This window comes from Clostridium sp. BSD9I1, assembly GCF_900185645.1.
Lineage (GTDB): Bacteria > Bacillota > Clostridia > Clostridiales > Clostridiaceae > Clostridium_AK.
Window position 1 is genome coordinate 288358 of sequence record NZ_FYAM01000023.1, and the last position, 115343, is coordinate 403700.

Below are 115343 nucleotides of genomic sequence, written 5' to 3' on the forward strand. Positions count from 1 at the left end.
GCAGGAGTACTTTTAAATAATAAGAACTTTTTTAATTGGTATCAAGTAAAAAAAATTATAGAATTTCTACTATCTATTAATTTAAGACCCTTCATTATAATAGATGGAAGTTTAAAAGATGATTTTCTTATAAATCTTTTAGATAGCTTTATATCTTACTTCAGAGATGAACTGGGAGATTATGAACTTTCTAAATGGAAGGTATTTATAAAAAGGAGCCTAAATGAAGAATATGAAGTCAAAATCAGAGAACTTATAGGGAACTATTTTGAACTAGTTGATTATGACATAAAAGAACCTATAAATAATATGACTTATGATACTTGCTATATGATACCTTATATAATACATAACTCCATAACAGGAAATAATGTGTATTTTAAGGCTTTTGATAGCATAAGTCCTACAGAGGAAATTTCTAATGAACTTTTCTTTGGAGACAATGGACTTATAACTCAAGATGGAATCAAAAAACCTTCCTACTATGCTTATTATTTTCTTTCACGTATGGGGGATTATATAATACACAATGGGGAAGGATGTATAGTAACTAAAAAGGGAGAAGATATTCAAATTCTTCTTCATAGTTATGGAGAAGATATTGATAAGCTTATAGGAGTCGAAAGTATATTGAAAAGAAGAGGAATTAAGAGGACAGCAGAAAGAAAATTTTCACTTAACATAATAAACCTTTATCATGATTATACTTTAACTGAATACGAAATAAATGAAAAAGTAGGATCTGCATATGACTATTGGGTTAGCTTAGGCAAACCTAGTCGTATAAATGACGATGAAAGAGATGTAATGGATAATGCATCTTTTCCTAAAATATCTTTAAGATTTGCGAAAAAAAGTGCAATATATAATTTAGTACCCAAGGTACAAGGGTATGGAGCTATACTAATAATGCTCAAAAAAGTACAAAAGCATCTTTAATAAGATGCTTTTTGTGTTTATTTGGGCAAAACGAGAAAAGCCTAAGTAAGCAAAATAGTACTTAGTATTAAGCATTTAAGTGAATGTAAATAAACAAAAATTACAATATAATATATATATAAGCGTGATTATAATAAATAAAAAAGAAAAAAGTACTTAAAAGTACTTAAATAAAAAATAAAAATAAGCGTGTTAATTTAAATTACAAAAAGATTATACAATATAAAAATATGCATTTCAATAAAAAACGAAATTATTTTTATAGAAATTTTACATTGTATTAACAATAACGAAGGGTCGTGGGAATTTATTAAAATCTCAAAGACAATTAAATAATAATTTATAAACGAAAAGGAAAAGAAGGTGGAAATTATGGCAATTAATACAAAAGCTATTTCAAAAGAAACCAATGCTTTTGCGTTAGAAAATGTAAATAAAGTTCTTATAAAGTTTGCCATACCAGCCATAATATCCTTATTCGTTGCAGAGCTTTACAATATAGTGGATACTCTATTTGTGGGTAGAGCTATAGGAGCCGAAGCTATAGGAGCTTTAAGTATAGCGTTCCCAGTACAGCGTTTTATGATTTCTCTAGGACTTCTAATTGCGGTAGGAGCATCTACTGCAGTAGCAAGAAGTTTAGGGGAAGGTAATAAGGATAAATTGAAGTATATATTAGGAAATGCATTAACATTAATGTTAATCATTATTACATTTCTTACAATCTTTATATATTTATTTATGGATTCTATATTAATTAAACTTGGTACTACGAGTAATATTTTTCCTTATGCTAAGGATTATATAAGTATAGTAATTTTTGGTGGAATATTTCAATGTTTCACAGTTATTATAGGGTATATGCTTACATCGCTAGGAAACGCAAGAGCAAATCTTATAGCCACATCAATAGGAGCTTTATGCAATGTTATATTGGATATTATGCTAGTTATGGTATTTCCTCTAGGAATAAAGGGAGCAGCTATAGCAACAGTCATCTCCCAAGTAATATCAGCAATTTATGCATATTATAATTTTTCAAAGATTAAACAAGAATATAATATTTCTATGAATTTCAATTTAAATAAAGATATCATAGTAACAATAGTTGCAGTAGGATTTTCAACATTTATAATAGAGATATCTGATGCAGTAGTTTCAGTAATTTTAAATAATACACTTTCAGATTATGGTGATACAGCTATAATTGTGACAGGAGTTATATCTAAGGTATCTATGTTTATGTATATAACTATGCTTGGAATAACATCTGCAATGCAACCTATAGTAGCTTTTAACTATGGTGCAAAAAATTATGAAAGAGTAAAAGAAGTAGTAAGAAGGGCATCTAAAATAGCACATATAACAACTTTAGTAATGTGGGCAATTATGATGATATTTGCAAGTGAAATAATAAGTGGTTTTGTAAAGGAACAGGATATTTTAAAGAGTGCCGTAGGAGCATTTAGAATAATGATATCTATATTTCCAATTGTAGGAGTTTATTTTACAGCAATTTATTATTATCAAGCTATTGAAGAGTCAAAAGTTTCTCTAGTATTATCTATTTTTAGACAGCTATTAATATTCATACCTGTGGTACTCGTATGTGTAAGAATATTTGGAGTACTTGGAGTATGGCTTTCCTATCCTATATCAGATATGATTTCAGCAATCACAGGGTATATATATATGCAAAAGGGTATGAAGGCGTTAGATGAAATAGAAGAGCAAAAGGAAGTATCTTATGCAGCAGGTATTTATGGTAAAAACTTTAATAGAATAAGAAGTGTAGAAGCAAAATAGTTAAAATCCTAAGCTTAATGTTTATATGAGCTTAGGATTTTATTTATAGTAAATTTAACTAAATAAAGCATTGAAATTTAAAAATATTGTACATTATTGTAATTTAAACTTTTTTAGCATAATAAAATTAAATAAGCACAAAATATAGTATGTTAATCATATAAAGTATAATAAAAGGCTTGGGGGGATATACATGTTCTTTACTATAGAAGCCTATAAGGAGTTAACTCAAGAATGTATGGGCTACAGGTTAAATAAGGACGGTAATTGGTATCCACAAAAGTGTTTTGGTAAATGCAATACTGAACTTGATATGATATTTGAAAAGCATGAAGAAGCAAAAGGCTGGATAAAAGAACATGAAATAGTTATAAATAAAACCAATATAGATACAACTCTATCTAACTTCATTAGTACTAAAGAAGTATATATTTGTGAAGTAATGACTCATAGATTAACAAAACCTGAGCATCAATTTACAAAACAAGAATTAGTAGACGTGATATTGAGTGGAAATGATAGATATAATAACTCCTTAATTATCGATTTTAACGGTTATCCTAAATTAGTTAGGTGGATTAATAATGAGGATATAAGGTACACTCAAAATTATGCAGTAAGGTACGAGACATTTTCAGCAGATAAAGGCGAAGTGGGTGCTTCAAGCAATCTTTATTATATTGATCAAATATATGTAAGTTTACTTGAGGCCTGGCTTGAACATTTAAAGACAGGACGAAGTATTTATACAGATTACGCAGAAAACAAATTAAGTAGTGATGAAATACTTAATACTGTAAGTAAACTTCATATAGCTCTTTTTTAATATGGATTTAAATATAGTCAGGGAAATTTGTATAGAAATTTCTCTGATTTTTATTTATGAACTTTTTGAGAGTATTTACGTTTAATTTATGAAGGAGTGATAACCATGGATGGAATAGAGGTTCAACATTTAACTAAAAGTTATGATGGTAAATATAACGCTTTAAATGATATAAACTTTGTTTTGCCTGAAGGGAGAATAATGGGTTTTTTAGGCCCGAATGGTTCAGGGAAGACAACAACTGTAAGGATTTTAAATGGGATACTTAAACCAAATTTCGGGGATGCAAGAATACTTGGTTTGGATATACTTAAGGAAACTTTAGAGATACATAAGATATGTGGAGTTATGACTGAAAGTGCTGCTTGCTATGAAAATCTAACTGCTTTAGAAAATCTAATGTTTTTTGGAAGTATGTATGGAATAAGTGAAAGCATACTCAAAGAAAGAAGTATAAATCTTTTGAAGAGATTGGAACTTTATGAGCATAGCAGTAAAAAGATTAAAGAATATAGTACGGGTATGAAAAAGAGGGTTTCACTTGCTATAGCTCTTATACATGAGCCTAAGGTTTTATTCTTAGATGAACCAACCTCAGGATTAGATCCTGAAAATGCATTAAATGTTACAAAGCTTATTAAGGAATTATCTGAGGAAAATAAAGTGACGGTGCTATTATGCACTCACCAATTAAAGTATGCAGAAGAGATTTGTAATTTTTATGGGTTTGTAAGTAATGGAAAGATGTTAGGATATGGTACATTTGAAGATTTAACTAAAAGGTTTAATTATAAAAATAATATTATAATTAAAGGAGAGGATATCCATGAGGAACTTGGAATAAAACAGATAGATACTGGAATTTATAAAAAAGAAGTAAGTTTTGATGAAGAGATTTCACAGGTACTTTATAACATTTTAAATAAGGGTGGGAAAGTATATGAAGTTCAAAGGGAAAGGGTTAGCTTAGAAGAGTTATATTTTAATTATGTTAGGAGTGAAAAAAATGAATAAGCTTTGCAGAAGTATTATTCAAAAGGATTTAAATGAAATAACTAGCTCTAAACAAATATTTCTACCTATGATTATAGTTCCCTTAGTATTTGTTATAATAATACCAATTGTAATGCTTATATCCATAAATCTTTCATCTAAGGGAATAGGTCAAATAAATGGACTAGAAAGTATGATGGAAAAGTTACCTAATGAATATATTAACTTTTCTATACCTGAATTAGTATTGAAGACAGGAGTAAATTACTTTTTTCCAAGTTTATTCTTAATAATTCCAATAATGTCATCTAATATAATAGGAGCGAGCAGTTTTGTAGGGGAAAAAGAGCATAAAACTATGGAAACTCTATTATATACACCTATTTCAATAGAAAAGATATTTATTTCAAAGGTTATAGGAGTGTTTGTATTATCATTTATAATTACATTAATTTCATTTGTTATATTTGGTATTATGATAAATATAGGTGGAGTAATTTATTTAGGAGAAATAATATTTCCCAATGTGAAATGGATAATTTTAATTATATATGTTGTGCCAGCTTTAACAGTGCTAGGGTTAAGTTTTACAGTTCTTGTTTCTGCAAAATCTAAAACTTTTCAAGAAGCTCAGCAGCAAAGCGGATTAATAGTTGTACCTATAATATTGTTATTTGTGGGGCAAATGACAGGAGTATTTTTGCTTAACAATACCCTTCTTATACTTCTGGGAACTATTATATTTATTATAGATTATATTTTAATTAAAGTAATGTCAAAAAGATTTGTACCAGAAAATTTAATTTAATTATCAACATGAATTAAGTAGGTGAAAACACCATGGAAGAAAAGGAATTATTAAAGAATGCAAAAGATGGAGATAAAAATGCTTTAACTATTTTGATTAATGATAACTATCAAATACTTACAGGATATGCAATAAAACTTATAGGTAATGAGGAGCTTGCAAAGGATATTGTGCAAGAGACTTTGCTCAAAGCTATTATAAACTTAGAAAAATTTAAACCTCAAGCAAAATTTTCAACATGGCTTATAACTATAGCTACTAATTTATATAAGGATTATTTAAGAAAAAATAAAGAAATGCTGCCTTTAAATGAGGAATTAATATTTGAAGGAAAAAGTGTAGATATGAAAGTTATAGATAATGTGCAGATGAAAGAAGTATTTAAAATTTTAAATGAACTTTCTTATGAAAAAAGAACCGTGTTTATACTTAAGCATTATTATAATTATAAATATGACGAAATAGCTCAAATAGTGAAATGCCCTGTAGGAACTGTACGATCTAGACTTCACTCTGCAGTTAATTCTATAATAGTAAAGATGAAGGAAAGTGGGATTATAAATGAATAAAGATTTCAATCAAAATATAGATGATTTTTATAATGAAGAAGCTAGCTCTTATGTTAAATTTCAGAAAGATGATGTTTATATGAATAGTTTGGGAAGTATGAAGAAATACATGGATAGTATAGAGGATATAAATCATTTGGATTTTTCTTTAGAGTCCATAATTAATCAAGCCATAGAAAAAAGAGAAAATAAAATAACTAAGAAGGAAAGTATATATTTCTTAATTTTATCTACTGTAATAATGACTATATTAGCTATAATTACAATGAATGTGAGCATTAATTTTATAATATACTTACAAATGTTTATGATTCTCATAGCGCCTTTTATTATAATTCCTATAGCTTTAACTAAGGCAAGGGGGAATAACCTATGATATATAATAAAACACATTTAGTAGTGCTAATTATAGTAATACCTATACTTATTATTCAAGGATTTTGGATATTTAAGGATGCTAAGAAAAGAGGAGAAAAATACTACTGGCTTTGGGGCATTTTTGGACTATTAAACACCCCTGGAAACCTTATAATATACTTAATAATTACAAGGATCATATTCGACAAATTTAAGTCTTAGAAAAGAAGGGAAAAATCCCTTCTTTTATTTTATAAATTTTAGTAACAAAAACTTATAAAATAGATAAATTAATAGTGAGGCCTATTAATTTTAGGAGGGTATGTGGGTGAACTATGAAGTAAGAGACTGTATTGATGCAGGTACAGAATATTGTCCTTGCCATTTGGCAGAAAGTGGAGAATGTATATTATGTTCTCAGTTAAGAGGGAAGACATTTTGTGACTGCATTAACTGGAAGGGTGTATGCATATATCAAGAATTTGCATGGAATGGTAATAAAGCTAAGGAAGGAAGAAAAGAAATAGAATGTACATTATTAAATAAAAGAGTGATATATAAGGATTTAGTTGAGTTTACTTTAGATGTAAGTCATAAAATGGCTAAAGATTTAAGTGCTCCAGGAACCTTTGTAATGCTCCGAAATCCTCAAAATGAACATTTCTTTTCAACACCCATATCTATTATGGAATCCAACACTGAAGAAAATAAGATAAAAGTTGTGGTAGAGGTAAAGGGAGTAAAAAGTAAGGCTTTAAATGACACCAAGGAGGGGGAAAAGTTACTTTTAAAGGGGCCATTTTTTAATGGTGTATTAGGGCTTAAAAATTTATCCAAATTAAAAGATGGAACTGCCATAATAGTAGCAAGGGGAATAGGGCAGGCTCCAATTATACCAATTCTGAAAAAGCTTTATACTTCAGCAAATAAGGTATACGTTATATTAGATAGCAAGCCTTATGAAGGTGTATTTATTGAAGAGTACTTAAATTTTTACAATGCTAAACTTATACAGTGCAATGTCATAAATGAAAATGGTCAATTAACATCGGAGTTTAAAAATATAATTTTAGATATTATAAAAAATGAAAATGTAGGGCTTGTTCATTCATCGGCAGCAGATATTGTAAATTATAATATAGTAAATTTGATTGGAGAATCAATAGATTTTTCTTGCTGTAATAATGCAAAGATGTGTTGTGGAGAAGGAGTATGTGGAAGTTGCAGTACTAAAAATAAGTATTTTAATATTGAAAGGTCATGCAAACTTCAAATAGATCCTAGAAATATTTTGGAGGGTAGAAAATTATTATGAAGGTTATAATAATTGGCGGTGGTTGGTCAGGATGTGCAGCTGCTATTACTGCTAGAAAAGCAGGAGCAGAAGTAGAGTTATATGAAAAGACAGATATGCTTGTAGGCCTTGGTAATGTTGGTGGCATAATGAGAAATAATGGAAGATATACAGCAGCTGAAGAATTGATAAATCTAGGAGCAGGAGACCTAATAAACATAACAGATAGAAATGCAACACATAGAAATATAACATTCCCAGGTCATGGTCATGCATGCCGTAACGTATTGCGACTCTTTACCACAACTTGGTAAGGGAGGAGCTATTTTTTTTTAGCTCCCCAAAGCTTAACAGTAACTTCACCAGAATCTCCATCCCAATAGATTGAATCAATTATAGTCTCCAGCATTAATTTTTTCTTAGCTACATCTGAAATAAGGTCAATGGTAGTATTAAACTTATTTAAAGCTTCTAAGATTATATCTGCATTTAATTCATATTGATTAAATACCTCTTTGATGCTTTCTAACTCCTTTAATTTCTTTTTTAAATCCTCAATTTCTTTACCTAACGATTCAACCTTAGATATTATATATCCTGATGCAATAGGGCTTTCTATTTCAGATAATTTAGTTAATAAGCTATCCATCTGATTTTTCTTAAGCTGAATTTCATTTTCTATATCAGAGAAATAATTTAGAGTTACTGCAGAAGCTAATTCTGATTTATAGGTTTCTAATTCATTTAAGAGCTTTATTTTATTAATTTCCTTAATTTTTTCTACTACGCACTTTTCTATTTCTTCACCTTTTACATTAAGATTACTACAACGAGTTTTTCCTGAATTGCATTTCATTACACAGGTATAGTAATAAACTCTTTTTTTAGTTTTTTTATTTAATCTTCCATAAGAAACTCTCATTGGGCTGCCACAGTGGGAACATTTTAATAACCCACTAAGCAAAGCAGTTTTAGAAGTACCCATTCGTGGATTTACTTGTTTCTTATTTTTATCCATAACAGATTGAACCTCTAGCCATTTAGTGTTATCAATAATTCCCTTATGAACAGCTGTGGCAGCATACCATTCATTTATATCTCTAGATTTATATTTAGAGTTCTTCTTATTATATACAAGAATACCACTTCCATCAGGATTACCACATGTATTCATGCCTTTACTTTCAAGATATCTAAATACTAAATCATCAGATTTAACATATGCAGGGTTTCTAAGTATATCCCTTAAAGAAGTAATCCCAAAGTCGCCACCCTTTTTTCCTTTTATATTATTAGCTAATAAGAATTTTAAGGTGCGTGATAAGGAATGTGTTTCTAAATACTTTTCATAAATCTGAATTACTATTTCAAGTTCCTCTGCAACAGGAGATAATTGATACATTTTTTTCTGTTTATAATCGTTACTCATATAAATTATGGATTTACTTTCAAAACCTAAAGGAGTTTGGCCACCTAGCCAACGACCAGATTTAGCAAGCTCAAGCATATTATCCTTGATTCTTTCTGCTATAGTTTCTCTTTCTAACTGAGCAAAAACAGAGGCTATATACATCATAGCTCTTCCCATTGGAGTAGATGTATCAAATTGCTCACGAATAGAAATAAAACTTATATTATATTTTTGTAATTCATCAATAAGGTTAGAAAAATCAGCTATATTTCGGCTTATTCTATCCAATCTGTAACAAATAATAACATCAAATTTTTTAGACCTAGCATCTTTAAGCATTTGCTGAAACTGAGGCCGAGCTGTATTACTGCCTGAAAAACCTTCATCTTCATATATAGTAAAATCATTTACTTGTAAATTATTAAGATATTCTTTACATAGCTGAACTTGATTTTCTACAGATTCGCCTTTACCTGTAAACTTACTTTTTCTAGAATATATAGCAGCCTTCAAAATAACTCACCTCACCTTCATTAGTAAAGTATATTACTTTACCATAACTAAATATGAGATGAATTAATTGCAATAAGTATGCTTTCATAGTACTCCTTCCTAATTAACAACCAATTCTAATATAAGCTTTAAACTATAGAGAATTCATTAGTGATTTAGTGGAAAAAGAGTTAAAATAAACATATAATGCATATAAATTATTATCTAATCATAATGAATACTAGAAGAGGTAGAATTTATGGCTAAAGTAAAAAAAGTCATAGTACTTCAACCTACCGAGGAGAATATGATTCAATTTGAACAAAGGGCAGCTAGAGTTACTGCACGAATACTTGGTGATATACTACCTCCACAAATTATTGATGAACTTATAAGAATACTTAAGAAATCACAAGACTAAAAGAAGAAAGAGTAGAGAGTGGGGAACTAATGAGTTCTTATCATAGATATATTAAAAACAATTTAATAATTAAATATATTTCTGCATACGCATCAGCAAGAAAGCCAGAGTTTAAGCGAGAATGTAAATATTGGTATTCAATACCGATACCAACAGGTCATCATTCAAATAAATACTAATAGGTTTTTAGGCTATACAAAAGATGAAAATAAGCACATTGTAATTGTTCCTGAAGAGGCAGAGATAATAAAACGTATTTATCGAGAATATTTTGAAGGCTATAGTATGGATAAGATAAAAAAGGACTTAAAAATTATGGAATACTGACAAGTGCAGGTAAAAAAAGGTGGCATACCAGTACAATTCGAAAGATCCTCAGCAACGAGAAGTATATGGGAGATACACTTTTGCAGAAAACTTATACCGTTGATTTTCTTACAAAAAAGAGAGTTCAAAATAATGGCGTTGTTCCACAATATTATGTAGAAAATAGCCACGAAGCTATAATTCCAAAAGAGATTTTTATGTAGGTTCAAGAAGAACTGATTCGCAGGAGTACTGGTCATGTAGGTACAAGTGGTAATAAAAGAAATTTTAGCTGTAGTCATCCATTCTCACAGATTGTTTTTTGCGGGTGAATGTGGGGAGATATACCACAGAGTTCATTGGAACAACCGAGGTAAGAAATCTATTGTCTGGAGATGCGTCAGTAGATCGGAGAACACAGGCTTAGCTTGCAATTTAAGGACGGTGATTGAGGATTTATTAAAGGATGTCGTTGTAAAAGCAATTAATGGTAGAATTTAAGTCTGGGGTGGAGATTAAGGTAGAAATGTAAAGAAAATTGGAGCACTCTTTGGGTTTATATAAGCCTAAAGGGTGTTTTTACCTATTTATAGAAAATTTACATACTAAATGCAACAACGTCATATTTTGACGTTGTTGCATGGTATAATGAGAATGTAGCAAGAAAGTAATAGAGTTTAAGGGTGATTTTATGGACAAGATAACAAGGTTACTTTTGTTATATTCAAAGCTGACACAAGGAGAAAAAGTCAATAAACTTAGCTTTTGTATGGAGACAGATAGTTTGCCTAGAACATTTGATAGGGATATAGAGGATGTGCGATTATACTTAAGTGAGCTGTTCTGTAATGAAGAGTTAATTTATGATAGGCAGGAAAATGTTTATTACTTTGCAGGTCCGCAAAGAAAAGCACTGGAAACTATGGAGTATCTGTTTATTGAAAGAGTGTTATTAGATACTGGTGCACTTCGGGGTGATGAAATGGATGGGTTGCTTACACATTTGGCAGGGAATGCTGAAAATGTAAGTAAAATGGCATTACATGAAAAAGAATGTATAAAGAAGTATGATGAACCTCTTCATAAAAAAGCAATCCTTAAGATGCATGGTGACTTGGCAACTATAATAACGAATAAATCTGTTATTAGAATAAACTATATAAAAATGAGTGGAGGGGTGGTTGAAAGAGAAGTAATTCCGTGTGCAATAAAATATGACTTTGGATATTTGTATTTAATAGCATTTTTAAAGACAAGCAATAAGCAATATCCGGCATATTTTCGACTGGACAGAATTTACTCCTTCTCTGTTGTCCAAAGTCAAAGAATGGATGAGATGCAACGTGTAGCTGAATATATGGAGAGGTATTCAAAAGGGATTACTCAAATGTATGGAGGTGAATTTATAGAGGTTATTGTTATGTGTAAAAAAGAGTTTTATCCATATATACATGATAAATTTAGAAACGCAAATATTGTGAAGGATAAAGATAACACAGTGAATGTAAAGCTAAATACATTTGAAGATGGTTTTATAAAATGGATAATGAGTCAACCAGTAGATTTGGTACATATTATTGAACCAACAAGTATTAAAGAAAAAATTGTAAATGAAGCTAATAGATTATTAGTAGCTTATACGGAGGTGCAAAAGGATGGCAAAGAAAATTAGATTTCCACTGGAAATGGAGCAAGGTGTAGAAATACGAAGCATGGAAGAACTTCGAGAAAATTTCTCGTTGGGCAGAGTGCTGGTTTATTTGTCAAACGGCAAATTAGTAACATGGCTAAGAGACAGGTACGCTGATGATATTGCTAATGAGATTGAAGGCTTGAATACTGAAGACGATGAACTACCCAAAAAGGTATGCGAGATTTTTGAAATTGAATATGATGAAGAAGTTGCAATCGATTTGGAAAAAGCAGAAGAGAGAAACAGAAAATTAGGAATCCTTAAAGAGTACACCAATGAACAGCGATTTTTGAACGTTTTAGATGTAGTGGCGTTCACACAAGACGATGTATACGATTTGTTGGATGAAGAAGAAACAACTATATATCTTTGCGGTGAAAAATTCTCAATTCCATTAAGTAAAAAGGGCATGACTTATGTTGGAGTTAATAATCCGGTTGTTGTAGTTGAATCGAAGAAAATTGTAGATTGGAATGAAAAAGAAATATCTCTTGTTGATGTAAAATATGATTTTGCATATCAACAAATTGTGGATGAACATAATCAGACTAAAGTAATCAAGGAAAAAGTAGTTGAAGAGGTGACTGTAGAAAAAGTACTTTTCAGAATGAGCATTGTAGATGTACTTACTATTACTGGAAGAGGGACTGTTGCTACTGGACACATTGATGAAGGTGTGATTTCAGTGAATGATACTATAACTCTTAAAAGAAAAGGGAGTTCTTCCCGTGATGTTGTAATTACTAGCATAGAAATGCTTAGGAAACTAGTGGATAATGCTCAAAAAGGTGACGATGTTGGTTTACTGCTCAGAGGGATTCAGAGAGATGAATTAAGTACAGGTGATGTCTTGGAAAAGGTTGTGTATGAGAAACAGAAAGTTGAGAGATTTGCTACTACAATTAATGGCAATGGCTATTCTAAAAATTCATATTTGAATTTCATGTTATCTACGGATGATAAGGCAGGTGCCAAATGTTGCTATGAGAAATTAATGAACCAGATAGATGAGTTGAATTATGATATTGATACAGATGTAAAAGATGTTAAACAGAAGTTGTTAGAAGATGGGTTGGCTGGTTTGGCAGATAATTATCTTAATAATTTATAATGAAGAGGGGATAAGGCTATGATAATTAATAATAATATAAAACATATGAATAATGATATGAGAATTGTAAAATTTGAAACTTTGATCAATGATGTTAATGAGGCATTAGACACCAAACCGTTTATGACGGATTTTTTTGGAGCTACAGCTATGTTAGGACGAAGAAAGGCTAAGACTAATACCAGCTTGGCAATGGTTTTTGATTATGACAAGCTGAATGATTATGGAAAGGTGATTGTTGAGAGTAGTCGTTTATGCATAAGGAGTAGTAGCGATAAGTACCAAGATGCCTGGTGTGAAAAGTATCCGGATATCAGTGCCTTTAAGGATAATAAATATAAAATTGAAGCGGCTAAGACATTAGTAAAACACTGCCAAAATCAGCAAAATCGTAAAGAAGCATATAAGTTTGTTTTCTGGACAATGATGGTGTTGACTGTTGATAAGACGGATGCAGAGGAACATTTATCATTGATTTGTGACTTCGCTCGTATGCTGAAAATCACTGATGATGAGATGGAGGATATGTTGATGGTTATCAAGGTTCTTTATCATGAGGAAGAATCAGGTTTTGAATTCAATACAGAAACAGTACCTAATATATTTTCACGAGTGCTTTGTGTCTACAATAATTAAGGTGGTGATTAGATGGAAGATAAAACACTTAAATCAAAATTAGTCAGATACATTGATGCCGGATTTCCTATCATATATTTAAACACGTTTGAAGAGGATAAGGTGGATATTATTATAAGAGAAATCAGTTCTGGCAAAGAAATCTATGAATGGAATGAAACTAACGGGTACATAGATTTTGAAACTAAAACACCAATGATGGAGGATTGCACACTTGAGATGATGCTTGACCAGATGAAATCACAGGATATGCTGGATAGAAAAATCATTCTCTTAAAAGATGTCAACGCATACTTGGACGATTCGAAAATTGTATCAAAGATTAAGGGGTTGGCAAGGATGATAAACCAGGGTGCAGATGCTTCGGTTATTATTATCTCCAATATTCTAGTCATACCAAGAGAATTGGAAAAGTTCATCACAATTTTGGAGATGGACTATTTGAACAATGAAGAGATTAAACAGATTATCACAGGCTTTATAAAGGACAACGGTTTAGAGGCAGTTGAAGAGTCTTTAGTCGATGAATTAGCCGTAGCGTTTAAAGGATTGACAGAGTTTGAAATTTATAATCTGCTCGCACTCTCCTATGCAGATGATGGCGAACTAACAAGAAGGGATTTACGTTTAATCTTTGACCAGAAACAGCAGATGATAAAGAAAGCTGGAATACTGGAAATGATTCCATTGAAAGAAACAATACAGGATATCGGTGGGCTAGAAAATCTGAAAGAATGGTTTGTTCGCAAGGCAAAAGTCTATAAGAACATGAACAAGGCCAAGCAATATGGTGTTGATATGCCAAAAGGTGTATTAATTGCAGGAGTGCCTGGATGTGGGAAATCATTAAATGCCAAGGCTGCAGCTAATTTGTTTGAAGTACCGCTTCTTCGTTTAGATATGGGAAGATTGATGGGAAAATATGTAGGTGAATCTGAGGGAAATCTCAGAAATGCAATTGCCCTTGCAGAGGCAATATCACCATGTGTTTTATGGATAGATGAATTAGAAAAGGCCTTTGCTGGAATTGGTGGAAACGGTGGTGGTGCAGAAGTCACTACTCGATTATTCGGGAATTTCTTAACATGGATGCAAGAAAAAGACAGTCCAACATTTGTAGTAGCCACAGCAAATGACATTACAAAGTTACCACCTGAACTTCTTCGAAAAGGGCGTTTTGATGAAATTTTTTATGTAGGGTTACCAAATGAATCCGAGAGGGAAAAAATTTTCCAAATACACATTAATAAACGTAGACCCCAAGATTTGAAGAATATAAGAATATCTGAACTTATTGTAAAAACAAGAGGGTTTAGTGGAGCTGATATTGAAGGTGTTATTAAAGATGCAGTGGAGACAGCATTTGCAGATGATAAGAAGTGTGTACAAACTCAAGATGTAATTAATGCTATAAATAACACGCATTCACTTTCAGAAATTATGAAGGATGCGCTTGAAAAGCTGTCTAAGGAATATGAAAATAGAAAATTCAAGAATGCTTCTAAGTGAGGTGGAAAGAATGGAAGAAAAGAAAAGTTTAAAAGAAGTTACCAGTGTGGAATATATATCTGAAAGAGAGGCTAAAACTGTAAAGGAACTTTTTAAGAAGTATCTTAAATCGTATAAAGAAAAAGATATATCAGTGACGGATAAAGAATGGTTAGAGCAATTATTTAAGACCGAATTGTCAGAAGTAACTGATGAAGAAGCAAAGCAAGACGCTGAAGAGATTGTACAATCTATAAAAGTATTTGATAGCAATTTTCAGTCTGTAAATGAGGCAGCAGCACGAGGGATATCTAAAGAGAGTTGGCTTGCAGATAAAATGCAAGAAGCATCTGTAGGTATGGCTATAAATGAATATGGTCAAGTTCTGCAATCTATGGATAATACACTTTATCATAAGAATATGGAGTTGGCAGATGCCCTTCAACGTTCAACAGATGGTCATATTAAGATGAGTCCTAATCTGGATGGAAACATCGCAGAAAATATGATTGCAAAAACAACAGAGTTAAGTGGATTTTTGCAAGGAAAAAATATTAAGGTTGAAGTGCGAGATGTTTTTACAGAAAACTCTGTAGATGTAAGAGCCATCAATTTGGATACAGGGAAATATCAGAACTACCAGTTGAAGTTTGGTAAGGATGCAAAAGCTACAATAGATTTAATTGAGCGTGGAAATTATAATAATCAACAAATTATTGTTCCTTCAGAACAGTTAGATGAAGTTAAAGCTCATTTTAAAGCAAAAGGCTCATCTAAGACAATAACAGATCATATCGATGCTTGGGGTGCAAAAGGTAAAAAGTTCACAAAGGAAGACATGAAAGAACTTCAAGTTGCAGCACAAGAAGATGGAATTATGCCAAGTATGGACTATAGTCATTATCAAACTAAAGATTTGGCAATGTCTATCGGAAAAAATGCAGGTGCAATGGCATTACAAGCTGCAGCAGTGACAACAGGACTTAATATTGCTAGTAAGTTATTCAATGGTGAAAAAGTTGACGCTGATGAAATGGTTGGGATTGCAATTAGAACAGGAGCAGACACATCTGTTAAAGTTGTTACTGCTGGAACACTTCAAGTGGCTATTCGAAAAGGCATAATCTCATTTATACCAAAAGCAACCCCTGCTGGGGTAATTGCAAATATTGCTTGCGTAGGAATTGAGAATATAAAGATATTAGCAAAGATTGCATCTGGAGAGTTATCTATGACAAAAGGGCTTGACCAAATGGGAAGAGTTACAACTTCAATGATTGGTGGATTATGTGGGATGGCTAAAGGTGCTGCAATTGGCGCATCATTAACTGGATGGATACCTGTTATTGGAGCACCTTTATCAGTCGTCACTGGATTTTTGGGAGGTATGGTTGGTTACTTCGGTGGATCCAAATTGGGAGATGTTATTTATAGTGCTGGGAAAAAAGTTGCAGGTGTAGCCAAGGGTGTAGCAAAGGCTACTATGAATGGGTTGAAATCTGCTGGCCGTGCGGTTGTTGGCGAAATTAAGTCAGCAGGACGTGCAGTAGCAAGTTTTTTCGGATTTTAAATCGTATTTGGATTGTTAATACCTAATGGCATTGGTATGCTACCAGGCAAATGATATAATTAGGCGTGTTTGGATGAGGAATAAAAGAAAATGTTCGAAGAATAGTATATGCAGTGAATTGTTTCTATGAGTAGGCAGTCATATTTCCCAATGGCAAGGAAATCAAAATAAATGTAGAAATCATATGATAGATGTTACATTTGAACTTGGACCTAGGGATAGAGTTTATCTATGAATCGTGTAGGGGGATAGTTATGGATAGATTTGTAAACAAGAAGTGGAAAGACATAAGTGAAGACGATAAAAAGGAATTGTTAAAAGATGCTATATGTAGAGATTAAGAGTAGATAGTCTGCTATTGAATGGAGAAGGGATTGTTTACTTTACGGAGACTCTTGCAGTTATGGCATGCGTCTGTAATGGTGTTATTGAGATTGATGATAGTGAAGTTTTATATAATCCATGTATAGAGAATGAGGGACAACCGATGAGCCAAGAAGAATTGGATGCTATGTTTGAAGAATACAAAACGAGTATACCATATGATTTTGAAAATCCTGTTTATCAATTTGAAAAAACCTGTAAGAATAGGCGAGACCACTGAAAAAGCTATGCTTTTTCTCTTGATATCGAATTAAGCCGATAAATGAGCACGAAGTATTCTATAATTTCTAAGAATACTTGAGAGTGTAAAATAGTTTGTGTAAACTCAAATGTGGATATAATTTAAAAATATATATCCAAGGAGGGTACACAAACTATTATGCTATTAAGAAAAGAATTATTAAGAGAGTTTATTAGGGAGAATAACTTAACAACAGCAAGAGAGATACAGGATGCTCTAAAAGATGTTTTTGCAAGTACGCTTTACGAAATGCTTGAAGCGGAGCTTGACGAACATTTAGGATATACAAAGGATGAAAATAAACACCTTGTAATTGTTCCTGAAGAGGCAGAGATAATAAAACGTATTTATCGAGAATATCTTGAAGGGTCTAGCATGGACAAAATTAAAAAAAGGACTTGAAAATGATGGGATACTGACAAGTGCAGGTAAAAAAAGGTGGCATACCAGTACACTTCGAAAGATCCTCAGCAACGAGAAGTATATGGGTGATGCACTTTTACAGAAAACTTATAACGTTGATTTTCTTACAAAAAAGAGAGTGCAAAATAATGGTGTTGTTCCATAATATTATGTAGAAAATAGCCACGAAGCTATAATTCCAAAAGAGATTTTTATGCAGGTTCAAGAAGAACTGATTCGCAGGAGTACTGGTCATGCAGGTATAGCTTGCAACTCAAGGACGGTGCTTGAGGATTTATTAAAGGATGTTGTTGTAAAAGCTATTAATGATTTGCTGGGGGAAAAGGATGATTTTTTACAAGTTCTTAGAAATAATATAGAAACAGTAATTAATGAACAGGATACCAGTGCAGTAGCTGAAATAGAGAAAAAGCTAGAAGAATTACAAAAGCAACTATTAATACGGACCAATTCTAAAGAAGATTATAACGATATTGCTGATGAGATTTATCGGCTACGGGAAGAAAAGTATAATGCTTTAGCAGAAGATGCAGAAAAGAAAGCAGTGGGCCAAAGACTTATGGATATGACAGCTTTTCTAAAGGAGCAACCAACGCTTATTGATAATTGTGATGAGCAGCTGATAAGGAGATTGATTGGAAAGATTATGGTGTATGGGTATAAGTTCGTAGTAGAATTTAAGTCTGGGGTGGAAGTTGAGGTGGAGATGTAAAGAATTATTATAAGCACCAACTTTAGAGAAAGTATTCTCTGGTTGGTGCTTTTTTGCGTTTTGAAGTCATTATTTTTAACATTTTGTCTGTATCAATTGTAAAATGTAAATTTTTATGATATATTTAAATGGTAAAATTTTCAACAAAAGAGGTGAGTGTGCTTTGGAAAACAGTAATGTAGAGTTAGTGAGAGAAAAAGTTACAGCAAATATGGCAGATAATTTAGCAATGCTTCGAACAAAGTTAGGATTAACACAAATACAATTAGCTAATTTAATTGGTGTTTCAAGACACACTATAATGCAAGTAGAAAATAAGAAAGCTAAGTTATCTTGGAATACTTTTTTAAGCTTGCTATTAGTATTTATCAAAAATCCTGAAACTGATAAACTTCTTAATATATTAGAGATATATACTGAAGAGTTGAATAATGAATTAAAGATAAGGTGAATTTCAAAAGCTAATTATATTAGCAATCAAATGTATGATTTTGGCGATTGTTTAAATATATTATTGATTAAATAATATGAAAATCTAGGGGGTTAATCATCATGAATGAAGTAGAAAAAAGATATTTTGACGCACTTCATAAAGATCGTTCTGATAGTGCAGATACATTTGAAAAGCCGTCTACCAGAGAAATGTGGAGAAGTATTGTCGAAAAGTATTCTGACCAGGCACATTTTATCTATGAATTAATACAAAATGCTGATGATGTGGGGGCAACATCGACTCGTTTTATACTTGAGTCAGATAAATTGATTTTTGCTCATAATGGAAAACGTCACTTTTCAATTAGCAACCCTGAAACCGAAGATAAAGATTCAAAAGAAGGTAATCTAGGTGATATCAATGCGATTACTGGTATTGCTTTTTCGAATAAAAAAACTCAAGAAAATAAAATAGGTAAATTTGGTGTGGGATTTAAAGCTGTATTCCAATACACTGCGACTCCCCATATTTATGACCCGGATTTTCGTTTTTGTATAAATCGTTATATTGTTCCTATTGCATTAGAAGCAGACTTCCCGGATAGAAGACCAGATGAAACATTATTTGTGTTTCCATTTGACCATAAGGATAGAAATCCAGTTGAAACTTATAAAGATATCGAAGGGAAATTAAAGGATTTGTCATATCCAATTTTGTTTTTAACAAATCTTCTTGATATTTCTTTTGAGATTGGAAATCTTATAGGTTTCTACAGAAAAAATATAGAAGAAACATATGAATTTGAAGATACTATCGCAGAAAAGATTTGTTTAATGCAAAAAAGCGGCAAAAGTATTACATATAAGTATTTATGGCTATTTAGCCGTTTTGATGGTGACTTTAAATACTCTGTGGGGTTTTTCCTTGATGAGAATAATTACTTAACACCAGCAAACGAACCCGCATTTTGCTTTTTCCCAACAAAAGAAACAACAGGATTGAATTTTTTAGTCCATGCTCCGTTTCTTTTGACGGATAGCCGTGAAGGTATTAGAGTTGGAATTGCACACAACAATAATTTGATTAATATGCTGTCAGTACTTGCAGCAGATTCAATGCTCTATTTGAGAGATATTGGAGAAAGAACATCAGTACAATTAATCACAGATGATATTTTTTCAATTATTCCTATCAAAGAAGATGCTTTTTGTGACGTGGATGATACAAGTTGTATATCTTTCAAACCTTTTTATAGTGCTATTAAAAATGTATTTGAAACCGAAGAACTTATTCCAACACGAGACGGATATACTTGTGTTGAAAATGCCTATTGGGCAGCGGTTCCTTTTTTGGCACAACTCTTTGATGATGCGCAGCTTGCAGATATCTGTGAGAATTCAGATGCTAAATGGGCATTTTTATCTCATGGACGTGATGAAGTTCAGCGTAATAATAAAGCACTATTTTCTTATATTGAATCAATCACGAAGACAGGACTTACAGAAGATGCTCTAATTAATGGACGAAGTGCATCTTTATATGGAACTAGAATAAAGGCCATTAAAGGCATTGATAATAGTTTTATTGAAAAGCAAGATGTTTCATGGTTACATAAGTTATATAAGTGGCTATCAGAAACAAGTCATCGTACCGAACTTGCGAAAAAAAAGCCTATTTTTCTTGACCAAGACTCAAAAGCAGTTGCTGCTTTTGATAAAAATAATCAGCAGGTATTATTTCTTCCAATTGATGATAATGAAAATTATATTGTAGTAAATGATGAATTACTTCAAAATAAAGATACATATGAGTTTATTCAGAAGATAGGATTAACTAAACCCTCGCTTAAAGACGAGATTTATAATTTAATTTTACCACAATATAATACAGATAAGCCTATTGTTACTAAACCTCATTTTAAGAAATTTTTTAGCTATTATCAAAAATGCACGCAAAGAGACTCTGTTGCTTTTATAAATATGATTAAAGATCTTGCTTTTACATTGTGCAAGTATAATGATGATGAAACACTATACAGATGTAAAGTATGCGATAGTTATTATCCAGATAAGTCATTAGAAAGATGGTTTAAAACAAAACCCCGCACACTTTTTTTGGCATTTGAAGAATACATTAAAGTATTTGGAGAAGATAAAAAAGAAGAACTTTTGGAATTTTTAAATGCACTTGGGCTAAAAAATATTCCATCATTAAAGGAAAATTCAGGCTCAGGATATTATGAGAGAGAAATAGAAAATTACATTGATGGATTTCAAGAAATAATCAATGAATGTATTATCAAAAAGGATATTGAATTATCATCTTTCATTTGGGAAGAACTATGTGTATTTATAGAAAATGGACTTTTAAATAGGAAAATATTAATTAAGCAAGTTTTATCACGCTCAGATGGTCGCTGTAATTTCACAAGTACCTATATTGAATCAAATACAGCTAAATTATTGCGTGTGCAACCTTGGCTTGTTAATAAAAATGGAGAATTTGTTTCAGCCGATAAACTATCAAAAAATTCTCTATCTGAAATTTATAATATGAAAAGTGACCAATTAGTTGAGTTATTAGATTTGTTAGGTATTGAAGATGAAGTAGAAAGAGAAGATTATAGCATGTTGTCTGATAACCAACTCAGGCAGATAGAAAGAGCAAAGTTGTGTGACGAACTTGGATTAACTATGGAAGATTTAAAGGAAATGGCTGAAATTAAAAGTAGACGTAAAGCACATGCGTCGGCGATATCTTCACATACAGATGATAGTAGATCTATTACTTATGAAGAAATAGATGAGAAAATTTTTGCTGATACCGAATATGGCCATAATGTAGGGACTGATGTTCAACCTAAAAAGAAATTAAATCATGCTGCCGTTCGTGTTGCAAAGGATATTATTAAAAAAACTAATCCTATACCTACAGCTTATGTTGACACACCTTTAGATGAACAAGAAGATATTGATGAGGATGAGTTCATTCCTTCTTCTGTTAATTATAGTAGAAAGGTAGAGTTAGAGAAGCAAAAAGCTGCAAAAGCAATTGATAAAATTGCCTACCAAGAAGAATTACAACAACGTGCATTAGATGCACCAAGGTATTCTTATGGTTGGTTTAAGGCACTTCTTGAACTTGAGACATTAAATACTAATACAAATAATTTAAACAGCAAAGAGGTTTCTATTAGCTTTGCAAGTGTAGAACGTGAGGTTGGTACACAGAGAACCCTTATTCTTAAACAGCCCAATAGATATATTCCTCAGTTTATGGAAGATTTGGCGGACATACCGCTAGTTCTGAGTATTGGTGGGCAAACGAAAACCTTGGCTATTGAAGTTGCTAATATAAAATCCTACACATTACGTGTAAAACTAAAATCTCATGTAGAAATCCAAGAACTAGATTTAAGCAAAGTAACAGAAGCTCGTATCGATGCTAAAAGTCCAGTATTTCTATTGGAGGAACTTCGTAAGCAATTTATTGAATTAGGGTACGTTGATGACTACAATATGCAAGAGAATTTGTGTGAGAATATAGAGTTTGTATTTGGTCCTCCGGGAACAGGAAAAACAACTCATCTAGCTAAAAATGTTCTTGTGCCTCTTATGTTTAGCAAGCAAAATTTGAATGTTTTAGTATTAACACCTACAAACAAAGCAGCCGATGTTTTGGTGCGAAGAATAATGGAAGTGATGGACAAAGACCTATCTTATAATGATTGGTTAGTAAGGTTTGGTGGTACTGGTGACGAACTTATTGAACAGAGTCCAGTATATCGTGATAAAACATTTGATATTCGTACATTAAATAAAAATGTTACAGTAACAACGATTGCACGATTTCCATATGATTTCTTCATGCCACAAGGGTCTCGTATCTTCCTAAATGGAATAAATTGGGATTATATTATTATTGACGAAGCATCAATGATTCCGCTGGTCAATATTGTATATCCTTTGTATAAGAAAACTCCTAAGAAGTTCATAATTGCAGGTGACCCTTTTCAGATTGAGCCTATTACATCAGTAGATTTGTGGAAGAACGAAAACATTTATACAATGGTGCATTTGGACTCATTTGTCGACCCCAAAACTATTCCTTATGATTATAAAGTGGAGTTGCTTACAACACAGTACCGTAGTATTCCATCGGTTGGATCCGTATTTAGTAAGTTCGCCTACGGTGGAATTTTAGAGCATTATAGAGGTGAGGATAGTAAAAAGAAATTAAACATTGATGACAAACTTAAGGTCAACGCACTCAATATAATCAAGTTTCCAGTAAGTAAATACGAGAGCATATATCGCTCAAAAAGATTACAGCATAGTAGTTCGTATCAAATCTATTCTGCACTATTTACTTTTGAGTTCGTATCATATTTATCGAATCTAATTGCAAATGCAAATTGTGGAGATTTATTTAAAATAGGTATCATTGCTCCATATAGAGCGCAAGCGGATTTGATTGAGAAGTTAATTGGTTCCGCCGAAATTCCAAAAGAAATTGATGTTCAGGTTGGAACAATTCACGGATTCCAGGGAGATGAATGTGATATTATTTTTGCGGTGTTTAATACACCTCCAACAATTACCGGGGGCAAAGATATGTTCTTAAATAAAAGTAATATTATTAACGTATCCATAAGCCGTGCAAAAGATTACCTGTTTGTCGTAATGCCAGACGATAATGTGGAAAATATCGGAAATTTACATTTGGTAAAACGTGTAGAGCAGCTTTTCAAAAGTAGCGGTTCGTATGTAGAATTCCAAACGCATGACTTGGAACAACATATATTTGGTAATGCTCAATACTTGGAAGAAAATGCTTTTTCAACTGGACATCAAAGTGTAAATGTATATAGACTGCCTGAAAAATGTTATGAAATTCGAAGCGAAGATACGGCGGTTGATGTGCAAATATATCGACCAATAGAGCAAAGAAATCAGGAGAAAACAGAATAATTAAGTTCTATATCGAATGAAAAAGCATTGAAATTGATAAGAAATACTTCCATGTCAGTATACCAGAGAGTTTTTCTGGAGACCGGTTTATAATAATAGCAGATATTGCGTAATAGAGGTTTAGGAGGAGAGGGCTAATGTGTAAGAAAGTTAAAACACAAACAAACTATGTACAACACTTTTCAACAAGAATTCCATGGAAGGATAACGATTATACTGGGAGAATAGACAATAATCCTAGGTATAATGTAGCTGCTCAAGTAATCCCAAACATTGCATCTTCACGGGACTTAGAGTTTGAGGAAACAAATAAAGGTAAAAATTACGAACAAGTAGGACCAGTAAGAATGCAAAGTTGGATTACAGAGAACGCAGCGTTCATGAGTGATACCAAGCTTTATCTTAAAATGAACCATCCATATAAAAAAGGGAATGCTAAGTTCAAGCATTTCGAAGAAACAACTTTTGAGATGAACCCTTATTCATTTTTATTGCGCCCCTTTTCATGGACTTTAAAGGATAATGCCAATGAGAAACAAAAGTATTACAATTTTTATTTTGACTTAGAAAAAACAGAACAAATGCTGAGCTGGTCAAGCTCGTGGGTATCGCATGGAGAATCTCAAAAAGGAATTTTCGACTACTTCTTTTCCGGAATTAGTCCGCACAATTCATTGATATTTCCATATTACAAACAAGTTCCGTTTATCGATGATAATAGGCGTGTAATTGCAGGAATAGGAAATATAGTATCAAATGTAGAAATTCATGAGTATGAGTCTGATGGAAGCAGTGATGAAAAAAACTACATTTGGGAGACAAATGCAGCTCATTCAATAAGAGTTGATGGTAACGAAGGCTTTTTAATGCCATATCTTGAAATTTCAGAGTATGCAAAAAAACATCCTGATTTTGATGTAGCGAGTGTCACATTGTTTGAAGCGGCAGGTTTTAGAACGGAATTTTCATATGCAGCTGAATGGATCAGCTACGATGCGGCTATTGATGTGCTAAATCAAGCGAAAACTGTATTAAAGAATATAGCTAAACTCAAGCTAAAAGAAGCCAATCATGAATGGGTTAATGTTCAACTTGAATATATTGATAATCAATTAAAAAGCGTTTGGAATCAACGTGGTATATTTCCAGGATTAGGTTCGGTTTTATCAGCTTTCGGTGTTAGATATGGTTTCGATGTTGCTAAATATGTTGATACTTCTGAAAACGACCTGATTTCTGAATTGAAGTTATACTTTTCAGGTGATAAAGAAACTGGTAACGAAAAATTGGATAACAGCTTAGCTGACAAAGAGGATGAGTTTTCTGGTTTATTAAGAGATGAAAACAAAACTCAATTCTTTGAACTTTTGTCTCGATTGAATCTTTCTGTTGAACAAGCTATTTATGCTTGGGGTAACCTGAAAAATTATGCAGATGAAATTGTTGAAAACCCATACCTGTTATACGAACTTACACGAAAAGAAAAGGACATTCATCAAGTTACTATTTCTCAAATCGACAATGCAATGTTTGTGAATCCGTTGGTGGAAAATAAGTATCCTCTTAAGAAACCAACAAAAATGAGAACTGATAGTGATAAACGCCGATTTAGAGCTATGGTGATATTTGTTTTAGTTCAAGCGGCAAATCAAGGCCATACTTTACTCAGCTATGATCAAATTGTTGAAGAAATTAACAAATTACCATTAGATAATAAAACGGATTTTGAAACAGAAAAGATTGAAGGTGTTCTAGAGTTCTTGCAGGAAGGTGAATTGCACGTTGATGTAAAAAATACTTACATCAAACTGAAAGAATATCAAGATTATAAACAATTGGTAGTCGATATAGTAAATAGCCGTTTAGGAACTAGTTTATCAAGTGAACAAAACTGGAGAAAAATTATTGACGATCAATTTGGAGAACTTCAAGAAAATAATGAAGAAAACGATGAATTGGCTCGTGATGAAAAGGCAACAGCGTTAAGGATTCTCGAATCATCTAAGATATCTGTCCTATTGGGAAGAGCAGGGACGGGTAAAACATCAGCATTGGGGATTTTTGCTTCTTCAAAAGAAATTAAAGCTGGTGGAGTATTGGCATTGACCCCTACTGGGAAAGCAAGAGTTCAACTTGAGAATTCATTTAAGAAGAATAGTGTTAAAGCTGAGTTTATGACTGTGGCACAATTTTTAATTCGTTCAAAAGGTTTCAGTTGGAACACAATGGCTTATAAGATGCCAAGCCAACCTAGTTCGAGTATTGCCAAAACAGTTATTATCGATGAAAGTTCAATGCTGACTGAAGATATGTTTGCTGGCATACTAAAGCTTATTGATTCTCATTCTGAAAGAATTATCTTTATAGGAGATCCAAATCAATTACCTCCAATAGGAGCAGGGCGCCCATTTGTTGATTTGATTAATTATTTAGAGAGTGCTTATCCTGAAAAGGTCGCAACATTGAAAACTGAGATGAGACAAGGTTCAGGTGGTGATGATTTATCATTTGCTCAGATATTCTCTAATTCGGATTCAGTCGATAAAGATGTAATTTACCGTATTCAAAACAATCAAACAGATAATCGGCTTAAATATATTCAATACACCGATTTAGACGAGTTAGAAAAAGTGTTCTTTGAAGAATTGGTAGAAATTACAAATATGACAAATGAAGATGATATTAATGGTTTCAATAAAAGTTTGGGAGCTACTGTAGGCAAATATACAAAATATCCAACTAGTGAACATATAGAAGACTGGCAAATTCTATCTCCAACTAAATCTATTGGTGCAGGAAGCTATTATTTGAATAATCAGCTTCACCAAAAATATCGTCAAGATATTGTAGATGAATGGAATAAATATCTATTATCAAAAAACAGTCCTCAATCTGTTCAAAATATTGTTTACGGAGATAAAGTCATATCTAATGTAAATGGTGAGAAGGATTACTGGGATGGTTCATCGGGAAAAGCATATATTGCAAATGGTGAAATTGGTATTATGGCGGATTACCCAAGCCACTATGGCAAAGATGATAAGAATACTAGTTGGTATAAATTCCGTTTTGGCTCATTTGAAGGAAAAGTATTTTCATATACTAAAGCTGATTTTGGTGGTGATAATAGCGATTCTAAGTTAGAACTTGCTTATGCTCTTACAGTTCACAAATCACAAGGTTCTAGCTTTGGCAAAACCATAGTAGTCATAAATGGTAAAAGTTCATTTGTTACAAAAGAACTTTTGTATACTGCGTTTTCTCGTCAAAGAGAAAGACTAATTGTATTAAGTGATTTGTCAATTCAAGAATTAGTTCAGTATGCGAATGACTGGTATTCGGATACCAAGCAACGATATACAGACTTATTTGAAGTTCCAAACATCATTGAGATGGGGTCTAGTAAACAAAAACGGTATTTTGAAGAAAAATTGATCCATAAAACAATTCGTGGTGAAATGGTTAGATCAAAGTCTGAAGTAATTGTGGCTAATATTCTTGATAAGATGAAAATTGAGTATTTCTATGAAGAACCATTAAATGTTAGTGGTAAAACCTATATTCCTGATTTTACTCTACGCTACCAAGGCAAAACTGCTTGTTTAGAGCATCTTGGAATGTTAAGAGATAAATCATATAAAAAGCGTTGGGACGAGAAAAAAGCAAATTATGAAAGTGTGGGAATTTCAGAAACTCTTGGAAATTTGATAATTACCGAGGACGGATTAGACGGAAGTTTGGATGCAACGTTAATAGAGAGTAAAATTCAAACATGGATAAAAAATAGTTGATATATTCCCACAAACGTAAGAACTCAAAAAAGTGCCATTGACTTATTCACATGAACGGAGAAATGAAAAATTTATATAAAATATAGCGTTCATCCACTCAAAATAGGTTGTGACATCAATCCAAGCCCTATTAGCCATGCGGAGACGGTAGCACTTATAACAAAGAAAGAAAAATAAAGTGTAGTAAAAACATTAATAAATAAAGGATTTCCGAGATTGGAAGTAACGATGTCAGTTTTATGGTGTGTTGCTACTGGCACGGGAATCCTTGTTTTCGCGTTATGAGAAAGCAAATCAGCAAAAGCTAAGGTGTTGATTTATAATTAAAACTGACCCACCTTTTGAACCATACCCTTAAAGGTAGATAGTCATAGTGAAATATGATCATGTATTTTTAAGGGGAGATGGTCGCAAAATGGGAGAAAAGAATAAAACTTATAGTAAGGAATTTAAGCTTGATGCTATAAGGATGTACCTGAGTGGTGAATATGGAGGTTATACCTTGTTGTACGAGCTCTTAATATAACTAGGACTAATCTGATTAATTGAGTTGATAGATACACTGAATTTGGCGAGGTTGACTTAGAACATATAAGAGGCAAGGGAGTTACAGGACAATTTGTTTTACCAACAAAAATCGAAGGTTTATCTATCAATGAAGAAAATATTGGATATAGGTACTTCATTTAGAAATAAAGTACCTAATGAACACAGAATTCTTTATTTCTTAAAATCTACATAGAAAATCAGTAAAGAAGAGGATAAACACATAATTTAAGAATCCTTTGATTAATATTTATGATTAGATTCATTTGAATCTAAGATGTGTTCAATGCTCCTAATAGTTCTAACAATTTCATTAAACTTAGATTGAATAGCCTCCATATTTATAAGGATTACTTGAGCACTATTCTCAGAAAATGCTATTTCTTCATTTTTATTAGCATTTTCAATTGAAGTAGGTAAGGGAGCTTTTCTAGTTTCCCCATTTATTAGCTCAGCTATAGAATTAATAGACTTAATGACTTCGTTTAACTTTGATTGTAATGAACCCATTATTTTGAGTAAAGTAGCTGCATCATTAGGCGAAATTTCTATGTTTATATCTTCATTAAGTAATATTTTGTTCAGTTGGAATTTTTCAATATAAGGTATCTTTTTATTCTTATGGATTATAATAAGACTTTCTTTTTTATCTTGAGAAGGGATATCTGAATTGATAATATTAACTTCTTCCTCATATGATATGTTTTCATGGTTTAACGATAAACTATTCAAAACTTCAAGCCAGCCATATGCGGCTTGCCATTCTGTTTTTAATAATTCCCAAGTGAGTTGATGAAAATGTTTAAGAGTTGCTTTTTTGCAGAGGTTATTGTCTTCAAGAAATTTTTTTATATAATCAGGATCTTTGCTTAGTTTTATTAAGCCGTTTACTATATAAGTAAAGATAATTTCGTCAGTTTTAGTATATTTCAATTCAAAACTCCTACAAAATTGCTTATAATATTATTATGTATATTTAATGATACAGCAATTTATGACAAACCACGAAACAAGTACAAGCCAATAGGTTTATGTTCTGTTTCGTTATAGCGAAACAGAACATAAACCTATTGGCTTGTACTATTTATTTAATCGAAGCAGAATATAAACCTATTGGCATGTACAATTCATCAAGTATTTAAGTTAATCGGCAATGTTATAATAATTATAAATTAACGCATAAATTTTACCTAGCTAAATACCAGCTAGGTAAGTTCAGGAGCTTTAAATATTATTTTCATTAACTTTATGCTTCCATTTTCACATTCAATGTTTACTTCATCAATAAAATTTAAAACAAATTCTCTAACTATATTGCAGTTTGTTATAATCTGCTCATTAGATATAGTTTTATCATCAGCATCTTCGATGTCAAAATTATCAAATAAAGAATTAGTGTAGGTAACTATAAATTTATTAAATGATAATTTATCCATTTGCTTTATATTGAGATATTTTTGTAATTCTGATGATGTCTTTTCATATGCTTCTAATTGCTTTAAAATATTTATTCTTTGAGTTTTCAGAGCTTTAGCTATTAAACTAGTGCTGTCATTCTTTAGTTTACAATCTATTTTATTTAATAACAAGTTGTATTGTTTTATTTTAGTATCTAACAATTTTGCAAAAATAGTGTACTGTTTATTTTTTATTTTGAATTTTTTACAGTAAATTTTCCAAAACTTGTCGCAATCGTCAATTTTAATTATCTTTTTTATTTCTTGGGCAAAGTAGTAATGTACCTTCCTTGCTGGTAGACTAAGATTGCATTCTTTAGTGTTTGATGAACTACATTTATAAATATTTGATTTATTTTTACCGGGGTTCTTTGTTTTCATAGTAGAATTACATTTTGAACACTTAAGTTTACCTTTTAAAATAAATGGTGTTGAATAATAATATGGATCTTTACTTGCACTTCGATTAATCCTTTTATTTAAGCAGAAGTCCCAAGTATCCTTATCAACAATAGCTACATTTTTGATTAAATCAGATTGAACAATATCTATAGTATCATACTTTTTAAATTTTTGTCTTCTTCCCCCTCGACGATTCCAAGTAATCATACCTGTATAAGTTTGATTATTAAGTATTACTTCTATTTTTGATTTAGTCCATTTGATATAACTATGCTTTTCATTCATTATACTTGCAATTTTTCTATAACCATATCCAAGCTTATTCAGGTTAAATACTTCATTAACTAATGAGCTTTCTAAATTAGATTTTTCAAGGGTTGTGTGTTTTCGGTTTTTACATCCATTTTCATTTACAGGCTTAGAATTATATCCAAAAGGTGTGCGCCCTCCTGCCCAAAGCCCTTTTTTTATACAAGTTCTATTGGCATCCTTTATTCTAGTAGATAATAGACCTGACTCATATTCGGCGAAAGAACTGAGAATCACACTAAGAAAATGGCTAAGATCATCATTTTCATTATTAATATTCTCACCTGCTCTAGTATAATGTATATCTATACCGCATCTCTTTAGGAAGATTTCTAAGGTAATTTGCTCTTCAGTAACACGAGTTAACCTATCCCTAGAATATACAATGAGATGATTAAACTTTTTCAATTCAGCCAACTTTAACAGTTTTCTAAACTCAGGTCTGTTAAAAAAGTTTTCGGTAAAGTCTTCTGTATTCACATCGTTTTCAGAGATTTTAGATGCAGGTGCATTTTCTTTAAAAATATATTCTTCTAAATCCCAATCCATTTCTTTAGCATATTCATTAGCTAAATCTAATTGATTTTGCATAGAGTGTCCATCTTTTTTTTGCTCTTCGGTTGATACTCGGATGTATGCTGCTGCAACTTCTTTCTTTTTATTTTTATTATTATTTATATTCGATAACTGGATTTCTTCCATATAAGATCACCTTTTCAATATTATTTAATAGATAGTTTCTTGTTAAATCATTTTTACTTAACATCACATAAATTAAAGCATTTTTACTTGCTTTATTAAATTCAGAAAATGATAAATTCTTCATATTTTCATAGTAGATTATATTTGATTTTAAAAATTTGATATCATCTTTTATACTATCTTGATGGTTAACATTTTCCTCAAGTGCATTAATAATGAACTTATCATTGCTTTTGTTTAAATATGTCTTAACGAGATTTTCTTGTTTTCTAGTAAATTGAATAAGTTTGTTATTTTTAGAAACTATGCTTCTTTTCAATTCTTGAATTTTCAAATCTAATTCAGTGCTAAAGTTTTCATTAGATATCAAGCTTTCAAGTATATTATTGAGTACTTCATAACTTACATCGTACTCATTTAATCGAGTACAGTGGGTTGTTTTGCAAGAATAAATTTTTTTCGATAAAGTTACTTTATTGCCACACTTACCACAGTATAATAAGTCTTTGAGTAAATAGTTAGTATTTCTTGCACGTGTTCCAAATGGATCGTGATAATGATACCATTTGTTTGCTGCGGCAAAAAAGGTTTTATCATCTACAATTGTAGCAACATTATAAGCTGGCTGAAAAAAATCCTCATCTATATGACTAAAGCTACCATCAGCATTTTTCTCAAAGCTATCTTTAAATTTATGATGTATGTTTTTAGTTTGAAGAGATGCATATATTGGATTACATATTATGCTGCGAATTTTTTCTTTATTAAAATCTAAGGGAATATTAATATTGTTTTTTTTCAGGAAGTTATATATGTCAGTATCAGTAATCAAGTCTTTATTAGATATATAGCATGTGAATAACATATCAATAAAATCCTTTAAGCTATCGTTCGCATCATAGTAAGTGATATAACGAGAAATTTTCTTATTAAGACGGTTACTTGTAACAAATCCATAAGCTGCTTTACTAGCAGAATGTTCTTGCTCTTGTCGTTGTTTTTTCTTTCCACTTTCTGTTCTTTCTTTTATAGTTTTAGATTCTAATTCTGCCACAGCTGACATTATATTACCTATAAAATCAGAATTAGGAGTACCATCTGAGTTATATTCACTTTCACTAGAGTAAAGAATTTTTACACCAAGATTTTTTAATAGTCTTTTAATTTTCATTGCATCAAGAGTATTTCTAGCAAGACGATCACTTCTAAAAACAATCAAAGTTTTAAAGTAGCCTGCTTTAGCATCCTCGATAAGCTCCATAAATTTTTCTCTTTCCATATAAGGAATCTCTGTCACTGATATTTTTTCAGAATAATAGTTATAAATCAAAAGATTATTCTTTAAAGCAGTTTCTTCACCCTTAGACTCTTGCGTTTCAACAGAAGTATTTTTATCACTTTTGGTTGATGATCTAGCATAGATAGCAGCATAATTTTCTGGATTACTAATCATAGCTACTATCACCTTCTTCCGAATCTTTTTTAAAGTCATTGACATATGGATCTCCTAGAATATAATTATTTTCTAGTATGAGATGTATTATATATTTTACAAATTTATTCCTTTGTTCTTCATCATTTTTGTATTCTACAGTTATTTTTATATCATTAGTATTCATATTTCACCTCTTAGTTAGAATAATGTTAGAATTAATAAAAACAAGTTAATGCTGCACATAATTAGTTAGTAATAAATTAGATTCATTAATCTTGACTGATAATTTTATTCCATGTCTTAAATAATAAAAGCTAAATATATCAGGATAAACTCCAAGCTTTTTCTTTATAGATGTGATAGTAAATAATGTTTTATTTGTATAAAGAGATTTTTCAAAAGGGGGGATGTATTTCCCGCTTTTATAATCTACTAACTCTAGTTGATTACCTGGTAGGAAGTGGAGTTTGTCTATTTTAGCATATTTAAATTCAGAACCTTCATTGTCGCTTAAAAATTTATTAAGTAATACAATATCGGAACCTTTATCTAAAGGATTTAAGGAATATAGTTTTAAGGCATAAGTGGCATAAGATTTAAATAGTGATTCCTCGCTGATAGATTGGTAACCTTCAGACAACCAATTATCTTTTAGAATACCCATTAGACTTTCAAAGGGTACCGAAGTATCAGGATAATATTTATTTATATTGTAGAAAGTTTGATGAATCGATATATCAAAAGACAAATATTTGTTCATCTTCATTTATAGCTACACCACCTTTGCATTAATAGGATGTGTAGAAACCTATAAAATATTCATGTATATGAATAATCATGTTAGTGAAAATAAAAAACACCTAAATCTATAATTATTTAGATTTAGGTGCCTCTATTAATTTATTAAATATTTGGATTTGATTGACTAAAGAGCTAGTTATTAAGGTCATTTTGTCTTCATCGTCGGATATTGTTGAGAAGCTTTTTATAAAAGCATTTATTACAATTTCTAATTTTGATCTCATTTTGTTGAAGCTTTCCATATTATCTATGTCTAAACCTTCGGTAGGATATGGTTTAGAGAATATGTGTAATTCTGAAAGTGGTATGTCTAATTCTTGTATAATATTATTTAATAGATTTAATTGAAAGAAGTCTGTTTTAGCGTTTTCAATATTACTAAGTAATCCTGTTGAAATATCGAGTTTATCAGTAAGTTCAGAAATGGTATAACCCTTTTGTTTTCTATAATTTCTTATGGTTTCACCTAATTGATGTTGCATTATAACACCTCCATTTATTTAGGATTATGAACAAGAAAGACCTCACTTAATCATTATGAGAAAAAAATACTAATTTTGGATTGCTTTATACTAATAGTTAGGAGTATTTATTAAACCATATTTTCATGAAAAACATAATATACCAAAATGTAAAAACATGTTTGAAAAGCATTTTATAAAAGGTATAGCTTAATGGTAAATATTAATATATAAATGAGTGAAGGAAGTGATAAAATTAATAAGTGTATTTTAGTAGTTATAAAAAGTTGTAAGGAATTAGAATGTAAAAAGCTGGATAAAACTTTAAGAGATATAGAATACTTAACCTGTAAAGCTAGTAATAAAGCTATGCAGATGTGTATATGTGGGAATATCAAAGATAGAGTACAAAAATAAGTATGGAGAATATCCTAAAGAATAAGAGCATTTTGGAAAGATTTATAGGAATGTCGTTGAAGGTGAAATGAAATCGATAATGAATGGTATAAATACTTCAAATGTTGGACAGACAAATGCGTTTGCTATGAAAAAATGGAATACTGACAAAAGAGATATTTTAAATTATAGAAAGTCTGTAGCAAGTTTTAAATTTGATATGCCTATTTATTTAAAGAATACTAGTTGTAAAGTATATCAAGGCAATAGTGTCTATGAAATAGATTGTGCTATATTTAATAAATCCCAAGACCTAAAACATTTAGCATTCACAATAGATAAGCTTGATGGAAACAAAAAGGTTGCACTAAACAAAATTATATCCGGTATTTGTAAACTAGGAGTTATGCAGATAATCAAAAATAAAAAAAATAAATGGTGCGTGTTTATAAGCTTTGGATTTAAAGTAGAAAAGAAAGAACTTAATCACAATAGAACTGTTGGCGTTAATGTTGGTATAACTAATAACCTTACAATGCAGATTTGGGATGATGATCTAAAAGAATGGGATAGAATAGCTTGGAAAAATTGTGTCTTAGATGGCGAAAAACTTATTCATTATAGACAAAAAATTTAAGCTAGAAGAATAGCACTTCTTAAAAATGGTAAATTAGCACAAGAAAACAATAGTAAAGCTGGCCATGGAAGAACTAAACGAATAGAATCAATTAACTATATGAGTGAAAAGGTTAAAAACTTTAGATATACATTGAATCGTAAGTACTCTAAGTATGTAATAGATTTTGCAATAAAAAATAATTGTGGATGCATCAGATGTAGGATTTGAGTAGATATATTGAAGGAGTTAATGAAACTTTATTAAAAAATTGGAGCTACTATGATTTACAACAAAAAATTAAATATGAAGCTGAGGAAAATGGAATTGAAGTAAATTTTATTAATCCTTATTGTACTTCATTTAGATGCAGTCTTTATGGAAATATAGATAAAGAAAATAGAGACTGTAAAAATAACCAAGCAAAATTTGAATGCATTATATGTGGGCATAAAGAAAATGCAGATATAAACGCAGCTAGAAATATTTCTTTACCCAATATAGAGGATATAATAAAGGAACAATTTAAAGTAGTAAATGGCAACTTAGTGTCCTATAATCGAGTAGTACCAGTAATTCTTACTAAGTTAGTATGGCAATTCTCGGTAAGCCTCAGCTTGGTTGGGAAACTTTATACAGATGCTGACGATAGCAAGGCGTATGGAAACAATTCTAATGTTAAGTTTGGTTTAAACACTATGGTTGGTACTTAACATAAGTATTGCTTAAGCCCCCAGTCCATGCTATCTAGTTAGCAATAGGATTAGTTAGTACTTGACATGTGTCTTATATGATATAAAGTTTATTTAAGATTGACCCACTTTTTATTGCATTCCCCCTAAAGTCTACAATACATTGATTGTATGCATAAGGCAGTAAATTATACAAAGGATTAAATGGATCTATGAAGTAAGGATATGAACTAAAAATTAAAAAATCCATATGGAACAATGGTAAGCATTTATCACTTGAGTTAACAAACATCGTAGTATGTGTTAAAATATAATAATATAGGAAGAATTATGATAAATTATAGCTTAATAGATGAGTAATCGACTTTTAGGGAAATTTTTATTGTTAGTAGGTGGGGGAAGATAATGTACATAGAAGAGTTACAAATAAAGAACTTTAAAGGTATAAGTAAATTAAATATTAAGTGTAATGAATTTTTTAATGTAGTTATAGGCCGAAACAACATTGGTAAATCAACTATATTTGAAGGTATGCTACTATGGAAAAAATGCTATGATAAGTGCATCAAAAAAAATTACAAGGGCTTTTATAATGATACTACAAATAAATATGTTATATTTAATGAACTTAAGTTTTTAAGAATTACGGAAGATTTGGATTTATATAATTCATCAGAGGATAGAGAAATATTATTAGAGGTTGTTTTAAAAGAAGGAGATAATAAATTTAACTTAGGATTTAAATTTGAAAGAATAACAAATCCAAGCAATGCATATTTTAGAATACATTATAGCAATTATAATCAGTTTGAAATGTTCTATGAGTATATTTCAAATCTAGGTAAGAAATTAAACGAAGCAATTTTTATTTATCAAACAAAACCAATTTCAAATATTTATATCGACGAGCCTTTTATGACTAAGGGACAAATATTAACAAAGATATCTAAAGGAAAGAGTCATGAAGTTCTTAGAAATAAAATAATTAATAATAGGGCTGATGATAAGATTAAGAGTCTTGAAGATAAAATAAAGAATGTCATCGAACAGGACTTCTCATTTGAATTTAAAAATAAAAATAGGAAAAATTCTGATGAATACATAGAGCTAAAAGTAAAAACCAATGAAAAAGAGCTTGATTTGCATTTACAAGGGAGTGGGTTCTTGCAAATAACAGAGATATTTTCTTCTATTGAATATATAGATTCTGCATTAAATATACTTCTTGTAGATGAGCCAGATTCACATATTCACTCTAGACTACAAAAGAATCTACTTGCTGAGTTGAAAAATAATAGTAATACTCAAACTTTTATTATATCACATAATGAAAGCTTTGTTGATAGCCTTAGTGAAGGTGAATTATTTTTTCTTAATGAAGATAATAAGAAAAAAGGATTTTTAGAGAATATTAATATTGAAAACTTTGATTTAATAAAGAAGGAGTTAGGTGGAACTATTTCGGCTTTAGAAAATATAAATTTTTGTAAGACTATAGTATTTGTGGAAGGTGAAGACGATAAGGATTATGTAGAAGCCTTAGCAGATATGTATATGAGAGTGAAAGGAAAATCTAAAAGAGATAATGTGCAATTTTTTCATCTAAGGGGAAAAGATTATGTGGAAAAGAAAATAGATTTTAATAAAAGATTATTATCTCAGATATTTGATTCTAAGAAATTTATCTTAATATATGATAAGGACTTTTGTACTCTAGAGCAAGTAGAAATACAAAAGGAAAATTTGAAACGTAAGTTAGGAAATGATTCTAAGGTTTTGTTTCATGATGGATACTGTATAGAATCGACATTATTTAGTGATTTAGAAAAGCTTTCCCTATTGCTCAATAAAATATCAATGAAGGATATAAGTAGTATTAGGAGTTTTGTTGGGAATTATTTTAATAATTTAGTGAAACATTGTGCTAATGTCAGTAGTGAGGTTTGTGTTTCTTTAGAGAAGAGTTTTAATGGCCAAAAGAAAGATTCAAGACCAGAACTTAAAGATATAACTATTAATCATTTTGTTAGGGAAATCAACTGTGATATTAATAATGTCAAATATATAATGAACAAAAACTTAATAAAAGAATTTATTGTTAAGTTTGAAGGAAATTTTGATTGCAAGATTATTTCTAACGAGGAGGATTCAAGCGCTGAGTTTTACTCCAGTGAATTATTTAATAAATATATTGCTTGTGTAAATAGAGAAGAAGAAATTTTTGAATGCCATAAAATATTACTAAATGAGGTTTATAATATAAGTTAGTAGATTAAATGAAAAAGTTTGCTAATAATGTGCAGGAGCAACCCTGCTTTTCAAATGCTTAAAATTAATAAAATAAGAATTTTATAGTTATAACATAAACTAATATTATGATTCCACTTATATAATTAAACAAGAGAGTAATAGGTACTAAATATCTAGGTAAATTAACATTTATAAAGCCTTGAAAATAGTCACAAAAGGTGTTTGATGCTCTTAAAGATGGCGACGATGTTCAGGATGTTTATCACAATGCTGAATTCCCAGATGAGTTTGAAGGACAGTAGTAATATCAAGGATTTTCAGAGTTGAATGATTTTAAAGTATGATGATATACGTCTTTTTAATCGTTTTGTGATGAAATATAACACTTCTAAATGTATGTATAAAATTACTACATTTGGAGGTGTTTTTATTATGGAATTAAACGATATTTTAAACGAATTTATATTTGACTGCCAAGTAAAAAATTATAGCAAAAGGACAGTAAAAAGTTATAGAAATAATAATGCTTTATTCTTTAATTTTCTTTGTAAAGAATTTCAAATTACACAATTAGACGAGGTTAAGCCTATTCATATCAAAAGTTACTTAAAATTTTTAATGCAAAAGGGATTAAAGCCTACTTATGCAAATGGTATCTTAAAAAATATAAGAGCTTTTTTTAGATATTCTATACAAGAAGAATATATAGAAGAGAATCCATGTTTAAAAGTAGGTTGGCAAAAATAAGGTAAAGTAATAATTAATACATTTAATGATAATGAGATATTAGGATTATTGAATGCTTATAAATTTACTACTTATTTAGATGCTAGAAATAAAATGTTAATACCCCTTTTGGTTGATACAGGAGCAAGAAATAATGAAACTTGTACCCTTTTAAAAGGAGATATAAGATACAAAGTTATTTTACTTAGAGGAAAAGGTAATAGACAAAGACAAGTTGCAATAAGTCCGCTATTAAAGAAATACATGATTAGATACGAAAGAATAAGAGAGTTTTATTTTAAAGATAAGGCAATTAAAGTTGATGATTACTTTTTATCTAAAACAGGAAAAGCATTAACTCCAGAAACAGTAGAAAGAGTAATAACAGAAGCAGGTAAAAGGGCAGAAGTCAGAGATGAAATAAGATGTTCTCCGCACACAATAAGACATTGGCATGCACAAGAACAGCTTAGAAACGGATTGGACGTGTATTCATTATCTCGCCTACTAGGGCATGAGAATATTAGCATAACTAGGAGATATTTACAATCCATAAAAGATGAGGATATAATAGATCTTAGTGTAAAAACAAGTCCCTTGATGAATATGAAAGGATATAGAAAATAATAGCTGGGGAAATTTCTTGTACATAAAATAATTTATATCAAATGTACATTTTTGAAGAATATTAAGGAGAGGGAAAGTAATTATGAATAAAAAACTAAATTTAAAATGGGTTGCAGATACAATAGGGGACGAATATAAATTATGGAAACATGGAGATATAGTTAAAATACAAGCACAAACGGGAACGGGAAAAACTTTTTTTATTAAAAATACTCTTATTCCATATTTAAAAAGCTATGAAAGATTAATTTATGTATGCAATAGAACAAATTTAAAAAGACAATTAAAAAAAGATTTATTGTTTCAATTTGGTGAGGAAATACCATATTTAAAAAATAAAAATAATGAATATGAATTAGATGATGAAGGAAATAGAATATTAGACATTAATGCTATAGATAGTATAACGACTATAAATAATATAACAATAACAAGCTATCATTCAATTCAAAGTAATATGTTAGATGCTGAATATAATATAGATAAAAAATATCAAATTGGAAGCTATGATTATATTGTATTAGATGAGTGTCATTATATATTTGCAGATGGAGCTTTTAATAATAAGTGTAGATTAGCATTTGAGGCACTTATAAAGAATATTAGTTTTAGTAGTACCACAATATTTATTAGTGCAACTATGGAGGAAATAGATGAACCAATATCTATTAGTATTAATAAATATTGGAGTAGTAGAAAACCTAGAATATGGAATTATACGACTGGTATAGATTATAGCTATGTTAATACCAAATATTTTAAGAATTTAAAGGATTTAATTTTAGTTATAAAAAACGACAAAACTAATGATAAATGGCTGATATTTGTATCTAATTTAAATGATGCTGAAGCAATAATAGAGGCAGTTGGAAAAGAACTATGCACTATCATTAAGGCAGGAGATAAGAATGATGAAGTGAAAAATATAGTTAATAATAGTAAATTTAACGCCAAAATATTAATAACAACAAAGGCCATGGATAATGGAATTAATATAAATGATGACAAAGTTACTAATATAGTTATTATGGCATGGGATAAAATAACCTTTATTCAAATGCTAGGAAGAAAAAGAATTGATATTAATAATGCGCAAGAAATTAATTTATATATAAATACAAGATATAAAAAAAGCTTTGAAAAGAAACTTGAACTTTACAATAAGAAGAAACAAGAGGTTATATTGTTTAGTGAAGAAAACAATTTGTTTAATAGAAAATATGATAATAATTTAGATTCTATTGGAAAGCTAAATGATTTGTTTTATAGAAACAAAGAAAATGGTCAATGGAGCATAAATAAGGTTGGTGATTTAAGATTAGATATAGATAAATGTTTTGCGGAAGAAATGGTTAAAAAATTTAAAAAGGATTGCAACTTTGCGTTTATAAAAGAACAATTGAAGTGGTTAAATTTGAAACATACATTTGATGAAAGTAACTTATTAGAAGATGTAATTTTGCAAGACGATATTGAAACATTGGAAAACTACTTAAATACTATGTTAGATAAAAGATTATATTGTGAAGAACAGCAAAAGTTATCTGATTTAATTATCAAAGAATTACTTACAATATCTAAAGATGTTGATTATAGAACTAAAAAATTAAAGCGTTCTACAATACAAAGTATATTAACAAAACAATTAAATTTACCTTATGTAGTTAGTGAAACTAAAAGGGAAGATAGAATAGTTGATGGAAAAAGAATTAGAAAAAACTATATTATTGTAAGCAAAATGATTTGATATATTACACCCATGTTTTACTGTAAAATTATAATTATTAATTATTAATTATTAAGTAAAAGTTGGGTGTGAATATATATTGTGATAAGTTAAGCAAAAAGGAACATAATACACGAGAAATTCACAAGGATTTTGAGTGCGGTAAAGCCCCTCTGGGGCGTTGGCTTTAGCCATTAACGAAGGGGCAAGATGTGTATACAAAATAGATAGGTAATGGAATCAAGTAAAAACAATATTCATGAACAGTTAGTACAAAATTTACTATCACAGCTAATTAACTGCCGAACAAAGTTTTAAAATTATTAAAATAAATATGGTATAATATAACTGTAATAAAATCATGGGAGATGACATTATAAATTGAATAGTAAGATATTAATGAGTATTATTTTGTTAGGATTTATAATTATAGGGCTTATAAAAATTATATGTAAAATTCATAAATACATTCAAGATTATAATTTTGTTAATGAATATGCTTTAAAGCTTAGTAACACATTAAAAGGTAATATAAAGGATGGAGAGTATACTTACATATTGAATAATATAACAAAACTTTCCGATACAATGGGCGATTACGGAAATTTTAGCTATAAGCCGCCTTTTGCTAATTACATATATAATAATTATAGTATTATAGATATAATTTTAAATTATAATGGAGGCATAACAAACGAGGAGTTAAATTTAGCATTGAAAGCAACACTAATATACTTAGGTGAGTGTAATAATAAAATTGAAAGATCAAAAGACAAGTTAAAAAATCCTTTAATATTATTCGCAGAGGGATTCAGATTTGTATTTAACATACCGTTATTTATGCTTAACAGTTTAGGAATAATATCTGCTAATATGTATCATAAAATAAAGCATAATGTGGTTTATTACTTTATTCAGAATATGATTAGCTTAATAGGCTTTATTTCATCTGTAATAGGTATGATTCAAGAAAAAGAAGTTTTGATGAATATTTATAATAGTATTATTCAAGGAATAGTATCTATATTTTAATAGGTGCTATCTATTTTTTTATAAAAGGTAAAAGGAAGTTAAAATATGAAGTTTAAATGTAAAGATTGCAAAATTATTACAATAACTAATTCAATAAAACATAAATTTTATTGTTAAGGTAGCAGAGGGACTTTAAATGGGCTATAAACGCTGATGTTTGGTAGAGAATTAGCTTATATTTTAAATCTGATGATTATTTAAATGGTAACAAGGATATATAAAATTATAAGAACCTATAACACAAATAGACGTAAAATAATAAGGGAATCAAAAATGATTCCCCCTAAAAGCATATTATTGTTGAATTGCTGTTACTATTCCATTATCTAAATAGATATATTTACCCAAGTCATAAACCCACTGTTCAGATGTTCCATACTTTGTAGTCGTCTTCTTTATATCCTCAGGTTGCCCCCAAGTAGAGGTTAATACCTCACCTGCTGTCATTCCTATTTTAGGAGATACAGGTGATGAAAATATAGGAGTTTTATTTAATTCCTTTTCTTTTTTTGTTTCGTATCTTACTGTGTTGTTGAGATGGTATTTGTAGTCAAACCCATAATTATCTTTTATCTTTTCATCTGCACCAGACTTTATAAGATACTGTAATACTTCTTCTCTAGTCCAATCATTATATATGGTTGCAGCCGCATTAATTAAAGGAGTTCTGCCATCTTTATCTTTTGCATTTAAATCTGCACTACCAGTTATTAAATACTCCATAATCTTAGTTATATTATCTATATTAGAGTCATATTTTGATGTGCATAAAAGCAATAGTGCTGTATTATTTTCTTTATTTTTAAGGTTGACATTTACGCCTTTTTTTACCATGTATTCTATAATATAAGGATTGGTATTACTTTGTATTGCATACATTAATGCTGTATTCCCATCCTTATCCTGAATATTCAAGTTCTTACTACTATCTATTAATGAATATAAAATAGCATCATTTTTTTTATCAATTATTGCATTCATAAGTATGGATTTACCATTTTCGTCTAAGATATCTACATTTATTTCATTTGGGTTATCCTTTAATAGTTGCTCTACTTTGGAAGTGTGATTTTCTTGCACGCTTTTTATTAATTCATTAGTAAAATCCTTAGTAACCTCTTTGCTTGTTGCACATCCTGTAAATGCAAATAATAATATAAACATAAAGATAGATACACTAAATATTTTCCTTTTCATTATGTCTCCCCCTAAAGTTATTTTCATAAATTCACTTATGATAATTCAAATAAAAATTATTGTTGAATTGCAGTTACTATTCCATCCTCTAAATAAATATATTTTCCTAAATCGTAGACCCATTGTTCAGATGTTCCATACTTTGTAGTTGTCTTGTTTATATCTTTAGGTTTACCCCAAGTGGAGTTTAATATCTCATCTGCTGTCATACCTATTTTAGGAGATTTTTTCTCATCGCTTACGGAAAGCCCTAGTGATTCTCTGATTTCGTTAAGTCGATTAGCTTTTAGCGCATCTTCCATCCTTGAGATTCCAGTTTGTGTCTTTTGATTATAATATTGATAATCATGCCCCTCATTATCTATTATTGCTTCATTTGCTCCAGCTTTTAAAAGACGTGATATATATGTTTCTCTCTTATCAGAAGGAACAGTTGGTGAGCCTTCATCTGTATATATATTTGAGGCCACATAAATAAGAGGCGTTTTACCATCCCTATCTTGTACATTTACATCAGCATTAGCACCTATTAAATAAGAAAAGCTATTCGAGATATTTGTTGTAACAATACCTTTGTCATGCCCGATTTTTAATAAATACAATAGAGCTGTATTATTTTCTTTATCTTTTAAATTAATGTTACAGCCTTTTTTTATCATATAGTCTATAAGATAGCTATCATTATATTGTGCTGCATACATTAAGGCTGTCTTTCCATCTTTATCTTGTATATTTAGTTTTATATTATTATCTATAAGTGCATATAAAGTAACAAAATCATTTCTATTAATTATTGCATTCATAAGCAAAGATCTGCCATTTTCATCTAACACATTTATATTTATTCTGTTCCCATTATTTTTTAGTAGTTCATCTACTTTAGTTATTTGATCTTCTCCAACACTTTTAACTAACTCATCAGTAAGTTTTTGGCTTGTACATCCTGTGAATGTACATAAAAATGTAAGCAAAAAAATAAGTATAATGATTTTTTTATTCATTGTGTCTCCTCCTAAAGCTATTTTACATAAGTTTACTTATAATAAAATATTAGTATGGATTTGCTCTCTTGTAAAGTAAATTACAGGTAATAAGTAAAAATTAAGACATAATTTGTGAATTTAAGACATCTATTCACATAAAAATGTTAGTTACGAAAGGGTTTATAGAAAAGTATCATAAAGTGTTGATATGTAAGGCTGATATCGAATTTCGAGAGGGCTAAAATGATTTAATCAATATTACCTACAAGACAGTGGGAAGCCTTATTATAGAATGATTTTAGGAACTTTTAATGGTTTAATTTCGATATAATTACGAAGGAGTGTCGAAGCATATTATATAAAAAATAGTAGGCTGAATATATTTTTAAATGCAAAAATACTTTAATCTTTTTTTATTATCTCATAAAGTAACTTTAACATATGTTTGGGTTATTTCTTTAGACTCTATGTATTTATTTTAAATATATCGCTAAATATCAATAGACTCTATTGATATTTTTAAATTTATATGGTAGTATATTCTATAATAAATAATGATAAAATATTGAAATAAAGGAGAAATTATCATGGGATTAATGATGGCGTTTTCATTCGATTCTCGACCTATTCAGACCATATCTAATCAAATTCTTAATTATAATAAAAGAGATGGTATTGATTTAAAGCCAGTATATCAGAGGGGATATATTTGGAGTAGTGAATTTAAGGACAAACTCATCTATAGTATTGTTAAAGGATATCCAATTGGAAACATTAGTCTAAGAGTTCGAAATGAACGTAATCTAAAGGGGGCAATGCAAGAAGTAGTTGATGGTCAACAGAGATTAACAACTATATTTAATTTCACTAAAAATGATTATGTTATTCAAGGTGATTATTCAAGAAAAATAATAGAGTATATTGTTGAATATATGGGAGATGACCAAGATCCATTGTTGTTGAAATTAAAAAAAAGATTAAATAATAAAGGTAAAACATCACTTAGGTATGAGCAACTTCCAGAAATAATAAAGGGAAATATTAATGCATATAATATCTCTATTACAAATATTACAAATGCTAGCGATGATGAAATTATTGAATATTTTAGATTCCTACAAAATCAGGAAAGATTACGTGCAGGTGAAATTATTAATTCAGTTCCTGAGACAGCTTTAGACGTCTACTTAAATCAGCTTAAAGATAAAAGTTTATTTCTACAGAAGGTGGATTTTGATAATAGTAGAAGGCAATTTGATCGAGTTTTTTATAGCATATTGGGACTATTAGATGGTAGAATAGGGTTTGGAGTCACTGATAAGGTTGTACTGAATTATTCATCGGAATGCAAAGATCTTTCTCCTTTAGTAGAAGAACAATGCTCACTTTTAATTAATCAAATAAACTTTATTACTGATAATATTGATATTTCTATAAAATATATTAAATCTAATGCACGATTAATGAAATTTTTTCTCTTGCTAACTGCATTAAATTTAGTTGATTTTACTGAGGATACAAAAGACAAGCTAAAGGCACTAGATTCTGTAAATGAAAAACTATCATCCTTTAGTTCGGCAAAAGCAGATAGCGTTAAATTAGCGTTTAATGGATATTCTAATGAAGTTATTGAGGAATTCCGTTTAATTGCTCTTATTTCAAAAGGTGGGCATTCGTTTAATCGAGTTAAAAATAGGATGGAGATACTATCATACTATATAAATAACTTTAAGAATAAAGTGAATCCATCAGGTGTTACTCCAAATTAACAAAGCAATTATAAAGTTAGTATGTAAATTTCTCAAGATATGAATTAAAGGAGATAAATAAATAGCCTCCTTTAATTCATATTTTGAGAAATTTATTTCTTTTTAGCATTTAATTTGCCATCTATCAAGTCTGTTAATGGATTATCGATATTGCTTTCAATCACTAAATCATCATATTTTACTATTAGATTTCTTGAGGTTGAATCAGTATTGCCTATATTACTTACTTATTTTTGGAATTTTTCAAAGTTATCTATGCAAATTAATAATACCAAGGTTATTTACTACGATTACAGAGTATAGTGTCAGTTTATAATAAAAGCAATGATAATAATATATAATACGTTATAAAGAGTTAGCCATTCGATACAATTTTCATTTATGTTCATTACGAAATAAGGACAATTCCTTCCATATATGCATTTTTAGGTTTAAACTAATATTTTTAAGTGGATCTTATATGTTTTTGAGGTGTAGAACAATAAAATTAATTTTTATACTTAAAAATTAATACGTATGATTAGTAAAACAATTAAACAGTATTTATATTATCTATAAATATGCCGAAAGTTCAGGATCATTTATTAAAAGAGACTATGGAGTGTTTAGCGAATATGTACTAATGTTTAGAAACAAGACATAATTTAAAATTTTAATGCTTTGTTTCTTATGTAATTAATAGTTCATTTAGGGTATACTTCAAACAGATTGATATGAACTACCTCCAAAGGGTGATTATACCGTATAAAAATATGCAAGAATGGTTCGTAAATTAAATTGACTTCAAACGAACTTTTGGTATAATTAAACCATGAGATAAAACAAACGGAGGGTCACAAATGGCAACTTATTTTTATATCAGAGTATCAACTAAAGAACAAAATACAGTAAGACAGGAAGTAAAAGCAAAGGAACATAGTATACCCTCAGAAAATGTATTTATAGAAAAGGTTAGTGGCAAGAATGTTACGGATAGACCTGTATTGAAAAATTTAATAGCAGTATTAAAGACAGGTGATAAATTAATCGTTGATAGTATCTCAAGGTTTGCAAGAAATACAAAAGATCTTTTAGATTTAATAGAGCAGCTAAACAATAAAGGAGTTAATTTTGTATCACTTAAAGAGGCTATAGACACTACAACACCAACAGGAATATTTATGCTAACAGTATTTGGAGCAGTAGCACAACTAGAAAGAGATTATATTAAAGAACGTCAAGCAGAAGGAATAGCAGTAGCAAAGGAAGAAGGCAAGTATAAAGGTAGGAAGGCTATTGAGTATCCTAAACAATGGGATAAATACTATAAGATGATGAAAGCTAGAAACATAAAAGCAGTTGATGTTATGAAAATATTAGACTTAAAGAAAACTACATTCTATAAATTAGTAAAGCAGTATGAAGAAGGTTTAAAATAGACCTTCTTTTTTATCGTATAAATTACATATCTACAGGCACATAATAAGCTATATTTACTATATTTTATAAAATGTTTAAATTAAATATTTATTAAGTGTAATACTTATATAAAAAATAAAAAGAGCATTTCTGCCCTTTATATATCTATTATTATTATTATTATTATTATTATTATTGCCAAGTATAGCTATAACTACCTTCAGAACCATATACCTTAAGATAGTACCATCCTTGATATGGAACTTGAACTGTTTTATCAGATACAAAATCTCCTATTTCGTTTGCTATTACCTCAACTAAATCTTGATTAGAGTCTAATAGCTCTACTATAAAATTTCCTGTTCCTTTATAAGTGCCTTTGAAGTGCAGTCTAGTACTCCCTATATATATTTTCCACATCTGCTTACCATTACTATCTACAACTTTTTGGGGCTCATACTTTTTATTTAATTCTTCTTGTGCTTTCTTTTTGGCTTCAGCTTCAGCCTTTTGTGTTTTTTCTTTCTCTTTGTTATCTGTTTCAGCTACAGCAAGAAAATATTCATCTCTTTCTTTATTATATTTATCACGTAAATCTTGTAGTGCTTTATTATTTGGGTCTATTTCCAAACCATTACTTATATATTCTAATGTATTAAAATAATCTTTATTAACTGTACTAGTAGAAGCAACCTTAGCCTTTTGAATCATTTCTGCAACAAACAGCTTTTTACCTTCTTCAGTTTTTTTAAAAGCAATTTCATAATTCTTACTATCTTCTTTAATTACATTTTTAAAGAATGAAAATGCCTCTTTATAATCCTTGTTATTAAAATAATTCATGCCTTCATTGAAAGCTTCTGTTGATAATTGTAATGCTGCTGCTTTAGATATCTTAGATTTAATATTTTTATTATAAGAACCACCTAGTACTTGTTCGTATATGGTTATTGCCTTATGATAATCTCCTTGTGCCATTAATGCATCCGCTTGTTTTATTTTTGAAGAATTTAAGCTTATATAAGTTATTGAAATAATACTACCTAATAATATTATTAATATTGTAATACTTTTTCTATTGATATTCATTGTCACAATCTCCTTTTTATATGAATAAAATCTTATTCTATATTATACCATAAAGTTACATCTATATATACATTTAATGGTAAATAAGGTGATGTGATAACAGAAATATGTCAGTTAGATTTCTGCTTTAATTGAATTTAAAGAGACTATAGGGAGGTATAAAAACATTATTTTAATACTCTTATATTACAAGGCAAGGCTTAATACATCCAGCTACACCCCAAGTTTATTTTTCACAGATACAAAGATATATTTCTAAATTATTTATTTAGGGATTTTTAATAATAAAACAATGGTTGCATAGAATTGGTAGGTGATGGTATACTACATTTATATGTATATAAATAAAATTTGTCTGTAATGACATACATACATTTAGATATATTTTGAATTCTTATCAGCAGATATAACTATGATTCCTGACACAACAGTTAGTCTTTCAATGGAAGACTCAGAGTTATTCCAAAAGCTTGTAGATAAACTTGAAGATGATGATGACGTTCAAGATGTATACCGACATTAGAAAGAATATACTTCGGCTAAATTAGTTATAAGTTTATGAAGGGGCCGAATCACATCCTTTTGTCAAGCTAGGTCTGACTAGGCTAAAGAATGTCGTGAATATATATTGCTCTAGAGATGATTTTGCGAATTGTAATTCTTCCTTTTAGGTTTTAGTTTACGAGATATATGAGTTTTAAATAAATTCCATTTCACTTAATCCTTATGAAAAAAAGTTATATATTAACTTAAATATATAGGTACAAAATTATTGAAAAAAATTGCTGAACTATAATAAAAGTGAGTTATAGTTCAGCAATGAAATTTGGTTGTTAATTTCTAAAATATTATTTTGTTTTTTATCTTATTAAAACTTTTTTTACTTATATAAGATATTTTATTCTCCCAACTATACAATGAGCTAGAACTCGTGGCTAAAATTTGAGCAGCTTCATCAATGCTAATCTTTTTAGTAGCCCTCCATTCTTTAAATTGTTTTGCAGGGTCAGAAACTATAAAACTAGAATAATCATCACAGATAATATCATTTCCAAATAATTCATATAATTTTAATAGCACTTTTGGGGAAGGATATGAAGCACCGTTCTCAAGAGATATAACTCCTTGATAGTGAAGTCCAATCTTTTCAGCAATGCAATCTGGTGAAAGTCCTTTCTGTTTTCTTATTTTCCATAACCTGATCCCAATAGTATCAGTATTTAAAAATGGATAAACAAGATATAGTGAACTTATTAATTTAAAACTAAACTCCTGAGTATATGTCGCAATACTATACACCTTGCTCATGCATGGCTTTATGATGTAAATAAAATCGAGCCTGAAGTTAGAGCATTTTTAAAAAGCATAGGAGTAAAGATTCATTTAATCTCCAGAGTAGTAGATGTAGAAAAAGAAAAGAATAAAATATTAGGAATATATCTTGCAGATGGAAGTTATGTAAAGGGCGATGTATTTATAGAAACTACAGGTTCTACAGGACCTATGGGAAATTGCTTAAGATATGGTAATGGATGTTCTATGTGTATATTGAGATGTCCTGCCTTTGGACCTAGAGTAAGTTTAAGCTCTAGAGCAGGAGTTGAAGATTTACAAGGAGAAAGAGAAGAAGATGTATACGGAGCATTTAGTGGTTCTTGTAAACTTTGCAAAGAAAGTATATCACCTGAGCTTTTAAAAGAAATAGAAGAAAAAGGTGCAGTAGTTCTTCAGGTACCACCAGAAGATATAAATATGGATAAATTAAAGCTAAAGGTTTGTCAACAGTATGCTTTAAAGGAATTTGCAGAAAATATAATACTTTTAGATACAGGTCACATTAAACTTATGACTCCTTTTTATCCACTAGAAAAGCTTAGAAAAATAAAAGGATTAGAATATGCAAGATTTATGGATCCTTATGCAGGTGGAAAAGGAAACTCTATAAGGTACCTCTCTGTAGCCCCAAGGACCGACGATATGAAAGTTAAAGGTATAGATAATCTATTTTGTGCAGGCGAAAAGAGTGGATTATTTGTAGGTCATACTGAAGCTATGTGTACAGGAAGTCTCGCAGGTCACAACGCAGTTAGATATCTTTTGGGAATGCCTCTTTTGATACTTCCTAAGTCTACAGCTATAGGAGATATTATATCCTATGCAAATTGTAAACTACTTACTAAGGAAGGAAGAAGAAATAGATATACATTAGCTGGAGCAGAATACTTTAAGAGAATGCAGGAAATAGGACTTTACAGCATAGATAATGAGGAAATAAAAAAGAGGATAGAAAAACTAAGTCTAAGTGGAGTTTTATCACAAAAACTCATATAGATATAACAAATAAATAAATATATATATTTATTTATATTTATTTAAGTAAAAAATCCATGCTAATTTTTAATTTTAAATTTTAATTAGCATGGATTTTTTGCTTGAATTTATATTTTTTTAATTGATAAATTATATAATTATGGTTTATATTTCTACTTTAAAATAAAAGCTTATGTGAAATACTATATAGTGAGATTACAAGCGAAAAGGAGAATACATTATGAATTTTTCTCGATGTAATACAAATAAGAATATTATTATAAAGTTATTTTGCTTAATATCCTTATTATTATTGATATATTTATGTAAATTTAATAAAGTTAATGCTTCTAATACCTATTCAAATGAAGAGGTAAAAAAAGTTATAGAGCAAATTTTTCAAGATAGAAATAAGGCTATAATAAGTAAAGACTTTGAACTCATAGAATCTATTTATGACACCAATACTAAGTATGGTACTTGGGCATATGAACATGAAAAAAAGAAAATTAAATATATCGAAAACTGGGGTGCAAAACAAGGAATAAAATTTACAGATATAGTGCCTAGTGTAGTAGTAAGAAGAATCAATGGGGACGGTACTAGTTTTTCAGCTAATGTATTATGCTCAACAGAATACAAATATATATATGAAGATCAACCAGATATAATAAATACTTCAAGAATTGGAACATATCATTATATGAAACTTACAAATAGAGAAGGAATTTGGATCATTACAAAGGAATGGTATACGGATCCTTTTGCAGACTCTCTTGATTTAGATAAACTAAAAAATAGTGATGCTATAAAACAACATATATTAAGTCAAAGCGCTAGAGATTTCAGTACCTTAAATGAAAGAAGACTAAAAGCAGTAATTTATGCTAACCAGTATTGCGGAGCTGCTAGTGAAGAGCAATATGAATTTAAATATAATAAGAAATATAGAGATTATAACCCACAAGGGGGAGATTGTGCAAATTTTGCATCTCAAATCTTATTTGAAGGTGGGGGATTTAGAAAAAATTCTGCTTGGAACTATAATGCTGGTGGTGCTACACGAGCATGGGTAAATGCTGATGGTTTCAAATCATATATGATAAATAGTGGAAGAGCTTCAGTAATTGCATATGGAAACTATGAAAAGGTATATAAAGCTTCATTTAAACTTTTACCAGGAGATTTCGTAGCTTATGAAAAAAAAGGAGATATTACACATATTTCTGTAGTTACAGGAGCAGATTCCAAGGGATATAGTTTAGTAACTTGCCATAATACCGATAGAAATAAAGTTCCATGGGATCTTGGATGGAGTGATAAAAAAATAAAGTTTTGGCTCGTGCGAGTTCATTATTAAAAATTATATAATAAATATATAGTAAGTACCCTTATAGAATTTAAGGGTACTATTTATAATGGGGTAAATTTACAAATATTGACCAGCTGGTTTAAAAACTCTATAATAAAATATAATAACAAAAAATGGACTATTAATTTAGAGCATAAGATGAGAGGGGATACGGAGCAATGTTTACTCCTATTAAAAACACAAAAGTTTACGAACAAGTAATTGAACAAATAGAAGGCATGATAACTAATGGGGTTTTAAAAAAAGGCGATAGATTACCTTCAGAGAGAGAATTAGTGGAGCAGTTAGGTATTAGCAGAGCCTCTATAAGAGAAGCTTTGAGGTCTCTTGAAATTATTGGACTTATTGAATCAAAGCAGGGAGAAGGAAATTTTATAAGGCAAAACTTTGATAACACATTATTTGAGCCTCTATCAATTATGTTCATGCTTAATGATTGCAAAGTAGAGGAAATATTTGAGCTTAGAAAAGTTATTGAAATAGAAACAGCAGCTCTTGCCGCAAAGAAAATAACTACTGAAGAAATAAATGAATTGCAAATGCTAGTAGATAATATGAAGACTTCTGAAGATGAGGACGAAAGAGTTAAAGATGATGCTAAATTTCATTATACTATAGCCAAAGCCTCAGGGAATTTTTTGATATTAAGTATATTAAACACAGTTTCATCGCTTATGGATTCTTTTATAAAAGATGCAAGAAAAAATATAATAAATAATCAACTTAAAGATAGTATTGATAATGAACATGAAGAAGTATTAAATGCGCTTAAAGAGCATAATCCTCATAAGGCTTCTGAATCAATGAGAAAGCATATGGACCTTATAAATAAGAATTTAATAAAGTTTAATAAATAATATTATATATGTATTAGTTAAGAACCCAAATAGGATTTGATCTTGTTTGGGTTCTTAATTTATTGTTTTAATTTGTTAAAACTGTAACAATCATTGGTAAAATTACATTAATTACAAGAAAATATTGTTTTTTTTCATTCTATACAATAAGAAAACTTGGTAATATAGTGAAAATAAAAGAAAAAAATCCATGTTAATAAAATAACTATTGTGGAAATAGTTTTAAAATTATGATAATATAAGGTCACAGGAAGGATGGTCATACCAGTAAAAAGAATTTTAACTTGGAGGGATAAAAAATGAATGCAAACGTTTAATATGAAGCCATATTGGCTTGCATCAGCAATAGTTACATTATAAAAAAATAAAAATAGTTTATATGTTGTCATAATGGTCAGACAACTTACCATATATTAATTTAATATGAAATGGGGGAACAATTATGAAAATTTTAGTTTGTATTAAACAAGTACCAGGAACAAATAAAGTTGAAGTAGATCCAGTTACAGGAGTGCTAAAAAGAGACGGTGTAGAATCAAAGATGAATCCATATGATTTATATGCATTAGAATCTGCCCTTAGAATAAGAGGAGATATGGGTGGAGAAGTAAACGTAATAACTATGGGTCCACCACAATCAGAGGAAATTATAAAAGAAGCATTTATGATGGGAGCAGATGAAGGAACATTGCTATCAGATAGAAAATTTGCAGGAGCGGATGTACTTGCTACTTCATATACGCTATCTCAAGGAGTAAAAATGACAGGAAACCCTGATCTTATAATTTGCGGTAAACAAACAACTGATGGAGATACAGCACAGGTAGGAGCAGAAATGGCTGAATATCTAGGAATTCCTCATGTCTCTAATGTAAGAAAAATTGTTGAAATAAATGATAGAACTATAACTGTGGAAATGGATATGGCAGAAACAGTTGAAATTCAGGAAATTAAATTCCCATGCCTTATAACTGTTGAAAAGGATATATATACCCCAAGATTACCATCTTATAAAAGAAAACTAGAAACTAAAAATAAAAAAGCTAAAGTTTTTAGTTTGAAAGATTTTGATGATAAAAATGAAAAAAACTATGGGTTAAATGGATCGGCAACTCAGGTTGAAAGAATTTTCCCACCTGCGGTTAATACTGATAAAGAAATGTGGCAGGGAGATGGAGAAGAACTTACACACAAATTGTTTGATAAGTTAAGAGAACTTAAATTTGTATAAATTTTATTAAAAAGGGAGGAATATTAATGTCTAAATTAATTATTAATGAAAGTAAGTTAAATAAAGAAAATATAAATGAATTAATAGAAGTGTGTCCTTTTAATGCTATATCAGAAATAAATGGTAAAGTGGAAATTTCAGCTGCATGTAAAATGTGTAAGTTATGCGTGAAAAAGGGACCAGCAGGAGTAATAGAATTTGTAGAAGAAGAAGTAGCAAAAGTAGACAAGGATTTATGGAAGGGAATAGCAGTATATGTTGACCATATAGAAGGAAATATTCATCCTGTAACTTATGAGTTAATAGGAAAGGGTAGAGAGCTTGCTTCAAAAATCAATCATCCAGTTTATGCGCTATTTATTGGTCACAATATAAAAAATAAAGCTGAAAAATTATTACACTATGGTGTTGATGAGGTTTTTGTATATGATTATGAAGAGTTAAAAGACTTTAGAATAGAACCCTATACAGCTGCTTTTGAAGACTTCATAAATAAAGTTAAGCCGTCTTCAGTGCTTGTTGGAGCTACAACTGTAGGAAGGTCTTTAGCTCCAAGGATTGCAGCAAGATTTAAAACAGGACTTACTGCAGATTGTACAATACTTGATATGAAGGAAAACACAGACTTAGTTCAAATAAGACCAGCATTTGGTGGAAATATAATGGCTCAAATTATTACAAGCAATAATAGACCACAATTTGCAACTGTTAGATATAAGATTTTCTCAGCTCCAGAGGTAACTGAAGAAACTAAGGGCAAAATTATATTATGCAAAATGCCAAAGGAAAAGTTTGATTCAAATATAAAGGTTTTAAAAATTACTAAAAAGGCAAAGGAAATTAGCATATCAGATGCTGAAGTAATTGTAGCAGCAGGTAGAGGAGTTAAATCAGAGAAAGATATGAATCTAATAAGAGAATTGGCAGATGTACTAGATGCACAAATAGCAGGAACTAGACCTCTTGTAGAAGCTGGATGGATAGATGCAAAGAGGCAAATTGGACTTAGTGGAAGAACTGTTAAACCTAAATTAATAATAACCGCTGGAATTCAAGGCTCAGTACAATTTGTAGCAGGTATGAATAATTCAGAAACAATAATTGCTATAAACAATGATCCTAATGCTTCAATATTTAATACTGCTCACTACGGAATCGTTGGAGATATCTATGAAATAATTCCTCAACTTATTGAAAGAATTAAGTGCGGTAAAGGACTTGAAGAAGTAGCCGTTTCATTAAATAAATAATAACTTTCAAATTACAAGATTAGCTAATATATCGGAGGGGATAAATATGAATCAATATAAAAAGATAGATAATAAGGATATCGAATTTTTAAAAAATGTAGTTGGAGAAGACAAGGTTTTGCATGGAAGCGATATAAACGAAGATTATAGCCATGATGAGTTAGGTGGAGTGAGTAATTATCCAGATGTGCTAGTAAAAGTTCATAATACTGAAGAGATTTCAAGAATAATGAAGTATGCCTATGAAAATACAATTCCTGTTGTTGCAAGGGGATCAGGAACAGGGCTTGTAGGAGCTTCGGTACCATTACACGGTGGAATTATGATGGAAACGACAGAAATGAATAATATATTAGAGCTTGATGAAGAAAACTTAACTTTAACCTTAGAACCAGGAGTTCTTTTGATGGAAATAGGAAAGTACGTTGAAGAACATGAACTTTTTTACCCACCAGATCCAGGTGAAAAAAGTGCTACAATTGGTGGAAATATAAGTACCAACGCTGGTGGAATGAGAGCTGTTAAATATGGGGTTACAAGAGATTATGTTCGCGGACTTGAAGTAGTTCTTCCAAATGGAGAAGTAGTAGAGCTTGGTGGAAAAGTTGTTAAAAATAGTTCAGGATATAGCTTAAAAGACCTAATAGTTGGGTCAGAAGGAACACTTGGAATAGTTACAAAGGCAATTTTAAGATTACTTCCTCTACCAAAAAAATCAGTAAGTTTACTTATACCTTTTAAAGATATAGATACTGCAATTGAAATGGTGCCTAAAATTATAAAATCAAAAGCTGTGCCAACTGCAATAGAATTTATGCAAAGAGAAGTTATAGTTTCAGCAGAAGAATTTTTAGGTAAAAAATTTCCTGATAATTCATCAGATGCGTACCTTTTGCTAACTTTTGATGGAAATAGTTTAGGACAAGTTGAAGGTGACTATGAAATAGTTGCAGATCTTTGCTTAAAAGAAGGAGCATTAGATGTGTTTATAGTTGATACAGATGAAAGAAAAGATTCTGTATGGTCAGCTAGAGGGGCATTCCTTGAAGCAATTAAAGCTTCCACTACAGAAATGGATGAATGTGATGTTGTTGTACCAAGAAACCAAGTTGCAAGCTTTATTAAATATACTCATGAATTAGAAGAGGAATATAACATTAGAATACCAAGCTTTGGTCATGCAGGAGATGGGAATTTACACGTTTATATTTGTAAAGATGATTTAAATGAAGAAGAATGGGAATTCAAATTAAGTAAGATATTTGACTTAATGTATAAAAAATCAGAAGAATTAAGGGGGCTTGTATCTGGAGAACATGGAATTGGATATGCAAAGAGAGAATATATGTTCCATCAATATGGAGAACATTATATGTCAATAATGAGGGGAATTAAATCAGCCTTTGATCCTAAAAATATATTAAATCCAGGTAAGGTTTGCCAATAATAAATATATATTATAAAAACTAGTGGTTTAAAATCACTAGTTTTTATTTTGTATAATTTTTTATTACATTGTTTATAGTATATAAGTGTAAATAATACTAATTAAAGATTAAAAAGATAGAGGAGGCCTAGTTTACATGAGAGAAGTAGTTATTGTAGGCGCAGCTAGAACACCTATAGGAAGTTTTGGAGGAAGTTTATCTAAACTATCAGCAATTGATATAGGAGTTATTGCTGCAAAAGAAGCAATGAAGAGAGCAGGAATTAAACCAGATATGGTTGATGAAGTTCTTGTTGGAAATATTTTATCAGCAGGATTAGGACAAAATCCGGCAAGACAAGTTGCTATCCATGCAGGAATACCAGACACAACTCCAGCCATGACAATAAATAAATTATGTGGTTCAGGACTCAGAACTGTTAGCATGGCTACTCAGTTTATTAAACTTGGAGATGCAGATGTAATACTAGCAGGTGGTACTGAAAGTATGAGTAATGCTCCATATCTTCTTACTAGAGCAAGATGGGGGTATAAAATGGGAGATGCTAAAGTTGTTGACAGCTTAATTACTGATGCATTATCTGATGCATTTCATAATATACATATGGGAATTACAGCTGAGAATATAGCAGAGCAGTGGAAACTTTCAAGAGAAGAGCAAGATAAATTTTCTCATGAAAGTCAAGTTAAAGCCACAAAGGCTATAAGCGAAGGAAGATTTAAGGATGAAATAGTCCCTGTGGAAATTTTTCAGAAAAAGGGAGATCCTATTATAGTTGATACGGATGAATATCCAAAGGCAGATACAACTGTAGAAAAACTTGGAAGGCTTAAACCTGCATTTAAACAAGATGGAACAGTAACGGCTGGCAATGCTTCAGGCATAAATGATGGAGCTGCAATGCTGGTACTTATGGCAAAAGAAAAGGCAGAGGAGCTAGGAATAAAGCCACTTGCAACTATTAAATCCTATGCCTCAGCAGCGCTAGATCCAAGGATAATGGGCTATGGACCTGTACCAGCAACTAGAAAGGCACTTGAAAGGGCAGGATTAACTGTAGATGATATAGATTTAGTTGAAGCAAACGAAGCTTTCGCAGCACAATCACTATCTGTAGTTAGAGATTTAGGATTCAATCCGGAAAAAGTTAATGTTAATGGTGGTGCTATAGCTTTAGGACACCCTGTAGGAGCATCAGGAGCAAGAATACTTGTTACTTTAATCTATGAGATGATGAAGAGAGACGCAAAAACAGGTCTTGCCACACTTTGTATAGGTGGAGGTCAAGGCACTGCTGTTATAATTGAAAGATAGAAAATAATAAAATCATAAATGCATGCAGTGATAAATCTGTATGCATTTATGATTTTATTATATAGTTTTAAATTAAATTATTTATTGAAATGAAAGTGAAAATAAATTTGAATTTATAAAGTCTTCATAATATCTTTAAAAGAAATTGATAAAGTTTTATAATAGTAAACATAATTGATCAAGAATAATTTATACATTAATATACAAATTAAATGAAATAAGAGGTGAAATAATATGAGTAACATTCTAATAATTGAGGATGAAGAAAGTGTATCAGAAATATTGAAGGCTTATTTAGAAAAAGACGGATATAATGTTCAATGCACTACAAAAGGATTAAGGGGGATTGAGCTATTTAATTCTATGAATTTTAAACTAGTCATACTAGACCTAATGCTTCCAGACATTAGTGGAGAAGAAATATGTAAAATAATAAGGGAGAAATCCGATGTGCATATTTTTATGCTTACAGCAAAAGGAAGTTTAGATAATAAAATAGAGGGATTAAATATTGGTGCTGATGAGTATCTAGTTAAGCCATTTAGCCCTAGAGAATTAACAGCAAGAGTCAATGCATTATTTAGAAGATTAAAGGGAGAAAACGAAACTTCAAGTTTTACCTTTAATGATGGGAGACTAATTGTTGATTATGATAAAAGGATTATAAAGATTAATGGAGAGGAAGTGGCATTTACTCCAAATGAATTTGATATATTGCATACTCTTATAGTAAATAAGGGTAGAGTATTGTCAAGAGAGCAACTTATAGATAAAGTATTTGGAGTGGATTTTGACGGATATGATAGAACCATTGACGTTCATATAAAAAACATAAGAAAAAAGATAGAAGAGGATACTAAAAATCCTAGGTATGTTATAACGGTTATGAAGGTAGGATATAAGTTTGGTGGTGAAAATTAAGTGCAAACCATTAGGAAAAGATTAAGTATATTATTTTTTACATGTTCCATTGGAGCAATACTTTTGATAACAGTATTTGTAAATGCAACGATAAATGATAAATTCAATCAATACATGTTAGATATACAAAATAAAAGGGAAGAGAGAATTGTATCTTATTTTCAGGAAATATACAAAAGAGATGGTAAATGGTCAAATAATTCTGGGTCTGAGCTAATGCATGAAGCTTATATGAGCAATTATTGTTTAACACTTTTAGATAGTAATAATAAACCTATATGGGGCATGGAGCCAGATTTAATTAAGAACACCTCTCACTTAAATACTATGATAGTAAAAGATAATGGAGTGTACAATTCTAAAAAATTTGAAATTATAGTTAATGATAAATTAGTTGGTTATGTGGATATTGGCCAATACTCATCGGTATTATTATCTGAAGAAGATATAAACTTTAAAACGTCTATAAATAAAAGTATTATTATCAGCGGACTTGTAACTCTATCTATTATAATTATATTAAGTCTTTATTTTTCAAAGCAATTCTCTAATCCAATTAAAGAAGTTGCCAATATGTCTGTAAAATTATCAGAGGGCAATTTTAATGCAATTTCAAATACTCAAAGTAACATTAAGGAGTTAGAAAACTTAAGAAGAAGTGTTAATATATTAGCTGAAAAATTAAAATATCAAGACATGCTTAGAAAGAGATTAGTATCTGACATATCTCATGAAATAAGAACACCTTTAAATGTACTGCAAAATAATCTAGAAGCCATGATAGATGGGGTTTTTCCAGTTACAGAAGAAAGGTTGAATTATCTTAATGAAGAAGTGATAAGGTTTGGAAGTTTATTAAACAATCTAAATACTTTAAAAGAATTTGAAACTGAAAGTATAAAGCTTAATTTTCAAAGAGTATATTTAGATCAATTGATAAGTGACATTTGTGAAGATTTTTATATGGCAGCAGAGAATAAGGGCATTAGGCTGCACTATCATGCAGAATCTAATAAAAGTTATGATGTAACCGGAGATAAAGATAAATTAAAACAAGTATTTATAAATTTAATATCTAATGCATTGAAATTTACAGAAGAACAGGGAGATATATGGATTAGCCTATATACGCATAACAAAAATGTTATAGTAGAAATTAAAGATAATGGTATTGGAATCAAAAGAGAAGATTTAGCCTTCATTTTCGAAAGACTGTACAGAGGAGATAAGAGTAGAAATGAAATAGAAGGAAGCGGTATAGGACTCACAATTGCCAAGAGCATAGTACAGCTTCATTCAGGAAGTATAGACGTCAAAAGTGAAGAAGGAAAAGGAACTACTTTCAAGGTTGCATTTAGTAAATTTTAAATATTTATTGTATAAGTAATTAAAAAGCTTTGATAATCAAATTTATCAAAGCTTTTTAATTTAAAATTTCATAATAACAATTAAAATAAAAATAGAAGTCTGTTTGGGGAAACAGGCTTCTATTTTTGTAATAAGTATTAACAGTAAATTATTTGGGGAATTTACTCATATAAAAGCTATCAATCAATAAGGATGGTTATTGATTAACTTACTATATTCATATTATATTATCGAATTATGTAGATGAGATGAAGAAAAGAAAAAGTGCTTGAGAAAATAAAAAATAATTGTAGTATAAATTTTAAGCTATTATTAAAAATCTTCATATGGTCTTCATAGGATTTGAGTAATATGTACCTAAAGACAAGAAAACATATAAGGAGTTGTAATTATATGAAAGAGACAAAGAAAATAATAGCTGTACTTGCTTCCTCAGCTTTAGTTATATCCTTTGCAGGATGCAGCAGAACGATAACGGGAAACAAAGAATCAGATAATGCGCTTAAAGCGTTTAATGAGATTGTAAAAACTTACCCAGACAACAAAGGTTTCCATAGTGAGTTACAGCATTGGGGATTTAAGCTTCCAACAGGAGAGAAATTTGAGTGGAGCAAAGATATGTCAGCAAATAAAGCAGACTTTGCTATGGTAATGTTAGCAGATCCTCTTATAAAGGCTGGATTAGATGTTAACAAACTTGATAAGAGTGAGTGGTTATACGAGCCAGCTGGTAAAGATGATATGGGAGAAAGTTTACCTAATAGATTAATTAAACCATACAATGTAAGTGATAAAAAAGAAACTTCTAATGGATCAGAAGATTCCATGAGAAGATTATTAAAATCAGATACTAATATTGTAAAATATCATGAGGATCAAAAGCATTATAGACTAATTCTTGGAGAAGGCAACGAAGTACAATGGACAGAAAAATTAGGATTAAATGATGCTGATATGATATTTGTCCTTAAATCCGAACCACTTATAAAAGCAGGATTAGATATTAGCAAACTTGAGGGAAGTGGATGGATATTTAGAGAAGCAAGCAAAGATAATATGGGGATGGGCGAGAACCCAGATCAAATAGTAAGAATATATGATATAAGCAAATAATAATTTTTTATTTCATAGAAATGCACCCCCAAGGGGTGGAGAGATCAAATGAATATAATAGATTACCTTCACTCGAAAGGAGGAAAATAATGAATCAGGAAAGAATGAAAGCTTTGGCATCATTAAAAACTGCAAAGGGTCAAATTGAAGGGATTATAAGGATGCTAGAGCAAGATAGATACTGTGTAGATATATCTAATCAAATAATAGCTTCTCAAGCTTTATTAAAAAGGGCAAATATGTTGATATTAAAACAGCACTTAAATCATTGTGTAAAACATGCATTTATACATGACAGCGGTGAAGAAAAAGTTGATGAAATAATGGGTATCTTAGAAAAACTCATTCAAAAGTAATATTAAAGGAGATGTATGATATGAAAAATTTTTTTAAGAATCTTATAAAAAAAATCGCAGATCAAAATAGCAAATCTTTTGGTAATGGTAAATTAGATTGTTGTGATTTAAATAAATCTAACAATGCTGCTAAAGGAACTGATACCAATAATAAGTAATTAAAAAGAGGTGAATATATTGAATAAAGTTCTTAAAATAGAAGGAATGACCTGTGCAGCTTGTGCTAAAGCTGTAGAAAGGGCATCTAAAAAGCTACAAGGTGTTACTGATGCAAATGTAAACTTTGCTACAGAGAAATTAAACGTTAGCTTCGATGAGGCAAAAGTATCTATTGAAGACATTCAAGCAGCTATTGAAAAAGCAGGTTATAAAGCTAAAACTGAATCTAGTACAAAGACATTAAAGATTCAGGGAATGACTTGTGCAGCTTGTGCTAAAACAGTTGAAAGAGTAACAAAAAAGTTGGATGGTGTTATAGAATCTAATGTGAACTTTGCAACAGAAAATTTAAATATAAGTTATGATTCTTCAAAGGTTAGAGTTTCAGATATAAGAAAAGTAATAGAAAAGGCAGGTTACAAAGCTGTAGAAGAAGAAACCAATGTAGATGCAGATAAAGAGAGAAAAGAAAAAGAAATAAAATTATTATGGAAAAAGTTTGTTATAGCAGCAATATTTTCAGTACCATTACTTGTTATAACCATGGGACATATGTTCGGGGAACCTATTGGATTTAAACTTCCAGAAGTTATAGACCCTATGGTAAATCCTAGGACCTTTGCAATAGTACAGTTAGTACTCGTTATGCCTGTTATGGCTGCGGGCTATAAATTCTTTACAGTAGGATTTAAATCCTTATTTAGGAGAAGTCCTAACATGGATTCTCTAATAGCCATGGGTACCAGTGCGGCATTCTTATATGGAATATTTGCTATAGTACAGATTTTTAGTGGTAATGTAGATTATGCATATGATTTATACTTTGAGTCAGCGGCAGTTATTATAACACTTATAACGCTTGGTAAGTATTTAGAATCAGTTACCAAGGGGAAAACCTCTGAGGCTATAAAAAAGCTTATGGGGCTTGCTCCTAAAACAGCTATTATTATTAGAGATGGAAAAGAGCTTGAAACTCCTATAGAAGAAGTCGAAGTAGGAGATATAATTGTAGTTAAGCCAGGAGAGAAGATGCCTGTGGATGGTGAAGTTGTAGAAGGTACTACGTCAGTAGATGAATCTATGCTAACAGGAGAAAGTATACCTGTAGAAAAAAATACTGGAGATAAGATTATCGGTGCAAGTATTAATAAAAATGGTACTATAAAATATAGAGCCACAAAGGTTGGTAAAGATACAGCTTTAGCTCAAATTATAAAACTAGTAGAAGACGCACAGGGCTCTAAGGCGCCAATTGCGAAATTAGCTGATATAATTTCAGGTTACTTTGTTCCAGTAGTTATGGTGATTGCAGTTATTTCAGCTTTTGCTTGGTATATGTCTGGTGAAACAGGGGTATTTGCTCTTACTATATTTATATCAGTTCTGGTAATTGCTTGTCCTTGTGCACTAGGCCTTGCAACTCCAACAGCAATAATGGTTGGAACGGGAAAAGGTGCGGAATATGGTGTACTAATAAAGAGTGGTGCTGCTTTAGAAACTGCTCATAAAGTAAAAACAATAGTATTTGATAAAACTGGGACCATTACAGAAGGTAAGCCAAAGGTTACAGACGTAGTTGTTACAAATGATATAACACAGGATTATTTATTGCAATTAGCTGCATCAGCAGAAAAGGGATCAGAGCACCCTCTTGGCGAGGCTATTGTAAAAGGTGCTGAGGAAAAGGGACTAGAATTTAAGAAACTTGATTTCTTTAAGGCCATTCCTGGTCATGGAATTGAAGTTAAAATAGATGGAAAAGATATTTTACTTGGAAACAGAAAACTTATGGTGGAAAGTAATATATCATTGGAAAACCTAGAGGGAACTTCTCATAAGCTAGCTGGAGAGGGTAAGACTCCAATGTATGTGAGTATTGATGGAAAGATGGTAGGTATCATTGCTGTAGCTGATACTGTTAAAGAAAACAGTAAAAAAGCAATAGAAAAGCTTCATGAAATGGGAATTGAAGTAGCAATGATAACAGGAGATAATAAACGAACAGCAGAAGCCATAGCTAAGCAAGTGGGAATAGACAGAATACTAGCAGAAGTTCTTCCTCAAGATAAGGCTAATGAAGTTAAGAAGCTCCAAGCTGAAGGTAAGAAGGTTGCTATGGTTGGTGATGGTATAAATGATGCTCCAGCACTAGCACAAGCAGATATTGGTATAGCTATAGGTTCAGGTACAGATGTAGCTATGGAATCAGCAGATATAGTTCTTATGAGAAGTGACTTAATGGATGTGCCAACTGCAATACAATTAAGTAAGAAAACTATATTAAATATTAAGGAAAACTTATTTTGGGCATTTGGATATAATACTTTAGGTATACCTGTAGCAATGGGAATACTCTACATCTTTGGTGGACCACTTTTAAATCCAATCATTGCAGCAGCAGCTATGAGTCTTAGTTCTGTATCAGTACTGGCTAATGCTTTAAGACTAAAAGGATTTAAGCCAGCTAAGTAGGGAACTCAAATCTATGATTCGATGTGAGTCACTTTCTCATTCGAGGAACGAGAAGGAGTTTCCTATTAAGTTAGCTTAAAACATTTAAATATATATTTTTAGGAGGAATACAAAATGAAAAAGAAAATATTAGTTGAAGGAATGAGCTGTGGACATTGTGTTAATCATGTTAAGGAGGCATTAAATGAACTTAACGGAGTAACTAGTGTAGATGTAAATTTAGATGCTAAAACAGCAATAATTGAGGCATCTATAGAGGTAAAAGATGAAGATATAAAATTTGCTATAGATGATGCAGGATATGAGGTTGCAGGAATAGAAGTATTATAAATATAATAAAAGAGCTTTGGTAATTAATTTTATCAAAGCTCTTTTATAGTCTATTGTCTTCATATAATCAACATATATTTTCTATATACTATACTCATAAAATAATCTCAAGTTTTAAAAATGAATTTGATATGTTAAAAACAAAATAGTAATTTATTTTATCGTTATAAAATATAAAGTAAGAGTTACTTTATATTATGAATACATACTAGGAGGGAATTTATGAGTATTGTAAGAGAAAAATATAAGGTGTATGATATGACCTGTGCATCTTGTGAAAACAGAGTGGAAAAAGCCATTAAAAAATTGGATGGAATATTAAATGTAAAAGCAAGTTATATGGGGCAATTTGCTAAAGTTGAATATGATGATGAACTTTGTGATTCAAATAAAATTAAAGCTGCTATCAAAAGTGCTGGTTACAGTACAGAAAGCTCTAATGACTATAAATTCATGGGAGTTTTTATAATAGTAGCAGCTGTAATTATGCTGGGCATGAAAACAAGTGGTTTTGATATGGAGTCAAAGCTTACTAATGCTTCTTATGCAGTTCTTTTTGTAGTTGGAGTTCTTACTTCAATTCACTGTGTAGGTATGTGTGGTGGAATTATGCTTTCGCAGAGCTTATCAAAAGAAAGCAATAATAAATTTGAAGCTATACAGCCAGCACTTTTATATAATTTAGGAAGAGTTTTATCGTATACTATCTTAGGTGGAATAATTGGGGCACTAGGATCTGTATTTTCTATTTCAATTACTGCAAAAGCAGGGCTTCAAATATTTGCTGGTATATTTATGATTATGATGGGATTTAATATGGCTGGATTTAGCGCATTTAGAAAGTTTAATATTAAACTACCTCACATATCATGTAAAACTAAAAATAAATCTGGTTCTCCTTTTATAGTAGGAATTCTAAATGGACTTATGCCTTGTGGTCCTCTTCAAACTATGCAGCTTTTTGCATTAGGAACAGGAAGTGCTACAAAAGGTGCTTTATCAATGTTCATGTTTGCAATTGGAACGGTACCACTAATGCTTACATTTGGCGCTGTTTCAGGGCTTTTAAGCAAAGGTTACACAAAGAAAATTCTTAAATTTAGTGGTGTTCTTATTATAGTTCTTGGATTTATTATGGGAAATAGAGGTTTTGCACTAGCAGGTATAAATATTAATCCAATTCCAATGGTAGCTAGTAAAGTACAAAGCTTCTTACTTGGTGGAGGTTCTTCGGCTTCAGCTAGCGGAAATATAACTAAAGCTACTGTTGAAAATGGAGTACAGGTTATAAGGATGACTGCAAATAACAATGGATATACTCCTAATGCATTTTATGTACAAAAGGGAATGCCGGTAAAGTGGATAATTAATGGTGAACAATTAAATTCTTGTAATAATGCCATTGTAGCATCATCTGTAGGAATTGAGCAAAAGATAAAAAAAGGTGAAAATATTGCAGAATTTACTCCAGGCGATAAGGATATTAATTTCAGCTGCTGGATGGGAATGATAAGAGGAGTAATAAAGGTTGTAGATAATCTTGAAACAGTGGATACATCAAAGACTGATGCTTCTATACCGCCTCCAAGCACAGGTCCAAGCTGCTGTGCAGTTCCTTTAGATGAGGATTCTGAAGGAACATCTTCAGCACAAAGCATTTATGGTGATGATATAACAAAGGTTCCAACTGATACATTAATTAATAAAGCTTCAGCTCTTGGAAACTACCAAAGTGCAAAATTCAAAGGTATTGGTTATGAATTACAGCCATTAATAGTTGTTACAGGAAATACTTCAAAAACTAAGCTAACCTTTGATTTAAATGACTTTGATAATGTTGAAGGTAAATATCGCATTGTAGATGCAACTACAGGAGATGAAATTACTTCATTTAATGCTAAAAAGGGTATAAATGAGATAGAATTTAGTCCGAAAAAAGTTGGTGGATATGCAATAGTTAAAGAGGATTTCATTTTAGGAATAATTGAAGTAGTAGATAACTTAAATACTACAGATTTAGAAAAAGTGCGAGATAATTATTTAAGTCAATAATTAAAGCATTGTAAATAAAATTATCAATATATATAAACATCAGAACTAAGAGTCTACACTTCTAGTTCTGATGTTTGTTTTTTAATCAAATATATCTGTTATATCACAAAATCTGCATGTAATCTTTGTATGTGACAAATTCTCATCTTCATTAATATGGTGACTCATATTATTCATTTCCGTCATATCATGATCAATAGAAAGGATATCTTCAATTTTAACTTGTGCAGTATAAGTAATATGTGTTGTATCACCTACAATAAAGCCGTGCATAAATGGAGGACGAGGCATATCTTTCGGTGGAATAGGTTTAATTGACTTTATATACTTTTCTACTACGGGAGGTACAGCATTATTACCAATTAAGAGAAGAGGTGTATGCTTACCCATATGAGCAAATAATATACCAGCTAATGTATGCATGGGGTGGCTTAAGGTGCCAAAGGTAAAAGCATGACCATCTACATAATTTCTACCCCAACCAAATTTAGTTTTTGGATCTTTATATTTAGCAAAATTCACTGCAATTTCGTAAGGATTTTCCCCATCAATTCTAGTTAAGTTTTTTATATTATCTAGCTTACCTAAATCTTTTTCAACAGCCTTTGATATCGTTTTTGTTGAACCTACAATATAAACATTAATATCATGCATTCTTTTGATAGATTCTATTGTGCAATCTGGAATACTATCCTTTTTAACATAAAGTATAGGATCACCATTATGAGCACTCCAATAAGGAGTCATTATGCCCTCAGAAAAGTTTTCACCAGATACTATAAGTATATTTTCAAAATGCTTTCGTATAATAGGTATTTTACAGGCAGTTTCATAGGAGTTACGTCCCGATATACGATAGGTTCTTAAACCATAGTGATGTAATTCCATAGCTACATTGTTAGAAATATTGCCAACCAGTATTACATGCGTCCCTTTATAACCTTTAGGGCATAAGCGATTTATTTCAATTAATGTTTCCTTGCTTAGCCTATTGCCATCAGTAAATAAAATAGAAGCATTGATAGGCATATGAACCAATGGTGCAGCTGCTATTGCATCAAAAACTTCATTTTTATTAACTAAAATTACAGCATTAAGCTTCATATGTGTAAAACCTATTTTAGACACTCCAATTGCTGCATCCACAGGAGTAGTACTGCATACCCTTGTAGTATTTAATGTAAGGGGACAAATTTCTTTTATATTATTGTTCATTCTATCCTCCTAAAGACACTATCTATTCCAATTATATGATGAAATAATATTTCATGTTACATTATTGTAAAGAAAATAATACATGCAAATATGTCTCTAAACAATATAAAGGGATGCACTGTTTTTAGTGCATCCCTTTATTAGCATGTTAAAAAATAATCGCAATGTTTTTGGAATATTATCTATATGTAAGTTTTAAATATATTACAGTTATAAATTTATAATCATTTTAACAAGGATCTTACTCTTAAGTATTCATCTCTACTTATTTTCCCGTCAGCAAATCTTCTATCTAAAATATCTAAGGCTCTATTTGATTGTCTAACTTTGCTATAACTTAGATTATTTTGATTCTCAAAAATATTCAAATAAAGAAACATGAAAATAAGTAAAGTAACCATTGGTAAAAACATCATAATTTTCAACCTCCTTTCACTAGTTATATTATATTAATAAAATATGTAGAAAGCATGGAGAAACACTTATAGGAATATAGTACATTTGCTAAGAGGTAAAGAGTATATAAGATGCGAAATTGATGAAGAGGGATATAGAAAAATGAGGGATGTCATAGAAAATAAATAAGATGAAATAGGGATAAGTTTGGCTGAACAGGCTACTATTTTATATATGTAAATATATTGTAAAATAATAGAAGGAAATGTGCTAAATAACAGTAGTATCCATTCCTTTTTAAAAGCAAAAAACAGTTAGTAATATACTAAAATTACCAACTGTTTTTTTATTGTTACATACCTGCCATTTTTCTACATTCATCAGCACATGTGCGACATTCTTGTGCACATTTTTGACAATGCTCATCTTTAAACATATCACATTCCTTTGCACATGTATCACAAACTGTAGCACACATTTTGCAATGTTCTTTTGCAAATTGGCCATTCATAGACATAATAGCTGCCGACATTTCACACATCTTTGCGCATTCAACTAGAATTTTTACACAATTTTTTCTTGCATTTAAATCAGGTTCATTAAGACATGCCTCAAAACATTCATAACACGCCTGAGCACATCTAGTGCATTCATCGATACATTTTTGATAGTTATTTGTAGTCATAGTTACTACTCCCATTTCAAACACTCCTTTTAATTTTTACTACGTAATGTAGTATGTGTAAAAATAATAGTTTTATATTCATGAAATCAATAACTTTAATGGTAACAATATCATTTTTTAATATTATTCTCTATATTGTGGTTCCTCTGATTTTACAAAATCAAGTCTACTTTGAAGTGTCTGTGCTATGTTTTCACTTGTTTGTGCTAGTTGTTTAAAAGTTTGTTTAGATTGTTGATCATTTGTATCCATGGAAAATGTTTTTAATTGAGCAGCTAATCCTTGAGCACTTGCTAAGGCTTGCTCAAGTTTGTTTACAGTTGCCATATTCAATTCCTCCTTTAAATTGTAAAATTTTATATAGTTATTATGTGTACACTATAATAACTTAAGTTACATACATAATATAACTATTTGTTGTCTAAAATATACTTTAGAAACGATATTGACATATAAATACAATCTTGCCAAAAGGAAATAATTTTTCCTTAATGTAATAAATTTCAAGAGGTGATTTTATGAATATATATACTATTTTCTTTGAAGGAGAAAAGTTAAATATACCTGAGCTGTTTATCAGAGCATCTATCTTATACTTCATGTTATTTGGTTCAACTAAAGCAATGGGATTTCGTCAGCCTGGTATATTAACCCCATATAATTTTTTAATGGCTGCGGGCATTAGTCATATTGCAGCTTCTCGTATGGTTAATCCTAAATCAAGATTAGTAGATGCAATGGTTATAATAATAATATACACTTTAATTAATTTGTTTATATCGTACTTATATTTTAAAGCTCCATCTGTAGTTTCTCAAAAACCTATTATATTGGTTAAAAACGGAAAGGTGATTAAAGAAAATCTTTCAAAAGCAAAACTAACAATTGATAATTTATTTTCTATACTAAGACAAAAAGATGCACCCAATATTGAAAAAGTAGAGTATTTAATTGCAGAAGCCACAGGGGATTTTAGTACAGCTATAAATAGCAATAGCCTTCCTGTAACTAAGTTAGATATGGCAATAGAACCCAAACAGGATAGTTTGCCCCAAATTCTTATTTATAAAGGAAATGTAGATAAACAAATTCTTAAAATGAATTCATTGAGTTATGATTGGATTAAAACTGAACTTAGATCTAATAACATAGATAGCATAAATCATATTTATTTAGGAATTTTAACTTCCGATAAAAAATTATATGTAAGTTCATAGGAGGACTCTCATGATTAAGGTTTTTGGGGTTATAAAAAATATTTCATTATTTGGATATATAATAAGAACCTTTTTAGTAGGTATAATAGCTTTTTTGGTAGGAAGATATATGCTAAAAAGAACTATAAATCAGTTAACTGCCTATGACTTTGCAGTGATATGGATATTGGGAGCTCTTACAGTTGCCCCATTGTTAGATGGAGAAATTTCCTTTACATATATAATTGTTCCATTAGCAACTTTATTTTTTTGGCATTATATGATTACTTTAATATCTCTAAAAAATAGAGATTTAGCTTTATTTTTTAATGGGAAACCTTTAATTTTAATAGATGATGGAAAAATAATAAGAAAAAATTTTAAAAAACATTTTATAAATATTGATTTACTTATGAGTGAATTAAGAATTAAGAATGTTTTTGACATTTCAGAAGTTAAATACGCAATTTTAGAGCCTAATGGTCATTTTAGTATTATAAAAAAAGAATCTCATAGACCAGTTAATCCAACAGATTTAAAGCTTACTGCTAAACCTGTAGATTTACCTTTAGTTATTATCAGTGATGGCAAATTATTTGAAGAAAATTTAACTGACTCAGGGGTAGATAAAGAATGGCTTATGAATAATCTCGCTATGTATAATGTATATGATATAACAAACATATATCTTGCTACTATAGATAATTGTAAAAAACTATATATATCTAAAAAAGATTAACAAGTATGTAATAGTAAAGTTTTGTCACAGTGATTTTGTATTACGAACTAAAGTCCAGCAAATAACTTGCTGGACTTTTTACAAAGATATTTTTAAGTATTTCTATTGCTTCTTTATAAATACTACGCAAACAACAATATGCTGGATATAATGAAGGGAAATGGCTATAAGGACTAGAAAAAGGAAATTATAAAGCTATGGATGGTTTTATGAATACTATAACAGAAGAAGATTTTAAAAAGATTATTGATATAATGAAAAAAAGTGGAAATGAAAATATGGCTAATATGATGGAAAGCATAGGAAGAGAAGGAATGATTGAAATGCATAATTCAATGGGGGGAGCAGAAGCTTGTCATGGCTCAAATAAAAATACTAATGAAAGTATTAATAAAAATAGAAGTACGAATAATAATGTAATCCCTAATAGAATGATGAATAGAAGTTTATAATACTTTTAATTCATAAAAATGCTACCTTCAGAATTAGGTAGTATTTTTTACTGTTCAATATTTAATATGCTAATCTACTAAATTTCTTATAAAGCAACTTTAAGATTATGATACTTAAAATTATTAGAATTACAATTAATAGTGCAGAGTGAAAGAAAAATTCTTCAGGGAGTATCTTTATGATGGGGTCCAAGTCAGGATCAAATATCCAGTAATCATTTCTAAAAAATATCTTATGAAATATAGTAAAAAAAGCATCAAAATTTATCATAAAAGCTGTCAAAAGAACTGCTGGAAGTATTATTAATATGGAAGAGGTTTGTTTTAAAAAATCTAAGTTTTTATGTTTAAGATTAAGTAATAAACCTACACCACTAATAAGTCCAGTTACAGCTAGCAAAACATCAACAGAAGTAAAAATTCTTTTGACATCTTTAAAGTGAATTTGTCCATATTTTGAATAAGGAATCGATGGCAGTTTAAAGTCTTCTTCTTTTGAGCTTAATAAATAATCAATAACATAATCATAATTTTTTACTAGTTCATCTTTACTAAAATTTGAATGATCTACTATATTTAAGTGTTGAATATCGAAATAGTATAAAGGTTTAAACATCAATGTGAATTTTACTGCTGAAGCAATAATAAACAAACTAAATGTTAAAGAAAATAATATTTGAAATAATTTATAGTTTCCTTTTTTTCTTGTTTCAATTTGATGTGTGTAAACTGGTGAATACATTTTATGACCCCCATATATAAAAGTTTCTTATGTGCATCACCATTATAAAAAATGAATATGAAGATAGTGTGAAAAGTTGGCATAATAATTTAAGAGTAAATATGCGAAAAATGTGCTGCTGAATGTGAAATGTTTAAAGATGAGCATTGCCAGACTTGTGCAGATGTTTGCAGACAATGTGATAGTGAGTGTAGAAGAATGGTAAGCATGTAATAATAGTGAAAATATAAAAAATAATCCTGACAATTAATTGTCAGGGTTATTTTTAAGAAGATAAAATGTCGGGAAACTCAATAGTAAAAGTAGTCCCTTCGTTTAGCTTACTTTTAACATATATTTCACCACCATGAGCTTTAACGAATGATTTCGTAATTGTAAGTCCTATACCTGAACCTCCTGTATTTTTAGCACGAGATAAATCACTTCTATAAAACCTCTCAAATATATAAGGCAAGTCTTTTTCAGGAATACCTATACCATTATCAATAACTTTTATGATAATATTTTGCTTTTCTTTCTTTAACGTTACCTCAACTGCTCCATTAGGCTTTAAATGATTATAAGCATTTAAAAGAAGGTTATTTACTATTTGCTTAAACTTATCTTTATCCATAGTTGCTTTTACATCAGGAGATATATTGCAAACTAAATTATAATCTTTTTTTATATATAGAGGCTTAAAAGTATCTAAAATTTTTTCTAATTCATTTGATAAATTAATATTACTCTTATTTAAGTTAAGATCTACCTGCTCAAGTTTAGCTAAATTACGAAGATTATCTACAAGTTTTGTTAATCTTTGAATTTCTTCATAGAAGACTTCAAGCCTTTCAGTAGTAGGTTCCCATATGCCATCAATAAAAGCTTCAACATAGGTTTTTAATGTAGTAAGTGGTGTTCTTAATTCATGAGCCATGTCTGATGTTAATCTTTTTCTGAGCATATCTTGCTTACTTAGCGATTCTGCTAAATAATTTATTGAATTGGAAAGCTCATCTAGCTCTTTAGTATTTGTCTTGACGAAAGCGCGAGCTTCAAGATTTCCAGCACGCATTTCATTTGCTGTTTTAGTTATTTTAAGTAGAGGTTTTGAAAGCTGCCTCGATATAATTATGCTAATTATAAATCCAAAAATTAGAGCTATAAAAGCAGCAATAATAAAAGAATTATTTAACGTGTTTATAAAAGTAACAGAACCAGAAGATAGATATGAAGTTCCAAAGTAACCAACGGTTATTGTACCGATGTCCTTCTTATTATTAGAAAGCAAGGTGTATTTATTTTCAGTATATTCACCAGTATTCATTCCTGAAAAATTATGCATATTAGAACCCATCATATTTTGCATCATGCTTTTATGATACAAATGAGCACTACCTGAAGAATATACAGTATTGTTAACTGAGTCTTTTATTTCAATATACAATTCCTGCATCTCTGCATATCTTTGTAGTTCTGATTCATTTATATTTGTAAAACTATTTTGCTCATTATATAAGTCCTCAACAATGGTTATTATATTATCTATTTTTACTTTATGTTCATCAACTAAATACTTTTGAAATTCTTTTCCTACTGCATAATTTGATATCAGACTCGTTAAAATAATAGATCCTAGTACTGCTAAAAGAAATCCTAAAGAAAGTTTCTTCATTAAAGAGAGTTTCATCTTTTCACCTCAGTAAAACTCGGGATAAACTTATAGCCCATTCCGTAAATAGTTATTATATATTTTGGCTCTTTAGGATTATCCTCTATCTTATGTCGAATGTTTTTGATATGAGTATCTATTGTTCTATCATAGCCTTCATAGTCAATTCCGAAAGCCTTTTCTACTAAGTGTTCTCTTGAGAATACTGTTTCTGGATTTGCAAGTAATACTTTCAATATTTTAAATTCATTTGTTGTTAGACTTATAACATCTCCCTGCTTTTTAATGAACATCTTTTTAATATCAACTTCTAAATCTCCATTATTAAAGTTTAAAATATCAGCAAGAGGGAGTGAATCTTTGTAAGATCTTCTAAGTAAAGCTCTTACCCTCACTACTAACTCACGAGCACTAAAAGGTTTGGTTAAGTAATCATCTGCACCGATAGATATTCCTTCTATTTTTTCATCTTCATCCGCCTTAGCAGTAAGCATTATGATAGGCACAGTAGAAGCAGCTCTTATTTTACTACATACTTCCTCACCAGATAACTTAGGAAGCATTAAATCTAAAACTATAAGATGAATTATCTCCATATTAAATATATTAAGAGCTGCCTCACCGTCTATTGCAGTAACTACCCTAAATCCATCCTTTTCTAGATAAGCTTTAACTACATTCAATATATTTTGTTCATCATCTACAACTAGTATTTTAAATTCATCATTATTCATGTTTATCACCTCTAAAAATTATTAATATAATTTTATTACATTTTATATATCTAAAACACTAGGATGTATAGTTTCCTAGTATTTGATGGTATGACTTTTCTTTTAGTATAGACTTCCACAGCAAATTATATAAATTGATTATGAAGGAATTGTGTAGAAATACAAAAGTAATAATGCTTATGGCTTTTTTCTTCATCTTCATACGGATTACATAAAAAGTTTATATAATTTAGAGCACATAATTATAACAAATAATGGAGGAGGTGAATAACAATATGATTGAAATACTAGTTGCTTCCTTAATAGCAGCTTTTGCGATTTACACAATATATAGTAAGTTTAAAGGTAAAGCTTCAGGTGGCTGCGGCTGTGGTGGCTGTAGTGAATGAAAAGGAAAGATAAAAAAATAATATTGCTTATATATTTCAGCTGGGAGGAAGACGATGAAAAAGAGATTAATATGCTTAATGCTAATGTTTGGAATAGCATTTAATTTACATAAACCAGTTCTTGCAGCACCAACATCTGAACAAATCTATAGACAAAGAAATCAGCTGCAGACGGATAAAAATGAGTTTAAAAAGGCACAAGATAAAAGATTTGAAATAGAGCAAAATATAGAGAACCTAGACAATCAAATTGAAGAAGTAATGGATAAAATGCAAGAAAATAAGAAACAAATGAGTAAAATACAGGAAAATATTAAAGCCACAGAGCAGGAACTGAAAGAAACAGAAGAAGATATAAAAAAGGAAAAAGAATTATTTAATAAAAGAGTAAGAGTAATTTATGTAAAGGGATCAAGCAGCTACTTAGATGTACTACTTGAAGCAAAAGATTTTAGTGATTTTTTCTCAAGAATAGAAACTTTAAAGAGTATTATAAACTTAGATAAAAAAATTACTGAAAATATAAAATTGAAACAGGAACAATTAAATAATAATAAAGAGGAATTAAATAAGCAAAATGATAAGTTAGTATCTCTAAATAGCGATAATAATGAAAAGATGAATAAACTACAAAAGGATAAAAGTAAGCAAAGTAAGTTAATTGAAGAAGCAAAGAAACAAGAGAAATTATATGCTTCTGCAGTGAATGAAACACAAGCAAGGATAAATCAAACATTAATACAAATTGATGCAATGAGAAATTCAACACCAACATATACGGCTTCTAGGGAGGCAGCATCTGTTTCTAAAAAACAAACCGAAACAGTAACAAATTCAACACCAGCATATACAGCTTCTAGAGAAGTTGCATCTGTTTCTGTAAAATCTACTGAAACAGATGCAAATGCACCTTCTAGAGGGAATACATCAGTATCTGGTAATGCAGTAGTAGCCTATGCTTCTAGTTTTTTAGGAACACCTTATTTATGGGGAGGTACAACACCAGCGGGTTTTGATTGTTCTGGATTTACTCAATATGTATACAGGCATTTTGGAATAACAGTTGGAAGAACTACTTATGATCAAATTAAAAATGGTTATGCCGTTTCAAGAAATGAACTTCAGCCTGGAGATTTAGTTTTCTATGGAAAGGGAGGAAGTCCAACTCATATGGGAATATACGTTGGGAATGGTATGTATATTCATGCTCCAAGAACAGGGGATGTAGTTAAAATATCGCCTTATGATAGATCAGATTATATTACTGCAAGAAGGGTTATACAATAAATGTTAAATAAAAAATTTTCACAAAAGAACTAGAGAGTTAAACTCCCTAGTTCTTTTGTGAAAGGATTGTTCTTCTCTTTAAGTATTCTTCTTCACTAATTTCTCCATTAGCAAATTTTTCATTGAGTATTTCCATTGCATTATTAGACTTATTACTATAATTTTTAATAAATTTAGAAACAAGTACTATTATTCCAATGAATACAAGCAATCTTAATCCTATACCTAAAAGCATCCATCCAGGTCCTATAAGGCCTGAGGAGTTAAATCCATATCCTCCAAAACCACCACAAAACATATATAAAGTCCTCCTTTAATATTAATTTTATATGTTAATTATATAAATCAATTATGGTGGAATTGTGAAGAAATATAATATATTAGAATTTATGAAAAAGTGGGTTTCTTCATATGTTCTTTATATAAATAACATAAAATGTAATCATAATATAAATACTTTAAATTATTAAAAGTATATTGGAGGGGTAATTATGAAATGTCATGGAGATAATGGAGGAAATCAAAAACATAGTATGCTAAAGCACGTACTGCACATGATTCTTTGCTGTGGTTTGCCTATAGTTATTATAGGATTACTGCCACTTATAACAAAATTTAGCCCAGGTGCAGCTGGCTTGCTTGCAATAATTGCGCCATTTATATGTCCATTGATGATGGTTGGAATGATGGTAATGATGATGCGTGGTAATAAAAAAGGAAGTTGTTGTGATAATAAAAATACCGAAAATGATAAATTAAATAAATTTATAGAATAAAATAAGAGAGTCTTAGTTGTGAAAAGCTAAGACTCTTTTTATATTTTATATAATAGAGCTGACTTTATACAAATACATGAAGCTAACTATAATGTTACAAATCTAACTTCATATCACCATACTTAATCAATCCTTTTTTACGCATAAACTCTGAAATAAGTAAACATATAATTGCTGGAGCGATTATATGTATTGTAAGTATTAACCATAAAGAGTTTATCCCCATAACTTCTATAGTTGCAAATTGACCAACCAATCCACTGGTTCCCATGCCGGCACCCATTGAATTATTTCTCATTTTAAATATTGAAGAAGCAATAGGACCAAGTATTGCACTTGTTAAAGTAGGTGGAATCCATATAAGAGGATTTTTAATGATGTTTGGAACTTGAAGCATGGATGTTCCAAGACCTTGAGCAATTAAACCACCCAATTTATTTTCTCTATAGCTTGAAATGGCAAATCCAATCATTTGAGCACAACATCCAACTGTAGCTGCACCAGCAGCCAGACCATCTAGTTTTAGAGAAATTGCAAGCGCAGCACTACTAATTGGAAGAGTCAATACCATTCCCATTATTGTAGAAACCAAAATTCCCATTGGAACTGGTTGCAGTTCAGTTGCATAATTAATCATATATCCTAGTGAACTCATTAAAGATGACATAAAAGGACTTATAAAAGTGCTAACAATACCTCCAGTAATAATAGTTATTGCAGGGACTAAGATTATATTTAATTTTGTTTTATTATGAATAAGTTTCCCCAATTCAGCCCCAATAAGTGCTGCAAATAAAGCTCCTACAGGTTCACCTACATTTATAGAATATGTACCTAAGTTTGTTAATTTAAGAGTTTGTGCACCAAGTGCTCCAGTAATAATAGAAGAAAATATAGCTAAAATAGGAGCTTTTACTCCATAAGCTACAGCCGCACCAATGGCAGGGCCCATCATAAGTTGAGCAGCTTTTCCAAATTGGATTAGTAAAGGAAGTCCTAATTTTTCTCCAACTTGTTTAAGTATTAAACCTATAATAAGAGAAGCAAAAAGTCCTTGTCCCATAAAATTAAGAACATTGATTAAATACTCTTGTATTGAAAATTTACTGCTTTTCATAATATACCTCGTTATAAAAAAATTAAGTAGTTGTAAGTATATAAAGATAGTATAATAGTCTGTGTAAACTCCTAAGAAATACATTTTATCATATCCCTCTTTCAGAGTACACAGACTATTTTTACTTTTTAAATATTATTTTTAGCTTCAAAGCTTCCACAATCAGTATGTTCAACTTTATTAGCTTCACCGTTGTGTTTTGTAACTTTAATTTGATTTAGTGCACAATACTGTCCGTCATTGCTATGGAATTTACATTCAGTAACTATACATCCTATACTTTCATTCTTTGGCATAACTATTACCTCCTTTACTCAATGTTCAATATTATTATTAGATATTTTCCGAGTTTTATTCAACAAAATGAAAGTTGTTTTAACATACCACTATTTGATTATTTTAGAAAAGTGCATATAAAATAAATACATATAGCTATTTTGCAACAATTAATATGAACACACAAAGACTTAGACAAATCAAGTTTTTGTGTGCTCTGAATTTTGCTAACTTTACTTTATATTATTTATATAATCCTTCATATCTTCTATAGTCATAGCACCGATATGTTTATCGACTATATTTCCTTCTTTATCAATAAAAAATGATGTGGGAATTGAAACAACTTCATATTGACTTGCAACAATATTACCTGTGTCTAGTAATACTGGAAAGTTATATTTGTTGCTATTAATAAACTTCTGCACAGTATCTTTTTCTTCATCTAAGTTTACAGCTAATATGACTAAATCAGAATTCTTTGTTTCCTGATAAAGCATTTCCATTTCAGGCATTTCAGCCTTGCAAGGAGGACACCAAGTTGCCCAAAAGTTTAAAAACACCTTTTTACCTTTATAATCACTTAATGAAACCTCTTTTCCAGTTAAGTCCTTTAATTTAAAATCCATTGCTTTAGTTTTAGATACTTTCAGAGCAGTTTCATTTTTAAAATTGTCATTTTGTTTTTTATCAGAGGAATTAGATTCAGTATTAATGATATTATTGGGATTACTAACTTGAGATTTATTATAGTTATATACCGTATATACTGAACCACCTATGAGAATTAATAATCCTAATATTATAGCTATTTTTTTCATTGAAATTTCTCCTATCTATTAAAAGTTAATAAAATTCAGGTATTGACTTAACATACCCATTTTATTAGTAAAGATTAAGATTCCCATTAAAATCATAAGTAATCCGCTTATTATAGAAATAAAACTTAAATACTTTCCTAATCTGCTTATTTTTGATGATAAATTTTCAATTGCAAGTGCTGTTAAAATGAATGGAACAGCAAGTCCTAATGAGTAAAAGACTAGCAATATAATACCTCTACTTATAGTTTCCATACTGCTTGCATAAACAAGAATAGAGGATAAAATTGGACCAACACATGGAGTCCATCCTGCAGCAAAGGCCATACCCATTAAAACAGAACCAAAAGCGCCATTTGTATTGTTAAAAGATAAAAATCTTTTTTCTCGATAAAATAATTTGATTTTAAAAATACCTGTAGTGTGCAAACCAAAAATAAATATTAAAATCCCAGATATCTTTCTAAAAATAGACTGATTCTTTATGAAAACTTTTCCAATTGAAGTAATGGAAGCTCCCATTATGATAAATATAATGGAGAAGCCAATAATAAATCCTATAGATTTATAAAGAACGTACATATTAGATTTTTTGCTTTCAGGATTACTAATACTTGTACCCGTTATATAACTTATATAAGCGGGGACAAGGGGGAGAACACATGGCGAAAGAAATGATAATAACCCTGCAGAGAAAGCTAGTATCAGCGAAACGTTGTTCAAATCATCACCTTCTTTCATTTGAAGTTTAAAAGCCTAAAGCTTAATATCAATTATATATAAAATATGTTAAGAATATGTTAAAGTGCGTGTATTATCTTTGGGTATAAGAAAATAAAATTCTGTTCCAGATTTATGAGAGCTAGTGACACCATATTCAAACCCATGCATTTTTAATATTTCTTTACAAATTGCAAGACCTAATCCCATACCACCACTTTGAGAATTTTTATAATATTTATCCCAAATGTCTGTTAAAAGATGACTTTCTATACCTAAACCGTAATCTTTTACTGATAGCTTTATATAATCATTTAATTCAGAGGTGAAGATTTCAATTTTACTATATTCATCACTAAATTTAACCGCATTATCAATAAAATTATATAAAACTCTTTGAAGATATTTTTTATCTGCCCATACTTCTAAAGGTTCAGTAGAGCTAGTAATAGTTATATTCTTTTCAGCGGTTATTGGTTTAAAGTAGTTCACACATTCTTGAGCAAAATCAGGTAAATTAATAAATTGTTTATTAAGAGAGTATGCTCCATCTTGAAGCTTAGAAAGCTGAAGCAAATCCATAACTAAAGTGTTTAGCCTATCTACTTCATTTATTATTTCTTTTGAATATCTTTCTAAATTTTCTTCATCTACCAATCCATCACTAATAGCCTCACTGTAGCTTCTAATTACACTCAAAGGTGTCTTGAAGTCATGGGATACATTAGCTACAAAATCCCTTTGCAGTTGATATTTCTTTTTTAAGTCAATAGCCATTTGATTTAGGCTTATAGATAAAGTTTGAATTTCGTCATTAGTTTCAACACTACAGTCTACATTAAAATTGCCATTAGATATTGAAGAAGCAACCTTTTCCAACTTTAATATAGGTTTTGTAAATTTTTTGCCTATATAGGATATTAGAGGTATAGATAGCAGCACTGAAAAAATAAATATAAAAAATAAAACAATATAAACTATATTTAAATAATCCGAGGAATACTTATTATTTTGAAAAACTATGATATCCCCTATATCAGTTTGCAGTTTATAATATAGAAATTCAGCATTCATAGCATTTTTAAATATTCCTTTTGTTTTAAAGTTGTTATCGCTTGCAGAGCGTAAAAATGGCATCATACCCATTTTACCTTGAGTCAAAGGGACTATATTATTATCTTGAATAAGTATTGCAGTAATACTTGAACTATCTATTTCTTCATTGCTTTTTAAGGAGGTATATATATCTTTAGCTGAAGCCTGCAAACTATCATATTGCTGTTTAAGGTAAAACTTGGATAAAAAGATACTGCTTATTATAAGGCATATTGCAATGACTAAAGCAATTATAGATAAAAAGTATTTTATAAGTTTACGTGTTATTTTATCCATAGCTATCCTCCTGACACCACTAACTTATATCCAACACCCCATACTGTTACAAGGTGATCTTCGCAAAATTTTAGTTTTTCTCTAAGTTTTTTAATATGAGTATCAATTGTACGTGAGTCACCTATAAAATCATATCCCCATACCGAACTTAATAATTGCTCTCTACTAAACACCTGACCTATATTTTTGCTTAAAAATAACAAAAGATCAAATTCCTTAGGGGTTAGATTTACTTGTTGATCATCTTGCAATACTTCATGGTTTTCTTCTAATATTGTTAAATTATCAAATTTTAAAGATTTATTTTTAGTTATCTTACTGTTAATTCTAAGTTTCACACGAAGAACTAATTCTCTCATACTAATAGGTTTAACCATATAGTCGTCGGCACCTAGCTCCAGCCCAAAGATCCTGTCATCTTCTTCACCCCTTGCTGTTGTTAGTATAACAGGAGTGTTGCCTAATGATTTAGTTTTTCTAAGTAAAGCCCAGCCGTCTTTACCAGGAAGCATAATATCGAGGATTATTAGATCAAAGTTATGAGTATTAATTAGATCTTCTGCTGATTTTCCATCTGAAGTACAGGTTACATCATAATGTTCATTTTTTAAATATAGAGCCATTACTTCAGAAAGTTTAGTTTCATCTTCCACTATAAGTATTTTATTTGTCATTTTTCCCTCCTATAGTTTTTTTGCATCACTTAATTTAATCATCTTATAATAATTATAATTATAATTTATATATTTGGCTAATCATTGTAGCAAATGTGATAGATTTGTGAAATTTAATTATAAAACTTTTGCAATCTTATCACATTTACAACACTATTTGAACAAAAAGATTCGTTATTATAAAGCTATACCACAGAGATGGTAACTAAAATTAAAATTGGAGGAATAGAAAATGAAAAAAAGAAATGTTATAGCTGCTTTAGTACTTACCATGTCTATAGGAGTGGGAGCAACAGCATATGCTGCTTCAAATGATACTACAGTTACACCAGGGCAAAGATTAGGTCTTGGAAGAATAACTTCTATGAGAGGATATGATTATATGTCTAATATCCTTAAAAACAAGTTAGGCTTAACAGATACTGATATAACAAATGCAAGAGAATCAGGAAAAACACTTTATGATTTAGCAGCTGAAAAAGGAATGACTCAAGATGAGTTAAAGAGTTCATTGCTTGAAGAAAGAACTAAATCAATAGATGATGCTGTTAAGAAAGGAACAATTACAAAAGAAGAAGGGGAAACATTAAAATCAAAGTTAAATACAAACATACAAAACTGTACTGGAAATTTTGGTGAAAGACAAGGAGTAGGCCAGGGCAAAGGAAGAGGTCAAGGCCGTGGAATGATGGGAAACGGACAGGGTAGGGGCTGCATAACAGTACCTAGTAATGAAGTTGTTAAATAACATTTAAAAATAGGATGGCTAAAATTTAGCTATCCTATTTTTTATGGAAAATATTCAAAGAATGAGTAACAATTAATTTAGATTTATATATTATGATATTACGATATAGGTATGTATCTTGTTCATATTATAACATAAAAAATAAATATATACTTGACAGATTAGTAAAAAGCTATATAATATTTCTTAGATACCCTGTGGGGGTATAAAAATATTGGAGGGATGGAAATGAAAAATTTATTTGAACTATGGAAAAAATATTCATATATAATGTTACTTGCATTTATTATTGTAAGCCTATTTGATTTCAGAATAGGTATGGCAGCTATTATTTGTATGATTGCTCCTATAATAGTATCGATTTTCAGAGGAAGGTTTTGGTGTGGGAATTTATGCCCTAGAGGAAATTTCTATGACAATGTTATGGCAAAGTTCAGTAAGAAAAAGGCGGTTCCGAAATTATTAAAGTCAGTTTATTTTAGAGTATTTGTAGTTATATTTATGTTTACCATGTTCGGCTTAGGTGTTAGAAATAATTGGGGGAACCCAGCTGGAATTGGTATGGTGTTTTATAGAATTATAGTAATTACTACCTTGATTGGAATAGTATTATCATTTTTCTATAGTCATAGAACTTGGTGTCATTTTTGTCCCATGGGAAGCATAGCAGCATTAATATCTTACTTCAGAAAAGATAAAAAAAAGGTACTAGAAGTATCTAACACTTGCGTGAACTGTAAGATTTGCGAGAAAAAGTGTCCTATGGGAATTTCTCCTTATGGTTATAAAGGTGATGTATTAGATCATCCAGATTGTATTCAATGTGCAAATTGCGTAATAGCTTGTCCGAAAAATTCTATTGGATATGATACAATAAAATAATAAAAAATGCCTAATGGAGTTTATTTACCATTAGGCATTTTTTTATTTTACTAAATATAATTATTTCAACTTTACTGAAATGCATTAACTGTTTCTTATTAATTCAATATTTTTTATGGTTATAGAATGTGCATCGTATTCTATTAATCCATCACGTCTCATTTTATTTAGTTCTCTTAAAAGTGAAGGACGTTGTACGCCAATTCGTTCAGATAGTTCTTTCTTTGATATTGGTAAAATGATTTTTGACGTCTTTTGAATATAATATTCATAGGTTAAAAAGTCTAATATACTCTGTCTTATAGTCTTCATACTTATAGACTTAATTTTGTTTGTTAATATTATAGTTTTATCAGAAATGGATTTAATAAATTCAATTAGAAAATTCTTATTTTGTTGGCAAAGTTCAAGTATCAAGTCTTTATTAATATGAAGAATTATACAAGAAGATCTTGATGCTACTGTCATAGGATAAATATCAGCATTTGCAAAGAGTAAGTTTCCTCCTATTATATCTCCAGTTGTGAATGTAGATATAGTAAGCACATTCCCGTTATTATCAATTTTTTGAACAATAATACTTCCTTTTAAAATAATATCTAAAGTAGTGCACTTTTCATTTTGCAAGTAAATAACTTTGTTTTTGTTATATTCTTTAATTTCATAATTTTGGCTATTGAATAATTGAACTAATTCTTCAGAAGAGATGGTATTAAATAAACCTATATGCTTAATTATATGAATAAAGTCTTTGATATTCATGAATATTCCCCTGTAATTAGTAACCATGGTTACTTTTTTTATATTTATAAAAATTATAATATAAACACATGAACTATGAAAGGGGAATTTTTATGTTAGAAAAGATTTATGAATTTAAAAGATTAAATGAAAAGGTAGTTGAAAAACTTATTGATGATGAAAATTTAGCACTAAACCATATGGTTTTTACTAAAGGAACAGGTCTACCAGAACATTACTCAAACTCTAATGTGTATATGGTAGTAATAAGAGGTAATTTAACATTAAAGCTTGGTGAACAGGAACCTCACAAATACAGTGAAGGACAAATTGTAAATATACCTTATAATGTAAAGATGAATGTAAATAATTTTGATGATGACATTCTTGAGATATTTGTAATTAAATCTCCTAATCCAAGATATTATGAAGAAAAATAAAAGAGGAAATTTTAAAATATATATCAATATGTTGGAAATAATACAGCTTAATGTTATAATATACATATAAATATATACTGAAGATAAATATTGAAATTATTTGCGATAGGTGGTTATTTGTATGGATTGGCGATTTATTTTATCCCTTATATTTGCGCTTATAGTGGCAATTTTTGCTTTGCAAAATGCAGAAACTGTAAACATAAACTTTTTATTGATGGACTTATCTATGTCACAGGCACTTGTTATATTTATATCAGCAATTTTTGGTGCAGCTACTGTAATGATGCTTAGTATTGTTAGGTGGATTAAACTTAAATCTAAAATCAAAAGTTCATTAAAAACAATAACATTGCTGGAAGAGGAAAATAATCAGTTAAAGCTAAAACTTGAAGAAACAACGACTGAAGAACTTGAAAATAACAATAAATAAGATTTATGATAAGCAAACTTATCATATGAAATGCTTACAAAGTGACTATCTCAAAATTTATTTTGAGATAGTCACTTTTTTATATATTATTTATAAAATTTGAAAATTCACTATTAATTTTACTAAATATATTGACAGAAACTTTAAGGGATGTTATTATCTTAATAATTTAATCAGATAAAGCGGTGAAGTGGTAAATTGATAAAGTAAAGAAGGTGTAAATTTGACTAATTGGAAAAGATATATACCAGAAGGCACAAAGGATTTGTTGTTTGAGGAATGTAGTAAAAAAATTAATACAATTAATATGCTGAGAAGTCTATATTTAAGAAGTGGTTTTGAAGAGGTATCAACACCTACATTGGAATTTTACGATGTGTTTCATTTAGACAACCTGTCTATAGAACAGGAGAAGATGTATAAGTTATTCGATAATACTGGCAGGATATTGGTTTTGAGGCCTGATATGACGACTCCCATAGCTAGGATTGCTGCTACAAAGCTTAAGGAAGCCCCTCATCCAGTAAGAATATGTTATAGTGGCAACATATTTATGATGAATGAATCCTGGGGAGGGAAATTTAGTGAAATAACTCAATCTGGCATTGAGATACTAGGAAGTGACAGCTTAAAGGCAGACTCAGAAGTTATTATAACTGCTATTACAGCATTGCTTTCAATTGGGATTAAGGATTTTGAAATAGAATTGGGACAAGCTGAATTTTTCAAATCTTTAGTGGAAGACGTAATTTTTGAAGAAGAGGAAATGGAGAGACTCAGGAAGTTGGTGGAAAATAAAAATTTTGCTAGATTAAGAGAGTTTGTAGAAGGAAATGAAGATAAGCTAGGAAAGAATGCCAAGGCTCTAAAAAATCTGCCTGAACTTTTCGGGGGGATTGAGGTACTTGAGAGAGCTAAAAATCTTACGGATAATAAAAATGCTCTTCTTGCTATTGATAATATCGCTAAAATATATGAAAAGTTAGATGCAATTGGTCTTAGTAAATTTGTATCCATAGACTTAGGCATGGTACAACATATCAATTACTATACAGGAATGACTTTTAGGGCATATAGCAGAAAAGTAGGCACTGATATTTTAAGTGGAGGAAGATATGATAATTTAATATCTGAATTTGGTCAGAATATTCCTGCCACTGGGTTTGGAATAAATATTGATAGCGTTATGTGTGCACTGCAGGATTATAGTATATGTAATGAGTTTTGCGATAAATACTTAATTTCATATGATGAAAAATATATAAATGTAGCCTATAACTTAGCAAATAAACTTAGAGATTGTGGCTATTACGCTGAGATAAGCTTAATTAAAGAAAAAGAAAATATTATAAATTATTGTAAGGATAAGAAAATAGGTATGCTTGTCTCTATTAATTGTGAAGATGAGGTTGAAATTATAAATATAAAGGATAAAACTTGCAGTAATATAAATGTTTTAGAGTTATTTAAAGCTTTGGGGGAATAAAATGAAGAGTTTAAGAATTGCACTTACTAAAGGTAGACTAGAAAATTATGCAATTACCATGTTTGAAAGCATAGGAATTGATTGTACAGAATTAAAGAACAAAGGAAGAAAATTGATTTTTAAGGATATAGAAAACAACATACAGTTCGTTTTAGTAAAATCAACTGATGTGCTAACCTATGTTGAGCATGGAGCTGCAGATATAGGTATAGTAGGAAAAGACACACTTTTAGAACAGGAGAAAACCTTCTATGAGGTTGTGGACTTAAATGTTGGAAAATGCAGCTTTAGTGTGGCAGCATTACCTGAGTATAGAAACTATGAAGGTTTTAATCGTAAGAAAATTGCTACTAAATACCCTAATGTTGCAGGAAACTATTTTAGAAACAAGGGTGAAGACGTAGAAATAATCAAAATAGAGGGTTCCGTAGAGTTGGCTCCTATACTAGGACTTTCAGATGCCATAGTGGACATTGTAGAAACAGGAGAAACTCTTAGGCAAAATGGGCTTATTATAATAGAAAAAATATGTGATATAAGTGCCAGAATGATAGTAAATCGAGCAAGTATGAAGATATATAAAGATCAGATAGGAAAACTTATTGAAAAAGTTCAAAATTATGTAGATGAAAATCAATAACTTAATAAAGAAAAGAGGAGGGTTATTTTGATAAGTATTATATATGGAAATAGCGAAGAAGGAAAAAGTTACTTAGATTCCCTTAAGGAAAGGGCGGAAGAGGTACAAGGAGATGTTATAAATAAAGTTGAGGATATTTTAAGAGACATAAGAAACAACGGAGATGATGCTTTAATTCAGTATACAAACAAATTTGATAGCAATAGTGTTGATTTGAATAATTTTATTGTATCTAAGGAGGAAATTAAGGAAGCATATGAAAAGGTAGATTCAGATTTCCTCTCTGCAATACAAAGAGCAAAAGAAAATGTTGAAGAATTTCATGAGAGACAAAAGAGAAACTCATGGATGATGACAAAGGATAAGGGAGTTATACTTGGTCAAACTATCAGAGCATTAGAAAATGTAGGGATATATGTACCAGGGGGTACTGCAGCATATCCATCTTCAGTTATTATGAATGCAGTACCAGCAAAGGTGGCAGGAGTAAAGAATATAACAATGGTTACTCCGCCTTTAAAAGATGGAGGTATAAACCCTAATATTTTAGTTGCTGCTGACATTGCAGGAGTAGATAAAATAATTAAGGCAGGAGGAGCTCAGGCGGTTGGAGCACTTGCTTTTGGTACGAAGAATATTGAAAAAGTAGATAAAATAGTAGGACCAGGAAATATATATGTTGCAATGGCAAAACGAAGTGTATATGGATTTGTTGACATTGATATGATTGCTGGTCCTAGTGAAATACTTATAATTGCAGATGCAAATGCTAATCCTAAATTTTTAGCTGCAGATTTAATGTCTCAAGCAGAACATGATGTATTAGCATCCTCAATTTTAGTTACAACATCATTTGAATTAGCAGAAAAGGTAAAACTTGAACTAGAAAGACAAGTTGAGACTTTAGATAGAAAAGAAATAATAAGAGAATCTCTTAGAAACTATGGGGCCATTATTGTTGTAAGCACTTTAGAGGAAGCTATAAAAATGGCTAATGAGATAGCTCCTGAACACCTTGAGATAGTAATTGATAAGCCTTTTGACATATTAGGTGAAATAAAGAATGCAGGTTCTATTTTTATAGGTGAATATTCTCCGGAACCCCTAGGAGATTATATGGCAGGACCAAATCATGTACTGCCAACTAGCGGTACTGCAAGGTTTTTCTCACCACTTTCAGTAGATGACTTTATTAAAAAGTCTAGCTATATTTACTACACTAGTCCTGCATTAGAGGATTTGAAAACCGACATTATAAAAATTGCGGAAACTGAAGGATTAACAGCTCATGCTAATTCTATTAAAGTGAGGTTTGAAAAATGATAAATGACTTATTTAGAGAGGATTTAAAAAGCTTTAAGCCTTATGAAGTTGATAAAAATAACTATACTATTAGATTAGATGCTAATGAGAGTTTTTTAAATTTTCCAGAGGAATTAAAAGAAGAGCTTATGAGTTCAATAGTAAATATATTTTTCAATAGATACCCTGACGCAGATTCAACAGAAATTTGCAAGCTTTATGCAGACTATGCTGGAGTTAATTTTGAAAATGTTATGGCAGGCAATGGCTCAGATGAGCTTATACAAATTATAGTAAATGCCATCATAAAAGCTGGAGATAAAGTAATGATGTTAACCCCAGATTTTTCGGTGTACAACATATACACAAAGCTTGTAGGCGGAATACCTGTGGAGTTTCAGCTTAATGATAGCTTTGGATTAGATGTGGAAGCATTAATAGCAAAAGCTAATCTTGAAGAGGTAAAGCTTATTTTTATATCTAATCCTAATAATCCAACAGGTGGAATTATTCCTAAGGAGCAGTTGATTAGAATAATCACAGAAACCAAGTCTATTGTTGTTATTGATGAAGCCTATTATGAATTTTATGGAGAAACCCTAGTAGATAAAATAAATATCCATGAAAACTTAGTAATACTTAGGACTTGTTCTAAAGCAATAGGATTAGCAGCACTTAGATTAGGATTTCTCATCACCAATGATCTACTAATGACTGAATTTAAAAAGGTAAAACTAACTTATAACGTTAATACAGCTACTCAATCTATAGCTGCAGTGGTGCTAAAAAGACCCGAGCTTATTAAGAAAAATATAGAATTTATACTAAAGGAAAGAGAATATCTGCTTAGTGAACTAAAAAAAATAAAAGGGATAACTATATATCCAACAAAAGCTAATTATGTGCTAATTGAAAGTAGCTTTAAAGATGAATTAAGAAAAAAGACACTAAAATGTGGCATAAGTGTAAGGAACTTTAGCAGCCCTAGGCTTAAAAATTGTTTGAGGATTACTGTAGGAAACAGAGAAGAAAATAAAGCATTTATTGATTCCATAAGTAGATAATTTAAGTTTATAGAATGAAGGTGATAATATGAATAGATTATCCGAAATTAAAAGAAAAACTGGTGAAACGGATATAGAGTTAAGTATCAATTTAGATGGAGAGGGAATTTTTAAAGGAACTACAGGTATAGGGTTTTTAGACCATATGCTTACACTTTTTTCAAAGCATGGTTTAATAGACTTAGAAATAAAAGCAGCTGGAGATTTGGTGGTAGATAGTCACCATACTGTAGAAGATATAGCTATAGTACTTGGAAGTGCTTTAAAGGAAGCTCTAAAAGATAAAGCAGGGATTAAGAGGTATGGTACTAGTTTTGTACCTATGGATGAAGCCTTAGCTACAATATCTTTAGATATTAGCGGAAGACCATTCTTAGTATTTGATGCTAAGTTTACTGTAGATAAACTAGGAAACTTTGATACAGAAATGGTAGAAGAATTCTTTAGAGCTTTTGCTGTTAATGGAGGTATAACCCTGCATGCTAGAGTATTATATGGGAAAAACAATCATCATATGATAGAAGCTTTATTTAAAGCATTAGGCAGAGCTCTAGGGGAAGCAGTAACTATAGACCAAAGGATAAAAGGTGTTATGTCTACAAAAGGAGTTTTATAATTTTAACGTTAAATTAGACATGAAAAATTATTTGTTGTTAACTTTTTAGGAAATGGAGGGTATATTTTGATAGCTATAGTTGATTACGGCATGGGAAATTTAAAAAGTGTACAAAAGGCATTAACCTTTTTAAATATAAACTCTTTTATATCCAGCAAAAGAGATGAAATATCAAGAAGTAAAGGAATTATAATACCAGGTGTTGGTGCTTTCCCTGATGCAATGGAGAATATAAAAAAAGATGGCTTAGACTTATTAATAAAAGAAGAGGCTAAAAAAGGAAAACCCATCCTCGGGATATGTTTAGGAATGCAGCTTTTATTTGAAGAAGGTGAAGAAATCTCTAATTCTAAAGGACTTGGGTTTTTAAAAGGAAAAGTAGTAGAAATCCAGGGAGATGTAAAAGTTCCTCATATGGGGTGGAATAATTTAAAATTTCAAAAGGATAGCATACTTCTTAGGGGAGTTAAAGAGGGGAGTTTTACATACTTTGTGCACTCTTACTATGCTAAGTTAGGTGAAGAAGGCATACTAAATGCCTATACTGAGTATGGAGTAAGTATTCCTGCAATAGTGAGCAAAGATAATATTTTTGGCATTCAGTTTCATCCTGAAAAGAGCGGGGAGGCCGGAATGAAAATACTTAAAAACTTCGGGGAGTTGATAATATGATGATATTTCCAGCTATGGATTTAAGAAATGGTAATTGCGTAAGGCTATATCAGGGAGAGTTTTCAACCTCTCATGTTGTAGGAGAAAATCCAATTGATATAGCCCTACAGTTTAAAAAACAGGGTGCAGAATATATACATATAGTAGATTTAGATGGAGCCTTAAAGGGAGAGCTGGCTAATTTAGATGTAATTAAAGGTGTTATTAAAGAAACTGGGCTTCCAATACAGCTTGGTGGAGGAATAAGAAATATTAATACTATAGAAAAGCTTATAGAAGAGGGCGTAACCAGAGTTATTTTAGGAACAGCTGCTTTAAATAATCCTCCTATGGTAAAGGAAGCTGTAAGAAACTTCGGTGAAAAAATAGCTGTAGGTATAGATGCAAGAGATGGATATGTAGCTATAGAAGGATGGATAAAGGTAAGTAAAGTTCAATATATTGACTTTGCAAAAACCATGGAGGATATAGGAGTAAAAACAATAATTTTTACAGATATAAGCAGGGATGGAACACTTACAGGGCCTAACCTTGAGGCTACGGGTATGCTAAATGATCAGGTTTCCTGCGATATTATAGCATCAGGTGGAATGAAAGGTATAGAAGATATTAAAAAACTAACAGCTATGGATATGTATGGAGCAATTATAGGGAAAGCACTGTACAGTAAAAGCATAAATCTTAAGGAAGCTATAGACTTGGGAAGGAGGGTATAACTTGCTCACTAAAAGAATAATACCTTGCCTAGATGTGAATATGGGCAGAGTAGTAAAGGGAATAAATTTCGTTAATTTAAAGGACGTTGGGGATCCTGTAGAAATAGCAGAGTTTTACAACAAAGAAGGTGCGGATGAAATTGTTTTTCTTGATATAAGTGCTACTCATGAAGGAAGAAAGACCATGATTGATGTGGTAGAACGAGCAGCTGAAAAAGTTTTTATACCTCTAACTGTTGGCGGAGGTATAAAAACTGTTGATGATTTTAAGGATATACTTAGGGCAGGTGCAGATAAAATATCTGTAAATTCCGCTGCTATTAGAAATCCTAATATAGTAACAGAGGCAGCGAGAAAATTTGGCAGTCAATGTGTTGTGGTAGCTATAGATGGAAAGAAAAGAGAAGACAGCACTGGATGGAATGTATATATAAATGGCGGCAGAATAGATACTGCCCTGGATGCAGTAGAGTGGGCCAAAAGAGTAGAAAAGCTTGGTGCAGGTGAAATACTTCTAACCAGTATGGATGCAGATGGTACAAAAAACGGATATGATATAGAATTTACTAGGGCAATTGTTGACAGTGTTAATATCCCCGTAATTGCTTCAGGTGGATGCGGTAAACTTGAACATTTTTCAGAAGTTTTTAAAGAAAGCAAAGCGGATGCTGCCCTTGCTGCATCATTATTTCATTATAGAGAACTTACCATAGGTCAAGTTAAGGATTACCTTGCTAAAGAAGGTCTGGAGGTTAGAACTAATGAATAATATAGAAAATATTAAGTTTGAACAGGGACTAATTCCAGCTATAATACAAGATTACAATAATGGCGAGGTTCTCATGCTGGCATATATGAATAGAGAATCCTTTGAAAAAACATTAGAAACAAGTAAAACTTGGTTCTGGAGTAGATCGAGGAAAAAGTTATGGAATAAAGGTGAAACTTCAGGTCACTTTCAATATGTGAAAAATATTAGCTATGATTGTGATGGTGACACTTTGCTTATTAAAGTAGAGCAGATAGGTCCTGCTTGTCATACAGGAAGTAGAAGTTGCTTTTATAGAGAAATTGATATAAGGGGGGTTAATCATGAATAAAGAAAATGTCATAAAAGAATTATATAAAGTAATAGAGAGTAGAAAAGAAAATTCTATAGAAAATTCATATACCAGCTACCTTTTTGAAAAAGGATTAGATAAAGTACTGAAAAAGGTTGGAGAAGAATGCTCTGAGGTAATCATAGGAAGTAAAAACAACAATAAAAATGAAATGATAAATGAGATATCTGATTTAGTATATCATTTGCTTGTGCTAATGGCCATACAGGGTGTAAAGGTAGAGGATGTTGAAGAAGAGCTTATAAAGAGAACAGAAAAAATAGGTAATAAAAAACCTGAAAGAAGTGGTGAAAATACTTAAACAAGCATAAGTGTTTTCAGGAGGAGCTACTATGAACTATTCAAATTATCACACACACTGTTTTTTTTGCGATGGGAAGGGTGGGCCAGAAGATTATATAAAGAGGGCTATTAGTCTAAATTTTCATTCCCTAGGTTTTTCTAGCCATGCTCCTGTTCATGTACCGAGTTCATGGACTATGAAAGAAGAAAATTTAAATAATTATGTTGAAACAATAAAAAGACTCAAAGAAAAATATAAAAATCAGATTCAAATTTATTGTGGATTAGAAATAGATTATTTTCCAGGTATTTCGGGACCAGATTCTGAAAAATTTAAGGGATTAGAGCTTGATTATACTATAGGCTCTGTACACTTTATGAAAAATAAAGATACAGGCGAATATTTAACTGTAGATGGTGACGAAGAGGAATATACAAGAATCATTGAAGTGTTTTTTAAAGGAGACGTACAGGCTTTTGTTGCTGAATATTATGGCCTTATCCGGGGTATGTTATCTGTACACAACCCGCATATAGTTGGACACTTAGATTTAATTAGAAAAAATAATAAGAATGAAAGATATTTTAATGAAACTAAAGATTGGTATAAGGAAGAAGTTATTAAAACCTTAAGAGCCATAAAAAACTCTGGAGCTATTTTAGAAGTGAATACTGGAGCTATAGCAAGAGGATATTTGACTACTCCATATCCAAGTCCGTGGATACTTGAAGAATGTTATGAATTAGACATACCAATAACCCTTAACTCTGATGTGCATTCACCAGAAAATCTTCATGCATTCTTTGATGAATCATTGAATATGCTTAGATATGCTGGCTATAGACAGATTTATTTTATGAACAATAAAAGGTGGATAACAAGAAGTATTTAATTGTAAAAGGTAAATCAATAATATCTTAGGATATAGAACATTAAGTTGCATATCAATATGATATGCAATTTAATACCACAGAAGCGGATAAACACCGCTCTTTTTTGTCTTATGAATATCAGTATTGCGTAAAATGAAAAAATATAGTATATTATCAATATACCCCTATGGGGTAAATAATGATTTGTATAAAATAGTTAGCTTATTATTAATTTAATCAAATAAAGGAGAATTATTAATGACTAAAAGTTTTAAGTCTGTAAATGTCGTCTGTTTAATATCTGTCATTCTTTTAATAGGATTATTTTCAGGATGCAGCAGTAAGAACGCTAAAATTAACAAAGAAGGCTCAACCTCCTCAGAAAAAACTAGCTTTAATAATATAACTCCAGAAGAAGCCAATAAGAGGCTGGGTAGTGAAAAGGGGATTATACTTTTAGATGTAAGGACAAAAGAAGAATATGATACTGGACATATAAAAGGCTCTATGCTTATTCCTGTAGATAATTTGAAGGCGGAGGCAGATAATAAGCTTAAAGATAAGAACTCACCCATATTTGTATATTGCAGAAGTGGAAATAGAAGTGTTACTGCTGCTAGAATATTGACCAATCTAGGATATACTAATGTATATAATTTGGGGGGAATAAATAACTGGCCATATGAAGTTGTAAAATAACAACAATTAGAGGCTAGAAAATGAGGTAGGAAACATTAATATGTAATACTAACTATAATTTAATAAATATCTTAAAGAAATAATTTTAAAATAGATCATAAAAGGAGGTAAAATAAAATGATAAAAGTAACTGAAATGGCAGCAGAAAAAATTAAACAAAATATTTCAAAACAGAAAAATCCTGAAAAAGTTATGCTTAGAATTTCATTTGGAGGATATGGCTGAGGAGGCCCAAGGCTTCAATTAACTCTGGATGAGTTAAAGAATCAAGATGATGTTGTTATAGAATCACAGGGAATTACAGTTATATATAATTCTGATATAGAAGAATATGTACAAGACTCTATTATTGATTATTCAAAAAACTGGTTCCAACGTGGCTTAGTTATTAGAGGAGCTAAAACTTCCACTTGCTAGTACTTACCTACAGCAGGGAATAGAACTATTAGGGTAAGGGGATATTTACCTAAAATACATTTCTATTAAAAACAAAAGAGGCTGTCCCGCAATGCACATAATATGTATTGCGGGACAGCCTCTTTTTTTCTATTGTGCGAGTATCTTTCTCAAAACATCTTTTCCGTGTATGATATTAAGCAGTTCATCTTCTGTTCTTATTACATCCGTCCTTGTTTTGAAGTACTTATTTGCTTTTTTTGCAAGCTCCTTAGAATCTCCGTCAATGGAGGAGATAAAATCCATTACGCTTTTACCTTCATACACTGTATAAAGGTATGGAGCTACGATGTATTTTAAATCATAGAGCATGGAGTCTTCTATCCAGTAGTCTATATGAGGGAGGTCAATCTTTTTCTCCATAAGCTTTGTGTAAAATATCAAACCATCTTCTGTAGATTCCCAGAAGTCCACATACACATAGTCAAATTGATTCAGGAATTCTTCGTTATAAAAATCGAAGGCGTCTCCGTGAATGATTTTAAGTTTCTTATCAGTTTTAAACTGAGGTCTGATGTGCTTTTCAAACAAATCGATGACGTCCTTGTTGAATTCAACTATCGTTACACTTTCCACATCATCTTTCAGCAGCCAAAGATAAGGTAGAACTCCAATTCCTAGTCCCATAGTCATACATTTCCCATGGCCTTTTTCAATTCCATCTCTCATACTTTCTATTTCGCTAATGGCTGGGGACATCCACACTTTGCTGTCACCCTCTTTTAATACTGGCAAGTCAATGTCTGTTTCAAAGTAACCTATGGGATGATAGTGAAACAAGTATTTCCCCAAGGGCTGATGAAAATTCATATTCATTAAAGTTCTTTTCTTGATGTTGGCTTTCTCATACCTTACGGTTTCGGAACACACGTTATCAAGTTTGATATCCCTATAATACTGATTCTCGATTAGGATTCTCGAGTCGTATTTCAAACCATCATGAGGAACGTTATATTTTTTCAGTATTTCTATCAGCTTTTTTTCCATTTTTGGAGTAAGAACTCTCTCTGTATAATCTAGAATATTGGTGATGTAGTCATTCACATCTACCATGGATAGTATGAGATTCTTCATTGCTATATCCAGTTCTGTATTTCTTTCAAATCTAATCATTTATTACCTCGAATCTATGCAAATTATAATTATATTTTTTTTGATAATATCATATTTTCCACATCTTTTACAAGTATGAAATTTATAAGGAACTATTAACCCTCCTTTAAAACCCAAAATGCATCATTACAAAAAAATATAAAAAATAAACTAAAAATAATATAACTTAGAAAAATCATAGGTGTTGAAAAAAATCTGCAGATGAGAAATAAGTAAATGCTACAAAATATTTCCTGGAAAATATATACATAGGAAAAGGCAAAGATAGGTCAATATGTTTAGGAATGAACAAAAATATATCATGTGTTAAAAGTTTTGCTTACATCAACCCATTTTTATGTGTTAAAATACTAAAAGTACTCTTGTTGTTTTACCTTTATTAGAGAGTGGTAAGGAATATGTTGACACATAGATTGCTAGATTTGAGTAAATTTCCAGATTGCAGTGTGTTATCTGAAAATGGGAAGTCTACTCGTTTATCCAACCTTGACAGCTCAACACAAAAACATATCGCCGAAAAATATTATGGAGGTTCCATGCCGTGGAACGGAAAAATATCTCTTCGTTCATATAGCGGATATGAGAGGTTAAAATCTTCCAAATATAAAATAAAAAATAACATATAACAAAAGGTTGCAATAAATTAATTTGAAGGAATATATGTAAACGTTTACTTAAGGTAATTATTGATTTGCATCTGAAATTACTTAAAAGGGGTAGAAATATACAAGATTATTTTGAATAGTCCGGAGGCTATTATAAAACAGTTGTAAATAATTAATACCCTATATAAAATCTGAATAAATTTAGAGGAGGTAAATTATGAACGTAGTAAACGAGAAAGTGGAACACATAATCTTTGGAACGGGAGTTATTACAGAAGTAAAGGGCAATAAGATATATGTGAAGTTTCAGGATGAGATTGGAATAAAAGTATTTTTATATCCAGAAGTATTTGAAAAAATAATGAAAGTGTTTAATCCAGCAGTTCACGAAGAAGTTTTAGAAGAACTAAATATAAAAAAAGAGCAGATAGCAATTGAGCGAATAGAAAAGCAACGTGAAGCCGCTGAATTAGAAGAGAGAAAGGCAGAATTACAACTTGTAAAGAAGAAATCAACGTCAAAATCAACAAAAAAGAAATGATTTAAAAGGTATTTAAATCATCTCAGTAATGAAGTCATATTCGATAAAGTAATGTCATTATAATAAAAATTTACAATTTTGAGCAAAGGAGCATATAAATTAAAAGGAAATCGCAGGGAGATTGCTAACATAGCCAATACTTTGATGAGGAAAAAGAATGAAACTAAAAAATACAGAGGAAAATTTCAAGAAAGAGATGATAAGCTTTTAACTTTTATTCAAAGTATATTGTTTGAAGAATTAGCATTATCATTAGATACTACTTCTGAAGTAATATCTAAAAAGATCACTAAGTTTATAATTGAAAATGAATATTAAATATTTATTAAGCAAGGCGTGGCTGTGATTGACAAAAGCTTTGCAAAGGGGATGGTGTTAATAAATGAATATAAACAATGATAAAATAACAGCAATAGAAACTGTTATGAAGCAGATAGAAAAACAATTCGGAAAAGGTTCTGTTATGAAACTTGGTGAAAGTACAGCAATGGATATAGAAGTTATATCAACAGGATGCCTGGAACTAGACATAGCCCTTGGGTCTGGTGGAGTTCCTAGGGGAAGAATAGTAGAAATATATGGGCCTGAATCTTCAGGTAAGACAACTGTTTCACTACACATAGCTTCCGAGGCTCAAAAAAAAGGCGGTGCAGCAGCTTTTGTTGATGCAGAACATGCTCTTGACCCATCTTATGCAAAGAGATTGGGAGTTAATGTTGAAGACTTGATAGTTAGTCAACCAGATACTGGAGAACAAGCGCTGGAAATAGTAGAAGCACTTGTAAGGTCAAATGCCATAGATGTAATTGTTGTTGATTCTGTAGCAGCACTTGTTCCAAAAGCTGAAATAGAAGGGGAAATGGGTGACTCCCATATTGGATTACAAGCAAGACTGATGTCTCAGGTATTAAGGAAGCTTACTGCAGCAATCAACAAATCTAAATGCACCGTAATATTCATAAATCAATTAAGAGAAAAAATAGGTATTATGTTTGGTAATCCTGAAACTACAACAGGTGGTCGTGCACTTAAGTTTTATTCATCAGTACGATTAGATATAAGAAAAATTGATACTATAAAAACAGGTGAAGATGTTCTTGGAAGTAGAACTAGGGTAAAAGTAACAAAAAATAAAATTGCTCCTCCATTCAAACGAGCTGAATTTGACATAATGTACAATGAGGGTATTTCGAAAGAAGGTAATTTGATAGATATAGCAGTTAATGAAGAATTAGTTCAAAAAAGCGGAGCATGGTTTTCGTATAAAGATATAAGACTAGGTCAGGGAAGAGAAATTTCCAAGCTATATTTGAAAGAAAACCCTGATTTAGCTCTTGAAATAGAAAATCTAATAAGGGAAAAATACAATCTTCCAGTAACAAAAATGGTTATAAAGGAAGAGCTAACGAAAAATGAATAATAATTCATCAGTGTAATGATGAATTAAGGAGTGAAATTGCTCCAATAAATAAAGAAAAAGAATTTGCTATATCATGGTTTGAAACTCAAATTAAAGGCTTAAGTAATTTATAAGATTAATAAGACCGCATGGTTAGCATTACGGTCTTATTAATTTTTAACTGTAAATAATATTTATTATTTATTGTTTAGAACTGAATTAGATTAGAATAGGTAGTTAAAATTGGTGGCATTACAGTTATTGAAACCAATTTAATTACATTTTGGATAATTGTAATTTATGATGAAATCATACATTTTTTTTACGGCTGGGGACATACATTCTGTGTCTAGTGCAGATATACCAATAATTCTGCTGGCATCAGGTTTGATAGGATAGGTGTCTACAGGATATGAAATATCTTGCATGATCAATTTAGGTAATAAGCAAATTCCAAATCCATGACTTACCAAAGCTACGGTTGATAAATCATCTACAACATGATAACAGGATTTTATTTTTAAATTATGAGCGTCGAAGTAGTTCTGAATGTCAGCATCACAGGTTATATGTTGAATTACGAAGGATTTATCTTTTATTTCATCTAAGGTAATGTAATCTGGTTGAGAAACTGGGTAACCTTTTGGAACAATGCAAACAAGTGGATCATTATATAAAGGATAAATTGGAAGCTTTCCTGCACTTGAAACAGACAAAAAACCAAGATCAACTACTCCTGATTTAATCCATTCAATGATATCAACATAGGTACCTTGAAAGATTTCTATGGAAATACCTGGGTATATAGCATTAAAATCACGAGTTAATGCCGGAATCCAGTTGGTGCAAACACTATTGAAGCAGCCAATCCTCACTGTACCTTTTTCTAACCCATTGATTTCTAAAATAGCTTGTTTTAAAGATTCATCGCTGTTTATAACATTTCGAAAAGCAGGTAGTAGATTTTCTCCATAAGATGTTAGAGTAACGCCATTTTTGCTTCTAATGAATAGGGAGAATCCTAATTCTTGTTCTAGCTTAGAAACTGCATGGCTAACTGCAGATGGTGTCATATGAAGAAGTTCCGATGCTTTTTGAAAACTTTTTTGTTCATAAACAGTTATGATAATTTTATACGAAGCAAGTTGCATATATTTTCTCCTTTAGTTGAATAAAATTCATTTATAACATGAAAAAAATGAATTTTACTAATGTATATAAGTATATTATAATGAGTGAAATGAATCAAGGCATTATCAAAATATGGAATTAGAAACATTGTAGTGGAAAGATTGGTGGAAATTTTCACAATATCAGAACATTAGAGGAGGGCTATCATGAAAGAAAAACTAAGTTTTCAGCAAAATTTGTTGATAGGTTCATTGCTATTTGGATTATTTTTTGGTGCAGGTAATTTAATTTTTCCAGTTCAAATGGGACAAGAAGCTGGAAATCATACTTTTACAGCTACAATTGGATTTTTAATCACAGGGGTAGGGCTCCCTATGGTTGGGATTGTTGCATCAGCCATTTCAAAAAGTGAAAGTTTATTTGATATGGCTAAACCCATTAGTTCACGTTATGCAAGAATTTTTACTTGTTTGTTATATTTAACAATTGGTCCGCTATTTGCAATTCCGCGTACAGCCACAGTTGCATTTGAGGTAGGAATTCATCCTTTTATTTCTGATGAATATTTGAAGTTAGGATTAATTATTTTCTCATTTATATTTTTTGCTATTACCATTTATTTTTCACTGCGACCAGGACAAATATTGGATTGGGTAGGTAAATATCTTACACCTATTTTTTTGGCACTTTTATCAATTTTATTAATTGCAACATTTATCAATCCAATGGGACAAGTAAGTACATATGCTGCTCTGGGGAATTATGCTGATAAGCCTTTGTTTACTGGTCTATTGGACGGGTATAATACTATGGATGCCTTAGCTTCTGTTGCTTTTGCAATCATTATTATTTCGAATATACGAAAGTTAGGTGTTAAAAATTCTAATACAATTGCTATTGAAACATGTAAATCAGGTTTAGTTAGTGTTATTGGTATGACTGTTATTTATGCTTCATTATCGTATATGGGAGCTACAAGCTTAGGCAGTGTGAATCGTACTGATAATGGAGGCACCATTTTATTCATGGTAAGTAATCATTATTTTGGTTTCATTGGTACGCTATTGTTAGCAGCTATTGTGGGAATTGCATGTATAAAAACAGCGATTGGTTTAATAACTTCCTGTTCTGAAATGTTCAGTGAAATGTTTCCAAAATCAATTTTTTATAAAAATTATGCTATTTTATTTACTGTTTTTTCTTTTGTTATTGCTAACTTTGGATTAAGTAATATCATTCAGATATCTGTACCAGTACTTATGTTTCTTTATCCATTAACAATTACGTTAATCTTATTGTCTTTATTAACTCCATTTATTAATAAGCAAAGTGATGTTTATAAATGGACAACTGGATTAACAATTATTGCAGCATTTTTTGATTTATGTAAGGCATTACCACTGCCTTTCCAAGAAAATATTGTAGTTAAACAAATTGTTAATTTTGCTCATATATATTTACCTGGGTTTGATCATGGATTTGGATGGATATTACCATCACTTTGCGGATTTTTCATAGGATTAATCATTTGGAGTATTCGTTCAAAAAACATAGTATTTGTATATAAGGTTTTTCATAATAAGCCAGCTAAGTAGTGCATATAGGTGTACCTTGTGAAGGTAAAATAATTAAACAGTACAATATAAAATAACATATACTGTATTAATTAGTAGTAATTTTTCTTATTACACAACTAGAGTCTGTACCTGTAAAGGTATAGGCTTTTTTATTAGAGTATCGCAAGGTTATTATACTGTAAATATACACTAAAAATTAAGTTCAGAATCTAAAGATATCAAGCTTTGATGCTATAATTATAATATTTGATAAGTGTTAATTAATATACATAATAAATATTATGTATATTAATTTTAAAGTAAACTAAAATCTATACAACCAACAAATCACAATTCGAATATTTTATTCAATAAAAGATAACCATATAAAGGAGTTAAAAATAAGAAGAAGGTGTTGATATGATTACAAAAATTAAATCAAATAGACTAATAAATGAAAAATCCCCCTATTTGCTTCAACATGCTAATAATCCAGTAGATTGGTTTCCCTGGGGAGAAGAGGCTTTTTCAAAAGCTAAAAAAGAAGATAAGCCTATTTTTTTGAGTATAGGTTATAGTACATGTCATTGGTGTCATGTTATGGAGCGAGAAAGTTTTGAAGATGAGGAAGTAGCAGAACTTTTAAATTCTAATTTCGTATCTATTAAAGTAGATAGAGAAGAAAGACCGGATATAGATAGTATATATATGAGCTTTTGCCAAGCATATACCGGAAGAGGCGGATGGCCGATGACCATAATAATGACTCCAGATAAAAAGCCATTTTTTGCTGGAACTTATTTTCCGAAGCAGGGAAGAGGAAATATGCCAGGGATTTTAGAAGTTTTGAGTTCTGTTGTATCCACATGGCAGGCAGAAAGAGGAAATATATCTTCTATGACAGAGAGGTTGGAACGTGATGTAAAAAAATATATATTATCTCACGAAAGTGGAATAATAAATTCTCACATAGTAGAAAAAACCTTTTTAAAATTTAAGATGAGATATCAAGAGGACTATGGAGGGTTTGGAAGTGAGCCTAAGTTTCCAACACCTCACAATTTACTATTTTTATTAAGATATTATTATACTACTAAAAAGAAAGAAGCCCTTGAAATGGTGGAGCATACATTAGTATCTATGTATAAGGGTGGAATTTTTGATCATATTGGTTTTGGGTTTTCAAGATATTCTACAGATAAGTATTGGCTGGTTCCTCATTTTGAAAAGATGTTATATGACAATGCAATGTTATCTTATGTGTATGTAGAAACTTATAGAGTTACAAGAAATAAATTATATAAAGAAGTAGCAGATAAGATATATACATATATTTTGAGGGATATGACAGACAGTTTAGGAGGATTTTATTCTGCAGAAGATGCAGATTCTGAAGGTGTAGAGGGTAAATTTTATGTTTGGTCTCCTGAAGAAATAATAAGTTTACTTGGTAAGGAGGCAGGAGAAAAATTTTGTGCATTATTTGATATTACATCAAAGGGAAATTTTGAAGGAAAAACTATATTAAATTTGATATCTAAGAATTTAGAAGATATAGATGATGAAATAGAAAAAAGTAGAGAAATATTATTTGAAGAAAGAGAAAAAAGAATACACCCTTATAAAGATGATAAGATATTAACTTCCTGGAATGGTCTTATGATAGCATCTTTAGCCTATGCCGGTAGAATATTTGAAAATAATGATTATATAGATGCTGCTAAAAAATGTGCTAAATTTATAAAAAATAATTTAACAAATAAAAATGGAAGACTTCTTGGAAGATTTAGAGAAGGTGAAGCAGCAAATTTAGGTCTTTTAGATGATTATGCTTATTATGTTTGGGGGCTTATTGAATTATACGAGAGTACCTTCCAAGCAGAATACTTAAAAGAAGCTGTAAAATTAACTAAGGATATGATGAGCCTATTTTTAGATAAAGAGCATGGAGGATTTTATTTATATGGAGAAGATGCGGAAGAACTTATATTAAGGCCTAAGGAAATATATGATGGCGCACTACCTTCTGGAAACTCTATAGCTATATTTAATATGGCTAAGATTGCAAACATCTTAGAAGATTATGATATGTCAGAAGATACAAGAAGACAATTTAGTACCTTTGGAGAAACAATAAATAAAAATTCTTCTTTTTATAGTCATCTTGTAGATGCATGGCAATATGTAAGTAACTCCTATAAAAATTTAATCCTGGTTGGTAAAAAGGATGATATTTTGATGTTACAAATGTTAAAGGAAATAAACAGTATATATCTTCCTTATACTCAAGTAGTTGTTAAAGACGAAGAATATAGCATAGAAGATATCATTCCATCCTTAAAAGATAAAAAAGCATTAAACAACAATGTTACAGCTTATATATGCGAAAATTATACTTGCAAAGAACCTGTAATAGATTTACAATCTTTTAAAAAGAACATTGAATAAATTTTACCAGATAAAATAAAGGAGTGAAGTGGTATGAAGGAAATTATTTTTGCAGGAGGATGTTTTTGGGGCATAGAAGCATATATGTCTAAACACAATGGAGTTATAGAAACTAGAGTTGGATATGCAAATGGTATGAAACCGGATCCATGCTATGAAGATGTATGTACAGGAGCTACAGGCCATGCAGAGGCTTGCTACATTAAATATGATGAAAACAAAATAACTCTTGAAGAATTATTAAATAAATTTTGGAACATAATAGATCCTACTATATTAGATAGACAAGGAAATGATATTGGCAATCAATATAGAACAGGTATATATTATACAGATCCTAAAGATTTAGAACTAATAACAAAAACAAAGAACGAGCAGCAAGAAAAATATGATGAGCCAATAATAACAGAAATAGAACCACTTAAAGTTTTTCATGATGCAGAAGAATATCATCAAAAGTATTTAGAAAAAAATCCAAATGGATACTGTCATATACCATTGGATAAAATGAAATAGTTTTTATTAAAATATAAATTATCCCAAATTAATAGGCAATATAAAATCATTTTCCATATTATATATAAGAAACAAATATGGGAGATGATTTTTATGCATTATAAAGACTTGATAGTTGGGAAAGACACTCTGGTAAAAACAGCTAGAGGCAAAGTTGTTAAATATGTAAATTTTGATAATGCTGCTACAACACCAGCTTTTATTAAAGTTGCTAATGATATAAATAAGTTTTTACCTTACTATTCGTCTGTGCACAGGGGAATGGGAATAAAGTCACAGCTAACAACAAAAGCTTATGAAAGAGGAAGAGAACTGGTAGGAGAATTTTTAAATTTCAATTTAAGTGAATATGATGTCATATTTGTAAAAAATACTACAGAGGCTATAAATAAACTATCAAATATGCTGTTGCAAAAGTATAGTGATAAAATAGTACTTTCTACATTTATGGAGCATCATTCCAATGACATTCCTTGGAGAAAATTTAAAATAGACTATATAAGAGTTGATAGTAAAGGAATGTTAATACTTGAAGACTTAGAAAAAAAACTTAAAGATTATAATGGAAAAGTAGGTATAGTTGCTGTTACAGGAGCTTCTAATGTAACTGGATACAAAAACCCTGTGCACAAAATAGCAAAACTTGTTCATAGCTATGGAGCAAAGTTACTTGTAGATGGAGCACAGCTTATACCACACTGTCCTTTTGATATTAATGGAATAGCCAAAGATGAGTATATAGATTTTGCAGCTTTTTCAGCACACAAAATGTATGCTCCATTTGGTACAGGTGTGCTTATAGTTAGAAAGGATGAATTAAAAGATATTGAACCGGATTACAAGGGAGGGGGAACTGTGGACATGGTTACACATGACTTTGTAAAATGGAGTGATACTCCAGAAAAAGATGAAGCAGGAAGTCCTAATGTTTTAGGAGTAGTTGCATTATCTTCCTCCATAGAAATGCTTAGAGCTCTTGGAATGAAAAATATAGAAAACTATGAAAAAAATCTTCAAATGTATATTTGTAAAAAAATATCAAAGATCCCTGGTATCCAAATATACTCTGAGTATTGTTCTAATTCTGTATCAATAATTACTTTTAATGTAGAAGGAATGTATCACGAAACTGTATCAAAGGCTTTGTCTTATGAATATGGCATAGGTGTTAGAAGCGGATGTTTTTGTGCTCATCCTTATATACAAGAACTTTTGAAAGTACCAAAAGAAGAGGTTATGGAGAATATAAACAATAAATTTTGGAGAAAGCCGGGAATGATAAGAGTAAGTTTTGCACTTTATAATACCTTTGATGAAATTGATTATTTTATATATGCCCTCGAAAATATATTAAGAAGAAAAGAATATTTTATAAATAAATATGATTAAATTAAAAAAGTGTTGCTTAGATAAAGTAACACTTTTTTAATTTGATGACTTTAATGAATATTTTAATTTTTCTATATATTTAGAAGGAATTTTTGTAAAATTATAGAATAAGTAATTATAATATAGATTTGCAAAAGAAGGGGAGATATACTATGAATTATAATTACCAGCAGGATAAGAACAATCTTTTGTATGCCTTTGATAAGAGATTGATATTAAGTGAAATGTCCAAAAAATTACTAAGTGATTTACTGCTGGTTCGAAGAATTTTGCTTTTATCCATTAACAAAAGAAGTTACGATATCTATAGAAAAAATCAAGATCAGTTAATTATGATACTAGCTCTATTAAGTATTAAAGATGAAGAATTAAATATAGAAAACTTTAATATAGAAGTTACAACAAGAATGAGCATAATAAAAAAATATTTTAACGTGAATAATCCAAATATATCTAAAAACACTGTATATTTTAAACCTAATTTTAAAAAAATAGAGATGTTAATAAAAAATTTTAATTATTAAAAAAAAAGAAACAAATACGTATTGTATTAACAAACTGTGAATTATCTGTAAAAAGAATAACTTGCAGTTTTTATTATTTACACAATATTAACAAAAAGATAACAAGTAAGGCTAAAATTTATGAAACTCAAATGAATAATCAGTAATTATCAGTGTATTAATTATATTTTGTAAATTTAAAAAGTTGAATAAATATTAAAAAATATAGACGGATATACTGAAAATTTGATAAGATATAATAAATGGAGGAAATAATACTAGAAAGGAGGAAGTTGCAATGAAATATGGATTGCTTGTTATTTATGTGGTATTTTGGCTAATTTTGGCCGAAAACTTAAACATAGATAGGATTGCAATAGGGACCTTAATATGCATAGGGGTGTTTATATTTAACAAAGATTTATTAGGTAAATATAATATTCATAAAAAAAGTAAGAACTTATTAATATCAAATATAAAATATGCAGTTTTATATATTTTGATTTTAATTAAAGAAATATTCAAATCTAATTTTCATGTAGCAAAAATAGTCTTAAGTCCTAAGTTAAATATTTCACCAACTATAGTTACTATCACTACTAATCTCAAAAGTGATTTTGATAAAACAATTCTTGCAAATTCCATAACACTCACTCCTGGAACATTAACACTGGACATGACTGAAGAAAAGTTAATTATACATTGTCTCGAAGAAAATTCTATAAAGGATCTGCAAAATTCTATTTTTGAAAACATTCTTTTAAAGAAAGAGGAATTAAATAATGGCTAAAATTTTAACTTTTTCAATTTTGTTTTTATCTATAACCATTATGGGATGTATGTATAGAGCAATTAAGGGACCGAGTGCTGCAGATAGACTTGTGGCCATCAATGTAATTAGCACTAAAACTATAGTACTTATACTTATGATATCCTTTATACTTAAAGAAACTTATTTTATAGATGTAGCTTTAGTATACGCATTGATAAGCTTTGTTGCTTCCGTAGTCATAGCAAATTACATTGAAAAGTCAGGAGGGAAATAATATGTTAAGCGTCTTAATAGGAAGCGTATTTGTATTTGGCGGATTATTTTTCTTTTTAGTTGGGACTGTAGGTATTTTAAGATTCCCAGATGTTTTGACAAGGGTACATAGTGCAGCTAAATGTGATACTTTAGGAGCGCTACTTTGCTTAATAGGACTAATAATTTTTAATGGATTTAATATACTATCATTAAAACTATTATTAGTGCTCATATTTATATGGATAACAAATCCAACAGCTACTCATTTAATAGGTAAGGCTGAGTATTTTAAAAACAAATTATACAATAAACAGGATGGAGGATTAAAATGAAGATATTTAGCATAATAATGCTTATATTTTTAATATTTTCCGCTATATCTGTATCTGCTATGAAAAGTCTGCTTGGAGCAATTATAGTTTTTACAGTTTATAGTTTGATTATGGCTATATTATGGCAACAGTTAAACGCTCCAGATGTAGCCATTACAGAAGCAGCAGTAGGAGCTGGTATTACAACTGTATTATTCATATTGACTTTAAAAAGAATAAGAGGGACAAAGAAATGAAAAAACTACTAGCAGTTTTGATTACTTTGGGTTTAACAATAATATTGTTAACAGGCGTAAAGGATTTACCACAGTTTGGAATAGAAGATACTCCTATGAATAATAATTTGTCAAAGTACTATATTGAAAATGCTATGAAGGAAACAGGTGCTACTAATATAATTACAGGAATCATTTTAGATTACAGAGCATTTGATACTTTTGTAGAAGCAAGTGTGCTATTCACATCTGCAATAACAGTAATAATAGTACTTAAAAACGAAAAGGCTAAGCAGTAATTTGAAGGGATAGATAAATATGAAGGATAAAATATTAGAAGAAATTGTCGGAATACTCACACCTTTCATTCAAATTTTTGGAATCTATGTTATTTTTCATGGACATTTAAGTCCAGGTGGAGGCTTTTCTGGGGGAACCATAATTGGTGTTAGTTTTATTCTTTACAGAATGGTATACGGAAAAGAATTTGCACAAAATAAACTAAAGTTTTCTTCATTACTTTATTTTGTAACTATTGGAATATTCATATATGGATCTATGAAAGGGTACAGCTTCATATCAGGCGGCAGTCATCTTAACTTGCCTGGACCACCACTAGGAAATCCAGGGGATATAATAAGTGGAGGATTTTTGCTACCGCTTAATATAATTGTTGGAACTATAGTAGCAATAACTATGTATTTTTTCTATAGCTTATTTGAAGAAGGTGAAATCTAAAATGGAGAGGCTTTTAACTAATTATTATGAAACAGCATCTGTTATATTATTTGGAATAGGTTTTGCAACGCTTTTACTGCATAATAACCTAATAAAAAAAATAATAGGATTAAATATAATGGATACATCAATATTTTTATTTTTTATAGCTAAAGGTTATATAGAAGGAAGGGAAGCTCCTATATTAGTTAATGGATTTAAAGGAGTTGAGGGGTATGTCAATCCTATCCCTACGTCACTTATGCTTACCGGTATAGTTGTGGCAGTGAGTACTACGGCGTTTGCACTAGCGCTTACTATAAAAATGTACGAAAAGTATGGAACTATAGAATTAAATGAGATATTGGAAAAGGGGGCTGAATAGTTTTGTCGATAATTCAAAGTTTTCCCTTGATGGGTATTTTAATCCTATTCTTAGTAGCATTTACTATGCCACTTATTAAAAAAAATAATATGGTTAAATTCTTAAGCATTATTTCTTTTATAACGTGTCTAGTGTTATTTGGTATTTCATTAATATACACTATAGATAACGGAAGTTATTTTTATAGAATAGGACATTTTGATGCACCTTTTAGCATTGAGTTTAGGGTAGGAATTATAGAATGTATTATATCAGTGCTATTTGCATTTGTAGCATTGATGGTTACTTGGTATTCTTGTTACAGTATAGAACATGATATAGATGAAAACAAGGTTTCAATGTATTATCTTTTGGTAAATATTCTTGTAGCATCTCTTTTAGGTATTATTTTTTCTAATGATATGTTTAATGTATATGTATTTATAGAAATAGGAAACCTAGCTTCTTGTGGGATAGTAATAGTTAAAGATAAAAAAGAAAATATAAAAGCAGGAATCAAATATATTATTATGAGTTGTCTTGGTTCAGGACTAGTACTTATGGGAATTGCATACCTGTATTCGATGACTGGACAACTTAATATGACATATATGCATGAAAGTTTAGTAAACAGTTACGCTAATTACCCCCAAGCAATTCTTATAACACTAGGATTATTTACTATAGGACTAGGAGTTAAGAGTGCTATGTTTCCTCTTCATACATGGCTTCCAGATGCACATTCTAATGCACCAACATCTTCAAGTGCACTATTATCTTCACTTGTACTAAAAGCTTATGTAATATTTCTACTTAAAGTGCTTTATAGAGTAATGGGCAAAGATATAATATCAAACTTTTCTATACTTAATATAATATTAGTTCTTGGATGCTTAGGCATGATAATGGGATCTGTATTGGCAATATTTCAAAAGAATTTAAAAAGAGTTATTGCTTATTCAACCGTAGCTCAAATGGGTTATATATTCTTTTCCATAGGTTTAGGTACGGAACTAGGAGTTATAATGAGTATATTTCACATTATAGGTCATGCTGTGACAAAATCTGCATTATTTTTGTGCGCAGGAGCAATTATAGAAAAGTCAGGACAAAAGGAGTTACCTAATCTTAAGGGCATAGGAAAAGAAATGCCATATACATTAGGATTATTTTTTATAGCATCTTTATCAATGCTTGGAATACCTTTGCTTCCGGGATTTGTGAGTAAGTGGTATTTAGCACTTGGCAGTATAGAAGTGGATAAACTAATACTAATAGGTGTAATACTGATAAGTAGTCTTTTAAATGCTATATACTACTTACCAATAGCAATAAATGGATTTTTTGGCGAAGAAAATTTAAATGGCAAGATATACAAAAGTAAAGATAAGTCTATAAAAGAATTAATACCAATTATAATACTTGTTATAGCCATGTTATATGTTGGAATAGCTTCTGAAGAAATAATCAATTTGATAAGGGCAGGATTAGTATAGGAGGAAATGGCTTTGAACAATATAATTATTTTACTTCCAATCATTTTCCCCTTTTTAGCTGCTATTGTAGTAGCCACATTTGGGTTTAGTGAAAAGAGAAGAAATATATTTGCAGGCTCTGTTGTATTAATAAATTTAATCTTTGTAGTATATATAGCTAAAAAACTAGGAGAAGTTAGTCTGCATATTTTAAAAATAAATGAATTCTTAGATATATATTTTAAGATTGATAAGCTAAGTGTGTTTTTTTCATTGCTAGTATCAGTATTATGGATGTTTACAACTGTATACGCTATGGAATATATGAAGCATGAGGGAAAAGAAAAACGGTTCTTTTCATATTTCATCGCCACACTAGGAATAACACTAGGAATAGCCTTTGCAGGCAACTTAATTACATTATATTTCTTTTATGAATTTTTAACACTAGCTACCTTTCCTTTAGTAATACATTCTGGAACTAAGGGGGCATTAGAAAGCGGCAAGAAATATTTGATATATTCTTTTGGTGGGGCAACTTTAGCACTACTTGGAATGATTATTTTATTTAGTTTTACAAATAGCCTTGAATTTATTCCAGGTGGGATTATTGGAAAAAATATGCTAATAAATAAAAATTATTACTTTATAAGCTATTTGGTTATGTTTATGGGTTTTGGAGTAAAGGCTGCGCTAGTACCATTTCACTCCTGGCTCCCTAAGGCTATGGTAGCTCCAACCCCTGTAAGTTCACTACTTCATGCAGTGGCAGTAGTTAAATCTGGGGTATTTGCATTAACTAGAATCACTTATTATGTATTTGGAGCAGATGTTGTAAGAGCTACAGGAGCTAATAGATACTTAATTGTATTTGTAATAATTTCAATACTTATGGGATCCTTTCTTGCATTGCATCAAGAAAATCTTAAAAAGAGATTGGCCTATTCCACAATAAGCCAGTTAGGATATATTTTACTGGGAATACTTCTTTTGAATAGAAACTCTTTTATAGGAGCAATGCTGCATTTATTAAATCACGCAGTAATAAAAATAACTTTATTCTTTTGTGTAGGAGCAATAATGTATACCACAGGTAAAACAGAAATAGGTCAAATAAAGGGAATAGGAAAAGCGATGCCTTTAACTATGTGGTGTTTTACAATATCATCCATTTCACTTATAGGGATTCCTCCAACTAACGGATTTGTAAGCAAGTGGTATTTAGCTCTAGGAGGACTTTCCGAAGGTAGGGCAGCTTTTCCTGTAATACTTTTATTAAGTGCACTACTTACGGCTATGTATCTTATACCTGTTGTAACTGTTGCTTTTTTTAAAAAAGAGGAAAGTGTAGTTACAGTAAAAAAAGAGGCTCCTTTAAAGATGTTGATTCCAATAATGGCTATAACTATAATTACAACGTTTTTAGGGCTTTTTCCTAATCCAGTAATAGACTTCTTGACAAGTATGGCTCTTGAAGTTACAAATTAAATTTGAGTGAGGTGAATTATTTGAATCCAAGAATAGTACTGCTTTATATAATACTTATACCATTTATAGGGTCGTTTATTGGATTCATTATTGGTAAAAAAGAAGAAAAGTGGAGAGATGTATTTAACATTGTAATGACCGGTTTCAACTTTTTACTAATAACTTCTCTATATAAAAATGTTATGAATGGAAAAATAGAAATTTTTATACCTAATATAATGGGTACAGGGCTTCAGTTTAAGTTAGATATGTTTAGGTATATATTTGTATGGTTAACTGCTTTAATTTGGTTTTTGGTAACTATATATTCTACACAATATCTTATAAGTTATAAAAATAGAAATAGATATTATTTATTTTTTATGCTTACTTACTGGAGTACCCTTGGCATATTTATATCACAAAACTTTTTGAATTTATTTACTTTCTTTGAAATAATGTCATTAACATCTTATCCATTAATTATTCATGATGAAGATAAGTATTCACATGAAGCAGGAGAAACATATATAATAATGGCAGTAACAGGTGGACTAGTTCTTTTAATGGGATTGTTTTTGCTTTACAATTACACTCAAACTTTAGATATATACGAGCTCAGATATCTTTTAAAGGATATGGGAAAAATAAAGTACGTTATTACTGGGCTTATAATATTTGGATTTGGTATAAAAGCAGGGATGATGCCTTTACACATATGGCTTCCTAAAGCCCACCCAGCTGCTCCAGCTCCAGCTAGTGCTATATTATCTGGGGTATTACTTAAAACAGGAATATTTGGTATCTTAATTACTGCAGAAATAATAGTTCCTGGAGACATATATGTGTCATTAGTATTACTCGTTTTAGGTTTTTTAACAATGTTTATAGGCGGGTTTTTAGCAATGTTCCAGAGGAATATAAAGAGGATACTTGCCTATAGTAGCATGAGTCAAATGGGATATATTATAGTTGGTATAGCACTTGTAGGAATGTTACAGGAGCACAAAGGGCTAGCGCTATATGCAACACTTTATCATATTATAAATCATATGATATTCAAGGTATTACTATTTATGGGCGCAGGTATAATATATATGGCATTACATGAATTAAGCATCAATGGCATAGGTGGATTTGGGCGTAATAAAAAGATTTTAAAAATAGCATTCCTTATTGGACTTTGCGGAATAATAGGTATGCCAGGCTTTAATGGATTTATTAGTAAGAATATGCTTCATCATGCCTTAGCAGAAGCAGTTCATTTATACGGAGGATTTTGGCTCCATTTTGGAGAAGTAATATTTACAATAAGTAGTGCGTTTACCACAGCATATCTTTTAAAGTTATTCATAGCAGTATTTATTGAAAAGAGCAATCAAGAAATAGATAATGTAAAAATGAAGATAACTGGAAGAGCTTTGGCACCTATGGCAGTGTTAGCACTTATGACGGTTTTTATAGGAGTTTATCCACAATTTGTAATGAAAATACTTGATAAAGCTGTAGAAACCTTTAATATTTATCATAAAATAGATGTTCATTTTTATACTGTTGGAAATATAAAATCCTCATTTATTTCAATAGGGCTAGGAGTTCTAATATACGTATTTTTTATAAGAAAGGTACTAAAAAAGGGAAGCGGAGAAAACTGGTGGTATGAAAATACAGTTCTCAACTGGTTTAGTTTAGAAAAGAATGTATATATACCAGTATTCAAAGTATTATTCAAGATAAGTTCTTTTGTTCTAAAGCTATGCGATGAAGGATTATTAAAACTTATTGAATTTGTAAGGAATACATTACGTAGCTTAGGGAAAATGCCATTAGAATATAATGTAAATTCCTCAGAAATGTTTATAGAAAAAATAAATCCTATGAATTATATAAATAAAACAAAAGTTACTGCTACCACAAATTTAAATAAAGAGATGGGTAAGGCTGGCTATAAAATGAATAGTATAACCTATTCTATATACATTTTTGGTGTAGTTCTTCTCATATGTTTAATAATACTTATATATTAGTAAATAAGCCCTTAATGAATGAGTTCATTAAGGGCTTATTACTTATTCTTAGTAAGTAATAATTATTATTTATTTAAATTATAAAATATGATATTATATTAAAAGAATATAGAAAAGTTAAATGATGGATGGTAAGGAGTAATATATGAATATAGAAGAAAATTTAAATATTATACAAAAGGATCCATATTTTATAAAAAATATAGATAATCCTACAGAGGAAATGTGTTTATATGCTGTAAGAAATGCATGGAATGCAGTAAAATTTATAAAAAATCCTTCAATAGAGGTCATGGAAGAAGCAGTAAACAATAGGGGGTGGGCATTACAATTTATAAAATTACCTCCTTATGAAATTCAAAAATTAGCAATACAGCGAGATGCAGATTCTATAAAATATCTAAAAGAACCATCTCTAGAACTACAACTTATGGCAGTTAAGAGGGATTGGAGTGTATTAAAATATATTGAAAATCCATTTTTAGAGGTTGAAAAAGTGGCAATAAATAAAAATGAAGAAGCAATGAGATACATTACTAACTTAAATGAAGAAAAATTAAGAGTATTTGTAGTGGAAAATATAAAGATAGTTAAGTATATAGATGAATATAATAAAAAACAGTTATTAGATACTATACAGCTTAAACTCGGAGAAGAAAATACAGATAATAAGTATGTAATAGACTTTATAGAATGTGAAGCATTGAAGTTTAATAGAATAAAGTTTATTCATAAGCACGGAAGTAAGAGAGCTAAGAAAATATTAGTAGATTATAAACTTGGAACATAAGGAGAGATGAAAAATGAATTTTAATGATGCACTTTTAACAGTAAAACTTACATTAGAAAGCGGTGCAGTACCACTTTTAATAGGAGAAAGCGGTATAGGAAAGACTTCACTGATAAAAAAATTAGGTACTCATGAAAATTATTATGTAGTAAATATAGATGCTAATCTTTTAAAAGAAGGGGAAATAGGGGGACTTCCTACAGTAGAAGATTATATAATAAGTAAAGATGGAAATACAATTAAAAGCAAGAGAACAATATATGCCATACATATAAAGCTTTTGCAAGTTGAGGAATATTTGAGAGAAAATAATAATGGCAAGGTATTATTATTTATAGATGAATTAAACAGATGTGAACATACAGTACAACAAGAGCTTATGAATTTAATATTAAACAGAGAAATAAATGGGTACATGTTACCTAAAAATGTATATGTTATTGCTGCTATGAAT

General features: G+C 30.2%; 119 protein-coding genes and 5 pseudogenes (2 of these 124 only partly in view). 96 read left to right on the top strand and 28 right to left on the bottom strand.

What is annotated here, in order from left to right; translation table 11 throughout:
- From BSD9I1_RS08815 to BSD9I1_RS08860, 10 genes and pseudogenes are all read left to right on the top strand, one after another.
- Positions 1-939: the end of a helix-turn-helix domain-containing protein gene (locus BSD9I1_RS08815; RefSeq protein ID WP_186430030.1), read on the top strand. It extends 1125 nt beyond the left edge of the window; the window shows 939 of its 2064 coding nt (coding positions 1126-2064); its start codon lies beyond the left edge, outside the window; it ends in the stop codon at positions 937-939.
- A 372-nt stretch (positions 940-1311) separates the two neighbouring features.
- Entirely contained in the window at positions 1312-2745 is a 1434-nt protein-coding gene (locus BSD9I1_RS08820; protein WP_242966446.1) for an MATE family efflux transporter, read from the top strand.
- 193 nt (positions 2746-2938) lie between these two features.
- The gene (locus BSD9I1_RS18840; RefSeq protein ID WP_207653898.1) at positions 2939-3571 is read left to right on the top strand and encodes a hypothetical protein; all 633 of its coding nucleotides are present in this window, start codon (positions 2939-2941) and stop codon (positions 3569-3571) included.
- A gap of 105 nt (positions 3572-3676) precedes the next feature.
- Positions 3677-4585 carry an ABC transporter ATP-binding protein gene (locus BSD9I1_RS08830; RefSeq protein WP_186430031.1) on the top strand — a complete coding sequence of 303 codons (909 nt, stop codon included), beginning with the start codon at positions 3677-3679 and terminating at the stop codon, positions 4583-4585.
- Positions 4578-5372 (top strand): ABC transporter permease subunit, encoded by a 795-nt coding sequence (locus tag BSD9I1_RS08835; RefSeq protein WP_186430032.1) that lies wholly within the window; start codon positions 4578-4580, stop codon positions 5370-5372. Before BSD9I1_RS08830 ends, BSD9I1_RS08835 begins: the two co-directional genes overlap by 8 nt.
- A gap of 32 nt (positions 5373-5404) precedes the next feature.
- Entirely contained in the window at positions 5405-5941 is a 537-nt protein-coding gene (sigY, locus tag BSD9I1_RS08840; protein WP_186430033.1) for an RNA polymerase sigma factor SigY, read from the top strand.
- Positions 5934-6317, top strand: a complete 384-nt coding sequence (locus BSD9I1_RS08845) for a hypothetical protein (RefSeq protein ID WP_186430034.1) — start codon at positions 5934-5936, stop codon at positions 6315-6317. Before sigY ends, BSD9I1_RS08845 begins: the two co-directional genes overlap by 8 nt.
- Positions 6314-6520, top strand: a complete 207-nt coding sequence (locus tag BSD9I1_RS08850; protein WP_207653899.1) for a hypothetical protein — start codon at positions 6314-6316, stop codon at positions 6518-6520. The genes BSD9I1_RS08845 and BSD9I1_RS08850 overlap by 4 nt, the downstream gene beginning before the upstream one ends.
- Before the next feature lie 106 nt (positions 6521-6626).
- Entirely contained in the window at positions 6627-7613 is a 987-nt protein-coding gene (locus BSD9I1_RS08855; RefSeq protein WP_186430035.1) for a sulfide/dihydroorotate dehydrogenase-like FAD/NAD-binding protein, read from the top strand.
- Positions 7610-7867: pseudogene (locus BSD9I1_RS08860) on the top strand (FAD-dependent oxidoreductase); the annotation flags it as partial. The gene BSD9I1_RS08855 and the pseudogene BSD9I1_RS08860, both read left to right, overlap by 4 nt.
- A 47-nt stretch (positions 7868-7914) precedes the next feature.
- Here BSD9I1_RS08860 and BSD9I1_RS08865 read toward each other — a convergent pair.
- Positions 7915-9516, bottom strand: coding sequence for a recombinase family protein (locus BSD9I1_RS08865; protein WP_186430037.1), 1602 nt, complete (start codon positions 9514-9516; stop codon positions 7915-7917).
- 238 nt (positions 9517-9754) lie between these two features.
- Between BSD9I1_RS08865 and BSD9I1_RS08870 the strand changes: the two genes are divergently transcribed.
- The 15 genes and pseudogenes from BSD9I1_RS08870 (at position 9755) to BSD9I1_RS08930 (ending at position 27674) form a co-directional block, all read left to right on the top strand.
- Positions 9755-9916 (top strand): 4-alpha-glucanotransferase, encoded by a 162-nt coding sequence (locus tag BSD9I1_RS08870; protein ID WP_186430038.1) that lies wholly within the window; start codon positions 9755-9757, stop codon positions 9914-9916.
- Between the two features lie 90 nt (positions 9917-10006).
- Positions 10007-10711, top strand: a pseudogene (locus BSD9I1_RS08875) (recombinase family protein); the annotation flags it as partial.
- 202 nt (positions 10712-10913) lie between these two features.
- A complete protein-coding gene (locus BSD9I1_RS08880) occupies positions 10914-11894 on the top strand; it encodes a YafY family protein (RefSeq protein WP_186430039.1) in 981 nt (326 codons plus the stop codon).
- Positions 11878-13026, top strand: a complete 1149-nt coding sequence (locus BSD9I1_RS08885; RefSeq protein ID WP_186430040.1) for an EF-Tu/IF-2/RF-3 family GTPase — start codon at positions 11878-11880, stop codon at positions 13024-13026. The genes BSD9I1_RS08880 and BSD9I1_RS08885 overlap by 17 nt, the downstream gene beginning before the upstream one ends.
- An 18-nt stretch (positions 13027-13044) precedes the next feature.
- Positions 13045-13662, top strand: a complete 618-nt coding sequence (locus BSD9I1_RS08890; RefSeq protein WP_186430041.1) for a hypothetical protein — start codon at positions 13045-13047, stop codon at positions 13660-13662.
- A gap of 12 nt (positions 13663-13674) precedes the next feature.
- Positions 13675-15171, top strand: coding sequence for an AAA family ATPase (locus tag BSD9I1_RS08895; RefSeq protein WP_186430042.1), 1497 nt, complete (start codon positions 13675-13677; stop codon positions 15169-15171).
- Between the two features lie 10 nt (positions 15172-15181).
- Positions 15182-16720: a hypothetical protein gene (locus tag BSD9I1_RS08900; RefSeq protein ID WP_186430043.1), complete on the top strand. Its 1539-nt coding sequence runs from the start codon at positions 15182-15184 to the stop codon at positions 16718-16720.
- A 200-nt stretch (positions 16721-16920) separates the two neighbouring features.
- A complete protein-coding gene (locus BSD9I1_RS08905; RefSeq protein ID WP_186430044.1) occupies positions 16921-17061 on the top strand; it encodes a hypothetical protein in 141 nt (46 codons plus the stop codon).
- A gap of 62 nt (positions 17062-17123) precedes the next feature.
- Positions 17124-17324, top strand: coding sequence for a hypothetical protein (locus BSD9I1_RS08910; protein ID WP_186430045.1), 201 nt, complete (start codon positions 17124-17126; stop codon positions 17322-17324).
- A gap of 159 nt (positions 17325-17483) precedes the next feature.
- Positions 17484-17747: a hypothetical protein gene (locus BSD9I1_RS18875; protein ID WP_242966447.1), complete on the top strand. Its 264-nt coding sequence runs from the start codon at positions 17484-17486 to the stop codon at positions 17745-17747.
- On the top strand, positions 17707-17913 hold the full coding sequence (locus tag BSD9I1_RS18880; RefSeq protein WP_242966448.1) for a recombinase family protein: 207 nt from the start codon (positions 17707-17709) through the stop codon (positions 17911-17913). Before BSD9I1_RS18875 ends, BSD9I1_RS18880 begins: the two co-directional genes overlap by 41 nt.
- A gap of 48 nt (positions 17914-17961) precedes the next feature.
- A complete protein-coding gene (locus tag BSD9I1_RS18885; protein WP_242966449.1) occupies positions 17962-18480 on the top strand; it encodes a DNA recombinase in 519 nt (172 codons plus the stop codon).
- Between the two features lie 163 nt (positions 18481-18643).
- On the top strand, positions 18644-18931 hold the full coding sequence (locus BSD9I1_RS08920; RefSeq protein WP_186430046.1) for a helix-turn-helix transcriptional regulator: 288 nt from the start codon (positions 18644-18646) through the stop codon (positions 18929-18931).
- Between the two features lie 101 nt (positions 18932-19032).
- Positions 19033-23883, top strand: a complete 4851-nt coding sequence (locus BSD9I1_RS08925) for an ATP-binding protein (RefSeq protein WP_186430047.1) — start codon at positions 19033-19035, stop codon at positions 23881-23883.
- A 137-nt stretch (positions 23884-24020) separates the two neighbouring features.
- On the top strand, positions 24021-27674 hold the full coding sequence (locus BSD9I1_RS08930; protein ID WP_186430048.1) for an AAA family ATPase: 3654 nt from the start codon (positions 24021-24023) through the stop codon (positions 27672-27674).
- Positions 27675-28463: 789 nt separating this feature from the next.
- Here the strand turns inward: BSD9I1_RS08930 and BSD9I1_RS08935 are convergent.
- From BSD9I1_RS08935 to BSD9I1_RS08960, 6 genes are all read right to left on the bottom strand, one after another.
- The gene (locus tag BSD9I1_RS08935; protein ID WP_186430049.1) at positions 28464-29153 is read right to left on the bottom strand and encodes a hypothetical protein; all 690 of its coding nucleotides are present in this window, start codon (positions 29151-29153) and stop codon (positions 28464-28466) included.
- Positions 29154-29425: 272 nt separating this feature from the next.
- On the bottom strand, positions 29426-31090 hold the full coding sequence (locus tag BSD9I1_RS08940) for a recombinase family protein (protein WP_186430050.1): 1665 nt from the start codon (positions 31088-31090) through the stop codon (positions 29426-29428).
- Positions 31059-32543: a recombinase family protein gene (locus BSD9I1_RS08945; RefSeq protein ID WP_186430051.1), complete on the bottom strand. Its 1485-nt coding sequence runs from the start codon at positions 32541-32543 to the stop codon at positions 31059-31061. Before BSD9I1_RS08945 ends, BSD9I1_RS08940 begins: the two co-directional genes overlap by 32 nt.
- On the bottom strand, positions 32536-32709 hold the full coding sequence (locus BSD9I1_RS08950) for a hypothetical protein (protein WP_186430052.1): 174 nt from the start codon (positions 32707-32709) through the stop codon (positions 32536-32538). Before BSD9I1_RS08950 ends, BSD9I1_RS08945 begins: the two co-directional genes overlap by 8 nt.
- A gap of 45 nt (positions 32710-32754) precedes the next feature.
- The gene (locus BSD9I1_RS08955; RefSeq protein WP_186430053.1) at positions 32755-33291 is read right to left on the bottom strand and encodes a hypothetical protein; all 537 of its coding nucleotides are present in this window, start codon (positions 33289-33291) and stop codon (positions 32755-32757) included.
- Between the two features lie 106 nt (positions 33292-33397).
- A complete protein-coding gene (locus BSD9I1_RS08960) occupies positions 33398-33808 on the bottom strand; it encodes a helix-turn-helix domain-containing protein (protein ID WP_186430054.1) in 411 nt (136 codons plus the stop codon).
- Positions 33809-34021: 213 nt separating this feature from the next.
- Between BSD9I1_RS08960 and BSD9I1_RS08965 the strand changes: the two genes are divergently transcribed.
- The 9 genes and pseudogenes from BSD9I1_RS08965 (at position 34022) to BSD9I1_RS08995 (ending at position 41852) form a co-directional block, all read left to right on the top strand.
- A complete protein-coding gene (locus BSD9I1_RS08965) occupies positions 34022-34204 on the top strand; it encodes a hypothetical protein (protein ID WP_186430055.1) in 183 nt (60 codons plus the stop codon).
- Positions 34205-34271: 67 nt separating this feature from the next.
- Positions 34272-34820 carry a hypothetical protein gene (locus BSD9I1_RS08970; RefSeq protein ID WP_186430056.1) on the top strand — a complete coding sequence of 183 codons (549 nt, stop codon included), beginning with the start codon at positions 34272-34274 and terminating at the stop codon, positions 34818-34820.
- A 206-nt stretch (positions 34821-35026) separates the two neighbouring features.
- Positions 35027-35512 carry a zinc ribbon domain-containing protein gene (locus BSD9I1_RS08975; protein WP_186430057.1) on the top strand — a complete coding sequence of 162 codons (486 nt, stop codon included), beginning with the start codon at positions 35027-35029 and terminating at the stop codon, positions 35510-35512.
- Positions 35513-35896: 384 nt separating this feature from the next.
- Positions 35897-37759, top strand: a complete 1863-nt coding sequence (locus tag BSD9I1_RS08980; RefSeq protein WP_186430058.1) for an ATP-dependent endonuclease — start codon at positions 35897-35899, stop codon at positions 37757-37759.
- A gap of 194 nt (positions 37760-37953) precedes the next feature.
- Positions 37954-38043: pseudogene (locus tag BSD9I1_RS18890) on the top strand (YebC/PmpR family DNA-binding transcriptional regulator); the annotation flags it as partial.
- 130 nt (positions 38044-38173) lie between these two features.
- Complete coding sequence (locus BSD9I1_RS18895; protein WP_242966450.1) at positions 38174-38488, top strand: phage integrase SAM-like domain-containing protein; 315 nt, start codon at positions 38174-38176, stop codon at positions 38486-38488.
- A 36-nt stretch (positions 38489-38524) separates the two neighbouring features.
- Positions 38525-39094: a site-specific integrase gene (locus tag BSD9I1_RS18900; RefSeq protein ID WP_278281259.1), complete on the top strand. Its 570-nt coding sequence runs from the start codon at positions 38525-38527 to the stop codon at positions 39092-39094.
- Positions 39095-39176: 82 nt separating this feature from the next.
- The gene (locus tag BSD9I1_RS08990; RefSeq protein ID WP_186430059.1) at positions 39177-40841 is read left to right on the top strand and encodes a DEAD/DEAH box helicase family protein; all 1665 of its coding nucleotides are present in this window, start codon (positions 39177-39179) and stop codon (positions 40839-40841) included.
- Between the two features lie 360 nt (positions 40842-41201).
- A complete protein-coding gene (locus tag BSD9I1_RS08995; protein WP_186430060.1) occupies positions 41202-41852 on the top strand; it encodes a hypothetical protein in 651 nt (216 codons plus the stop codon).
- Positions 41853-42146: 294 nt separating this feature from the next.
- Here the strand turns inward: BSD9I1_RS08995 and BSD9I1_RS09000 are convergent, their stop codons facing one another.
- Together BSD9I1_RS09000 and BSD9I1_RS09005 are read right to left on the bottom strand one after the other, a co-directional pair.
- The gene (locus BSD9I1_RS09000; RefSeq protein ID WP_186430061.1) at positions 42147-43049 is read right to left on the bottom strand and encodes an ankyrin repeat domain-containing protein; all 903 of its coding nucleotides are present in this window, start codon (positions 43047-43049) and stop codon (positions 42147-42149) included.
- Between the two features lie 56 nt (positions 43050-43105).
- Positions 43106-44050, bottom strand: a complete 945-nt coding sequence (locus tag BSD9I1_RS09005; protein ID WP_186430062.1) for an ankyrin repeat domain-containing protein — start codon at positions 44048-44050, stop codon at positions 43106-43108.
- Positions 44051-44619: 569 nt separating this feature from the next.
- On the opposite strand from BSD9I1_RS09005, the gene BSD9I1_RS09010 reads away from it, so the two are divergent.
- Positions 44620-45801 carry a DUF262 domain-containing protein gene (locus tag BSD9I1_RS09010; RefSeq protein WP_186430063.1) on the top strand — a complete coding sequence of 394 codons (1182 nt, stop codon included), beginning with the start codon at positions 44620-44622 and terminating at the stop codon, positions 45799-45801.
- An 839-nt stretch (positions 45802-46640) separates the two neighbouring features.
- The gene (locus BSD9I1_RS09015; RefSeq protein WP_186430064.1) at positions 46641-47219 is read left to right on the top strand and encodes a recombinase family protein; all 579 of its coding nucleotides are present in this window, start codon (positions 46641-46643) and stop codon (positions 47217-47219) included.
- 172 nt (positions 47220-47391) lie between these two features.
- Here BSD9I1_RS09015 and BSD9I1_RS09020 read toward each other — a convergent pair whose 3' ends face one another.
- Positions 47392-48288 carry a tetratricopeptide repeat protein gene (locus tag BSD9I1_RS09020; protein ID WP_186430065.1) on the bottom strand — a complete coding sequence of 299 codons (897 nt, stop codon included), beginning with the start codon at positions 48286-48288 and terminating at the stop codon, positions 47392-47394.
- 385 nt (positions 48289-48673) lie between these two features.
- Here BSD9I1_RS09020 and BSD9I1_RS09025 point away from each other — a divergent pair.
- A pseudogene (locus tag BSD9I1_RS09025) lies at positions 48674-48811 on the top strand (YebC/PmpR family DNA-binding transcriptional regulator); the annotation flags it as partial.
- 317 nt (positions 48812-49128) lie between these two features.
- On the opposite strand, the gene BSD9I1_RS09030 reads toward BSD9I1_RS09025, so the two are convergent.
- Positions 49129-49587 (bottom strand): helix-turn-helix transcriptional regulator, encoded by a 459-nt coding sequence (locus BSD9I1_RS09030; protein ID WP_242966474.1) that lies wholly within the window; start codon positions 49585-49587, stop codon positions 49129-49131.
- Between the two features lie 6 nt (positions 49588-49593).
- On the opposite strand from BSD9I1_RS09030, the pseudogene BSD9I1_RS09035 reads away from it, so the two are divergent.
- The 15 genes and pseudogenes from BSD9I1_RS09035 to BSD9I1_RS09105 form a co-directional block, all read left to right on the top strand.
- Positions 49594-50619, top strand: a pseudogene (locus tag BSD9I1_RS09035) (FAD-dependent oxidoreductase); the annotation flags it as partial.
- A 220-nt stretch (positions 50620-50839) separates the two neighbouring features.
- Positions 50840-51958: an amidase domain-containing protein gene (locus BSD9I1_RS09040; RefSeq protein ID WP_186430068.1), complete on the top strand. Its 1119-nt coding sequence runs from the start codon at positions 50840-50842 to the stop codon at positions 51956-51958.
- 170 nt (positions 51959-52128) lie between these two features.
- Positions 52129-52827: a FadR/GntR family transcriptional regulator gene (locus BSD9I1_RS09045; RefSeq protein WP_186430069.1), complete on the top strand. Its 699-nt coding sequence runs from the start codon at positions 52129-52131 to the stop codon at positions 52825-52827.
- A gap of 442 nt (positions 52828-53269) precedes the next feature.
- Positions 53270-54058 carry an electron transfer flavoprotein subunit beta/FixA family protein gene (locus BSD9I1_RS09050; protein ID WP_035311922.1) on the top strand — a complete coding sequence of 263 codons (789 nt, stop codon included), beginning with the start codon at positions 53270-53272 and terminating at the stop codon, positions 54056-54058.
- Between the two features lie 26 nt (positions 54059-54084).
- The gene (locus BSD9I1_RS09055) at positions 54085-55308 is read left to right on the top strand and encodes an electron transfer flavoprotein subunit alpha (protein WP_186430070.1); all 1224 of its coding nucleotides are present in this window, start codon (positions 54085-54087) and stop codon (positions 55306-55308) included.
- Positions 55309-55354: 46 nt separating this feature from the next.
- Positions 55355-56755 (top strand): FAD-binding oxidoreductase, encoded by a 1401-nt coding sequence (locus tag BSD9I1_RS09060; protein ID WP_186430071.1) that lies wholly within the window; start codon positions 55355-55357, stop codon positions 56753-56755.
- A gap of 136 nt (positions 56756-56891) precedes the next feature.
- Positions 56892-58070 (top strand): acetyl-CoA C-acetyltransferase, encoded by a 1179-nt coding sequence (locus BSD9I1_RS09065; protein ID WP_186430072.1) that lies wholly within the window; start codon positions 56892-56894, stop codon positions 58068-58070.
- A gap of 234 nt (positions 58071-58304) precedes the next feature.
- Positions 58305-58991, top strand: coding sequence for a response regulator transcription factor (locus BSD9I1_RS09070; protein ID WP_186430073.1), 687 nt, complete (start codon positions 58305-58307; stop codon positions 58989-58991).
- Positions 58992-60359 (top strand): cell wall metabolism sensor histidine kinase WalK, encoded by a 1368-nt coding sequence (locus BSD9I1_RS09075; protein WP_186430074.1) that lies wholly within the window; start codon positions 58992-58994, stop codon positions 60357-60359.
- 393 nt (positions 60360-60752) lie between these two features.
- A complete protein-coding gene (locus tag BSD9I1_RS09080) occupies positions 60753-61472 on the top strand; it encodes a hypothetical protein (protein ID WP_186430075.1) in 720 nt (239 codons plus the stop codon).
- 89 nt (positions 61473-61561) lie between these two features.
- Positions 61562-61828 (top strand): metal-sensing transcriptional repressor, encoded by a 267-nt coding sequence (locus tag BSD9I1_RS09085; protein ID WP_186430076.1) that lies wholly within the window; start codon positions 61562-61564, stop codon positions 61826-61828.
- A gap of 20 nt (positions 61829-61848) precedes the next feature.
- Positions 61849-61986, top strand: coding sequence for an LDCC motif putative metal-binding protein (locus tag BSD9I1_RS09090; RefSeq protein ID WP_186430077.1), 138 nt, complete (start codon positions 61849-61851; stop codon positions 61984-61986).
- 16 nt (positions 61987-62002) lie between these two features.
- Positions 62003-64459 carry a heavy metal translocating P-type ATPase gene (locus tag BSD9I1_RS09095; protein WP_186430757.1) on the top strand — a complete coding sequence of 819 codons (2457 nt, stop codon included), beginning with the start codon at positions 62003-62005 and terminating at the stop codon, positions 64457-64459.
- A 114-nt stretch (positions 64460-64573) separates the two neighbouring features.
- Entirely contained in the window at positions 64574-64789 is a 216-nt protein-coding gene (locus BSD9I1_RS09100) for a heavy-metal-associated domain-containing protein (RefSeq protein ID WP_186430078.1), read from the top strand.
- Between the two features lie 222 nt (positions 64790-65011).
- Positions 65012-66841, top strand: a complete 1830-nt coding sequence (locus tag BSD9I1_RS09105) for a sulfite exporter TauE/SafE family protein (RefSeq protein ID WP_186430079.1) — start codon at positions 65012-65014, stop codon at positions 66839-66841.
- A gap of 81 nt (positions 66842-66922) precedes the next feature.
- Here the strand turns inward: BSD9I1_RS09105 and BSD9I1_RS09110 are convergent, their stop codons facing one another.
- The 4 genes from BSD9I1_RS09110 to BSD9I1_RS09125 form a co-directional block, all read right to left on the bottom strand.
- Complete coding sequence (locus BSD9I1_RS09110) at positions 66923-68056, bottom strand: cell wall-binding repeat-containing protein (RefSeq protein WP_186430080.1); 1134 nt, start codon at positions 68054-68056, stop codon at positions 66923-66925.
- 224 nt (positions 68057-68280) lie between these two features.
- Positions 68281-68472, bottom strand: a complete 192-nt coding sequence (locus BSD9I1_RS09115; RefSeq protein WP_186430081.1) for a hypothetical protein — start codon at positions 68470-68472, stop codon at positions 68281-68283.
- Between the two features lie 332 nt (positions 68473-68804).
- On the bottom strand, positions 68805-69152 hold the full coding sequence (locus tag BSD9I1_RS09120; protein WP_186430082.1) for a four-helix bundle copper-binding protein: 348 nt from the start codon (positions 69150-69152) through the stop codon (positions 68805-68807).
- A 108-nt stretch (positions 69153-69260) separates the two neighbouring features.
- Entirely contained in the window at positions 69261-69464 is a 204-nt protein-coding gene (locus BSD9I1_RS09125) for a DUF1657 domain-containing protein (protein WP_035307893.1), read from the bottom strand.
- Positions 69465-69655: 191 nt separating this feature from the next.
- On the opposite strand from BSD9I1_RS09125, the gene BSD9I1_RS09130 reads away from it, so the two are divergent.
- From BSD9I1_RS09130 to BSD9I1_RS09140, 3 genes are all read left to right on the top strand, one after another.
- The gene (locus tag BSD9I1_RS09130; RefSeq protein WP_186430083.1) at positions 69656-70354 is read left to right on the top strand and encodes a YetF domain-containing protein; all 699 of its coding nucleotides are present in this window, start codon (positions 69656-69658) and stop codon (positions 70352-70354) included.
- A gap of 10 nt (positions 70355-70364) precedes the next feature.
- Positions 70365-71072: a DUF421 domain-containing protein gene (locus BSD9I1_RS09135; protein ID WP_186430084.1), complete on the top strand. Its 708-nt coding sequence runs from the start codon at positions 70365-70367 to the stop codon at positions 71070-71072.
- 209 nt (positions 71073-71281) lie between these two features.
- Positions 71282-71524 (top strand): hypothetical protein, encoded by a 243-nt coding sequence (locus tag BSD9I1_RS09140; RefSeq protein ID WP_186430085.1) that lies wholly within the window; start codon positions 71282-71284, stop codon positions 71522-71524.
- Between the two features lie 61 nt (positions 71525-71585).
- Here the strand turns inward: BSD9I1_RS09140 and BSD9I1_RS09145 are convergent, their stop codons facing one another.
- From BSD9I1_RS09145 to BSD9I1_RS09155, 3 genes are all read right to left on the bottom strand, one after another.
- Entirely contained in the window at positions 71586-72266 is a 681-nt protein-coding gene (locus tag BSD9I1_RS09145; protein WP_186430086.1) for a TIGR01906 family membrane protein, read from the bottom strand.
- 265 nt (positions 72267-72531) lie between these two features.
- The gene (locus BSD9I1_RS09150) at positions 72532-73935 is read right to left on the bottom strand and encodes a HAMP domain-containing sensor histidine kinase (RefSeq protein WP_186430087.1); all 1404 of its coding nucleotides are present in this window, start codon (positions 73933-73935) and stop codon (positions 72532-72534) included.
- Positions 73932-74651, bottom strand: coding sequence for a response regulator transcription factor (locus BSD9I1_RS09155; RefSeq protein WP_035307886.1), 720 nt, complete (start codon positions 74649-74651; stop codon positions 73932-73934). Before BSD9I1_RS09155 ends, BSD9I1_RS09150 begins: the two co-directional genes overlap by 4 nt.
- Before the next feature lie 275 nt (positions 74652-74926).
- On the opposite strand from BSD9I1_RS09155, the gene BSD9I1_RS09160 reads away from it, so the two are divergent.
- Together BSD9I1_RS09160 and BSD9I1_RS09165 are read left to right on the top strand one after the other, a co-directional pair.
- Positions 74927-75040, top strand: coding sequence for a FeoB-associated Cys-rich membrane protein (locus BSD9I1_RS09160; protein WP_242966452.1), 114 nt, complete (start codon positions 74927-74929; stop codon positions 75038-75040).
- 54 nt (positions 75041-75094) lie between these two features.
- Positions 75095-76327 carry a C40 family peptidase gene (locus BSD9I1_RS09165; protein ID WP_186430088.1) on the top strand — a complete coding sequence of 411 codons (1233 nt, stop codon included), beginning with the start codon at positions 75095-75097 and terminating at the stop codon, positions 76325-76327.
- 46 nt (positions 76328-76373) lie between these two features.
- Here the strand turns inward: BSD9I1_RS09165 and BSD9I1_RS09170 are convergent, their stop codons facing one another.
- Positions 76374-76625: an SHOCT domain-containing protein gene (locus tag BSD9I1_RS09170; protein WP_035307882.1), complete on the bottom strand. Its 252-nt coding sequence runs from the start codon at positions 76623-76625 to the stop codon at positions 76374-76376.
- A 193-nt stretch (positions 76626-76818) separates the two neighbouring features.
- Between BSD9I1_RS09170 and BSD9I1_RS09175 the strand changes: the two genes are divergently transcribed.
- Positions 76819-77103, top strand: a complete 285-nt coding sequence (locus BSD9I1_RS09175) for a hypothetical protein (RefSeq protein WP_035307880.1) — start codon at positions 76819-76821, stop codon at positions 77101-77103.
- Positions 77104-77197: 94 nt separating this feature from the next.
- Here the strand turns inward: BSD9I1_RS09175 and BSD9I1_RS09180 are convergent, their stop codons facing one another.
- The 6 genes from BSD9I1_RS09180 to BSD9I1_RS09205 form a co-directional block, all read right to left on the bottom strand.
- Positions 77198-78220, bottom strand: a complete 1023-nt coding sequence (locus BSD9I1_RS09180) for a PTS transporter subunit IIC (protein ID WP_186430089.1) — start codon at positions 78218-78220, stop codon at positions 77198-77200.
- A gap of 128 nt (positions 78221-78348) precedes the next feature.
- Complete coding sequence (locus BSD9I1_RS09185; RefSeq protein WP_081957114.1) at positions 78349-78516, bottom strand: DUF1540 domain-containing protein; 168 nt, start codon at positions 78514-78516, stop codon at positions 78349-78351.
- A 213-nt stretch (positions 78517-78729) separates the two neighbouring features.
- Positions 78730-79317, bottom strand: coding sequence for a redoxin domain-containing protein (locus BSD9I1_RS09190; RefSeq protein ID WP_186430090.1), 588 nt, complete (start codon positions 79315-79317; stop codon positions 78730-78732).
- A gap of 18 nt (positions 79318-79335) precedes the next feature.
- Complete coding sequence (locus BSD9I1_RS09195) at positions 79336-80040, bottom strand: cytochrome c biogenesis CcdA family protein (protein ID WP_186430091.1); 705 nt, start codon at positions 80038-80040, stop codon at positions 79336-79338.
- Positions 80041-80106: 66 nt separating this feature from the next.
- Positions 80107-81429, bottom strand: a complete 1323-nt coding sequence (locus BSD9I1_RS09200) for a HAMP domain-containing sensor histidine kinase (protein WP_186430092.1) — start codon at positions 81427-81429, stop codon at positions 80107-80109.
- Between the two features lie 2 nt (positions 81430-81431).
- Positions 81432-82103 carry a response regulator transcription factor gene (locus tag BSD9I1_RS09205; RefSeq protein ID WP_186430093.1) on the bottom strand — a complete coding sequence of 224 codons (672 nt, stop codon included), beginning with the start codon at positions 82101-82103 and terminating at the stop codon, positions 81432-81434.
- Between the two features lie 232 nt (positions 82104-82335).
- On the opposite strand from BSD9I1_RS09205, the gene BSD9I1_RS09210 reads away from it, so the two are divergent.
- On the top strand, positions 82336-82851 hold the full coding sequence (locus BSD9I1_RS09210) for a hypothetical protein (RefSeq protein ID WP_186430094.1): 516 nt from the start codon (positions 82336-82338) through the stop codon (positions 82849-82851).
- A 228-nt stretch (positions 82852-83079) separates the two neighbouring features.
- Positions 83080-83733 carry a 4Fe-4S binding protein gene (locus tag BSD9I1_RS09215; RefSeq protein ID WP_186430095.1) on the top strand — a complete coding sequence of 218 codons (654 nt, stop codon included), beginning with the start codon at positions 83080-83082 and terminating at the stop codon, positions 83731-83733.
- An 84-nt stretch (positions 83734-83817) separates the two neighbouring features.
- On the opposite strand, the gene BSD9I1_RS09220 is transcribed toward BSD9I1_RS09215, so the two are convergent.
- On the bottom strand, positions 83818-84495 hold the full coding sequence (locus BSD9I1_RS09220; RefSeq protein WP_186430096.1) for a Crp/Fnr family transcriptional regulator: 678 nt from the start codon (positions 84493-84495) through the stop codon (positions 83818-83820).
- 92 nt (positions 84496-84587) lie between these two features.
- Here BSD9I1_RS09220 and BSD9I1_RS09225 point away from each other — a divergent pair, with 92 nt between their 5' ends.
- The 15 genes from BSD9I1_RS09225 (at position 84588) to BSD9I1_RS19145 (ending at position 95235) form a co-directional block, all read left to right on the top strand.
- On the top strand, positions 84588-84914 hold the full coding sequence (locus BSD9I1_RS09225; RefSeq protein ID WP_186430097.1) for a cupin domain-containing protein: 327 nt from the start codon (positions 84588-84590) through the stop codon (positions 84912-84914).
- A gap of 121 nt (positions 84915-85035) precedes the next feature.
- A complete protein-coding gene (locus BSD9I1_RS09230) occupies positions 85036-85347 on the top strand; it encodes a lipopolysaccharide assembly LapA domain-containing protein (protein WP_186430098.1) in 312 nt (103 codons plus the stop codon).
- 223 nt (positions 85348-85570) lie between these two features.
- Positions 85571-86833 (top strand): ATP phosphoribosyltransferase regulatory subunit, encoded by a 1263-nt coding sequence (locus BSD9I1_RS09235; protein WP_186430099.1) that lies wholly within the window; start codon positions 85571-85573, stop codon positions 86831-86833.
- Position 86834: 1 nt separating this feature from the next.
- Entirely contained in the window at positions 86835-87473 is a 639-nt protein-coding gene (gene hisG / locus BSD9I1_RS09240; RefSeq protein ID WP_186430100.1) for an ATP phosphoribosyltransferase, read from the top strand.
- A 27-nt stretch (positions 87474-87500) separates the two neighbouring features.
- Entirely contained in the window at positions 87501-88796 is a 1296-nt protein-coding gene (hisD, locus tag BSD9I1_RS09245; protein ID WP_186430101.1) for a histidinol dehydrogenase, read from the top strand.
- Entirely contained in the window at positions 88793-89839 is a 1047-nt protein-coding gene (gene hisC / locus BSD9I1_RS09250) for a histidinol-phosphate transaminase (RefSeq protein ID WP_186430102.1), read from the top strand. The genes hisD and hisC overlap by 4 nt, the downstream gene beginning before the upstream one ends.
- A gap of 28 nt (positions 89840-89867) precedes the next feature.
- A complete protein-coding gene (gene hisB / locus BSD9I1_RS09255) occupies positions 89868-90455 on the top strand; it encodes an imidazoleglycerol-phosphate dehydratase HisB (protein WP_186430103.1) in 588 nt (195 codons plus the stop codon).
- 66 nt (positions 90456-90521) lie between these two features.
- The gene (gene hisH / locus BSD9I1_RS09260; protein ID WP_186430104.1) at positions 90522-91127 is read left to right on the top strand and encodes an imidazole glycerol phosphate synthase subunit HisH; all 606 of its coding nucleotides are present in this window, start codon (positions 90522-90524) and stop codon (positions 91125-91127) included.
- Positions 91124-91843 carry a 1-(5-phosphoribosyl)-5-[(5-phosphoribosylamino)methylideneamino]imidazole-4-carboxamide isomerase gene (gene hisA, locus BSD9I1_RS09265; protein WP_186430105.1) on the top strand — a complete coding sequence of 240 codons (720 nt, stop codon included), beginning with the start codon at positions 91124-91126 and terminating at the stop codon, positions 91841-91843. The genes hisH and hisA overlap by 4 nt, the downstream gene beginning before the upstream one ends.
- Position 91844: 1 nt before the next feature.
- Positions 91845-92612 carry an imidazole glycerol phosphate synthase subunit HisF gene (gene hisF / locus BSD9I1_RS09270; RefSeq protein WP_186430106.1) on the top strand — a complete coding sequence of 256 codons (768 nt, stop codon included), beginning with the start codon at positions 91845-91847 and terminating at the stop codon, positions 92610-92612.
- A complete protein-coding gene (gene hisI, locus BSD9I1_RS09275) occupies positions 92605-92943 on the top strand; it encodes a phosphoribosyl-AMP cyclohydrolase (protein ID WP_186430107.1) in 339 nt (112 codons plus the stop codon). The genes hisF and hisI overlap by 8 nt, the downstream gene beginning before the upstream one ends.
- Positions 92936-93265 (top strand): phosphoribosyl-ATP diphosphatase, encoded by a 330-nt coding sequence (gene hisE, locus BSD9I1_RS09280; RefSeq protein WP_035307842.1) that lies wholly within the window; start codon positions 92936-92938, stop codon positions 93263-93265. The genes hisI and hisE overlap by 8 nt, the downstream gene beginning before the upstream one ends.
- A 31-nt stretch (positions 93266-93296) precedes the next feature.
- Positions 93297-94139 (top strand): histidinol-phosphatase HisJ, encoded by an 843-nt coding sequence (hisJ, locus tag BSD9I1_RS09285; protein ID WP_186430108.1) that lies wholly within the window; start codon positions 93297-93299, stop codon positions 94137-94139.
- 238 nt (positions 94140-94377) lie between these two features.
- Positions 94378-94818, top strand: coding sequence for a rhodanese-like domain-containing protein (locus BSD9I1_RS09290; RefSeq protein WP_186430109.1), 441 nt, complete (start codon positions 94378-94380; stop codon positions 94816-94818).
- Between the two features lie 117 nt (positions 94819-94935).
- Positions 94936-95235, top strand: coding sequence for a HesB/IscA family protein (locus BSD9I1_RS19145; protein ID WP_373419350.1), 300 nt, complete (start codon positions 94936-94938; stop codon positions 95233-95235).
- A gap of 129 nt (positions 95236-95364) precedes the next feature.
- On the opposite strand, the gene BSD9I1_RS09295 is transcribed toward BSD9I1_RS19145, so the two are convergent.
- Complete coding sequence (locus BSD9I1_RS09295) at positions 95365-96387, bottom strand: hypothetical protein (protein WP_186430110.1); 1023 nt, start codon at positions 96385-96387, stop codon at positions 95365-95367.
- A 398-nt stretch (positions 96388-96785) separates the two neighbouring features.
- On the opposite strand from BSD9I1_RS09295, the gene BSD9I1_RS09300 reads away from it, so the two are divergent.
- The 4 genes from BSD9I1_RS09300 to recA all read left to right on the top strand — a co-directional run bounded on the left by BSD9I1_RS09300 (position 96786) and on the right by recA (position 98953).
- Positions 96786-97013, top strand: coding sequence for a hypothetical protein (locus BSD9I1_RS09300; protein ID WP_186430111.1), 228 nt, complete (start codon positions 96786-96788; stop codon positions 97011-97013).
- Between the two features lie 196 nt (positions 97014-97209).
- Positions 97210-97533 (top strand): hypothetical protein, encoded by a 324-nt coding sequence (locus BSD9I1_RS09305; RefSeq protein ID WP_186430112.1) that lies wholly within the window; start codon positions 97210-97212, stop codon positions 97531-97533.
- A 78-nt stretch (positions 97534-97611) separates the two neighbouring features.
- Complete coding sequence (locus tag BSD9I1_RS09310; protein ID WP_186430113.1) at positions 97612-97851, top strand: hypothetical protein; 240 nt, start codon at positions 97612-97614, stop codon at positions 97849-97851.
- A 64-nt stretch (positions 97852-97915) separates the two neighbouring features.
- Positions 97916-98953, top strand: coding sequence for a recombinase RecA (gene recA, locus BSD9I1_RS09315; protein WP_186430114.1), 1038 nt, complete (start codon positions 97916-97918; stop codon positions 98951-98953).
- A gap of 251 nt (positions 98954-99204) precedes the next feature.
- Here recA and BSD9I1_RS09320 read toward each other — a convergent pair whose 3' ends face one another.
- On the bottom strand, positions 99205-100083 hold the full coding sequence (locus tag BSD9I1_RS09320; protein ID WP_186430115.1) for a LysR family transcriptional regulator: 879 nt from the start codon (positions 100081-100083) through the stop codon (positions 99205-99207).
- 186 nt (positions 100084-100269) lie between these two features.
- Here BSD9I1_RS09320 and brnQ point away from each other — a divergent pair, with 186 nt between their 5' ends.
- The 17 genes from brnQ to BSD9I1_RS09405 form a co-directional block, all read left to right on the top strand.
- On the top strand, positions 100270-101658 hold the full coding sequence (gene brnQ / locus BSD9I1_RS09325; RefSeq protein ID WP_186430116.1) for a branched-chain amino acid transport system II carrier protein: 1389 nt from the start codon (positions 100270-100272) through the stop codon (positions 101656-101658).
- Positions 101659-102039: 381 nt separating this feature from the next.
- Entirely contained in the window at positions 102040-104067 is a 2028-nt protein-coding gene (locus BSD9I1_RS09330; RefSeq protein WP_186430117.1) for a thioredoxin domain-containing protein, read from the top strand.
- A gap of 33 nt (positions 104068-104100) precedes the next feature.
- A complete protein-coding gene (gene msrA / locus BSD9I1_RS09335; RefSeq protein ID WP_035307810.1) occupies positions 104101-104583 on the top strand; it encodes a peptide-methionine (S)-S-oxide reductase MsrA in 483 nt (160 codons plus the stop codon).
- Between the two features lie 93 nt (positions 104584-104676).
- Positions 104677-105972 carry an aminotransferase class V-fold PLP-dependent enzyme gene (locus BSD9I1_RS09340; RefSeq protein ID WP_186430118.1) on the top strand — a complete coding sequence of 432 codons (1296 nt, stop codon included), beginning with the start codon at positions 104677-104679 and terminating at the stop codon, positions 105970-105972.
- A 152-nt stretch (positions 105973-106124) separates the two neighbouring features.
- Complete coding sequence (locus BSD9I1_RS09345) at positions 106125-106496, top strand: hypothetical protein (protein ID WP_186430119.1); 372 nt, start codon at positions 106125-106127, stop codon at positions 106494-106496.
- A 277-nt stretch (positions 106497-106773) separates the two neighbouring features.
- Positions 106774-107265, top strand: coding sequence for a Na+/H+ antiporter subunit E (locus tag BSD9I1_RS09350; RefSeq protein ID WP_052085685.1), 492 nt, complete (start codon positions 106774-106776; stop codon positions 107263-107265).
- The gene (locus BSD9I1_RS09355) at positions 107258-107521 is read left to right on the top strand and encodes a monovalent cation/H+ antiporter complex subunit F (RefSeq protein ID WP_052085684.1); all 264 of its coding nucleotides are present in this window, start codon (positions 107258-107260) and stop codon (positions 107519-107521) included. Before BSD9I1_RS09350 ends, BSD9I1_RS09355 begins: the two co-directional genes overlap by 8 nt.
- Position 107522: 1 nt before the next feature.
- On the top strand, positions 107523-107834 hold the full coding sequence (mnhG, locus tag BSD9I1_RS09360) for a monovalent cation/H(+) antiporter subunit G (RefSeq protein ID WP_035307802.1): 312 nt from the start codon (positions 107523-107525) through the stop codon (positions 107832-107834).
- A complete protein-coding gene (locus BSD9I1_RS09365) occupies positions 107831-108070 on the top strand; it encodes a hydrogenase subunit MbhD domain-containing protein (RefSeq protein ID WP_035307800.1) in 240 nt (79 codons plus the stop codon). The genes mnhG and BSD9I1_RS09365 overlap by 4 nt, the downstream gene beginning before the upstream one ends.
- Positions 108067-108348: a hydrogen gas-evolving membrane-bound hydrogenase subunit E gene (gene mbhE / locus BSD9I1_RS09370; RefSeq protein WP_186430120.1), complete on the top strand. Its 282-nt coding sequence runs from the start codon at positions 108067-108069 to the stop codon at positions 108346-108348. The genes BSD9I1_RS09365 and mbhE overlap by 4 nt, the downstream gene beginning before the upstream one ends.
- A gap of 19 nt (positions 108349-108367) precedes the next feature.
- Complete coding sequence (locus BSD9I1_RS09375; protein WP_186430121.1) at positions 108368-108787, top strand: MnhB domain-containing protein; 420 nt, start codon at positions 108368-108370, stop codon at positions 108785-108787.
- Position 108788: 1 nt separating this feature from the next.
- A complete protein-coding gene (locus BSD9I1_RS09380) occupies positions 108789-109151 on the top strand; it encodes a sodium:proton antiporter (protein ID WP_186430122.1) in 363 nt (120 codons plus the stop codon).
- Positions 109152-109153: 2 nt separating this feature from the next.
- Positions 109154-110626: a complex I subunit 5 family protein gene (locus tag BSD9I1_RS09385; protein ID WP_186430123.1), complete on the top strand. Its 1473-nt coding sequence runs from the start codon at positions 109154-109156 to the stop codon at positions 110624-110626.
- Positions 110627-110638: 12 nt separating this feature from the next.
- On the top strand, positions 110639-112093 hold the full coding sequence (locus BSD9I1_RS09390; protein WP_186430124.1) for a proton-conducting transporter membrane subunit: 1455 nt from the start codon (positions 110639-110641) through the stop codon (positions 112091-112093).
- A gap of 20 nt (positions 112094-112113) precedes the next feature.
- Positions 112114-114099, top strand: a complete 1986-nt coding sequence (locus tag BSD9I1_RS09395; RefSeq protein WP_186430125.1) for a complex I subunit 5 family protein — start codon at positions 112114-112116, stop codon at positions 114097-114099.
- A 145-nt stretch (positions 114100-114244) separates the two neighbouring features.
- Positions 114245-114889 (top strand): hypothetical protein, encoded by a 645-nt coding sequence (locus tag BSD9I1_RS09400; protein ID WP_186430126.1) that lies wholly within the window; start codon positions 114245-114247, stop codon positions 114887-114889.
- Between the two features lie 13 nt (positions 114890-114902).
- On the top strand, positions 114903-115343 hold the 5' portion of the coding sequence (locus BSD9I1_RS09405) for an AAA family ATPase (RefSeq protein ID WP_186430127.1). 696 nt of this gene lie beyond the right edge of the window; 441 of the gene's 1137 nt are visible here — the first part of the coding sequence; the start codon lies at positions 114903-114905; the stop codon falls past the right edge of the window.

What these genes read in the sequence shown, in the direction of transcription:
- BSD9I1_RS08820 (WP_242966446.1), top strand. Translation starts at nt 1,312, where the DNA reads ATGGCAATTAATACAAAAGCTATTTCAAAAGAAACCAATGCTTTTGCG.
- BSD9I1_RS18840 (WP_207653898.1), top strand. Translation starts at nt 2,939, where the DNA reads ATGTTCTTTACTATAGAAGCCTATAAGGAGTTAACTCAAGAATGTATG.
- BSD9I1_RS08830 (WP_186430031.1), top strand. Translation starts at nt 3,677, where the DNA reads ATGGATGGAATAGAGGTTCAACATTTAACTAAAAGTTATGATGGTAAA.
- BSD9I1_RS08835 (WP_186430032.1), top strand. Translation starts at nt 4,578, where the DNA reads ATGAATAAGCTTTGCAGAAGTATTATTCAAAAGGATTTAAATGAAATA.
- sigY (WP_186430033.1), top strand. Translation starts at nt 5,405, where the DNA reads ATGGAAGAAAAGGAATTATTAAAGAATGCAAAAGATGGAGATAAAAAT.
- BSD9I1_RS08845 (WP_186430034.1), top strand. Translation starts at nt 5,934, where the DNA reads ATGAATAAAGATTTCAATCAAAATATAGATGATTTTTATAATGAAGAA.
- BSD9I1_RS08850 (WP_207653899.1), top strand. Translation starts at nt 6,314, where the DNA reads ATGATATATAATAAAACACATTTAGTAGTGCTAATTATAGTAATACCT.
- BSD9I1_RS08870 (WP_186430038.1), top strand. Translation starts at nt 9,755, where the DNA reads ATGGCTAAAGTAAAAAAAGTCATAGTACTTCAACCTACCGAGGAGAAT.
- BSD9I1_RS08880 (WP_186430039.1), top strand. Translation starts at nt 10,914, where the DNA reads ATGGACAAGATAACAAGGTTACTTTTGTTATATTCAAAGCTGACACAA.
- BSD9I1_RS08885 (WP_186430040.1), top strand. Translation starts at nt 11,878, where the DNA reads ATGGCAAAGAAAATTAGATTTCCACTGGAAATGGAGCAAGGTGTAGAA.
- BSD9I1_RS08890 (WP_186430041.1), top strand. Translation starts at nt 13,045, where the DNA reads ATGATAATTAATAATAATATAAAACATATGAATAATGATATGAGAATT.
- BSD9I1_RS08895 (WP_186430042.1), top strand. Translation starts at nt 13,675, where the DNA reads ATGGAAGATAAAACACTTAAATCAAAATTAGTCAGATACATTGATGCC.
- BSD9I1_RS08900 (WP_186430043.1), top strand. Translation starts at nt 15,182, where the DNA reads ATGGAAGAAAAGAAAAGTTTAAAAGAAGTTACCAGTGTGGAATATATA.
- BSD9I1_RS08910 (WP_186430045.1), top strand. Translation starts at nt 17,124, where the DNA reads ATGGCATGCGTCTGTAATGGTGTTATTGAGATTGATGATAGTGAAGTT.
- BSD9I1_RS18875 (WP_242966447.1), top strand. Translation starts at nt 17,484, where the DNA reads ATGCTATTAAGAAAAGAATTATTAAGAGAGTTTATTAGGGAGAATAAC.
- BSD9I1_RS18885 (WP_242966449.1), top strand. Translation starts at nt 17,962, where the DNA reads ATGCAGGTTCAAGAAGAACTGATTCGCAGGAGTACTGGTCATGCAGGT.
- BSD9I1_RS08925 (WP_186430047.1), top strand. Translation starts at nt 19,033, where the DNA reads ATGAATGAAGTAGAAAAAAGATATTTTGACGCACTTCATAAAGATCGT.
- BSD9I1_RS08930 (WP_186430048.1), top strand. Translation starts at nt 24,021, where the DNA reads ATGTGTAAGAAAGTTAAAACACAAACAAACTATGTACAACACTTTTCA.
- BSD9I1_RS08940 (WP_186430050.1), bottom strand. Translation starts at nt 31,090, where the DNA reads ATGGAAGAAATCCAGTTATCGAATATAAATAATAATAAAAATAAAAAG.
- BSD9I1_RS08945 (WP_186430051.1), bottom strand. Translation starts at nt 32,543, where the DNA reads ATGATTAGTAATCCAGAAAATTATGCTGCTATCTATGCTAGATCATCA.
- BSD9I1_RS08950 (WP_186430052.1), bottom strand. Translation starts at nt 32,709, where the DNA reads ATGAATACTAATGATATAAAAATAACTGTAGAATACAAAAATGATGAA.
- BSD9I1_RS08955 (WP_186430053.1), bottom strand. Translation starts at nt 33,291, where the DNA reads ATGAAGATGAACAAATATTTGTCTTTTGATATATCGATTCATCAAACT.
- BSD9I1_RS08960 (WP_186430054.1), bottom strand. Translation starts at nt 33,808, where the DNA reads ATGCAACATCAATTAGGTGAAACCATAAGAAATTATAGAAAACAAAAG.
- BSD9I1_RS08965 (WP_186430055.1), top strand. Translation starts at nt 34,022, where the DNA reads ATGAGTGAAGGAAGTGATAAAATTAATAAGTGTATTTTAGTAGTTATA.
- BSD9I1_RS08970 (WP_186430056.1), top strand. Translation starts at nt 34,272, where the DNA reads ATGAAATCGATAATGAATGGTATAAATACTTCAAATGTTGGACAGACA.
- BSD9I1_RS08980 (WP_186430058.1), top strand. Translation starts at nt 35,897, where the DNA reads ATGTACATAGAAGAGTTACAAATAAAGAACTTTAAAGGTATAAGTAAA.
- BSD9I1_RS18895 (WP_242966450.1), top strand. Translation starts at nt 38,174, where the DNA reads ATGGAATTAAACGATATTTTAAACGAATTTATATTTGACTGCCAAGTA.
- BSD9I1_RS08990 (WP_186430059.1), top strand. Translation starts at nt 39,177, where the DNA reads ATGAATAAAAAACTAAATTTAAAATGGGTTGCAGATACAATAGGGGAC.
- BSD9I1_RS09000 (WP_186430061.1), bottom strand. Translation starts at nt 43,049, where the DNA reads ATGAAAAGGAAAATATTTAGTGTATCTATCTTTATGTTTATATTATTA.
- BSD9I1_RS09005 (WP_186430062.1), bottom strand. Translation starts at nt 44,050, where the DNA reads ATGAATAAAAAAATCATTATACTTATTTTTTTGCTTACATTTTTATGT.
- BSD9I1_RS09010 (WP_186430063.1), top strand. Translation starts at nt 44,620, where the DNA reads ATGGGATTAATGATGGCGTTTTCATTCGATTCTCGACCTATTCAGACC.
- BSD9I1_RS09015 (WP_186430064.1), top strand. Translation starts at nt 46,641, where the DNA reads ATGGCAACTTATTTTTATATCAGAGTATCAACTAAAGAACAAAATACA.
- BSD9I1_RS09020 (WP_186430065.1), bottom strand. Translation starts at nt 48,288, where the DNA reads ATGAATATCAATAGAAAAAGTATTACAATATTAATAATATTATTAGGT.
- BSD9I1_RS09040 (WP_186430068.1), top strand. Translation starts at nt 50,840, where the DNA reads ATGAATTTTTCTCGATGTAATACAAATAAGAATATTATTATAAAGTTA.
- BSD9I1_RS09045 (WP_186430069.1), top strand. Translation starts at nt 52,129, where the DNA reads ATGTTTACTCCTATTAAAAACACAAAAGTTTACGAACAAGTAATTGAA.
- BSD9I1_RS09050 (WP_035311922.1), top strand. Translation starts at nt 53,270, where the DNA reads ATGAAAATTTTAGTTTGTATTAAACAAGTACCAGGAACAAATAAAGTT.
- BSD9I1_RS09055 (WP_186430070.1), top strand. Translation starts at nt 54,085, where the DNA reads ATGTCTAAATTAATTATTAATGAAAGTAAGTTAAATAAAGAAAATATA.
- BSD9I1_RS09060 (WP_186430071.1), top strand. Translation starts at nt 55,355, where the DNA reads ATGAATCAATATAAAAAGATAGATAATAAGGATATCGAATTTTTAAAA.
- BSD9I1_RS09065 (WP_186430072.1), top strand. Translation starts at nt 56,892, where the DNA reads ATGAGAGAAGTAGTTATTGTAGGCGCAGCTAGAACACCTATAGGAAGT.
- BSD9I1_RS09070 (WP_186430073.1), top strand. Translation starts at nt 58,305, where the DNA reads ATGAGTAACATTCTAATAATTGAGGATGAAGAAAGTGTATCAGAAATA.
- BSD9I1_RS09080 (WP_186430075.1), top strand. Translation starts at nt 60,753, where the DNA reads ATGAAAGAGACAAAGAAAATAATAGCTGTACTTGCTTCCTCAGCTTTA.
- BSD9I1_RS09085 (WP_186430076.1), top strand. Translation starts at nt 61,562, where the DNA reads ATGAATCAGGAAAGAATGAAAGCTTTGGCATCATTAAAAACTGCAAAG.
- BSD9I1_RS09090 (WP_186430077.1), top strand. Translation starts at nt 61,849, where the DNA reads ATGAAAAATTTTTTTAAGAATCTTATAAAAAAAATCGCAGATCAAAAT.
- BSD9I1_RS09100 (WP_186430078.1), top strand. Translation starts at nt 64,574, where the DNA reads ATGAAAAAGAAAATATTAGTTGAAGGAATGAGCTGTGGACATTGTGTT.
- BSD9I1_RS09105 (WP_186430079.1), top strand. Translation starts at nt 65,012, where the DNA reads ATGAGTATTGTAAGAGAAAAATATAAGGTGTATGATATGACCTGTGCA.
- BSD9I1_RS09110 (WP_186430080.1), bottom strand. Translation starts at nt 68,056, where the DNA reads ATGAACAATAATATAAAAGAAATTTGTCCCCTTACATTAAATACTACA.
- BSD9I1_RS09115 (WP_186430081.1), bottom strand. Translation starts at nt 68,472, where the DNA reads ATGATGTTTTTACCAATGGTTACTTTACTTATTTTCATGTTTCTTTAT.
- BSD9I1_RS09120 (WP_186430082.1), bottom strand. Translation starts at nt 69,152, where the DNA reads ATGGGAGTAGTAACTATGACTACAAATAACTATCAAAAATGTATCGAT.
- BSD9I1_RS09125 (WP_035307893.1), bottom strand. Translation starts at nt 69,464, where the DNA reads ATGGCAACTGTAAACAAACTTGAGCAAGCCTTAGCAAGTGCTCAAGGA.
- BSD9I1_RS09130 (WP_186430083.1), top strand. Translation starts at nt 69,656, where the DNA reads ATGAATATATATACTATTTTCTTTGAAGGAGAAAAGTTAAATATACCT.
- BSD9I1_RS09135 (WP_186430084.1), top strand. Translation starts at nt 70,365, where the DNA reads ATGATTAAGGTTTTTGGGGTTATAAAAAATATTTCATTATTTGGATAT.
- BSD9I1_RS09140 (WP_186430085.1), top strand. Translation starts at nt 71,282, where the DNA reads ATGAATACTATAACAGAAGAAGATTTTAAAAAGATTATTGATATAATG.
- BSD9I1_RS09145 (WP_186430086.1), bottom strand. Translation starts at nt 72,266, where the DNA reads ATGTATTCACCAGTTTACACACATCAAATTGAAACAAGAAAAAAAGGA.
- BSD9I1_RS09150 (WP_186430087.1), bottom strand. Translation starts at nt 73,935, where the DNA reads ATGAAACTCTCTTTAATGAAGAAACTTTCTTTAGGATTTCTTTTAGCA.
- BSD9I1_RS09155 (WP_035307886.1), bottom strand. Translation starts at nt 74,651, where the DNA reads ATGAATAATGATGAATTTAAAATACTAGTTGTAGATGATGAACAAAAT.
- BSD9I1_RS09160 (WP_242966452.1), top strand. Translation starts at nt 74,927, where the DNA reads ATGATTGAAATACTAGTTGCTTCCTTAATAGCAGCTTTTGCGATTTAC.
- BSD9I1_RS09165 (WP_186430088.1), top strand. Translation starts at nt 75,095, where the DNA reads ATGAAAAAGAGATTAATATGCTTAATGCTAATGTTTGGAATAGCATTT.
- BSD9I1_RS09170 (WP_035307882.1), bottom strand. Translation starts at nt 76,625, where the DNA reads ATGTTTTGTGGTGGTTTTGGAGGATATGGATTTAACTCCTCAGGCCTT.
- BSD9I1_RS09175 (WP_035307880.1), top strand. Translation starts at nt 76,819, where the DNA reads ATGAAATGTCATGGAGATAATGGAGGAAATCAAAAACATAGTATGCTA.
- BSD9I1_RS09180 (WP_186430089.1), bottom strand. Translation starts at nt 78,220, where the DNA reads ATGAAAAGCAGTAAATTTTCAATACAAGAGTATTTAATCAATGTTCTT.
- BSD9I1_RS09185 (WP_081957114.1), bottom strand. Translation starts at nt 78,516, where the DNA reads ATGCCAAAGAATGAAAGTATAGGATGTATAGTTACTGAATGTAAATTC.
- BSD9I1_RS09190 (WP_186430090.1), bottom strand. Translation starts at nt 79,317, where the DNA reads ATGAAAAAAATAGCTATAATATTAGGATTATTAATTCTCATAGGTGGT.
- BSD9I1_RS09200 (WP_186430092.1), bottom strand. Translation starts at nt 81,429, where the DNA reads ATGGATAAAATAACACGTAAACTTATAAAATACTTTTTATCTATAATT.
- BSD9I1_RS09205 (WP_186430093.1), bottom strand. Translation starts at nt 82,103, where the DNA reads ATGACAAATAAAATACTTATAGTGGAAGATGAAACTAAACTTTCTGAA.
- BSD9I1_RS09210 (WP_186430094.1), top strand. Translation starts at nt 82,336, where the DNA reads ATGAAAAAAAGAAATGTTATAGCTGCTTTAGTACTTACCATGTCTATA.
- BSD9I1_RS09215 (WP_186430095.1), top strand. Translation starts at nt 83,080, where the DNA reads ATGAAAAATTTATTTGAACTATGGAAAAAATATTCATATATAATGTTA.
- BSD9I1_RS09220 (WP_186430096.1), bottom strand. Translation starts at nt 84,495, where the DNA reads ATGAATATCAAAGACTTTATTCATATAATTAAGCATATAGGTTTATTT.
- BSD9I1_RS09225 (WP_186430097.1), top strand. Translation starts at nt 84,588, where the DNA reads ATGTTAGAAAAGATTTATGAATTTAAAAGATTAAATGAAAAGGTAGTT.
- BSD9I1_RS09230 (WP_186430098.1), top strand. Translation starts at nt 85,036, where the DNA reads ATGGATTGGCGATTTATTTTATCCCTTATATTTGCGCTTATAGTGGCA.
- hisG (WP_186430100.1), top strand. Translation starts at nt 86,835, where the DNA reads ATGAAGAGTTTAAGAATTGCACTTACTAAAGGTAGACTAGAAAATTAT.
- hisC (WP_186430102.1), top strand. Translation starts at nt 88,793, where the DNA reads ATGATAAATGACTTATTTAGAGAGGATTTAAAAAGCTTTAAGCCTTAT.
- hisB (WP_186430103.1), top strand. Translation starts at nt 89,868, where the DNA reads ATGAATAGATTATCCGAAATTAAAAGAAAAACTGGTGAAACGGATATA.
- hisA (WP_186430105.1), top strand. Translation starts at nt 91,124, where the DNA reads ATGATGATATTTCCAGCTATGGATTTAAGAAATGGTAATTGCGTAAGG.
- hisI (WP_186430107.1), top strand. Translation starts at nt 92,605, where the DNA reads ATGAATAATATAGAAAATATTAAGTTTGAACAGGGACTAATTCCAGCT.
- hisE (WP_035307842.1), top strand. Translation starts at nt 92,936, where the DNA reads ATGAATAAAGAAAATGTCATAAAAGAATTATATAAAGTAATAGAGAGT.
- hisJ (WP_186430108.1), top strand. Translation starts at nt 93,297, where the DNA reads ATGAACTATTCAAATTATCACACACACTGTTTTTTTTGCGATGGGAAG.
- BSD9I1_RS09290 (WP_186430109.1), top strand. Translation starts at nt 94,378, where the DNA reads ATGACTAAAAGTTTTAAGTCTGTAAATGTCGTCTGTTTAATATCTGTC.
- BSD9I1_RS09295 (WP_186430110.1), bottom strand. Translation starts at nt 96,387, where the DNA reads ATGATTAGATTTGAAAGAAATACAGAACTGGATATAGCAATGAAGAAT.
- BSD9I1_RS09300 (WP_186430111.1), top strand. Translation starts at nt 96,786, where the DNA reads ATGTTGACACATAGATTGCTAGATTTGAGTAAATTTCCAGATTGCAGT.
- BSD9I1_RS09305 (WP_186430112.1), top strand. Translation starts at nt 97,210, where the DNA reads ATGAACGTAGTAAACGAGAAAGTGGAACACATAATCTTTGGAACGGGA.
- recA (WP_186430114.1), top strand. Translation starts at nt 97,916, where the DNA reads ATGAATATAAACAATGATAAAATAACAGCAATAGAAACTGTTATGAAG.
- BSD9I1_RS09320 (WP_186430115.1), bottom strand. Translation starts at nt 100,083, where the DNA reads ATGCAACTTGCTTCGTATAAAATTATCATAACTGTTTATGAACAAAAA.
- brnQ (WP_186430116.1), top strand. Translation starts at nt 100,270, where the DNA reads ATGAAAGAAAAACTAAGTTTTCAGCAAAATTTGTTGATAGGTTCATTG.
- BSD9I1_RS09330 (WP_186430117.1), top strand. Translation starts at nt 102,040, where the DNA reads ATGATTACAAAAATTAAATCAAATAGACTAATAAATGAAAAATCCCCC.
- msrA (WP_035307810.1), top strand. Translation starts at nt 104,101, where the DNA reads ATGAAGGAAATTATTTTTGCAGGAGGATGTTTTTGGGGCATAGAAGCA.
- BSD9I1_RS09340 (WP_186430118.1), top strand. Translation starts at nt 104,677, where the DNA reads ATGCATTATAAAGACTTGATAGTTGGGAAAGACACTCTGGTAAAAACA.
- BSD9I1_RS09345 (WP_186430119.1), top strand. Translation starts at nt 106,125, where the DNA reads ATGAATTATAATTACCAGCAGGATAAGAACAATCTTTTGTATGCCTTT.
- BSD9I1_RS09350 (WP_052085685.1), top strand. Translation starts at nt 106,774, where the DNA reads ATGAAATATGGATTGCTTGTTATTTATGTGGTATTTTGGCTAATTTTG.
- BSD9I1_RS09355 (WP_052085684.1), top strand. Translation starts at nt 107,258, where the DNA reads ATGGCTAAAATTTTAACTTTTTCAATTTTGTTTTTATCTATAACCATT.
- mnhG (WP_035307802.1), top strand. Translation starts at nt 107,523, where the DNA reads ATGTTAAGCGTCTTAATAGGAAGCGTATTTGTATTTGGCGGATTATTT.
- BSD9I1_RS09365 (WP_035307800.1), top strand. Translation starts at nt 107,831, where the DNA reads ATGAAGATATTTAGCATAATAATGCTTATATTTTTAATATTTTCCGCT.
- mbhE (WP_186430120.1), top strand. Translation starts at nt 108,067, where the DNA reads ATGAAAAAACTACTAGCAGTTTTGATTACTTTGGGTTTAACAATAATA.
- BSD9I1_RS09375 (WP_186430121.1), top strand. Translation starts at nt 108,368, where the DNA reads ATGAAGGATAAAATATTAGAAGAAATTGTCGGAATACTCACACCTTTC.
- BSD9I1_RS09380 (WP_186430122.1), top strand. Translation starts at nt 108,789, where the DNA reads ATGGAGAGGCTTTTAACTAATTATTATGAAACAGCATCTGTTATATTA.
- BSD9I1_RS09400 (WP_186430126.1), top strand. Translation starts at nt 114,245, where the DNA reads ATGAATATAGAAGAAAATTTAAATATTATACAAAAGGATCCATATTTT.